General features: G+C 70.9%; 103 protein-coding genes, 2 tRNA genes and 1 other RNA gene (1 of these 106 cut by a window edge). 50 read left to right on the top strand and 56 right to left on the bottom strand.

Features of this window, described 5'->3' with window-relative positions; all coding sequences use genetic code 11:
* Window positions 1-182, top strand: partial view of a hypothetical protein gene (locus H9622_RS12340; RefSeq protein ID WP_191766717.1) — the 3' end only. The gene continues 403 nt to the left of window position 1, outside the view; the window shows 182 of its 585 coding nt (coding positions 404-585); its start codon lies beyond the left edge, outside the window; it ends in the stop codon at window positions 180-182.
* A gap of 343 nt (window positions 183-525) precedes the next feature.
* Here the strand turns inward: H9622_RS12340 and H9622_RS12335 are convergent, their stop codons facing one another.
* The 5 genes from H9622_RS12335 to nhaA form a co-directional block, all read right to left on the bottom strand.
* Window positions 526-6180: a cell wall-binding repeat-containing protein gene (locus tag H9622_RS12335; RefSeq protein WP_191766716.1), complete on the bottom strand. Its 5655-nt coding sequence runs from the start codon at window positions 6178-6180 to the stop codon at window positions 526-528.
* A 352-nt stretch (window positions 6181-6532) separates the two neighbouring features.
* The gene (locus tag H9622_RS12330) at window positions 6533-8692 is read right to left on the bottom strand and encodes an MMPL family transporter (protein WP_318247109.1); all 2160 of its coding nucleotides are present in this window, start codon (window positions 8690-8692) and stop codon (window positions 6533-6535) included.
* A gap of 179 nt (window positions 8693-8871) precedes the next feature.
* Window positions 8872-9240, bottom strand: coding sequence for a UBP-type zinc finger domain-containing protein (locus H9622_RS12325; RefSeq protein ID WP_191766714.1), 369 nt, complete (start codon window positions 9238-9240; stop codon window positions 8872-8874).
* 11 nt (window positions 9241-9251) lie between these two features.
* Window positions 9252-10880, bottom strand: a complete 1629-nt coding sequence (locus H9622_RS12320) for an FAD-dependent oxidoreductase (protein WP_191766713.1) — start codon at window positions 10878-10880, stop codon at window positions 9252-9254.
* A gap of 2 nt (window positions 10881-10882) precedes the next feature.
* Window positions 10883-12778, bottom strand: coding sequence for a Na+/H+ antiporter NhaA (nhaA, locus tag H9622_RS12315; protein ID WP_191766712.1), 1896 nt, complete (start codon window positions 12776-12778; stop codon window positions 10883-10885).
* Between the two features lie 166 nt (window positions 12779-12944).
* Here nhaA and H9622_RS12310 point away from each other — a divergent pair, with 166 nt between their 5' ends.
* From H9622_RS12310 to H9622_RS12300, 3 genes are all read left to right on the top strand, one after another.
* Window positions 12945-13451, top strand: coding sequence for a DUF2231 domain-containing protein (locus H9622_RS12310; RefSeq protein WP_191766711.1), 507 nt, complete (start codon window positions 12945-12947; stop codon window positions 13449-13451).
* 215 nt (window positions 13452-13666) lie between these two features.
* Entirely contained in the window at window positions 13667-14989 is a 1323-nt protein-coding gene (locus H9622_RS12305) for a flavin monoamine oxidase family protein (RefSeq protein WP_191766710.1), read from the top strand.
* Window positions 14990-14999: 10 nt separating this feature from the next.
* Entirely contained in the window at window positions 15000-15437 is a 438-nt protein-coding gene (locus H9622_RS12300) for a VOC family protein (RefSeq protein WP_191766709.1), read from the top strand.
* Window positions 15438-15577: 140 nt separating this feature from the next.
* Here H9622_RS12300 and H9622_RS12295 read toward each other — a convergent pair whose 3' ends face one another.
* The 6 genes from H9622_RS12295 to H9622_RS12270 form a co-directional block, all read right to left on the bottom strand.
* The gene (locus H9622_RS12295; RefSeq protein WP_191766708.1) at window positions 15578-16267 is read right to left on the bottom strand and encodes an ArsR/SmtB family transcription factor; all 690 of its coding nucleotides are present in this window, start codon (window positions 16265-16267) and stop codon (window positions 15578-15580) included.
* Complete coding sequence (locus tag H9622_RS12290) at window positions 16264-16623, bottom strand: amino acid-binding protein (protein ID WP_191766707.1); 360 nt, start codon at window positions 16621-16623, stop codon at window positions 16264-16266. Before H9622_RS12290 ends, H9622_RS12295 begins: the two co-directional genes overlap by 4 nt.
* On the bottom strand, window positions 16620-17072 hold the full coding sequence (locus tag H9622_RS12285) for an OsmC family protein (protein ID WP_191766706.1): 453 nt from the start codon (window positions 17070-17072) through the stop codon (window positions 16620-16622). The genes H9622_RS12290 and H9622_RS12285 overlap by 4 nt, the downstream gene beginning before the upstream one ends.
* A gap of 126 nt (window positions 17073-17198) precedes the next feature.
* Window positions 17199-17567, bottom strand: a transfer-messenger RNA (tmRNA) gene (ssrA, locus tag H9622_RS12280).
* Window positions 17568-17662: 95 nt separating this feature from the next.
* Window positions 17663-18301 carry a class F sortase gene (locus tag H9622_RS12275; RefSeq protein ID WP_191766705.1) on the bottom strand — a complete coding sequence of 213 codons (639 nt, stop codon included), beginning with the start codon at window positions 18299-18301 and terminating at the stop codon, window positions 17663-17665.
* Between the two features lie 11 nt (window positions 18302-18312).
* On the bottom strand, window positions 18313-19137 hold the full coding sequence (locus H9622_RS12270; protein WP_191766704.1) for a DUF4397 domain-containing protein: 825 nt from the start codon (window positions 19135-19137) through the stop codon (window positions 18313-18315).
* A gap of 123 nt (window positions 19138-19260) precedes the next feature.
* Here H9622_RS12270 and H9622_RS12265 point away from each other — a divergent pair, with 123 nt between their 5' ends.
* Window positions 19261-19938, top strand: coding sequence for an SIMPL domain-containing protein (locus tag H9622_RS12265; RefSeq protein ID WP_191766703.1), 678 nt, complete (start codon window positions 19261-19263; stop codon window positions 19936-19938).
* A 33-nt stretch (window positions 19939-19971) separates the two neighbouring features.
* Here the strand turns inward: H9622_RS12265 and smpB are convergent, their stop codons facing one another.
* The 3 genes from smpB to ftsE all read right to left on the bottom strand — a co-directional run bounded on the left by smpB (window position 19972) and on the right by ftsE (window position 22575).
* Window positions 19972-20448, bottom strand: coding sequence for an SsrA-binding protein SmpB (smpB, locus tag H9622_RS12260; RefSeq protein ID WP_191766702.1), 477 nt, complete (start codon window positions 20446-20448; stop codon window positions 19972-19974).
* 73 nt (window positions 20449-20521) lie between these two features.
* Entirely contained in the window at window positions 20522-21436 is a 915-nt protein-coding gene (ftsX, locus tag H9622_RS12255; RefSeq protein WP_191766701.1) for a permease-like cell division protein FtsX, read from the bottom strand.
* The gene (ftsE, locus tag H9622_RS12250) at window positions 21433-22575 is read right to left on the bottom strand and encodes a cell division ATP-binding protein FtsE (RefSeq protein WP_191766700.1); all 1143 of its coding nucleotides are present in this window, start codon (window positions 22573-22575) and stop codon (window positions 21433-21435) included. Before ftsE ends, ftsX begins: the two co-directional genes overlap by 4 nt.
* Window positions 22576-22720: 145 nt before the next feature.
* Here ftsE and H9622_RS12245 point away from each other — a divergent pair, with 145 nt between their 5' ends.
* From H9622_RS12245 to H9622_RS15865, 3 genes are read left to right on the top strand one after another with little or no spacing between them, the layout of a single operon-like run.
* The gene (locus H9622_RS12245) at window positions 22721-24061 is read left to right on the top strand and encodes an HNH endonuclease signature motif containing protein (RefSeq protein ID WP_225222054.1); all 1341 of its coding nucleotides are present in this window, start codon (window positions 22721-22723) and stop codon (window positions 24059-24061) included.
* Window positions 24062-24118: 57 nt separating this feature from the next.
* A complete protein-coding gene (locus tag H9622_RS15870) occupies window positions 24119-24286 on the top strand; it encodes a hypothetical protein (protein WP_225222053.1) in 168 nt (55 codons plus the stop codon).
* Window positions 24283-24465, top strand: a complete 183-nt coding sequence (locus H9622_RS15865) for a cupin domain-containing protein (protein ID WP_318247108.1) — start codon at window positions 24283-24285, stop codon at window positions 24463-24465. The genes H9622_RS15870 and H9622_RS15865 overlap by 4 nt, the downstream gene beginning before the upstream one ends.
* Before the next feature lie 30 nt (window positions 24466-24495).
* Here the strand turns inward: H9622_RS15865 and prfB are convergent, their stop codons facing one another.
* Window positions 24496-25608, bottom strand: coding sequence for a peptide chain release factor 2 (gene prfB, locus H9622_RS12235; RefSeq protein WP_191766699.1), 1113 nt, complete (start codon window positions 25606-25608; stop codon window positions 24496-24498).
* Between the two features lie 20 nt (window positions 25609-25628).
* Here prfB and H9622_RS12230 point away from each other — a divergent pair, with 20 nt between their 5' ends.
* The gene (locus tag H9622_RS12230) at window positions 25629-26903 is read left to right on the top strand and encodes an MFS transporter (protein WP_191766698.1); all 1275 of its coding nucleotides are present in this window, start codon (window positions 25629-25631) and stop codon (window positions 26901-26903) included.
* Window positions 26900-27226: a hypothetical protein gene (locus tag H9622_RS12225; protein WP_191766697.1), complete on the top strand. Its 327-nt coding sequence runs from the start codon at window positions 26900-26902 to the stop codon at window positions 27224-27226. Before H9622_RS12230 ends, H9622_RS12225 begins: the two co-directional genes overlap by 4 nt.
* Before the next feature lie 29 nt (window positions 27227-27255).
* Here the strand turns inward: H9622_RS12225 and H9622_RS12220 are convergent, their stop codons facing one another.
* On the bottom strand, window positions 27256-28272 hold the full coding sequence (locus H9622_RS12220) for a helix-turn-helix domain-containing protein (protein WP_225222052.1): 1017 nt from the start codon (window positions 28270-28272) through the stop codon (window positions 27256-27258).
* A gap of 79 nt (window positions 28273-28351) precedes the next feature.
* Here H9622_RS12220 and H9622_RS12215 point away from each other — a divergent pair, with 79 nt between their 5' ends.
* Window positions 28352-32203, top strand: coding sequence for a S8 family peptidase (locus tag H9622_RS12215; protein WP_191766696.1), 3852 nt, complete (start codon window positions 28352-28354; stop codon window positions 32201-32203).
* A gap of 126 nt (window positions 32204-32329) precedes the next feature.
* Window positions 32330-32818, top strand: coding sequence for a nucleoside deaminase (locus H9622_RS12210; protein ID WP_404802873.1), 489 nt, complete (start codon window positions 32330-32332; stop codon window positions 32816-32818).
* Window positions 32819-32828: 10 nt separating this feature from the next.
* Here H9622_RS12210 and xdhC read toward each other — a convergent pair whose 3' ends face one another.
* From xdhC to H9622_RS12195, 3 genes are read right to left on the bottom strand one after another with little or no spacing between them, the layout of a single operon-like run.
* Window positions 32829-33662 carry a xanthine dehydrogenase accessory protein XdhC gene (gene xdhC, locus H9622_RS12205; protein ID WP_191766694.1) on the bottom strand — a complete coding sequence of 278 codons (834 nt, stop codon included), beginning with the start codon at window positions 33660-33662 and terminating at the stop codon, window positions 32829-32831.
* A gap of 12 nt (window positions 33663-33674) precedes the next feature.
* On the bottom strand, window positions 33675-36050 hold the full coding sequence (gene xdhB / locus H9622_RS12200) for a xanthine dehydrogenase molybdopterin binding subunit (RefSeq protein WP_191766693.1): 2376 nt from the start codon (window positions 36048-36050) through the stop codon (window positions 33675-33677).
* The gene (locus H9622_RS12195; protein ID WP_225222051.1) at window positions 36047-37504 is read right to left on the bottom strand and encodes a xanthine dehydrogenase small subunit; all 1458 of its coding nucleotides are present in this window, start codon (window positions 37502-37504) and stop codon (window positions 36047-36049) included. The genes xdhB and H9622_RS12195 overlap by 4 nt, the downstream gene beginning before the upstream one ends.
* Window positions 37505-37625: 121 nt before the next feature.
* Here H9622_RS12195 and H9622_RS12190 point away from each other — a divergent pair, with 121 nt between their 5' ends.
* The 6 genes from H9622_RS12190 to pucL are packed head-to-tail and all read left to right on the top strand — an operon-like array spanning window position 37626 to window position 42791.
* A complete protein-coding gene (locus H9622_RS12190) occupies window positions 37626-38909 on the top strand; it encodes a DUF6986 family protein (RefSeq protein WP_191766692.1) in 1284 nt (427 codons plus the stop codon).
* Complete coding sequence (locus tag H9622_RS12185) at window positions 38906-39721, top strand: bifunctional allantoicase/(S)-ureidoglycine aminohydrolase (protein ID WP_191766691.1); 816 nt, start codon at window positions 38906-38908, stop codon at window positions 39719-39721. Before H9622_RS12190 ends, H9622_RS12185 begins: the two co-directional genes overlap by 4 nt.
* Before the next feature lies 1 nt (window position 39722).
* On the top strand, window positions 39723-41072 hold the full coding sequence (gene allB / locus H9622_RS12180) for an allantoinase AllB (protein WP_191766690.1): 1350 nt from the start codon (window positions 39723-39725) through the stop codon (window positions 41070-41072).
* Window positions 41062-41559 carry a 2-oxo-4-hydroxy-4-carboxy-5-ureidoimidazoline decarboxylase gene (gene uraD / locus H9622_RS12175; protein WP_191766689.1) on the top strand — a complete coding sequence of 166 codons (498 nt, stop codon included), beginning with the start codon at window positions 41062-41064 and terminating at the stop codon, window positions 41557-41559. The genes allB and uraD overlap by 11 nt, the downstream gene beginning before the upstream one ends.
* Window positions 41556-41891: a hydroxyisourate hydrolase gene (gene uraH / locus H9622_RS12170; RefSeq protein WP_191766688.1), complete on the top strand. Its 336-nt coding sequence runs from the start codon at window positions 41556-41558 to the stop codon at window positions 41889-41891. The genes uraD and uraH overlap by 4 nt, the downstream gene beginning before the upstream one ends.
* A gap of 6 nt (window positions 41892-41897) precedes the next feature.
* Window positions 41898-42791: a factor-independent urate hydroxylase gene (pucL, locus tag H9622_RS12165; protein ID WP_191766687.1), complete on the top strand. Its 894-nt coding sequence runs from the start codon at window positions 41898-41900 to the stop codon at window positions 42789-42791.
* A gap of 11 nt (window positions 42792-42802) precedes the next feature.
* Here pucL and H9622_RS12160 read toward each other — a convergent pair whose 3' ends face one another.
* The 7 genes from H9622_RS12160 to H9622_RS12130 are packed head-to-tail and all read right to left on the bottom strand — an operon-like array spanning window position 42803 to window position 47301.
* Window positions 42803-43186: a pilus assembly protein TadG-related protein gene (locus H9622_RS12160; RefSeq protein ID WP_318247107.1), complete on the bottom strand. Its 384-nt coding sequence runs from the start codon at window positions 43184-43186 to the stop codon at window positions 42803-42805.
* A 59-nt stretch (window positions 43187-43245) separates the two neighbouring features.
* Entirely contained in the window at window positions 43246-43743 is a 498-nt protein-coding gene (locus H9622_RS12155; RefSeq protein WP_318247106.1) for a TadE family protein, read from the bottom strand.
* A complete protein-coding gene (locus H9622_RS12150; protein WP_191766685.1) occupies window positions 43718-44110 on the bottom strand; it encodes a TadE/TadG family type IV pilus assembly protein in 393 nt (130 codons plus the stop codon). The genes H9622_RS12155 and H9622_RS12150 overlap by 26 nt, the downstream gene beginning before the upstream one ends.
* Window positions 44111-44113: 3 nt before the next feature.
* Window positions 44114-44317: a hypothetical protein gene (locus H9622_RS12145; protein ID WP_191766684.1), complete on the bottom strand. Its 204-nt coding sequence runs from the start codon at window positions 44315-44317 to the stop codon at window positions 44114-44116.
* A 40-nt stretch (window positions 44318-44357) separates the two neighbouring features.
* On the bottom strand, window positions 44358-45296 hold the full coding sequence (locus H9622_RS12140) for a type II secretion system F family protein (RefSeq protein ID WP_318247105.1): 939 nt from the start codon (window positions 45294-45296) through the stop codon (window positions 44358-44360).
* Window positions 45293-46150 carry a type II secretion system F family protein gene (locus H9622_RS12135; RefSeq protein ID WP_191766682.1) on the bottom strand — a complete coding sequence of 286 codons (858 nt, stop codon included), beginning with the start codon at window positions 46148-46150 and terminating at the stop codon, window positions 45293-45295. The genes H9622_RS12140 and H9622_RS12135 overlap by 4 nt, the downstream gene beginning before the upstream one ends.
* The gene (locus H9622_RS12130) at window positions 46147-47301 is read right to left on the bottom strand and encodes a CpaF family protein (RefSeq protein WP_191766681.1); all 1155 of its coding nucleotides are present in this window, start codon (window positions 47299-47301) and stop codon (window positions 46147-46149) included. Before H9622_RS12130 ends, H9622_RS12135 begins: the two co-directional genes overlap by 4 nt.
* Window positions 47302-47501: 200 nt before the next feature.
* Between H9622_RS12130 and H9622_RS12125 the strand changes: the two genes are divergently transcribed.
* The 3 genes from H9622_RS12125 (at window position 47502) to H9622_RS12115 (ending at window position 48719) form a co-directional block, all read left to right on the top strand.
* Window positions 47502-47714 (top strand): PLDc N-terminal domain-containing protein, encoded by a 213-nt coding sequence (locus tag H9622_RS12125; RefSeq protein ID WP_191766680.1) that lies wholly within the window; start codon window positions 47502-47504, stop codon window positions 47712-47714.
* A gap of 69 nt (window positions 47715-47783) precedes the next feature.
* Window positions 47784-47865 (top strand) — tRNA-Leu (locus H9622_RS12120).
* Window positions 47866-47927: 62 nt separating this feature from the next.
* Window positions 47928-48719, top strand: a complete 792-nt coding sequence (locus H9622_RS12115; RefSeq protein ID WP_191766679.1) for a DedA family protein — start codon at window positions 47928-47930, stop codon at window positions 48717-48719.
* 12 nt (window positions 48720-48731) lie between these two features.
* Here the strand turns inward: H9622_RS12115 and ku are convergent, their stop codons facing one another.
* Window positions 48732-49688 (bottom strand): non-homologous end joining protein Ku, encoded by a 957-nt coding sequence (gene ku, locus H9622_RS12110; RefSeq protein WP_191766678.1) that lies wholly within the window; start codon window positions 49686-49688, stop codon window positions 48732-48734.
* A 78-nt stretch (window positions 49689-49766) separates the two neighbouring features.
* On the opposite strand from ku, the gene H9622_RS12105 reads away from it, so the two are divergent.
* Window positions 49767-52247: an ATP-dependent DNA ligase gene (locus H9622_RS12105; RefSeq protein WP_191766677.1), complete on the top strand. Its 2481-nt coding sequence runs from the start codon at window positions 49767-49769 to the stop codon at window positions 52245-52247.
* Here the strand turns inward: H9622_RS12105 and H9622_RS12100 are convergent.
* From H9622_RS12100 to murI, 4 genes are all read right to left on the bottom strand, one after another.
* Complete coding sequence (locus H9622_RS12100) at window positions 52244-53164, bottom strand: cation diffusion facilitator family transporter (protein ID WP_191766676.1); 921 nt, start codon at window positions 53162-53164, stop codon at window positions 52244-52246. The two genes, H9622_RS12105 and H9622_RS12100, sit on opposite strands and share 4 nt — an antisense overlap.
* Window positions 53165-53249: 85 nt before the next feature.
* Window positions 53250-53888: an RdgB/HAM1 family non-canonical purine NTP pyrophosphatase gene (gene rdgB / locus H9622_RS12095; RefSeq protein ID WP_191766930.1), complete on the bottom strand. Its 639-nt coding sequence runs from the start codon at window positions 53886-53888 to the stop codon at window positions 53250-53252.
* A 22-nt stretch (window positions 53889-53910) separates the two neighbouring features.
* Window positions 53911-54681 (bottom strand): ribonuclease PH, encoded by a 771-nt coding sequence (gene rph, locus H9622_RS12090; protein WP_191766675.1) that lies wholly within the window; start codon window positions 54679-54681, stop codon window positions 53911-53913.
* A gap of 28 nt (window positions 54682-54709) precedes the next feature.
* Window positions 54710-55537 (bottom strand): glutamate racemase, encoded by an 828-nt coding sequence (gene murI, locus H9622_RS12085; RefSeq protein ID WP_191766674.1) that lies wholly within the window; start codon window positions 55535-55537, stop codon window positions 54710-54712.
* Between the two features lie 41 nt (window positions 55538-55578).
* Between murI and H9622_RS12080 the strand changes: the two genes are divergently transcribed.
* Window positions 55579-56937 (top strand): nicotinate phosphoribosyltransferase, encoded by a 1359-nt coding sequence (locus H9622_RS12080; protein WP_191766673.1) that lies wholly within the window; start codon window positions 55579-55581, stop codon window positions 56935-56937.
* On the opposite strand, the gene H9622_RS12075 is transcribed toward H9622_RS12080, so the two are convergent.
* From H9622_RS12075 to H9622_RS12065, 3 genes are read right to left on the bottom strand one after another with little or no spacing between them, the layout of a single operon-like run.
* Complete coding sequence (locus H9622_RS12075) at window positions 56916-57182, bottom strand: DUF3039 domain-containing protein (protein WP_191766672.1); 267 nt, start codon at window positions 57180-57182, stop codon at window positions 56916-56918. The two genes, H9622_RS12080 and H9622_RS12075, sit on opposite strands and share 22 nt — an antisense overlap.
* A gap of 41 nt (window positions 57183-57223) precedes the next feature.
* Window positions 57224-58792 (bottom strand): hypothetical protein, encoded by a 1569-nt coding sequence (locus H9622_RS12070; RefSeq protein ID WP_191766671.1) that lies wholly within the window; start codon window positions 58790-58792, stop codon window positions 57224-57226.
* Entirely contained in the window at window positions 58768-59943 is a 1176-nt protein-coding gene (locus tag H9622_RS12065; protein ID WP_318247104.1) for an ABC transporter ATP-binding protein, read from the bottom strand. Before H9622_RS12065 ends, H9622_RS12070 begins: the two co-directional genes overlap by 25 nt.
* Window positions 59944-60139: 196 nt before the next feature.
* On the opposite strand from H9622_RS12065, the gene H9622_RS12060 reads away from it, so the two are divergent.
* From H9622_RS12060 to H9622_RS12045, 4 genes are all read left to right on the top strand, one after another.
* Complete coding sequence (locus tag H9622_RS12060) at window positions 60140-60832, top strand: phosphocholine cytidylyltransferase family protein (RefSeq protein WP_191766670.1); 693 nt, start codon at window positions 60140-60142, stop codon at window positions 60830-60832.
* A gap of 64 nt (window positions 60833-60896) precedes the next feature.
* Complete coding sequence (locus tag H9622_RS12055; protein WP_191766669.1) at window positions 60897-61805, top strand: hypothetical protein; 909 nt, start codon at window positions 60897-60899, stop codon at window positions 61803-61805.
* Between the two features lie 34 nt (window positions 61806-61839).
* Window positions 61840-62061: a hypothetical protein gene (locus tag H9622_RS12050; RefSeq protein WP_191766668.1), complete on the top strand. Its 222-nt coding sequence runs from the start codon at window positions 61840-61842 to the stop codon at window positions 62059-62061.
* Between the two features lie 42 nt (window positions 62062-62103).
* Window positions 62104-63483 (top strand): maltokinase N-terminal cap-like domain-containing protein, encoded by a 1380-nt coding sequence (locus H9622_RS12045; RefSeq protein ID WP_191766667.1) that lies wholly within the window; start codon window positions 62104-62106, stop codon window positions 63481-63483.
* Here the strand turns inward: H9622_RS12045 and H9622_RS12040 are convergent, their stop codons facing one another.
* On the bottom strand, window positions 63484-64773 hold the full coding sequence (locus tag H9622_RS12040) for a CDP-glycerol glycerophosphotransferase family protein (protein ID WP_191766666.1): 1290 nt from the start codon (window positions 64771-64773) through the stop codon (window positions 63484-63486). It abuts the gene before it with no gap.
* Window positions 64774-64882: 109 nt separating this feature from the next.
* Here H9622_RS12040 and H9622_RS12035 point away from each other — a divergent pair, with 109 nt between their 5' ends.
* Window positions 64883-65908, top strand: a complete 1026-nt coding sequence (locus H9622_RS12035; protein WP_191766928.1) for a glycosyltransferase family 2 protein — start codon at window positions 64883-64885, stop codon at window positions 65906-65908.
* Window positions 65909-65917: 9 nt separating this feature from the next.
* Here the strand turns inward: H9622_RS12035 and H9622_RS12030 are convergent, their stop codons facing one another.
* The 3 genes from H9622_RS12030 to H9622_RS12020 all read right to left on the bottom strand — a co-directional run bounded on the left by H9622_RS12030 (window position 65918) and on the right by H9622_RS12020 (window position 70309).
* On the bottom strand, window positions 65918-67369 hold the full coding sequence (locus H9622_RS12030; RefSeq protein WP_191766665.1) for a CDP-glycerol glycerophosphotransferase family protein: 1452 nt from the start codon (window positions 67367-67369) through the stop codon (window positions 65918-65920).
* Window positions 67366-68640, bottom strand: coding sequence for a CDP-glycerol glycerophosphotransferase family protein (locus tag H9622_RS12025; RefSeq protein ID WP_191766664.1), 1275 nt, complete (start codon window positions 68638-68640; stop codon window positions 67366-67368). The genes H9622_RS12030 and H9622_RS12025 overlap by 4 nt, the downstream gene beginning before the upstream one ends.
* A 64-nt stretch (window positions 68641-68704) precedes the next feature.
* Window positions 68705-70309, bottom strand: coding sequence for a S1C family serine protease (locus tag H9622_RS12020; RefSeq protein ID WP_191766663.1), 1605 nt, complete (start codon window positions 70307-70309; stop codon window positions 68705-68707).
* Window positions 70310-70428: 119 nt separating this feature from the next.
* On the opposite strand from H9622_RS12020, the gene H9622_RS12015 reads away from it, so the two are divergent.
* Complete coding sequence (locus H9622_RS12015) at window positions 70429-71628, top strand: aminotransferase class I/II-fold pyridoxal phosphate-dependent enzyme (RefSeq protein ID WP_191766662.1); 1200 nt, start codon at window positions 70429-70431, stop codon at window positions 71626-71628.
* Between the two features lie 9 nt (window positions 71629-71637).
* Here H9622_RS12015 and H9622_RS12010 read toward each other — a convergent pair whose 3' ends face one another.
* Entirely contained in the window at window positions 71638-72453 is an 816-nt protein-coding gene (locus tag H9622_RS12010; RefSeq protein ID WP_191766661.1) for a carbon-nitrogen hydrolase family protein, read from the bottom strand.
* Entirely contained in the window at window positions 72450-72983 is a 534-nt protein-coding gene (locus H9622_RS12005) for a DUF6328 family protein (protein ID WP_191766660.1), read from the bottom strand. The genes H9622_RS12010 and H9622_RS12005 overlap by 4 nt, the downstream gene beginning before the upstream one ends.
* 94 nt (window positions 72984-73077) lie before the next feature.
* Here H9622_RS12005 and H9622_RS12000 point away from each other — a divergent pair.
* Window positions 73078-73151: transfer RNA gene (locus tag H9622_RS12000), tRNA-Met, on the top strand.
* 58 nt (window positions 73152-73209) lie between these two features.
* Here the strand turns inward: H9622_RS12000 and H9622_RS11995 are convergent.
* A complete protein-coding gene (locus H9622_RS11995) occupies window positions 73210-73680 on the bottom strand; it encodes a MarR family winged helix-turn-helix transcriptional regulator (protein ID WP_191766659.1) in 471 nt (156 codons plus the stop codon).
* 79 nt (window positions 73681-73759) lie between these two features.
* Between H9622_RS11995 and idi the strand changes: the two genes are divergently transcribed.
* From idi to H9622_RS11960, 7 genes are read left to right on the top strand one after another with little or no spacing between them, the layout of a single operon-like run.
* Window positions 73760-74311 (top strand): isopentenyl-diphosphate Delta-isomerase, encoded by a 552-nt coding sequence (gene idi / locus H9622_RS11990; RefSeq protein ID WP_191766658.1) that lies wholly within the window; start codon window positions 73760-73762, stop codon window positions 74309-74311.
* Window positions 74308-75363 carry a polyprenyl synthetase family protein gene (locus H9622_RS11985; RefSeq protein ID WP_191766657.1) on the top strand — a complete coding sequence of 352 codons (1056 nt, stop codon included), beginning with the start codon at window positions 74308-74310 and terminating at the stop codon, window positions 75361-75363. The genes idi and H9622_RS11985 overlap by 4 nt, the downstream gene beginning before the upstream one ends.
* Window positions 75360-76229, top strand: coding sequence for a phytoene/squalene synthase family protein (locus H9622_RS11980; protein WP_191766656.1), 870 nt, complete (start codon window positions 75360-75362; stop codon window positions 76227-76229). The genes H9622_RS11985 and H9622_RS11980 overlap by 4 nt, the downstream gene beginning before the upstream one ends.
* Entirely contained in the window at window positions 76226-77800 is a 1575-nt protein-coding gene (locus H9622_RS11975) for a phytoene desaturase (RefSeq protein ID WP_191766655.1), read from the top strand. The genes H9622_RS11980 and H9622_RS11975 overlap by 4 nt, the downstream gene beginning before the upstream one ends.
* Window position 77801: 1 nt before the next feature.
* The gene (locus tag H9622_RS11970) at window positions 77802-78146 is read left to right on the top strand and encodes a lycopene cyclase domain-containing protein (RefSeq protein WP_191766654.1); all 345 of its coding nucleotides are present in this window, start codon (window positions 77802-77804) and stop codon (window positions 78144-78146) included.
* The gene (locus tag H9622_RS11965) at window positions 78143-78448 is read left to right on the top strand and encodes a lycopene cyclase domain-containing protein (protein WP_191766653.1); all 306 of its coding nucleotides are present in this window, start codon (window positions 78143-78145) and stop codon (window positions 78446-78448) included. Before H9622_RS11970 ends, H9622_RS11965 begins: the two co-directional genes overlap by 4 nt.
* Window positions 78445-79338: a prenyltransferase gene (locus tag H9622_RS11960; RefSeq protein WP_191766652.1), complete on the top strand. Its 894-nt coding sequence runs from the start codon at window positions 78445-78447 to the stop codon at window positions 79336-79338. Before H9622_RS11965 ends, H9622_RS11960 begins: the two co-directional genes overlap by 4 nt.
* Window positions 79339-79406: 68 nt before the next feature.
* Here H9622_RS11960 and H9622_RS11955 read toward each other — a convergent pair whose 3' ends face one another.
* Both H9622_RS11955 and H9622_RS11950 read right to left on the bottom strand, forming a co-directional pair.
* The gene (locus tag H9622_RS11955) at window positions 79407-82328 is read right to left on the bottom strand and encodes a UPF0182 family membrane protein (RefSeq protein ID WP_191766651.1); all 2922 of its coding nucleotides are present in this window, start codon (window positions 82326-82328) and stop codon (window positions 79407-79409) included.
* Window positions 82329-82418: 90 nt separating this feature from the next.
* Window positions 82419-83543, bottom strand: coding sequence for a YlbL family protein (locus H9622_RS11950; protein ID WP_191766650.1), 1125 nt, complete (start codon window positions 83541-83543; stop codon window positions 82419-82421).
* Between the two features lie 126 nt (window positions 83544-83669).
* Here H9622_RS11950 and H9622_RS11945 point away from each other — a divergent pair, with 126 nt between their 5' ends.
* Window positions 83670-85118 carry a zinc-dependent metalloprotease gene (locus H9622_RS11945; RefSeq protein ID WP_191766649.1) on the top strand — a complete coding sequence of 483 codons (1449 nt, stop codon included), beginning with the start codon at window positions 83670-83672 and terminating at the stop codon, window positions 85116-85118.
* Window positions 85119-85889: 771 nt separating this feature from the next.
* On the opposite strand, the gene H9622_RS11940 is transcribed toward H9622_RS11945, so the two are convergent.
* Together H9622_RS11940 and nudC are read right to left on the bottom strand one after the other, a co-directional pair.
* Entirely contained in the window at window positions 85890-87653 is a 1764-nt protein-coding gene (locus H9622_RS11940; protein WP_191766648.1) for an ATP-dependent helicase, read from the bottom strand.
* Window positions 87650-88564 carry an NAD(+) diphosphatase gene (gene nudC, locus H9622_RS11935; RefSeq protein ID WP_191766647.1) on the bottom strand — a complete coding sequence of 305 codons (915 nt, stop codon included), beginning with the start codon at window positions 88562-88564 and terminating at the stop codon, window positions 87650-87652. Before nudC ends, H9622_RS11940 begins: the two co-directional genes overlap by 4 nt.
* Before the next feature lie 63 nt (window positions 88565-88627).
* Here nudC and H9622_RS11930 point away from each other — a divergent pair, with 63 nt between their 5' ends.
* Window positions 88628-89965 (top strand): phosphotransferase, encoded by a 1338-nt coding sequence (locus H9622_RS11930; protein WP_191766646.1) that lies wholly within the window; start codon window positions 88628-88630, stop codon window positions 89963-89965.
* A 13-nt stretch (window positions 89966-89978) separates the two neighbouring features.
* Here H9622_RS11930 and H9622_RS11925 read toward each other — a convergent pair whose 3' ends face one another.
* Both H9622_RS11925 and H9622_RS11920 read right to left on the bottom strand, forming a co-directional pair.
* Window positions 89979-93329, bottom strand: a complete 3351-nt coding sequence (locus tag H9622_RS11925) for an ATP-dependent DNA helicase (RefSeq protein WP_191766645.1) — start codon at window positions 93327-93329, stop codon at window positions 89979-89981.
* A complete protein-coding gene (locus tag H9622_RS11920) occupies window positions 93329-96442 on the bottom strand; it encodes an ATP-dependent helicase (protein ID WP_191766644.1) in 3114 nt (1037 codons plus the stop codon). The genes H9622_RS11925 and H9622_RS11920 overlap by 1 nt, the downstream gene beginning before the upstream one ends.
* A 138-nt stretch (window positions 96443-96580) precedes the next feature.
* On the opposite strand from H9622_RS11920, the gene H9622_RS11915 reads away from it, so the two are divergent.
* Together H9622_RS11915 and H9622_RS11910 are read left to right on the top strand one after the other, a co-directional pair.
* A complete protein-coding gene (locus H9622_RS11915; RefSeq protein WP_191766643.1) occupies window positions 96581-96805 on the top strand; it encodes a DUF3107 domain-containing protein in 225 nt (74 codons plus the stop codon).
* A gap of 7 nt (window positions 96806-96812) precedes the next feature.
* Window positions 96813-97103: a hypothetical protein gene (locus H9622_RS11910; protein ID WP_191766642.1), complete on the top strand. Its 291-nt coding sequence runs from the start codon at window positions 96813-96815 to the stop codon at window positions 97101-97103.
* Window positions 97104-97139: 36 nt separating this feature from the next.
* Here the strand turns inward: H9622_RS11910 and H9622_RS11905 are convergent, their stop codons facing one another.
* A complete protein-coding gene (locus H9622_RS11905) occupies window positions 97140-97853 on the bottom strand; it encodes a ferritin-like fold-containing protein (RefSeq protein WP_191766641.1) in 714 nt (237 codons plus the stop codon).
* A gap of 238 nt (window positions 97854-98091) precedes the next feature.
* Here H9622_RS11905 and H9622_RS11900 point away from each other — a divergent pair, with 238 nt between their 5' ends.
* The gene (locus H9622_RS11900; RefSeq protein WP_191766640.1) at window positions 98092-99561 is read left to right on the top strand and encodes a DEAD/DEAH box helicase; all 1470 of its coding nucleotides are present in this window, start codon (window positions 98092-98094) and stop codon (window positions 99559-99561) included.
* Window positions 99562-99567: 6 nt separating this feature from the next.
* Here the strand turns inward: H9622_RS11900 and H9622_RS11895 are convergent, their stop codons facing one another.
* A complete protein-coding gene (locus H9622_RS11895) occupies window positions 99568-100458 on the bottom strand; it encodes a DUF817 domain-containing protein (RefSeq protein WP_191766639.1) in 891 nt (296 codons plus the stop codon).
* A 126-nt stretch (window positions 100459-100584) separates the two neighbouring features.
* Between H9622_RS11895 and H9622_RS11890 the strand changes: the two genes are divergently transcribed.
* Complete coding sequence (locus H9622_RS11890) at window positions 100585-101013, top strand: SHOCT domain-containing protein (protein ID WP_191766638.1); 429 nt, start codon at window positions 100585-100587, stop codon at window positions 101011-101013.
* A 36-nt stretch (window positions 101014-101049) separates the two neighbouring features.
* Here H9622_RS11890 and H9622_RS11885 read toward each other — a convergent pair whose 3' ends face one another.
* Window positions 101050-101913, bottom strand: coding sequence for a PHP domain-containing protein (locus tag H9622_RS11885; RefSeq protein WP_191766637.1), 864 nt, complete (start codon window positions 101911-101913; stop codon window positions 101050-101052).
* Window positions 101914-101987: 74 nt separating this feature from the next.
* Between H9622_RS11885 and H9622_RS11880 the strand changes: the two genes are divergently transcribed.
* Genes H9622_RS11880 through H9622_RS11870 form a run of 3 tightly spaced genes read left to right on the top strand, consistent with a single transcriptional unit; the run spans window position 101988 to window position 106276 of the window.
* Complete coding sequence (locus H9622_RS11880) at window positions 101988-103010, top strand: endonuclease/exonuclease/phosphatase family protein (RefSeq protein WP_191766636.1); 1023 nt, start codon at window positions 101988-101990, stop codon at window positions 103008-103010.
* A gap of 39 nt (window positions 103011-103049) precedes the next feature.
* Window positions 103050-104474: an aminopeptidase P family protein gene (locus H9622_RS11875; protein ID WP_191766635.1), complete on the top strand. Its 1425-nt coding sequence runs from the start codon at window positions 103050-103052 to the stop codon at window positions 104472-104474.
* Between the two features lie 2 nt (window positions 104475-104476).
* On the top strand, window positions 104477-106276 hold the full coding sequence (locus tag H9622_RS11870) for a gamma-glutamyltransferase family protein (RefSeq protein WP_191766634.1): 1800 nt from the start codon (window positions 104477-104479) through the stop codon (window positions 106274-106276).
* 2 nt (window positions 106277-106278) lie between these two features.
* Here H9622_RS11870 and H9622_RS11865 read toward each other — a convergent pair whose 3' ends face one another.
* Together H9622_RS11865 and H9622_RS11860 are read right to left on the bottom strand one after the other, a co-directional pair.
* Window positions 106279-106962, bottom strand: coding sequence for an alpha/beta hydrolase family protein (locus H9622_RS11865; RefSeq protein WP_191766633.1), 684 nt, complete (start codon window positions 106960-106962; stop codon window positions 106279-106281).
* Entirely contained in the window at window positions 106962-107672 is a 711-nt protein-coding gene (locus tag H9622_RS11860; protein WP_225222049.1) for a general stress protein, read from the bottom strand. The genes H9622_RS11865 and H9622_RS11860 overlap by 1 nt, the downstream gene beginning before the upstream one ends.
* A gap of 40 nt (window positions 107673-107712) precedes the next feature.
* Here H9622_RS11860 and H9622_RS11855 point away from each other — a divergent pair, with 40 nt between their 5' ends.
* From H9622_RS11855 to H9622_RS11845, 3 genes are read left to right on the top strand one after another with little or no spacing between them, the layout of a single operon-like run.
* On the top strand, window positions 107713-108996 hold the full coding sequence (locus tag H9622_RS11855; RefSeq protein ID WP_191766632.1) for a magnesium transporter MgtE N-terminal domain-containing protein: 1284 nt from the start codon (window positions 107713-107715) through the stop codon (window positions 108994-108996).
* On the top strand, window positions 108996-109526 hold the full coding sequence (locus tag H9622_RS11850) for a DUF1003 domain-containing protein (RefSeq protein WP_191766631.1): 531 nt from the start codon (window positions 108996-108998) through the stop codon (window positions 109524-109526). The genes H9622_RS11855 and H9622_RS11850 overlap by 1 nt, the downstream gene beginning before the upstream one ends.
* Window positions 109523-110674, top strand: a complete 1152-nt coding sequence (locus H9622_RS11845; protein WP_191766630.1) for an Mrp/NBP35 family ATP-binding protein — start codon at window positions 109523-109525, stop codon at window positions 110672-110674. The genes H9622_RS11850 and H9622_RS11845 overlap by 4 nt, the downstream gene beginning before the upstream one ends.
* 10 nt (window positions 110675-110684) lie before the next feature.
* Here the strand turns inward: H9622_RS11845 and H9622_RS11840 are convergent, their stop codons facing one another.
* Entirely contained in the window at window positions 110685-111077 is a 393-nt protein-coding gene (locus tag H9622_RS11840) for a twin-arginine translocase TatA/TatE family subunit (RefSeq protein WP_191766629.1), read from the bottom strand.
* 71 nt (window positions 111078-111148) lie between these two features.
* Between H9622_RS11840 and H9622_RS11835 the strand changes: the two genes are divergently transcribed.
* Complete coding sequence (locus H9622_RS11835) at window positions 111149-111784, top strand: O-methyltransferase (RefSeq protein ID WP_191766628.1); 636 nt, start codon at window positions 111149-111151, stop codon at window positions 111782-111784.
* A 67-nt stretch (window positions 111785-111851) separates the two neighbouring features.
* Here H9622_RS11835 and H9622_RS11830 read toward each other — a convergent pair whose 3' ends face one another.
* From H9622_RS11830 to dapE, 3 genes are all read right to left on the bottom strand, one after another.
* On the bottom strand, window positions 111852-112025 hold the full coding sequence (locus H9622_RS11830) for a DUF3117 domain-containing protein (RefSeq protein ID WP_127474371.1): 174 nt from the start codon (window positions 112023-112025) through the stop codon (window positions 111852-111854).
* A gap of 98 nt (window positions 112026-112123) precedes the next feature.
* Window positions 112124-113347: a hypothetical protein gene (locus H9622_RS11825; RefSeq protein ID WP_318247103.1), complete on the bottom strand. Its 1224-nt coding sequence runs from the start codon at window positions 113345-113347 to the stop codon at window positions 112124-112126.
* Window positions 113329-114405 carry a succinyl-diaminopimelate desuccinylase gene (gene dapE / locus H9622_RS11820; protein ID WP_191766627.1) on the bottom strand — a complete coding sequence of 359 codons (1077 nt, stop codon included), beginning with the start codon at window positions 114403-114405 and terminating at the stop codon, window positions 113329-113331. Before dapE ends, H9622_RS11825 begins: the two co-directional genes overlap by 19 nt.
* Window positions 114406-114631 lie beyond the last annotated feature (226 nt).

Raw genomic sequence — 114631 nt, 5'->3', positions numbered from 1 at the left:
TCGTGTCGCAGGGGTGGATCCGCGAAGAGGGCCCGGAGGGCGTGTACATCACCGAGAGCCCCGCCACGACGATCACCACCGACGACGAGGGCTACGGAATGACCTATCTGTACGCGTCCGGCTGGGTGAAGCTCGCCGACACCAAGCAGGGACTGCTGCTCATCGAGTGGCCGAAGTCCTGACGGCGAACACGCCGACAGCGGAAGAGGCGGAGGGCTGATCCGAAGATCGCCCTCCGCCTCCTTCACCGACGGGTCGTCACACGCGGGGGTTGGGCCCTCTGGGAGAGGTACGTATGTCGGACCTCCGGACGCCACCGTGGGGGTGGCGGTTGGTCCGGTGCCTGGGGGTAGCAGATCAGCGGTTTCGCCAATCGCCGCTGATCAGGCCCTGGCCTGTCGGTGACAGCTCGATGTATCAGGACATCGGCTGCGGTCATGAGTCGGGTAATCGGGTGAAGAGAGTTTCGGGATGTGCCCGTTGCCTCCGGGTCCCGAGGGAACCCGGAGGCAACGGACGGTCTTGCTACTCGACCACCGCGAACGTGCTGTTCGCGCTGACGGTCTGCTGCGCCTCCGATCCATCCTGGTAGGTGATCGTCACCCGGATCCAGCGACCGATGTCGTCGGCAGTCGGAGCGTAGATCGCCCCGGTCTGGGCCGGGTTGTACGCCACCCAGTCCGCCTCGGTAGCGACGGCCGGATCGACTCCCGAGGAGGACCACACGTAGGTGAGAGCGCCCTCGTCGAACAGCCCGTCGGGGTCCGTCGGGATCCCCGCGGCGATCGGATCTCCGACCGAGGGGGCAGCGACCGTGAAGGTCAATGCACCCGGGAACTGGACATCCTGCACCTGAGCTGTCGACACGGCCCGCTCCGCGGTGCGGAACTCACCGTTCGCGGCGAGGTAGCTCACCGTGACCCTCAGGAACTGGCCGACCGCCTCCTGCGTCGGGGTGTACGTCGGAGACACCTGGTTCAGTGCCAGCACCTCCCACTCGCCGACGGTGTCCGCCGTGTCGCCCTCGCCGGCCCACCACGTGAAGCGGAGGTTGGTGGCACCCGGCTCGTTGAACGGGACGGTGCGTGCCGCGTCGTTCCAGAGCATGGCCGTCACCGGCTGGCCCTCGATCGGCTCGGTCGGAGACATCGTCGCGAAGGCCGTCTGGGCACACGAGACCAGCTGACCGTCGACGATGTTGGCGCAGCCGTCTGCGAACTGCAGACGCTCGAACCCGCGGATCACGTCGACTCCGTCGCTCTCCTCGGCTTCCTGCACCGCCGTGTGCTCCACTCGCCAGTACCCCGAGCCTGCGAAGCCCAGCTCACTCACCGTGTAGGCATCGAACACGTCGTTGTACTGTGCGATGTCGATCGCGTCCGAGTCGTCGTAGACGATGTCGCGAGCGATGTCGATCGCGCCCGGGTTGATGGCACCGGAGAACACGGCTTCCTGCAACTCCGCCGCACTGTCGTAGTACGTGTAGTTGCCCGGGGTACCCGTCCGGAGGCGCACGCGGAGCATCGCGTCGCCGTCGAGGTAGTCGTTGCCACCGCGTCCTTCGATCGTGTCGGCACCGGGGCCGCCGATCATCACCTTGTGGACACCGTCCGCGTCGATCTCAGGAGCGTCGCGCATGATCGGGAGCGTGAAGTCCCCGATTGCCACGCCGTTCACGACCGGCTTGAGCATGGCCTCGAATCCCTCGACCAGGTCGAGCGTGGCCTGCGTTGCCTTGTTGAGCGGAGCCTCAGCCACCGTGGTGAGGTCATCCGGCTCAACGAGCGGACCGCGCAGGACGTCGTTGCCGGCTCCACCCGACAGCGCCTCGAGCAGGTCGTAGCGAGACCGCAGCTGCTCCTGCGTCTCGTAGATCCGGTTGAAGGCCCAGTCCGACTCGACACCCTGCGTCTGACCGTAGTAGGTCAGCCAGTCGAACCCGAGGTTGCCCAGGTGACGGTCGGTGCCGAAGCGCTCACCGATGAGGATGTCGTCGCCACCCTCGCCTTCGATGTCGTCGTCTCCGAGGCGTCCTGCGACCACGTCGTTGCCACCCAGAGTGTCATTCTGGGCCTGATCGGCGTTGTCGCCCTGCAGCAGGTCGGCGTGGCTGGATCCTTCGACCCAGTCGTCGTGCTCACCGCCGAACACCGTGGTGCGACCGGAGGTGCCGAGCACGATGTCATCACCCAGGCCGGCGAAGATGCTCGTGGCGTCTCCACCACCGTTCATGATGAAGTCGTCGCCGCTGCCGCCGATCGCGAGGTCGACACCGGGTCCGGTGTGCATCGCGTCGTTACCCTGCTTTCCCTTGAGGTTGTCATCACCGAACGAGTCCGTGATGATGTCGTCGCCCTTGCCGCCGACGAGCGCGTCGTTGCCCGACCCGCCCTCGATGCGGTCGTTGCCGTCGTAACCCCAGATCGCGTCGTCGCCCTCGTCACCCCGGAGGTTGTCGTTCGCCGGGGTGCCGTGCATTGCGATGTGCTCGTCACCCTGCCAGCGCCACTGCCCGTTGACCAGGCTGAGACCCGGCTCGCGCTGGCCCACCGGGAGAGCAGCCTGCTCAGCGATGTCGATCACGGGATCCTGCAGTGCGAAGATGTCCGCCGGCAGGTGGGACGCATCCGTGTTGCGCTGGATGAGATCCGAGAACGTGTTGCCCTCGAGTGCAGCGAACAGCTGCTCACCCTGGTTGCGGAACAGGTAGTAGAACCGGTCACCGAACTGGAGCTTCTCGAGCTGCGTCTCGAACACGAAGTTGAACGTCGAGCCGAGCATGCCGCCGAACGGATCGAGCCGTTCTGCGAGTCCGCCCATCCAGAAGTCCACCGTGTCGAGACCCGTCTCGGTGTTCGCCCACGTGCCCGTGCTGAACATGAAGTCCAGACGGTCTTCAGGCGCGGACAGAGGCGCCGGCGCGAACGCCTGGAGCGCTTCCTCCACTGCGAGGCTCACGACACCCTTGCCACCCAGGATGAAGATCCGCCCGGGGCTGAGCGCGGCGATCTTCTGGCGAAGCGCCGGCGTGAGACCGGTCGGCGGGACGAGCAGAAGCGGAGCACCGTTGATCCCGGCCGCCGGAGTCGCCGTCAGCGCGTCGGGGAAGTTCGCCCCGGTCGCGAGGTACAGCGTGTCCGAGCCGTTCGGGAAGAAGTGGTTCACGATCTGCAGTGCCGTCTCGTACCGGTTCGCACCGCCGAGGCGGACCACCTGCCCGTCGGTGTAGGTGCGCAGCTGCGCTGCCACCTGCGCCGACACAGCCCCGGTACCACCCAGCACCACGATCTCGGTCGGGTCGAGCGCTGCGAGAGCAGTGCGCGTCACCGCCGGGATGGAGTTGGGCTGAACCAGGAGCATCGCTGCACTCTGGTCGGCTGCGACGGCAGCACCGGCGAGTGCGTCGGGGAAGTTCATGCCGTTGGCGATGAACACCCGGCGCCCGGGCTCGAGCTGCTGCGAGATCTTCGCTGCGGTCTCGAACCGGTTCACGCCGGCGATGCGCGAGGTCGGCGCGATCTCGTTGTAGGACGCGAACGCACGCGGACCGACGACGCTCGTCCCACCGAGGATCACGATCCGCTCCGGCTGGAGGTTCGAGAGCGCGATTCTCGTGGCCAGCGGGATCTCACCCGTGTCGTTGGGCGCCGCCAGCAGGATCGGGCCTCCCGTCTCCGCCGCGAGCGGGCCGCCCGCCAGCGCGTCGGGGAAGTTGTTCCCGCGCGAGATGTACGCCACCGGGACCGGTGCCTGGAAGTGCCGTTCCGCGATCGACATGGCCGTCTCGAAGCGATCCGAGCCGGCGAGGCGAACCACGAACTCCTCACCCAACGGTGCACCGTTGACGAGCAGTGCCGCCGCGTTGCGCTTCTCTTCGATCGTGTCGGCGTCGAGGATCGTCTCGTGCGTGCCGTAGGCCGCCACGAAGTTCACCAGCGAGGCGCGCTCGCCCGCCCGACCGAAGTTGTTGCCGTTCTTGATGTTCCGGCCGAAGTCGTCCCAGTTGGCGTAGGGGGCCAGACTCGGCTCCTTCGTTGCCGCGAAGAACGAGCGACGCGCTTCCTGCAGCGGCGGGACGCCGACATCGCGGCCGCGCAGCAGGTTGAACGTCGGCAGGTCGAGCGGGAGTCCCAGCAGGTTGTTGCGAAGGACGTCCACCACGTGCTCGTCGATCTGGCTGCCCACCCGCGACGTCATGCCGTTGATGAGCGATCCGGCCGCCTCTTCGGGGCTCAGCTGGCCGCCCATGTCGAACAGGTCAGGCGCGAGGAATCCGTCCAGCAGCGACACATCGCCGGCGCCGTTCGGCGCGATCAGGTTGTTCTCGGTGTTCTGCACCGGCTCGCGGCCGATCTCCTCGGTCATCATCGAGTGACCGAAGCGGTAGACCACGTGCGCGAACTCGGCGGTGATCGACGCATCGATCTTCGGGTCGTAGCTGTTCTCGTTGAACACCACCGCGTCGATCGTCGGAACGACCTTGCGTGCGAACTCCTCGAACACGAGGTGCTGGTACTGCATCTCGGTTGCGAACTTCGCCGCCTGGAAGAGCCGCTCCTGGTACGACCAGTCGTCCGCGGTGCCGGCGACCGGCTGCACGTTGTCCGGGTTGGGGTTCGGCACGTACCCGGGAAGGTCGTCGATGTCCACGTCCGACTTGTAGGAGTGGGTCTCACCACGGAAGGCCTTGGCGAACTCGGCGAGGCCGCCGCGCTCCTCGGAATCCTGCGCCACCAGGTACTCGGTACCCTGGGCGCCGGCGAGCAGGCGCTCGATCTGGCCGACCATGCGGTTGTGCTCGGCGTGGAACACCGAGTGCACTGCCGTCAGACCGATGTTCTCGTTCACTCGACCATCGCCCGCGATGTAGTGCTCGTCGAGCGTCGCATTGTCGTAGCCGGAGAGTGCGAGCTCGCCGTCCGGGTCAGGCAGCGGGCTGCCGTCCTCGTCGAAGCGCGGAAGCAGTTCGCCGCCCTCGGTCACGACCGGAGTCGCGCCGTGTGCGATGTCGTCGAGGAAGGCGTGACCGGTGCCGAGCACGTTGTCGGGCACGGGCGTTCCGCCCTCGGCTCCGCCGGCGACGAAGCCGCCGCCCTCGACGATGAACTGCGGGTAGCCGTTCACACCGGGGATGAAGTTGCCGTACGGGTCGACGAGCACCTGCGGAACGTCGAGCAGGTCGGCGTCCGTCAGCCTCAGCCCGAGGATGTTCGTGGCCTGCGCCTTGACATCACGCCACTTCGCCATTCCGCCGTTCTCGCCCTCGATCAGCCGACCGGTTGCCTGCGGGCGGCCGTCTGGGCCTTCGATGTACTCACGCAGGAACACCTGGTGTGCCGGGTGCGACGAGTAGGTCTGGTTCTGGTCGATGAACGGCGACGTGAGGTTCTGGTGCTCCGTGCCGTTGGCGACGCGCGTCGCGCGCGAGAGCGTGATGTAGTTCGCGTCAGGGTTGCAGTCGACGAGCTCCTCGGGGTCGTTGACGTTCGGACGCTGCCCACTCGTCGGGCAGTAGAGGGGGTCGTCGGCCTTCAGCGGAACGACCATGCTGCCGTTGCCCGCCTTGCCGACCAGGTCGAGACCGTGGTCGAAGAACTGGCCGAAGAAGCCCATGAAGGTGTTGAACGGCGCTGACAGCTCTTCATCGGGGGCGGTGTTCGGGATGTTCACCCGGTTCGTTCCCGGCACCTGGATGCCGGTACCCGCCTCCCACTGGTTCGCCACCGCCGGGTTGTTCATCGTCTGGTCGACGATGAGGTTGCTGATCTCACGCGGGTGGCTGTCGTACACGATGCCCTGCGTCTGCTCATAGCAGGTCAGACCCGGGTCGCAGATTTCGGTCTGCTCCGGAGTGTTCGGCGTGAACTCGAGGGTGGCGACCTCGGGCTCGGCCTGTCGCCACTCGGGCTCGAGCAGACGCGGGAACGGGTGGTCGGTTGCGCCGAAGTGCGTATCGATCAGGTTGTTGTAGCTGCCGTCGACCGTGCGGACGCCGGCGGGGCGCTTCACGTGGTTGACGCAGTTCTGCGCGACGCGCGGCTGGTCGGGGCAGTACAGCGTGTAGTTCGACGGGTTCGTCTGGTCGGCGGCGTGCGCTTCCGAGATCTGGATCTGACGCAGGATGAACTCCAGGTCGTTCTGCGTGAGAACGAACGAGGGATCCTCGTCAGTCGCCGCCACCGCTGGTGTCGGTGGTGGCGCGAGTATCAGTGTCGCCACCATGGCGACGGCGGCGATCAGCGCAACGACGATGGCGCGCGCTGATCGCCCTTCCCCAGTTGATCCGACGATTGAACGTGCGTGAGCGTTCATGCCCCAGCCTCCATGCGGACGTGCGCCCGCATCCCCAGTCCATGACGGTGACGTTCCCCATTTGATCGCCCCGCCGCAACCGCCTGGCAAGCGGTTACAGCGCTTGTCTACTCCTGCCGTCCAGGGATCGTCAAGTTAAGATTCAGTCAATTTCCAGGCGGCTTCATGCCGACTGCGCAAAGAGGACCCCCGATGCGCTCGGGGGTCCTCTCAGTCGGAGTCAGGCGGAGACGCGCTCACGCGGCCGGACGGCCTCGGGGGACGGCGCTGGCGACTCCGACCGCGAAAGGGCGCTCGGCCACCACGTGCGTCGTCCGAGGTCGTACGCGAGTGCAGGGACGAGCAGAGTGCGCACGACGAAGGTGTCGAGCAGCACCCCGAACGCGACGATGAAGGCGATCTGCGCCATGAACAGCAGCGGCAGGACACCCAGAGCGGCGAAGGTCGCAGCCAGGACGATGCCCGCCGATGTGATCACGCCGCCGGTGAACACCAGGCTTCGCAGCACGCCTTCGCGCGCGCCGTGGATGACGGACTCCTCCCTCGCACGTGTCATCAAGAAGATGTTGTAGTCCACGCCCAGCGCGATGAGGAAGACGAACGCGAACAGAGGCACCGTCGGGTCGGCACCGCCGAATCCGAACACGACGTTGAAGACGATCGCCGACACCCCCAGCGCGGCCGCGTACGACAACGCGACGCTGCCGACGACGAGAAGCGGTGCCACCACGGAGCGCAGCAGGAGCACCAGCAACCCGAGAATGCACAGCAGCACGAGGGGGACGATCAGTGAGCGGTCGACGATGGCCGCGGCATTCGCATCGACGTCGATCGCCGTCTGCCCACCGACGAGGATGTCGTCGCCCACGTCATCGAGCGCGCTGCGCAGTTCTCGCACGGTCTTCTCGGCTGCGAGCGTGTCAGCCGCATCGTCGAGCGTCACCTCGAGGAGCACCTGATCATCGATCACGAGCGGAGCCGGCGGGATGCCCACCCCGGGTGCGAACGTCTGCACCCCGGCCGCTGTGATCGGCGCCGGCCCGGCCAGCGTGGTGATCCGGGCGGAGTCCACCCCCGGCACCGCGAGGATCGCTTCGGTGGTCGCGAGCATCCGTTCGGTGTCCACGAGGACGATGGCCGGCGTGCCCGCCCCTGCGGGATAGTGCTCGGCGAGAACATGGAGTCCCTCCCGGGCCTGCGACTCGCCCATCACGTACTCGCTCGACGGTGAGCCGTCGGCTTTCAGCTGCGTCAGCCCCAGCGCCATCACTACAAGGGCCAGCGTGGTGACGATCCACACCGTCCGATGCCGCTTCGCGACCAGGCGTGCGAGTCGCGCCCAGAGGCCATCGCCGGTGAGCACGTCGGCTCGGGTGACATCGGCACCTGAGAACGCGGCCACCTTCCGCGGCCAGAACGCCGCGCGTCCGGCCCAGAGCAGCAGCGCCGGCAGAAGGGTGAAGGAGGCGAGCAGCGCGAAGACGATCCCGATGGAAGCGATGGGACCGAGGGTTCGGTTCGAATCGAGTTGGCTCACGAGCAGCACCATCAGAGCGACGATGACCGTGAGACCCGAGGCGAGGATGGGCTGCCATGAGCGCTTGAGCGCCGCCCAGGTGGCCTCCCACTTCGACTCGCGTCGCCTGAGCTCCTCGACGTACCGGGAGATGTACAGCAGCGCGTAGTTCGTCGTCGCGCCCACGACGAGGATCAGCAGGATGCCCTGGGTCTGCCCGGCGAGCAGTATCGCGCCCGATCGCGCAAGCCCGGAGACGATGATCACCGACCCGCACAGCGCGGCGAGGCTCGTCGCGAGCACGAGCACCGGCAGGAGCGGCGATCGGTAGACGACGACGAGGATCAAGAAGACCGCTCCGAGCGCGACCAGCAGCAGCATCCCGTCGATACCCGAGAAGGCGTCGATGATGTCGGCGGCGAATCCGGCGGGGCCGGTGACGTAGACGCCGGAGGCCTGCGACACGGCGCCGCCCAGTTCAGCGCGCAGCGCGGCCACCGACTCGTCGAGCTCCCCTGCGGAGTCGAGTGGGATCACCATCTCGGCGGCAACCCGGTCTTCGGCGACGATCAGTGGCGTCGCGTTGAAGGTGAAGACGCCCTCGATGGGGTCGATGCGCCGGACGGCGCGTTCGATGAGCGCCGGGTCACGCTCGCCGAGCGGCTCGTCGAACGTGAACACCGCGACCGCGTAGATGAAACCCTGCTGCCGGAACTTGTCCTGCACCTCGTTGACCTGCGTCGACTCGGAGGAGCTCGGCAGGAACTGCACCCGATCGTTCGTGCCCAGGTCGTTGAGCTGGCTGAACATGCGCCCGCCCACAAGGAGGATGAGAAGCCACGCCGCGATGACCACGGCGGTCACCGCCACCCGCTTCTTCCGAGACCAATGACGTACCCGCGTGGAATCCCCAACCATGGCTGTCAACATAAGCCATCAGAGGCGGCTCCGCTCAGGTAATTCTTTCGAGAGGCTCAACGTTTCCTCAGGTGACCGTCGAGCGTTCCCGCAGATGGGGAGAGCGCATCCCCCGGCGCAGCGTGTCAGCGCCCGGCGGCGCGCAGCGCATCCCGCCAGTCCCGCGGCACCCGCCCGTCGGGTCCCGGCGACGGCTGCGTGTCGGGCCGGCTCCGGGGCGGCGCCAGTTCCGGGCCGTCGGCCCACCCCGCCGCTTCGTAGTCCCACCACCAGTCCTCGCCGGGCTCGAAGCTCTGCACGAGCCGGTGGCCCGTCTCCCGGGCATGCGCCGAGGCGTGCTGGCCGAGCGACGAGTCGCAGCATCCGACATGTCCGCACGCAGCACAGCGCCGCAGGTGGAACCACCAGCTCCCCGCTTCTTCGCACTCCGCGCATCCCGTGCCGCTCGGCGCGGCGGTCACATCGACGTTGTCCGACACGGGCTCTCCTGTCATCGAGGGGCGGATCAGAAGGCGAGCGCGCGATGCACGGATGCCACGGCGCTCGACCCCTCGCCGACGGCAGCGGCCACGCGCTTCATCGATCCGCGCCGCACGTCGCCGGCGGCGAACACCCGCGGAACGGCCGTCTCGAACGGCAGCGGCTCGCGCCCGAGAAGCTGCCATTGGGCGAGGGACTGCGCAGCGATGTCGGTGCCGGTGCGCAGAAACCCGTCGGCGTCGCGGTCGAGCGTCGGCAGCCAGGACGTCGCGGGGTCTGCGCCGATGAAGCAGAACAGCCCGCGCGCGTCGACATCGCCCACGCTGTCGATGTGCACGCGCTCGAGACCGGCTCCCCCGTCCAGTCCGACGACGTTCGCCCCGGTGTGCACCTGCACGCGCGGCTCCTCCGTCAACCGGTCCACGAGATACGACGACATGCGGGTGCCGAGTTCGGGGCCGCGCACGACCAGGTGGACGGGGCATCCATTCGCTGCCAGATAGAGGGATGCCTGTCCGGCCGAATTCGCGCCGCCGACGACCACGACCGGCGAGTCCATCACCTGACGCAGCTCGAGCTGCGTCGCCGCGTAATAGATGCCGGAGCGTTCGAAGTCGGTCCAGCGCTCGAGGTTCAGCCGTCGATACGCCGCTCCCGAGGTCACGATGGCACTGCGGGCTCGGATCACACGGCCGTCGGCGAGAGTCACGTCGAGCTGGCGATCCTCGACAGGGTCGAGCTTCACAGCCTCGCAGGGGGCGTATACGCGCACACCGAACTTCAGCGCCTGCAGGCTCGCCTGGCCGATGAGGTCGCCGCCGCTCACGCCGAAAGGAAAGCCGAGGAAGTTCTCGATGCGCGACGTCGAGGCCGCCTGGCCGCCGGGCGCCACGGCGTCGAGCAACACGGTGCTGAGTCCCTCCGACGCGCCGTAGATCGCGGCGGCCAGGCCCGCCGGGCCGCCGCCGATCACGACGAGGTCGACGACCTCATCACTGGCGGCCTGGTAGCTCAGCCCGAGTCGCTCGGCGACCATCCCCGGCGTCGCCCGTGGAATCGGCTCGCCCTGGATGTACGCGATCGGGAGGTCGTCCTCGGTCACCCCGAGGTTCTCGTGCACACCGAATTCGCCGGGCGCGAGAGCGACGCTCTTGTGCACGAGATCGAGACGCTCGGCGAAACGCTGCAGGGCGAGGAAGTCGCTCGAGGTGCTCTGGCCGACGAACTTCAACGTCAGCGAGGCGGGGCCGCGACGCAGGGACTCCCGGCGCGCCCACAGTTCATGCAGGACGAGGTCGCACAGCTCGTCGTCCTCGGCCATGAGCCGCCGCAGCTCGGGTCGCGGCACTCGCAGCACGCGGGCCGGAGTCGTCGCCCGCGCGGACAGGAACGCACCCTGCCCGTTGAGCAGGCCGAGTTCGCCGACGAACGTGCGCGGCCCCAGGTGCGCGATCACCGCCTCTTCTATCCAGAACAGCGAGTCGCGCACGACCTCGATCTGGCCCTCGTCCACGAGGATCAGGTCGTACTCGCGATCACCGGAGCGGAAGACGTAATCTCCCGACTGCACCTGCTCGGGCACGCCGAACCGGCGCAGACGCTCCCACTGTGCGTCCGTCAAGATGGGGCTGAGCACCGGATCCACATCTGCCATCGTCACCCTCCGGGGTGCTGCGGTTCGGGGGTCGCCTCCGGCGGGCCTTCGGACAGGGCGCGGATGAGCGACTGCGCGTCGTACGGACCGGTGTGACGACGGCCGTTCACGAAGAGCGTCGGCACGGACGTGATGCCCATGGCCTCGGCATCCAGCATGTCGTCCTGCACTCGACCGGTCACTTCCGGTGCTGTGAGATCCCGCTCGAACCTGTCGACGTCGAGGCCCAGGTCGCGGGCGAGGCGCACGATGTCGGACGGCCGCTGATGCTCCTGATCGGTGAACAGCCCGCGCTCGAACTCGAAGAACCTGCCCTGCAGCGAGGCCGCCTCCGAGGCCTCGGCCCCGGCGAGCGCATTCGGGTGGTACTGCGTGAGCGGCGCATGTCGCCACACGTAGCGCAGGCGGTCGCCGAGCTCCTCGTACACCTCGTGGATCGACCCCGACGCCTTGAGACAGAACCCGCACTGGAAATCGCCGTACTCGACGATCGTGAACGGGGCATCGGGCGAGCCGAAGATGTGGTCGCGCTTCGGGTCCACCGGGCGCAGCAGCGTCTGGCCGGGGTCGACGTCGGTGTGCATCGCGTCGGAGATGCGGAAGATGATCGTCGCGAGGATGAATGCGATGACGGATGCCGCGAGCACGCCGACCCTCGCCTCGTTCTGCGCGAGCGGGTCGTCGATGGCCAGGTCGACGATGAAGAGCGAGATGGTGAAGCCGATGCCGCACAGCGCCGCGCCCCCGGCGATCCGGTCGAGAGTCAGGCCGGGGCCGAACTCACCCATGCCGGTGATCTTCATGAGCGCGGCGGAGCCGAACACCCCGATGAGCTTGCCCGCGACGAGGCCTGCCACGATGCCCCAGGTGAGCGAGGACACCACGGCGCCCTGGAGCACTTCGGGGCTGAGCACCACGCCCGCATTGGCCAGTGCAAACAGCGGCAGGATGACGTAGGCGACATAGGGCGCGTACGCGGACTGCAGGCGCTCGTTGATCGAGATGGACTCGCGCAGGCTGTTGGCCGCCGCGCGCGCGTATTCGCTGTTCGGCGACTGCCGGAAGGTCCGGGCCAGCTCGAGCGCGTGCTCCACGTCGCGACGGTCGGGACGGTAGACGGGCACGAGCAGCGCGATCGCGACGCCGGCCAACGTCGGATGCACGCCCGATGCCAGGAAGGCGAGCCACACGATGATCGACAGCGTCGCGTAGACCGGCCCCCGACCGCTGGGCAGGTAGCGCGTGAAGTACACGCCCACCAGGCCGACTGCGGCGACCGCGAGCGGCAGCGGTGTGAAGTTCGCCGTGTAGACGATCGCGATGATCGACAGCGCCCCGATATCGTCGACCACCGCGAGGGCGAGGAGGAAGACGCGCAACCTCCCGGGCACCCGCGGGCCGATGAGCGCGAGCGCGCCGACGAGGAACGCCGTGTCGGTCGAGATCACGATTCCCCACGCGTTCTTGTACCCCGATCCCATCGCGACCAGCACGAACAGCAGCGCGGGCAGCGCCAGTCCCGCCACAGCGGCGATCACCGGCACCAGGGCGCGTGACCAGCTCGTCAGCTCGCCGATGGCGAACTCCCGCCGCACCTCGAGACCGACGGTGAAGAAGAAGATCGCCATGAGCGCGTCGTTCACGATCGCGTGCAATGTGAAGTCGAGCTGCAGATCGCCGACGCCGATCGTCAGATGGGTCTCCCAGAACGCCTCGTACGAGGCCGTGGCGAAGTTCGCCCACAGGATCGCGACCACCGTGGCGAGCAGGAGGAGCAGAGCCCCGATGCGGTTCTGGCCCATGCCGCGGATCTTGTCCGCGATCGAACGGCGCGTGCGCGAACGCTCCGCGACCTGTTCGGGATCGGGCGACTGCTGGATGATCGTCAGATTCGTCATCGGACGTGATTCTTGCACGTCTCCACGGGCGGGAGGGCCGGAATCCGGATGCCACAGCACCACCGGCTACGCAAGCCCCGAGCGCAACGCGGCCGTTCGGTATTCACTGTGGGCAGGAAGACCGCGTCGCGGGCCGCACGCCCGCCCGAGAGCAGGAGAAGGCATCATGACCGACCGCACTGCACAGGAACGCGCGAAGCGCCCCCGCTCGATCGTCGCCGGCCCGTACGGGCACCCCTTCCACCCGATCCTCGTGACGATCCCGATCGGCACCTGGGTGGCGAGCATCGTGTTCGACGTCATCGGCTTCGTGGCCGAAGACCCGACGCCGTACGTCGTCGGCGCCCGCGTCCTCATCCTCATCGGCATCATCGGCGCTCTGCTCGCCGCCGTCGTCGGATTCCTCGACTACACCCAGCTGCAGCGCGGCACGCCCGCCCACCGGACAGCGACCATCCACATGGCGATCAACCTGGTCGTCACGGTGCTGTTCCTGGTGAACCTACTGATCCGGTGGTCCGCCGACGACGACGAGGTCAGCATCGTCGGCTTCATCCTCAGTCTGCTCGGGCTCGCCGCATTGGGCGCCTCGGGCTGGCTAGGCGGAAAGCTCGCCTATCACTACGGCGTCCGCGTGGCGGACGAGATGACGCAGAGCGAAGGCTTCCGCTGAGTCGCCGCCTCCGACGGTCAGGAATCGGTGCGAGCTGGACTCCCGCAGTTCCTGCGCGCACTGGCACGCCGTCGCGATCTTCGCCGCCCACCGACCGCGGGCAGGTCTTCCGCCGGTGGCCGTGTGTCCCGAACATGGGCGTCACCGGGTTCACGCGCGACGCGCGCACTCGATAGCGTCGGAGGGCGGCGCGCGCCGCGGGAAGAAGGTCACCGATGGACCAGTTCGACACGATCGTGATCGGTGCCGGGGTGTGCGGGCTGACCGCCGCGCGGCTGCTGCGGTCGGAGGGGCGGCGAGTCGTCGTGCTGGAGGCGCGCGACCGGGTCGGCGGCCGGGTCGTCTCCGATCACCGCTACGGCTCCGCCACCGATCTTGGCGCCTCGTGGATCCACGGGATCACCGACTCCCCCGTCGCCGCGGCCGCCGAAGCGTTCGGCATGCGCACGGTCGAGTTCACCGTCGGCAGCTACCAGCCCGACAGCCGGCCGATCGCGTACTACGGGCCGGATGGCCAAAGACTGTCCGACGCGGACACGCGCCGGTTCGTCGCTGACATCGAGACGGTCGACGAGACCTTGCTCGGTGTGGTCGCCGAGTCGGCTCCGGATGCCACGTACCGAGACGTGACCGAGGCTGCGCTCGCAGCTCAGGGCTGGGACGACGAGCGAACCCAGCGCGTGCGCGAGTTCCTCGAGCACCGGTCGGAGGAGCAGTACGGCGTGTGGATCGAGGATCTCGCCGCCCACGGCCTCGACGACGACGTCGTGGTGGGCGACGAGGTGGTGTTCCCCGACGGATACGACCGGCTCCCGCGCCGTCTTGCAGAGGGACTCGACATCCGGTTGACCCACGTCGTGTCCCACGTGCGGTGGAGCGCGGACGGCGTCGTGGTCTCGACCGACTTCGGCGCCTTCCGGGCGGCGAGCGTCGTGGTGACCGTGCCGGTCGGCGTGCTGCAGTCCGACGACTTCGTCATCGAGCCGCCGTTGCCCGGCTCGCACGCCGCCCCGCTCAGCCGCCTTCGCATGAACGCGTTCGAGAAGGTCGTGCTCGGCTTCCCGACGAAGTTCTGGGAGGACGACGTCTACGCCATTCGCCAGCAGGGTCCCGAGTCGCGGTGGTGGCACTCCTGGTACGACCTCAGCGCTCTCCACGATCGGCCCACGCTGCTCACGTTCGCCGCCGGCCCGGCTGCGATCGCGACGCTCGACTGGAGCGAGGACGAGATCGTCGAGTCCGTGCTCGCGCAGCTGCGCCGTCTCTACGGCGATCGCGTGCCGAAGCCCCGCGCCGTGCACGTGACCGACTGGCAGGACGACCCCTTCGCCTACGGCTCATACGCATACATGCGGGTCGGCTCGACGACATCCGACCACGACGACCTCGCCGTCCCGATCGGCGGAGTCCTGCATCTTGCCGGCGAGGCGACCTGGACCGATGACCCGGCGACGGTGCCGGCCGCCATGCTGTCGGGCCATCGCGCCGCGGAGAACGTGCTCGGACGGCCGGTCGCGATCGAGACGGCCTGGGTCTAGAGTCCCGCCTATGCCGATCAAGCTCGAGAACGTGGCGATCGCGGTGCGCGACCTGGACGCGGCGGTCGCGTTCTTCACGGATCTCGGACTCACCGTGCTGGGTCGCGACACCGTCAGCGGCGAGTGGGCCGATACCGCCGTGGGACTCGACGGCAACCACGTCAAGCTCGCGATGCTCGGAACGCCCGACGGCCACGGCCGGCTCGAACTGTTCGAGTACATCCACCCCGACGCGATCGAGACGGAGCCGACGCTCCCCCACGAGATCGGGATGCATCGCGTCGCCTTCTCGGTCGACGACATCGACGAGGCGCTGGCCATCGCGGCGCGCCACGGCTGCCAGCCGCTCCGCGGCGTCGCGACGTACGAGGACGCCTACAAGCTCACGTACGTCCGCGGCCCGAGCGGGATCCTCGTGATGCTCGCCCAGGATTTGCGGAAGAGCTGACTCCGGCCGCGTGGTGCTCGCTCGAGGCGGCGATCGACAGCAGTCCCCAGGCTCGCCGGATCGGCCAGGGTATTGAGGATGGCGGCCGGCGAACGGGCCGGCCTTCAGGGGTCAGACAACCCCGACTGTTTCAGCGCCGGTCACGGCGAAGCAAGTCCGAGGCCGGCGAAGTGGTCGCGGCCCCGAGGGGTGATCGTCAACGCGCGATCGTCGCGCCGACGGCGCAGCCATCCGGCGTGGAGCATGCCGGCGAGGATGGCGGCACCGAGCTGCCCGGCGACGTGCGGGCGCCTTTCCGTCCAGTCCAGGCACGGACGCACGAGCGGGCGGGATGAGGACGTGAGCGTGACGGGTATGCCGAGCGCGGAACCGACCGTGCCTGCCTCCGCGGCGAACGTCCATGAGCCGTCGTGGTCGACGATCCACTCCTCCGCGATCGCGCGGTCAGCGATCGCGATCCCCAGGTCGCCGGCGAGATGGTCGTAGCAGCGGCGCGCCCTGCGCAGTGCAGTGCGCCGGTCGTGGGCGGAGAGGGAGGAGACGGGATCCTCGCCGGAGAGCCGGAGGAGGCTCTCGATGGCGTCCGCCACGCTCGGATCGGCCAGTCGCGCTTCACGCGTGCGGCCCACCTTCTCGATCTCGATCAACCCCGCGGCGGCCAGTCGTGCCAGGTGCGAGCTCACGGTAGACGGGGCGACGCCGATGCGGGCCGCCAGTGCGCCCGCGGGCAGTGGTGTGCCGCCGAGCAGTTCTCGGAGTACGCGCAGCCGCATCGGTTCGGCGAGTACCCGGCCGAGCTCGTCGAGCGACGGCCGCACAGGGTCGGTCATGCCAGCGCCCTCCGTGCACCCTCGATGTCGTCAACGACGAACACCTTCCGATTGTCATGGTCACTGTACTGAGCATGGATGCGGATGCGCGCCGTTGCCAGGGCGGTCATCATCCTCCCCAGCGCCCCCGGTCGGTCAGCCGGCAGGGCAGCGAGCACGACCCCGCGACTCTCCGCCCCGAGGATGCCCGCGGTCGTCAGCGCCCGCAGCGCCGCTTCGCCGTCCTCGACGAGGTAGTGGGCGGCGTCTCCCCATACTCCACCGCCTTCGAGCCCGACGTCGGCGGACCCGAGGACTCGGCCGATGCGGGCGACGTCCGAGGCGATGTCCCGGACCGGGATGCTGATGTCGTTCACTCGGTGACCTCCACGGTGATGTCCATCTCGAGGGACGCCGTGAGCGAGTGTGCGATGAAGCATCCGGCATGCGCTTCGCGCATCAGCCGGACGACCGTCTCAGGGTCGCTCTGGCTGACCGTGACGGTCGGGCTGAGGACGATGTGCGTGATGCGCACCGGACGCGCGTCCGAGGGCATGATCGCGGTCGCGTCGTCGCGGTAGCCGACCACGTTCACGCCTGCCCGCGCAGCGACGGCGAGGAACGAGAGCAACTGGCAGGAACTGGCCGCTGCCAGGAGCAGCTGCTCCGGATTGGGAAGCGCGGCGTCCCCGAGGAATGCCCGATCGGCGCTGACAGCCAAACCGGCCCGACCGGCGGTCACCTGGTGCCGGCGACTGTAGGCGGCGTACCCGGCGCCGGTCGACCCGGACCAGTTCACTGTTGACTCGTAGACGTGAGCGTTCATGCTGCCAAGCTACGACCGGGAAACTTCGGCGGGGACCGAAGCCTCCCTGCACGGCGGACACACGAAGAAGGGCCCAGGATCCGCGCGTTCGCGCGACTCCTGGGCCCTCCTCTGTGACAGCGGCATTGGTGGAGATGGGGGGAATCGAACCCCCGTCCATCGCTGAGATACTGCGTCTTCTCCGGGCGCAGTCTGTGAAGACGTTCTGCTCGGCTCCGACCTTTGTCACAGACACCTAAGTCGACAAGCCCAGCCTGGGAAGAGTCCCACGTGACGTCCAGACGCCATCACGCAGCAAGTCCCCTAGATGACGCGAGGGTCCGTAGCGGGAACGCCTACGGTCTCACGGAGTTCAGGCTCGCTTAGGCAGCGAGGGCGAACTCATTGCGATTTGCATCGGCAATTATTGGTTTGCAGAGGTCGTTTACGAGATAACCCTGCATCCTCGGCCCGCTTCCCGCAGAGTCACAGGCGATGTCGAAACCGATCATCCCCATGAGCCTTCGTGCGAAGGGCCGCTGTCACGCTGTGGAGTTTCCAATATCCGGATGCCGAGGCATCCGAGCACATCAGTCTACAACGTCATCACATCACGGGCCATTCCGCGGGGTCGCTATGACGACGACGTTGTCGGCGTACCGGCCGGTGCGGGCGTCGAAGTCGCCGCCGCAGGTGATCAGCACCAGGTTGCGCGTGCCGTCGCGCGCGAACAGCTCGTCCACGGGAAGTTCGGTCTTCGGGTAGTACGTGACGCTCTCCACGGTGTAGCCATGCACCGCGGACGAGGCATCCGTCACTTCGATCGACGCACCCGCCGGCAGCTCGCGCAGCCTGCTGAACGGTCCGATCGGGTACTGCGGCGCGTCGACATGGGCGGAGATCACGATGTTCCCCTCGGCGCTCGACGGATCAGCGCCGTAGCGGTACCAGCCCGCGACGGCCGGGTCGACGGGCAGCTCCATGAACCCCCCGGCTTCGACCCCGACGGGAATCACCGGGACATCGGCACCGATGGTCGTGACGACCACCCGCACCGGCGGCGCGGAGCGGCGCGCCGGTGGCGGGGTGGCCGTCACGATCGGCACCTCGACGACGGGCGTCGGGAGCACGGTCGTCGTCGGTGTCGGTGCCGTCGCCGACGGGGCTGCTCCTGGGGGCGAGCTGCATCCCGCCAGCGCGACGACGACCGCGAGCAGGGCGGTCGCCAGGCCCGCGGTCGTCCTCGTCATGCTGTCCGCCCTCAGCGCTGAGCCCGCGCGCGTGCCACGGCGACGGCGGAGGTCGCGACCGCGGCGGCGATGGCGACGCCACCGAGGAGCATCAGCAGCTGCATCGTCATGTCACGCTGCGCCAGCTGGCCACCGGTGCCCGAGTTGACCCCGTCCGGCGCGGAGTGCAGACCGGTGATCGTCTGAACCGCGAGGTCGAGGTTGTCGTCCTCGAGGCTGCCCCACGCGTAGACGATGGTGAGCACGCCCTCCTGCACCTCGACGGGCGCCGGGCCGATCACCGGGTCGGTCGTGCCGGCGGCGGCGACGGACGCCTCGATGGTGCCTGCCGGGAGATCCAGGGAGGCTTCGTCCGGATTGGCGAGGCCCTCGATCACCGGCGTCCCGCCCGCGAGCACGTCGACGGCCGGTGCCGCGGCGTCGTGGCGCACCGTGAGCCGACCTTCGCCCGCGGCGGTCGGCGACGTGTCGTTGACGTACGGGGTCACCGTCGGCGCGCCGGCCTCGTCGAGGTGGGCGACAGCGGTGTAGTTGGTGTCGGCCTCCAGCGTGACGGTCACCGGTCCGAGGACCGGTTCGCTGGCGTCGGTCGCGTCCGGCGCGGTGAGGGCCACCTCGTAGTCGCCCGCGGGCAGATCGAGCGGTCCGGCGAGGTCGCCGGGCTGGAAGTCGTCGAGTGTGAGTTCGCCGTTGACGTAGACGTCCACGGGCGTGTCGGGGATGCCGTGCAGCACCGAAAGGGCGGCGTTGCCGGCGGTGGCAGCACTGGCGGGGGCGAGCAGACTGACTGCGGCGATGGCGCCGACGGCTATGCCCGCGAAGATCTTTGTTCGCATGATGGTCCTCCTTCGTCAGGGGCGATCATCCGTCGCCCCTCGACAAGTCATTCCCCGCGACGGGGCGGGTTTGGATGCACTTGAATGAAAATTCCTTCGCCGCCACGCAGTAGGCTCTGCCGCATGAGCGACGTCGTCATCACGGTCCGGGGTGAGCACGAGGCGCGCATCGCGCCCGAGCGGGCGGTGGCCCATCTCACGATCCGCGCCGAGGGTGCAGAGCGGGGCGCCGTCGTCGAGCGCATGGCCGCGTTCAGCGAGCCGGTGCGGGAGGACCTCGCTTCGCGCACCTCCGCGGGCACGGTCGTCGAGTGGACGAGCCAGCGCGTCTCGGTCTGGTCGGAGCGCCCGTGGAGCCCCGACGGGCGACGCCTGGCGCCCGTGCACTACGCCACCGTCGACTTCAGCGCGACGTTCACCGACTTCGCCGTGCTGTCGTTCTGGGCGGGCGAGGTCGTCGAGCGCGAAGGCGTGCAGCTCGGCTGGATCGAGTGGCAGCTCACCCCGGAGACGCGCGCCGCGATGGAGCGCGACGTCGCATCGGGCGCGGTCGGCGTCGCCGTCGCCCGGGCGAACGCCTACGCCGGCGCGATCGGCCTGTCGACCGTGACGCCGCTCGAGATCGCCGATCTCGGACTGCTCACGCGCAACGACTCCCCCGCCGCTCCGCGGCAGGAGCGGATGCTGATGGCCAAGGCATCCTTCGCCGCAGACGGCGCAGGTGCGGCGCCGACCGTCCAGCTGCAGCCGGAGGACATCGTCATCACGGCCGCCGTCGAGGCGCGGTTCGGCGCACGCTGACCTGCCCCGAACGGGGCGGGCGCGGCATCCGGTCTACTCGCCCAGGCGGTTGCGACTGCGCATGGCCCGCTCGGCCTCGCGCTTGTCTTCGCGCTCGCGGATGGTCTGGCGCTTCTCGTACTCGCGCTTGCCCTTCGCGACGGCGATCTCGACCTTGGCGCGGCCGTCCGAGAAGTACAGCTTCAGCGGCACCAGCGTGTAGCCGCCCGCGCTGATCGCGTGCGACAGCTTGATGATCTCGTCCTTGTGGAGGAGCAGCTTTCGCACGCGCTTCGACGCGTGGTTCGTCCAGTGCCCCTGTGAGTACTCGGGAATGTGCACCGCGTCGAGGAACGCCTCACCGTTGTTGATGAAGGCGTAGCCGTCGGAGATGTTGGCACGCCCCTGACGCAGCGACTTGACCTCGGTGCCGGTGAGCACCAGACCCGCCTCATACGTCTTCTCGATGGTGTACTCGTGGCGCGCGCGACGATTGGTCGCGACGACCGTCTCACCGCGTTCCCTGGGCATGGTGACTCCTCGATCGAAGCCGTGCGGGCGCACGGCAGCCGTTCAGTCTACCCCCGGACGACTCTCGCGAGAGTCAGGCCCGCAGCCAGCGGCGGATCGCGAAGCTCGCCGACAGCGCCGCGAGCACGATGCCGATGAGGATGAGCACAGGCACGACGATCCACGCGTCGTCCAGCCCGACCCACGTGGTCACGAACTCCACGCGCCCGCGCAGATACTGGTCGACGCCGAAGTGCACGCCGGCGATCACGGCGCCGCTGGCGAGCAGCGACCCGATGAGCGCCGCGAACACGCCTTCCAGCACGAAGGGCGTCTGGATGAATCGATTGGATGCTCCGACCAGGCGCATGATGCCGAGTTCGCGCCGTCGGGCGTAGGCCGACAGCCGGATCGTCGTGGCGATCAGCAGCACGGCGGCCACCAGCATCAGCGCGGCGATGCCGACCGCGATGTAGGTCGCGACGGTGAGAGCTGAGAACAGCGGCTCGAGGTACTGCAGCTGGTCCTGCACCTCCTCCACGCCCTCGGTGCCGGCGAACGCCTCGATGATCACGTCGGACTGGTTCTGATCGACCAGGTTGATCCAGAACGTCTCGTTGAGCTGATCGGGCGTGATGACACTGGCGTAGTCCTCGCCGAGGAGGTCGATGACGTTCTGGTACGCCTCTTCGCTGTCCTCGAACCGCACATCGCGGACGAGTGGCGAGAGGGCGGGGCCGTCGAGCTTCTCCTCCACCGCCGCGAGCTGCTCCTCGGTGGCCACACCGCCGGTGCACGTCGGCGCCTGCGAGATCGCGGTGCACATGTAGATGGCCACCTGGGCGCGGTCGACCCAGAAGTCCTTCATGATGCCGATCTGCATCTGCATGAGCATCGCCGCGCCGACGAACGTCAGCGACACGAACGTGACGAGCACGACGGAGATCACCATCGACGCGTTGCGGCGCAGGCCCGTGAATGCCTCGCCGAGGATGAGACCGATCCTCATGACGTGGGCCCCACTTCGTCGTCGGGCGCTTTCTCGCCCAGACCGAGCCGATCGGCGAGGCCGAGCTCGGCGACGTCCACCTCGGGGATGTCGGCCACCGGGATCGGCGCGGTCTGCGGTGCGCGCGGCGCTGGAGAGGCCGGCCGCCCGGGAGCGGGCTCCTCGACCGTGTCGGGCTCGGGGCGGTCGCCGTGGTCGGCGGGCGCTGCGGGAGCGGATGCTGCGGGCTCAGCCTCAGCGGCCGGAGCAGGCGCATCGCGCTTCGGGTCGGGCGCGGTCGACCGCGACGCCGGCCGGGGCGCGGCATCCGTCCGCTCCTCCTCATTGGCGAGAGTCGGATCCAGACCGGCCTCGGCGGCCGCGGCGGCTTCGCGCTGCACCTCGAGCACCGCGGTGAGGGCGGCGACGGCGGCCGCGCCGCGTTCCTGCTCGGGGGCGAGGCTCGGCAGGCTCGACGTGTCGCCGTACCCACCGTGGCGCTCGTCGCGCACGATCTCGCCGTGCACGAGCTCGATCACGCGGCGCTGCATCTGGTCGACGAATCCCGCCTCGTGCGTCGCCATGACGACGGTCGTGCCGCCGGCGTTGATGCGCGCGAGTAGCTGCATGATGTCGACGGATGTCGCGGGGTCGAGGTTTCCGGTGGGCTCGTCGGCCAGCAGCACCTGCGGGCGATTCACCAGCGCGCGGGCGATCGCGACGCGCTGCTGCTCGCCGCCCGACAGCTCGTGCGGGAACCGCTTCTCCTTGCCGGAGAGTCCCACGAGCGCGAGCACTTCGGGAACGGTCTGCTGGATGAATCCGCGCGACGACCCGATGACCTGCAGCGTGAACGCGACGTTCTGGAAGACGGTCTTTGTCGGCAGCAGGCGGAAGTCCTGGAACACCGCCCCGATGTGTCGCCGGAAGTACGGCACCTTGCGGTTCGACAGCGTGCGCAGGTCGCGCCCGAGCACGACCACCCGCCCGTCGCTGGGCGTCTCTTCGCGGAGGATCATGCGCAGACACGACGACTTGCCCGAGCCGGATGCGCCGACGAGGAACACGAACTCGCCGCGCAGCACCTCGAAGTCGACATTGCTCAAGGCAGGCTTCGACGTGCCCTTGTAGCGCTTCGTGACGTTTTCGAACCGGATCATGGCCTAACGAGCCTAAGCGGATGCCTCCGCCCCCGCTCCCGCGACACCCTCAGGCGCCGCATCGGTTTGGCGGCGGTTGCCTGTGTGCGCGCTGGGGGTGGCCGACTCGAGATCGATTGTCGTAGGTATGTTCTACTGTCGGGGTATGGCCGACGATGATCCGTTCCCCCCTCCTGATGAGCGCGACGTGTGGGATGAGCCGTGGGACGGGTTCGAGGCTCCGGATGATGTCGGCCTGGTGACCGAGGTCGCCGCCATGATGTCGGTCTTCGCCGCCCAGCGTGCGCTGCGGGTGGATCAGCTGCGCCGCAACGCGTTGGCCGATGCGGCCCCGTATGGCGGGGCGGTCGCGGGTGTCGTGGAACGATCCGTGCGGTTGGAGCTGGCGGCCGCTCTGAGGGTCACCGAGCACGCCGCCGCCGGACTGCTCGGCTTCGCGCAGGCGCTGGTGCACCGGTACCCGGCCGCGTTGGACGCGCTCGGGCGAGCGGCGATCACCGAACGGCACGCCGAGATCCTGGTGGACCTGCTGGATGCGGTCGAGCCCGACGTGAGGGAGCGGGTCACCACGACGGCGGTGGAGCTCGCGGTGCAGTTTCCGGTGGGCGCGTTCCGCCGGCGGTTGCGGGCGCTGCTCGAACGTGAGCGGGCGGCGACCCTCGCGGAGCGGCATGCATGGGCGGTGCGGGATCGTAGGGTGATCGTGGAGCCGGCCGACGACGGCATGGCCTGGCTGCATGCGTTCCTGCCCGCGGTGGAGGCCCGCGCCATCCAAGGCCGGCTCACCGCGATCGCCAAGACCCTCGACCGCAGCGTTGCGAGCGGCGGGGATCACGACGCCTCAGGCGGGGAAGACGCGCGGACGATGGATCAGCGGCGCGCCGACGTGTTCGGAGACCTGCTCATCGACGGCGAGACCGCCGCCTTGCCGCCAGAAGCAGCGGGCATCCGCGCCACCGTGATGGTCACCGTCCCTGTGCTCACCCTCCTCCATGGTGACGGTCCCGGTGCGGTCGTGGAACCGGCAGTGGTGGAAGGAGTGGGACCGATCCCCGCCGACCGGGCGCGCGAGCTCACCGGCGGGGCGGACGGGTGGACCCGGGTTCTCACCCACCCGGAGACCGGAATCGTGCTCTCCGTCGGCCGCGCCCAGTACCGGCCGCCGCCGGCCCTCCGCAAGCTGATCAGGTGGCGCGCCGACCGGTGCATGGCACCGGGATGCGGCATCCCCGCCGACCGGTGCGAGATCGATCACACCGTCGCGTGGGAACACGGCGGGGCCACCAGCCTCGACAACCTCGCCCCACTCTGCAAAGGCCACCACACCGTCAAGCACCACGGTGGCTGGCAGGTCGAACACGTCGCCGACGCCGGCGGCGCTCTGCAATGGACCTCACCCGCCGGACGCCGCTACCTCGTCGAGCCTGAACGACCAGTACCCGTATTTCGTCCGACCCTCACAGACACCGCCCCCGCACCTTTCTGACCGCACGCGGGCAAGCTGAGACTGGACGCGCCCACCGACGACAACCACGATGGACGAATGACCTCATCCCCCATTCCAGCATCCGAGCTGCTCATCGGCGCGTCACGCACGCTGCGCTTCGAGGGCGAACAGTACGGCTCAGGCATCTCGTTCTTCTACGTCGACAACGAGCCCGGCATGGGCCGGGTCTCCACCGCCACCCGTACACCGAGACGTGGCTCGTGATCGAGGGCGAGGCCACGATCCAGATGGGCGACGACACCGTCATCGCACACGCGGGCGACACGGCGGTGGTCGCCGCCGACATGTGGCATGGCTTCACGAACACAGGTGAGGGACGGCTGCGGATCGTGTGCATCCACGCATCCCCGGTCATGATCCAGGAGTCGCTCGACGGGGCCTGAGACCGCTGAGGGGACCAGCCGGCAAGGACGTCAGTCGTCGTCGTCCTTGCGCTTGCGCCACCGGATGCCCGCCGAGATGAAGCCGTCGAGATCTCCGTCGAACACGACCGCCGGGTTGCCGACCTCGTGCCCAGTGCGCAGGTCCTTCACGAGCTGCTGGCCGTAGAGGAAGTAGGACCGCATCTGGTCGCCCCAGCTCGCGGTGATGACACCGGCGAGCTCCTTCTTCTTCGCGGCTTCCTCTTCGCGCTGGAGGAGCATCAGGCGCGTCTGCAGCACCCGCATCGCGGCGGCACGGTTCTGGATCTGCGACTTCTCGTTCTGCATCGACACGACGAGACCCGTGGGGATATGCGTGATGCGCACGGCCGAGTCGGTGGTGTTGACCGACTGCCCGCCGGGGCCGGACGAGCGGAAGACGTCGACGCGGATGTCGTTCTCCGGCACCTCGACCTCCTGGGCCTCCTCCATGACGGGGATGACCTCGACGGCGGCGAAGCTGGTCTGCCGCTTGTCGGCCGAGCCGAAGGGGCTGATGCGCGCGAGGCGGTGCGTGCCGGCCTCGACCGAGAGGGTGCCGTAGGCGTAGGGCGCGTCGACCTCGAACGTCGCCGACTTGATGCCGGCCCCCTCGGCGTAGGACGTGTCCATGACCTTCACCGGATACCTGTGACGCTCGGCCCAGCGCAGGTACATGCGCAGCAGCATCTCGGCGAAGTCCGTGGCGTCGTCGCCGCCCGCGCCGGAGCGGATCGTCACGACGGCCGCGCGATCGTCGTACTCGCCGTCGAGGAGCGTCTGCACCTCGAGCTGGCCGATGATGTCTTCGAGCTCCGCGATCTCGTGGCGCGCTTCCTCGGCGGAGTCTTCGTCGTCCATCTCGTTGGCGAGCTCGACCAGCACCTCGAGGTCGTCGAGTCGCTGCTCGACGTCGGTGACGCGCTTGAGCTCCGACTGACGGTGGCTCAGGGCGCTCGTGACCTTCTGCGCCTGCTCGACGTCATCCCACAGGTCGGGTGCCCCGGCCGCCTCGCTCAGCTGCGCGATCTCGGCCGTGAGTGCGTCGACGTCGACCACGGCCTTGATGTCGGAGAACGTGGAGCGCAGGGCCTGGATATCGGCGGAGGGATCGAAGTCGAGCATGACAGTCCAGACTAACGTGGATGCACGTGACCGATCGCCCGCGGGATGTTCTCGTCCGATTCGCGCCGATGATCTACGGCCCGACCGTGCTCTTCGCGCTCGGCGAGGGTGCCGTCATCCCGCTGATCCCGGTGATCGCGGCACAGCTCGGGGCCGACCTCGCCACGGCCGCCCTCGTCGCCTCGGCGCTGGTGGTGGGTCAGCTGTGCGGCAACATCCCCGCCGGCTGGGCGGTCGCCCGCGTCGGGGAGCGCTTCACCATGGTCATCGCGGGCGGGCTCTGTCTCGCCGCGGTGGTCGGTCTCGCCCTCGCCCCGTCGCTCGGCGTCTTCGCCCTGGCCGTGTTCGTCATCGGATTCTGCGCTGCGGCGTTCGGCCTGGCCCGGCATTCGTTCATGACGACGCGCGTGCCGCTGGCGTTCCGCGCCCGCTCGCTCTCCCTTCTCGGCGGCACCTTCCGCCTGGGCATGTTCATCGGACCGTTCGTGGCGGCCGCGCTGCTCGCCCTGTTCGGAGACGAGCATGCGACCATCTGGTTCTTCGGTGCCTGCCTCGTCGCCACGATCCTGCTCGTGCTGGTGGGTCCCGATCCGGAGCAGGCCGTCGCGGCGCCCGTGCGCTCGCGCGACGACTCGACGCTGGCCGAAGACACCGGCGAGCCCGTCACGGGCTCGATCCCCACGACCGAGCGCACCGGCGTCTTCCGGACGATGTGGGCGTATCGACGTGTGCTGTCGCGACTCGGCCTGGCCGCGGCATCCCTCTCCGCCGTCCGCTCCGCCCGACAGGTCGTCCTGCCGCTGTGGGGCGTCTCGCTCGGGCTCGACGCACAGACCATCGCGCTCGTCGTCGGGATCTCCGGTGCCATCGACTTCGCGCTCTTCTACGCCAGCGGACAGGTCATGGACCGCTTCGGGCGCCTGTGGGCGGCCCTCCCCGCCATGCTCCTGATGGGTATGGGCTTCCTCGCGCTCTCGTTCACCCACGACCTCGAGCAGTCGGCGATGTGGTTCGCGATGTTCGCCGCGGTCCTCGGCGTCGGCAACGGCCTGTCGAGCGGCATCCTTCTCACGCTGGGCGCCGACATCGCCCCCAAGGACGACCCGGCGCCGTTCCTCGGATCCTGGCGGACCCTGACCGACGCCGGAGGTGCGGTGTCGCCGCTGCTCGTGTCGGCGATCGCGGCCGCCTCCACCCTCGCCCTGGCGACGGGCGTCGTCGGCGTGATCGGCCTCGTCGGCGCCGCCGCGTTCGTCCGCTGGGTTCCGCGGTTCGTGCCGAGGCCGAAGCCGTGACGGTGCGGTTCTGCACGAGCCGCAACCAGGGTCGTCGCTGCACGCGTCACCTGGACCATCCGGGGCTGCATCGCCACCGGACGATCATGTGGGCGGATGCCGCGGCCGACCCGCCACGCTGCTCAGGGTCGGGCGCGCCCGGCGTGCCCGCCGCGACCCTTCCCGACGGGTTCCCCGACGGCCGCGCCCTGTGCCCGACGTGCCTGCGGTTCGTGCCCCTCGACGAGGACGGCCGGCTCGTCGAGCACGACACGTCAGACCCGGCCGAGAGCGACAGCGAGGCCGCACAGCGCCGGACCTGGTTCAACACGCACGCGGACTGACCCCGCAAGCGACCCAGCCCGCACAGCGCTCAGACCCATGACCTGCGCACGGCCTCCGCGCCGAGCTGCATGCGGGTCGTCACACCCGCGATCTCCATGAGGTCCGACACCCGGCGCTGGACCGTGCGCAGCGAGATTCCGAGCTGCGTCGCGGCCGCGGCATCCGTCACCCCCAACAGGAGCAGCCGCAGCAGGTCTCGGTCGACCTCCTCGGTGGTGGGCACCTCGGCGACGGGGAGGAACGCGGTGGCGTGGCTCCAGTACTCCTCGAAGATCGCGATCACGAGATCGAGGAGCCCGCTCGGATGGATGAGCAGAGCGCCGAAGCCCTCGTCGTCGCCCTGCGCGTGCATGGGCACGAGGGCCATCTGATCGTCGACGATGAACATGCGCGTCGGAAGGGTCGGGAGCACCCGGATCTCCTCGCCGATCTGCGCCATCTCTCGCGCGGCGGTGAGGAATCCGGGCCGCTCGAGCACGGCGCTCTCGACGATCACGCGGTACCGCACCCCGCGCGCGAGGGCGCGATCCTCCTCGATGTTCTCCTCGCCGCTGACGAGCGCGACCTCATGCAGGACGAGCACACGCACCTGCTCGGTCGACGCCGCCTGCAGCTGCGCGACGCGCTGCCGCACGGCGTCGTCGCCGATCACGACGTCGACGACATCGGCGACGCTGCGCTGCTCGGCCGAGCGGCGGTACAGGTCGCTCAGCTCGATGAGCGCTTCGTGCGCACGCGTCAACCCGCGCTCGCGCTCGAGCAGCAGCGGACGCAACGCCGTCGTCGGCGGTGAGGCGACGTACCGGTCGCTGCGCGCGGCCTTGCGTGCCACCAGACCCAGCCGCTCGAGCTGGGCCACGATCGGACGAACGCGCGGCAGCGACATGCCCAGCGCCTCGGCGACTTCGGGCGCAGAGGCCGACGTCTGCTGAAGGATCCACCGGTAGACGGCGGTGTGCTCCTCATCGAGACCCAGTGCGTCGAGCACGGTCACCTTCTCCACACCGGCCATCTTCACCCACCGGCTGTGGCGGATGGTGGCCATGGCATTTCTCCGCCACCACTGTACGCGCCGCGCATGAGAGCTTCGTTTGCAGATCCCCTACCCCCCGAGAGGTTCACGCATGTCCAATCCCCCACCCATCGGCCGCCGTCTGCGTCCGATCGTCGCCGCCACAAGCGGTCTGGCGATCGGCATCGCCGGCATCGGCCTCGCCACTCTGCCGGCGACCGCGACCTCGAACGTCGACGGTCCCCCCACCCCTGACGCGGTCGCCGGCAGCTCGTCCACCGTCACGCTGATCACCGGTGACCGCGTGACCGTGACCGACCTCAGCGACGGCACGCACACCGTCAGCATCGACACCGCCGTCGATGGCGCAGGTGTGCGCACCTACGATGCGGGCGGAGAGCTCCACGTCGTCCCCGACGCCGCGCTCCCGTACCTGGCCTCGGGCGCGCTCGACCAGGACCTCTTCAACGTCACGAAGCTGATCGACTTCGGGTACGACGACGCCTCGGTCGACGCGACCCCGATCATCGTGGAACAGGATGCCGCATCCCCGCGCACCTTCGCCGCGCCGCTCCCCGGGCTGGAGGTGCAGACCGAGCTCGCCAGCATCGGCGGTGCCGCGGCCACGCTCGGCCACGAGTCGACCGCCGCCGCGTGGAAGACGCTGACGGCGCCGACCGCGCGCGCCTTCTCCGCGACTCCCCAGCTCGCGGGCGGCATCGAGGCCATTCACCTCGACGGCAAGGTCGAGGCGACGCTCGACTCGAGCGTGCCCTTCGTCGGCGCACCGTCCGCGTGGGCGGCCGGTCACACCGGCGAGGGCGCGACGGTGGCCGTGCTCGACACCGGCTACGACGACACGCACCCCGACCTGCAGGGACGCGTGCTCTCCGGCTCGCGGAGCTTCGTGCCGGGCGAGGAGGTCGACAGCGACCCGAACGGCCACGGCACGCATGTCGCGTCGACGATCGCCGGCACGGGCGCCGCGAGCGACGGCCTGCACCGCGGCGTCGCCGACGGCGCGGACCTGCTCGTGGGCAAGGTGCTCGGCGCCGACGGCTACGGCCAGGACTCGTGGATCATCGAGGCGATGGAATGGGCCGGTCAGAACGCCCCGATCGTCTCGATGAGCCTGGGGTCGATGGAGGCCTCCGACGGCAAAGACCTCATGGCCGAGTCGCTCAACCGCATCGCCCAGGAGACCGGCGCGCTGTTCGTGGTCGCTGCGGGCAACAACGGCGCACCCGAGACGATCGGCGCCCCCGGCTCAGCCGAGCAGGCGTTCACCGTGGGGTCGGTCGACGACCCGAGCGGCGGGATGTCGTACTTCTCGAGCCAAGGTCCGCTCTCTCGGTCGGGCGCTCTCAAGCCCAACGTGTCCGGACCGGGCGCCGACGTCACGGCCGCTCGCTCGGCCGACAGCGGCGGCGAGGGCGCGTACGTCGCGATGAGCGGCACGTCGATGGCGACGCCGCACGTCGCCGGCGCCGCGGCGATCCTGCTCGGCGCGCACCCGGAGTACACGACCGAGCAGCTCAAGGCGGCGCTCGCGAGCACCGCGCGCGACTTCGGGTTCTCGGCGTACGCCGGCGGCTCGGGCGTCATCGACATCGACGCCGCGCTCAACGCGCCGATCGTCGCCTCCGGTTCGGGTGACTTCGGCATGCTCGCCTGGGGCGAGGAGCCGACTCCGGTCGAGCGCACGGTCGAGTACACCAACCGCACCGACGCCGAGATGGTCGTGACCCTCGAGCCGACGCTCGCCGACACCACGCCCGGTGGTGAGGTGGGTCCCGGCCCGTTGTCGGCCCGCGCCGCCCTCGACGCGCTCACGATCGACGCGCAGACACTCACCATTCCCGCGGGCGGCACGGCCTCGGTGACGATGACCGTCGACCCCGCGAAGGTGCCGGCGGGCCGGCAGCTGTCCGGGGCGCTCATCGGCTCCGTGGACGGCGAGCCCGTCGTGCGCACCGCTCTGGGCACGATCGCCGAGGCCGAGCGCTACAACCTCACGCTGTCGGCGAAGGACTTCGACGGCAACCCGATGGACACGTACGCGTACCTGTGGAACCCCGCGACGAGGTTCGCCGAGCCCATCTTCGTGAGCGGCGAGACCACGCTGCGCCTGATGAAGGGCGACTACTCGGTCGTCTCGTACCTCGACATCCTCCGCACGCCCGACACGCTCGCCACCGTGATGGTGGGCGAGCCGACGCTCACGCTGGAGCAGGACACGACCGTCGAGCTCGACGCCCGCACCGCGGAGAAGGTCTCGGTCGACGTCGGAGTGAAGGGCCTGGAGCCGGTGTTCCAGCGCCTCGAGATGAAGGTCGACGACTTCTTCGTCAGCGCGATGATGCCGGTGTGGACCGACGAGATGTGGGCCCAGCCCATGAAGGTCGACGACGCCGACTTCGACTTCACCGTGCGCTGGCGGCTGCAGACCCCGCTGCTCACGCTGAGCCAGGGGAAGAAGAACCCCCTCGATCTCATCGTGCTGGGTGGCTCGAAGCTCCTCGACGGCTCGTTCACCGCGACCGCCGTCGACGCGGGATCGGGAACGCCGGGCGAGCTCGCCGCGGCGGGCGTGAAGGGCAAGATCGCCGTCGTGACCCGCGGGACTGATCTCTCCGTGTCGCAGCAGGTGGCCAACGCGACCCAGGCCGGGGCCAAGCTCATCATCGTGGCGAACAACGAGGACCGCGAGTTCAACGCGTGGGCCGGCTCAGAGACCGACTACTCGGATGCCACGATCCCGGTCGCGGGCATCAGCGGCGTCGAGGGACGCAAGCTCATCGAGCAGCTCGGCGGCAAGAAGAAGATCACGCTGTCGGCGGTCGGCGTACCCGACACCGACGTGGTCTACGACATCGCCGAGTGGGGCGACGGAGAGATCCCCACGGACCTCGCCTACACGCACTCGTCGAAGGACCTCGCCCGCATCGACACCCGCTACCACGGCCAGGAGGAGGAGGTCGCCGAGTTCCGCTACGACTTCGTCCCCGGCGCCGAGTACGGCAACGGGTTCCCGTTCCGCGCCAAGCGCGGCACGGACCGCGAGGAGTGGATCAACACCGACAACCTGCGGTGGAACCAGTGGGTGGCCGTCACGTCGGTGATGTGGGAGATCCGCGACAAGCTGCGCACCTACGACGGAGGCCAGCGTTCGACGGAGGAGTACTTCGGCGGAATCGTCCGCCCGTACGTCGCCACCGGCTTCTGGGTCCCCTACCGCGTGTCGGACTACGTGCAGATCAATGTGCCGAGCTGGGCCGACGGCGGCAACGCCGATCACACCGGCACCTTCGACACCTGGATGCCCGACTCGACGGTCCAGCAGCTCACCGACGTCTACATCGACGGCGAGCTGGTCAGGCAGACCGAGCACCAGGGAGCGAACCTGTTCGACCTCCCCGACGGTGAGCAGGAGTGGCGCGTGGTGAGCACCGCGACCCACCCCGGCACCCACCTCGCGGGCTCCACCAAGACGGTCAGCGACTGGACGTTCCGTTCCGCAGGCAAGCTCGGCGACTGGGACTACCGACTGCTGCCGATGATCCAGGCGTTCTACGACGTCGACGTCAACGAGGACAACATGGTGGGCGAAGGCCGGCGCAAGGGAGCGGGCGTCTCGCTTGGTCTCGAGCTCGGTCACGTCGCGGGCAGCGCTCCCTCGGGCGCGATCACCACGGCGACGCTCGAGTACCGCACGGCAGACGGTGAGTGGAAGCCGGTCGTGCTGAAGCCGGCCGAGACCGATGCCCCCGCGGGTGCGGTCGAGCACAGCGGCGGCATCTTCGTCGATTCACGCGCGTGGGTCAGCGGCTACGCCGCGCAGGTTCCGGTGTCCGACAAGGGCGGCTGGGTCGACCTTCGGGTGACGGCGACGGATGCCGCGGGCAACACCTTCTCGCAGGAGATCGTGAAGGCGTTCCAGGCGACGCCGGCCAAGGGTCGCTGACGCCCGACAGCACACGCAGGGTCTCGTCCGCTTCGGCCGGCGGGACCCTGCGTCGTCGCGGGACGTCGGCGTGCGGTCGCGCCGCATTCCCGCCGTGTGGCGTACGGTCGAGGCATGCCTTCGCCCATAGGGCCGTCGCCGGAGGCCGCTGACCTCCTGGCGCGCGCCGTCGACATCGCAACCGCCAACGCCGGCGAGTCCGGGGGTCCGTTCGGAGCCGTCGTCGTCGCCCGCGGCGGCCAGGCTTTCGAAGGCGTCAACCGGGTGACGGCCGACCTCGACCCGTCGGCGCATGCCGAGGTCGTCGCGATCCGTCGCGCCTGTCAGGGGCTCGGCACGTTCGACCTCTCCGGAGCGACCCTGTACGCGAGCTGCGAGCCCTGCCCGATGTGTCTCGCGACGGCGCTGTGGGCGCGCATCGACCGGGTGTACTTCGCCGCCGACCGCAACGACGCCGCTGCGGCCGGGTTCGACGACGCCCGCTTCTACCGGTACTTCGACGGCATGCCAGACGACCGGGCGATCCTCCCGGTCGAGCGCATCGGGCTGCCCGCCGACGGGCACACCGCGCCGTTCGTCGCGTGGGGTCGCAACGACCGGCGCATCGAGTACTGACGGCCCGCGCTCACGGGTTCGCGGTCACCGCCGCGGCCTCGATGAGCTGCAGGGTGCGCGCCGCGACGCTGACGGCGATCGACGCGGGCGCCTTGCCCCGGATCCCGGGGATGCCGATCGGTGTGGTCACTCGGGCGAGATCCGCCTCGGTGTGGCCGAGCTCGGAGAGCTTGCTGCGGAAGCGCGCCCACTTGGACGACGAGCCGATCAGCCCGATCGGTCCGAGGTCGTCGCGTCGCAGCGCCTGGTCCGTGATCGCGAGATCCTCGCCGTGGTCGTGGGTCATGACCAGCACGTGCGCGCCCGGCGGCAGGTCGGCGATGGCCGTCTCCGGCACCGGTGCGTGCCGCACGCGCACGGTCGCCACGGCGTCGGCGAGGATGCCCGACGCGCCGGGCACACCCAGGCGCGCCGGATCCAGCATCTCGGCGCGCGCGTCGACGAGCACGAGCTCCAGTTCGTGCCGACCGAGGATGCGCGCCAGCTCGATCCCGACGTGGCCGAGACCGAAGATCGCCACCGTCGGCGTGGCGCGGACCGGTTCGAGCAGCATGGTCACCTCTCCTCCGCAGCACTGGATGCCGTACTCGGTCGTCGTCCTGTCGCTCAGCGTCAGCGTGAGCAGGCGCGGCTCGTCGGTGCCGGTCACGAGCATCTCGCGCGCCTGCGCGATGGCCGTGGCCTCCAGATTCCCACCGCCGACGGTGCCGAAGAGGGCATCGGGCGACACGATGAGCTTCGCGCCGCCGTTGCGAGGCGCGTGCCCACGGACCATCGCGAGGGTCACGATCACCGCCGGCGTGCGCGATTCACGCAGCCGCTGCAGCGCGTCGACCCAGTCCACGGCCGAGTGTCCTCAGCGCCGCGCGTCGGCGAGGACCGATGCCGCGCCCGGCTCCACGGCGTCGCCCGCCGCCTGCGCGGACCGGATCGCCCAGAACACCGCCTCGGGGGTCGCCGGCGACGCGAGCTCCACGCTGCGCCCGGCCGGCCCGAACGCGGCCACAGCTTCGCGGATCGCCTCCCGGACGCTGAACGCCAGCATGAGCGGCGGCTCTCCCACCGCCTTCGAGCCGTACACGGCTCCGTCTTCGCGGGCGTCTTCGAAGAGCCGCACGTGGAACTCCTCGGGCATCTCCGAGAAGCTCGGCAGCTTGTACGTGCTCGCGGCCTGCGTCTGCAGCCGTCCGCGGCTCGGACCGTCGCCGGTGTCCCACCGCAGCTCCTCGAGGGTCAGCCATCCGACGCCCTGCACGAAGCCGCCCTCGATCTGGCCGATGTCGATCATGCGCGAGAGCGAGTCGCCGACGTCGTGCACGATGTCGACCCTGCGCAGCCGCGTCGCCCCGGTGAACCCGTCCACCTCGACTTCGGCGGCGGCCGCTCCGTAAGCGAAGTACTTGAACGGCGACCCCTGCATGCGCACGCCGTCCCAGTGGAGTCCTTCGGTGCGGTAGTAGCCCGCGGCGAACAGCTGAACCCGTTGCAGGTAGGCCTCGCGGGCGACCTCGGCGAATGCGAGCCGCGTGTCGACGCCCGCCGCGGAGACCCATCCCTGTGCGAAGCGCACGGCGCCGGCATCCGCTCCCAGCATTCCCGCCGCGACCGGCGTCATACGCGCCCGCAACTGGTCGCACGCGTCCTTGACGGCACCGCCGTTGAGGTCCGCTCCGGCCGACGCCGCCGTCGCGGAGGTGTTCGGCACCTTGTCGGTGCGTGTGGGCGCCAGGCGCACCTGATCGAGCCGCAGGCCCAGCGCGGTCGCGGCGACCTGCAGCATCTTCGTGTGGAGCCCCTGGCCCATCTCGGTGCCGCCGTGGTTCACGAGCACCGAGCCGTCCTTGTAGACGTGCACGAGAGCGCCGGCCTGGTTGAACGCGGTGAAGTTGAATGAGATGCCGAACTTGATCGGCGTGATCGCGATCGCCCTCTTGACGTGCGCGTGGCTGTCGTTGAACGCGCACACCTGCTCCCGGCGGATGTCGACATCGCTCTCGGCGCGCAGCTGATCCCAGATGGCAGGCATACGCGCGGCATCCTTCACCGGCTGCCCGTAGGGCGTGAGCTGCCCCTCGCCGTAGAGGTTCTGCCGCCGGAGGTCGATCGGGTCCTTCCCGAGCAGAGGCGCGACGCGACCGAGTATGTCTTCGATCAGGAAGACGCCCTGGGGGCCGCCGAAGCCGCGGAAGGCGGTGTTCGACGGCTTGTTCGTACGGGCGATGCGTCCGAGAGCGCGCACGTGCGGGATCCAGTAGGCGTTGTCGATGTGGCAGAGAGCCCGGCTCATGACCGGTTCCGACAGGTCGAGGCACCACCCGCCGTCGGACGTGAGCGTCGCGTCGAGCGCCAGCAGTCCGCCGTCCTCGTCGAAGCCGGCGCGCCACGAGATGTGGAACGGATGCCGCTTCCCGGTCATCGTCATGTCCTGCGTGCGGTTCAGCCGCAGCCGCACCGGGCGACCCGTGAGCTTCGCGCCGAGTGCGGCGATCGCGGCCAGGCCGTGCGGCTGCATCTCCTTGCCGCCGAACCCCCCGCCCATCCGCAGCGTCTGCACCGTCACCTGACTCGACGGCACGCCCAGCACGTGCGCGACGATCTCCTGCGTCTCGCTGGGATGCTGCGTCGACGACTGCACGAAGTACTGACCCTCGGAGTCGCGCAGCGCGAGCGCGGCCTGCGTCTCGAGGTAGAAGTGCTCCTGGCCGCCGAGCTCTGTCACACCCTCGAACACGAACCGGGCCCCGGCGAGCGCCGCCATGGCATCGCCTCGCTCGACCGTGCGCTGCACGCCCTGGAACGAGCCCGTCGCGATCGCCTCGGGGAGGGTGAGGATGCTCGGCAGCGGGCGGTACTGGACCGCGACCGCGGCGGCTCCCAGGCGCGCCGCCTCGGGCGTCTCTCCGAGCACCCAGGCCACGGCGTGCCCGTGGTACATCGCCTCGCGAGGGAAGAGCGGCTCGTCCTCCTTCACGCCGGCGTCGTTGACGCCCGGCACGTCCTGCGCCGTGAGCACGCGCACGACACCCGGCACCCGGTAGGCGCCCGAGGTGTCGACGTCGACGAGCGCGTGGGCGTGGGTGGACTGCACAGGCCAGGCCGTGAGCACGCCCGCGGCCGAGACCGAGAGGTCGTCGGTGTAGGCGGCGGCACCGGTCACGTGCAGCGTCGCACTCTCGTGCGGAACCGGGATGCCGACGACCCCGTCGCCGGGGCGGCGGGAAAGCTCGCTCATGCCGTGACCACCTTCCGCTCGGCCGCGCCCGCCCCGGCGCTGTAGAGCTTCAGGAGCGAGTTGCTCAGCATCAGGGCCCGGTAGTCCGCGCTCGCCCGGTGGTCCGACATCGGTGTGCCCTCCGACCCGAGCACAGCCGAGGCGGCGCGCACGGTGGCGATGTCCCACGGCTCGCCGATGAGCCGCTGCTCCGTCGCGCGTGCGCGCAACGGCGTCGCCGCCACGCCGCCCAGGCCGATGCGGGCATCCGTGACGACACCGCCGTCGAGGTCGAGGGCGAAGGCGATCGCCACGCTGGAGATGTCGTCGAACCGCCGCTTCGCGATCTTGTGGAAGGCGGTCACCGACGCGAGCGGGAGCGGGATGCGCACGGCGCGGATGAGCTCGTCCGTGCGCCGCACCGTCTCGCGATAGCCGCTGAAGTACTCGGCCAGCTCGACCTCGCGATCGCCGTCGAGCGACGTCAGCACGACACGCGCATCGAGCGCGAGGAGCGCGGGTGCCGCGTCGCCGATCGGCGATGCCGTGCCGAGATTGCCGCCGATCGTGGCGCTGTTGCGGATGAGGCGCGATGCGAACTGCGGGACGAGCTCGGCCAGCAGCGGAACCCGCCCGGCGAGCCTGCCTTCGATCTCGGACAGCGTCAGCGCCGCGCCGATCTCGATCACGTCCTCGCGGAACGCGAGGGCGCGAAGTTCGGGGAGCCGGTCGATCATGACGGCCAGCGCGGCCCGACGGCCCCGCAGGTTCACTTCCACTCCCCAGTCGGTCGCCCCGGCGATCACGGTCGCCTCGGGCTCATCGCGCAGCAGCCGGAGCGTCTCGTCGAGCCCGGCGGGACGCACGAAGCGTGAGCCGTCGACGACGCGGTCGGCGGGAGCGGGTCCCGGCGCAGAACGGAAGCGTCGCTCCGCCAACGCGTCGGCGGGATCCGGCATCCCGAGCGCGTAGGCGGCGTCGCGAATCGGCCGGTAGCCCGTGCAGCGGCAGAGGTTGCCGCTCAGGGCGTGCAGATCGAAGCCGTTCGGACCGTGCTCGCGGTGCCCGCCGTCCGGCTCCTCCGGCGGTACACGACCGGCGCGATAGAACTCCGCCGCCATGCTGCACACGAACCCCGGAGTGCAGTAGCCGCACTGCGATCCGCCCGCCTCGGCGAGGCTCGCCTGCACGGGGTGCAGCGCCTCCGGCGAGCCGAGGCCCTCGGCTGTCACGATCTCCTGGCCCTCCAGCGCGTGGACGAGCACGAGGCACGAGTTGACCGGCACCCACGCCGACGCATCGTCGCCGTCCGGCCCGAGCACGAGCATCGCGCACGCGCCGCACTCTCCCTCGGCGCAGCCTTCCTTGCTCCCCGTCAGTCCGACGGAGCGCAGCCAATCGAGCGCGTTCGTATTCACCGGCACGTCATCCAGCGGCCGGCGGATCCCATTCACGGTAACGACGTTGTCAGCCAAGTGAGCTCCTCTTGCGCGATTGTACGTCGGCACTGTTGTTCGTCGGCACTGTGGCGATCGCTCCGCGCGTGCGCCACGATGAGGGAACCACGAAGGTCGGCCGCCAAAGGAGGCACCGCCGATGAGCCAGTCCGGCCGCGCGCTCACGCCTGCGGTGCTCGATCACGTCGACGCGTCGCTGCGCGACACCGACGACCTGCTGCGCACCGCCTACCCGGGTGACGACGGCTCGCGTCAACCCGTGCACACCGTGTACGTTCCCGCGGACCGCATGACCCCGGCTCTGGGTGCCCAATGGGGCGCCGCAGCGCTCTACGCCTCCGCCGACGCGGGCGGGCTGGCCGTGCTGGCGAAACGCATCGGCCTGCCGCCGTCGCTCGCCGACGATGTCGTCCCGCGGGCCCACGCGAAGCTGACGCGTGAGCCGATCGAAGACCTGCGGCTGGACTTCGAGGACGGCTACGGCGGCCGCGGCGACGACGCCGAAGACGCGGACGCCGTCGAAGCCGCGCGGCTCGTGGCCGACGCGCTCGAATCCGGCGCGGCGCCGCCATTCGTCGGCATCCGCTTCAAGAGTCTCGAGCAGCCGACCCGGATGCGCGGCCTGCGCACCCTCGATCTGTTCCTCGGCACGATCCTCGAGCAGGGCGGACTGCCCGCCACGCTGATGCTGACGCTCCCCAAGGTCTCGACCATCGCGCAGGTCGAGGCGATGGTCGCGGTGAGCGACGCACTCGAGCGCGCGCATGGGCTGCCCGAGCGGGCATTGCGGTTCGAGGTGCAGATCGAGACGCCGCAGATCGTCCTCGGCCGGGACGGTCGCGTGCCGCTGGCGCAGCTCGCCACCGCCGGCGACGGGCGGGTCGCCTCGCTGCACTTCGGCACCTACGACTACACCGGCGCGCTCGGCATTCCGGCCCGCCACCAGTCGCTCGAGCACCCCGCCGCCGACCTCGCGAAGGACCTCATGCAGCTCGCGGTCGCGGGCACCGGCATCCGGCTGTCCGACGGCTCGACCAACATCCTGCCGGTCGGCGACGGCGCGCTCGACGCGTGGGTCCTGCACGCCCGCCTCGTGCGTCGTGCCCTCGAGCGCGGGATCTTCCAAGGCTGGGACCTCCACCCCCACCAGCTGCTGACCCGCTATCTCGCCACGTACGCGTTCTTCCGCGAGGGATATCCGGATGCCGCGGCCCGCCTGGCCGGGTACCTGCACAGCCGTGCGGGCGCGGTGCTCGACGAGCCCGCGACCGCACGAGCGCTGGCCTGGTTCCTGCAGCGCGGCGTGCAGTGCGGCGCGATCGACACAGAAGAGGTCATCGCCGACGTGGGCATCGGCATCGACACGCTCACCGCGCTCGCGCATCCCGCCCGTCCCGCTCCCCCGGCTGAGGAGTCCGCATGACCTACTACACCCCGTCGGGCGGACTGCCCGCCCAGACCGAGCTGCTCACCGATCGCGCGATCGTCACCGGGGCCTACACGGTCATCCCCAAGGGGGTGCTGCGCGACATCGTCACGAGCAACCTGCCCGGCTTCACGGCGACGCGCGCCTGGCTGCTCGCCCGGCCGATCACGGGATTCTCGACCACGTTCTCGCAGCTCATCGTCGAGATCGGCGCGGGCGGCGGCGCCGAGCGCCCCGAGCAGGAGTCGGGCGTCGAGGGTGTGGTGTTCGTCACTTCGGGCAGCCTCGCCCTCACCATCGCCGGCGAACGGCACGTGCTCGCACCCGGCGGCTACGCGTACCTGGCGGCGGGCGATTCGTGGTCACTCGCGAACGAGGGATCCGAGCCGACGAGCTTCCACTGGATCCGCAAGGCGTACGAGCCGGTAGAAGGCCATGCCGCGGCATCCTTCGTCACCCGCGATCAGGATGTCGCACCCGAGCCGATGCCCGACACGGACGGCGCGTGGGCGACGACACGGTTCGTCGACCCCGACGACCTCGCACACGACATGCACGTGAACATCGTGACGTTCCAGCCGGGCGGATCGATCCCCTTCGCCGAGACGCACGTGATGGAGCACGGCCTGTTCGTGCTCGAGGGCAAGGGCGTGTACCGGCTCAACGGCGACTGGGTCGAGGTCGAGGCCGGCGACTTCCTGTGGTTGCGCGCCTTCTGCCCGCAGGCCTGCTACGCCGGCGGACCGGGGCCGTTCCGCTACCTGCTGTACAAGGACGTGAACCGCCAGATCCGCCTGACCGGGGCGTGACATGGCGTTCGACACCGTCTTCCGCGCGGCGCGCGTGCTCATCGACGGCGCGTTCCAGCCGGCCGACGTGGGCGTGCGGGACGGCGTGGTGGAGCACATCGGTGAGATCGGGACGGGACGGGATGCCGCGTCCCTCATCGCACTGCGCGACGACGAGGTGCTGCTGCCCGGGCTCGTGGACACGCACGTCCACGTGAACGAACCGGGCCGCACCGAGTGGGAGGGCTTCGAGTCGGCCACCCGCGCCGCAGCCGCCGGCGGCGTGACGACGATCGTCGACATGCCGCTCAACAGCATCCCGCCCACGGTGTCGGTGGACGCCCTCGCCGAGAAGCGCTCGGCCGCCGAGGGCGGCGTCTACGTCGATGTCGGATTCTGGGGCGGTGTCATCCCCGGCAATCTCGCCGAGCTGCGCCCGCTCGCCGACGCCGGCGTCTTCGGCTTCAAGTGCTTCCTCACGCCGTCGGGCGTCGATGAGTTCCCTGCCGTCACCCCGGTCGAGATGGGCGAGGCGATGACGGTCGTCGCCTCGCTCGGATCGTTGCTGATCGTGCACGCCGAAGACGCGCACACGATCGAGACGGCGCCGCACCGGGGTGGCAGCGAGTACGCCGACTTCCTCGCATCGCGGCCGGGCGCGGCCGAAGACACCGCGATCGCCGACGTCATCCGCTTCGCCGAGGCGACCGGGACGGCAGCCCACATCCTGCACCTGAGCAACGCGGGCTCGCTCGGCCGCATCGCCCAGGCGCGGCGGCGCGGCGTCGACCTGACCGTGGAGACCTGCCCGCACTACCTCACCCTCACTGCGGAAGAGATCGCGGGCGGCGCCACCGTGTGCAAATGCTGCCCGCCGATCCGCGACGCCGCCAACCGGGATGCGCTGTGGCGGGGCCTGGCGGACGGTGCGATCGACGTCATCGTCTCGGACCACTCCCCGAGCACGCCCGACCTGAAGAACGCCGGTGACGGCGACTTCGAGGCCGCGTGGGGCGGGATCGCCTCGCTGCAGCTCGGGCTGCCTCTCGTGTGGACCGAGGCCCGGAGGCGCGGGCTCGGGCTGGGGCGCGTCATCGATCTCATGGCCGCGAAGCCCGCCGCACGGGTGGGCCTGGTCGGGAAGGGCCGGATCGCGGCCGGCGCCGCTGCGGACTTCGCCGTGTTCGCACCGGATGAGACATTCGTCGTCGATGCGCGGTCGCTCGAACACCGGCATCCGATCTGCCCCTACGACGGCCGCGAGCTGACGGGCGTCGTCCGGGCCGCCTACCTCGCCGGCGCACGCATCGACCGCGAGGTGCCGCGCGGGCGCCTGCTCACCCGGCGGACGGAGGTGGCCAATGCGGCGTGAGGAGTTCAACGGCGCCGACCGCGCCGAGGCGATCGCCGCGCTGCGGACGTGCGCCGATGTGACGCGCTGGTGCGAGCACCTGGCCGACCGCCGTCCGTACGCGTCCGTCGGAGAGCTTCTCGCGGAGGCGGCGAGCGCAGCCGACCCCTTCACGCCGCACGAGGTCGATGCGGCGCTCGCACACCATCCGCGCATCGGTGAGCGCGCACGGGGCGACAGCCGCGAGGCGACGCTGTCGCGGTCGGAGCAGGCGGCGGTCGACCCCGCCGACGCCGAGGTGCACCGTGCGCTGCGCGACGGCAATCGCGCGTACGAGGAGCGGTTCGGGCGGGTCTTCCTCATCCGGGCCGCCGGCCGGGGTGCGCCCGAGATCCTGGCCGCGCTGCGCGGACGACTGGAGAACGACCCCGACACCGAAGCGCGGGTCGTGGGAGAACAGCTGCGTGAGATCGCGCTGCTGCGACTGGAGGGGATGGTGCAGCCATGAGCGTGTCTCACATCACGACGCACGTGCTCGACGCGGCCCGGGGCGGGCCGGCGAGCGGGGTCGCCGTGCAGCTGCTCGCCCGCGACGGCGACGCCTGGCAGCAGATCGCAGAAGCGGTGACGGATGCCGACGGCCGGGCGTCGCAGCTCGGGCCCGAGCGACTCGCCCCGGGCGACTACCGGCTGCGATTCGACACCGGTGCGTACTTCCACGCGCAGGGCACGCCGACGTTCTACCCCGAGGCGGTGCTGACCTTCCGCGTCGACGAGGAGCACTGCCACGTGCCGCTGCTGCTGAGCCCGTTCGCCTACTCCACCTACCGAGGAAGCTGAGCATCGATGAGCATCGTCCTGGGAGCGAATCAGTACGGAAAGGCCGAGGTGCGGGTCGTCAAGGTGACGCGCGACGACCCCCGGCACGAGATCGAAGACCTGAGCGTCACGTCCCAGCTGCGCGGCGACTTCGCGGCCGCCCACCTCACCGGCGACAATCGACACGTCGTGCCGACCGACACCCAGAAGAACACGGTGTTCGCCTTCGCGCGCGACGGGATCGGGTCGCCCGAGGAGTTCCTGCTTCGCCTGGCCGACCACTTCACCGGCTCGTTCGAGTGGGTGACGGGCGGCCGGTGGACCGCCGAGAGCTACGCGTGGCATCGGATCCACGTCGACGGCGACCCGCACGACCACGCGTTCGTGCGGGTGGGCCAGGAGACCCGCACCGCCGTGGTCGTCGCCGACGGCGGCGAGCGCCATGTGCTCGGCGGACTGCACGGCCTGACTCTGCTGAAGACCACCGGATCGGGGTTCGAGGGCTACCCCAAGGACCGCTACACGACGCTCCCCGAGACCCGCGACCGCATCCTCGCGACCGACGTCGCGACCCGCTGGCGGTACCTCCCCGGCGCGGACGTCGACTACAACGCCGTGTACGCCGACGTGAAGCGCATTCTGCTGGAGGAGTTCACGCGCCGGTACTCGGCGGCGCTCCAGACGACGATGTTCGAACTGGGCACCGCGGTGCTCGAGGCGCATGACGAGATCGCCGAGATGCGGTTCTCCCTGCCGAACAAGCATCACTTCGCCGTCGACCTCGCGCCGTTCGGCCTCGACAACCCCAACGAGGTGTTCTACGCCGCCGACCGCCCCTATGGCCTGATCGAGGCGCAGATCACGCGGGAGGGCATCGACCCGGCAGACGCGGCATGGGAGGGCGCGACGGCGTTCTGCTGAACCGTGCTCGGTCAGCGCAGCGCGGTCCGGCTGGTCGCCGTGGCCTCCAACGCCACCCCGTCCGGCACGAAGAGCGTCAGGACAGGCGGCCGCCACGTCGCGGCGACCGTCACCCGGGCCGAGAGCCCGTCGGGCGTGCCGGCCGACAGGAGCGTCGCGCCGGCACCGACCTCGTCCACCATCGCCTGAGCCTGGCCGCGGACGTGCGCCGCCGTCAGCTGGGCGACCGGCTCGCCGTCCTCGACGGACAGCACGAAGCCGTCGGCGGCCGCGAGGGCCGCGGCATCCGCCAGCGAATCCAGCCGCTTCTGCGCCAGATAGAGACTCGTCGCGTCCGCGCACAGCAAGATGGCGACGAGCGCGAGGGCGCCGTAGCCGAGGGTCAGCAGCAGCACACTGCCCTCGTCATCGGGTTCCCGTCGCCGCGCGCGCGCGTCGCCGAAGGGCCGCGCCCTCATCGCGACCCCCAGAAGCGCGAGACCTTCTGCGCGGCCGACGCCTCGACCGGAATGCTCGCGAGGCGATCGAGCCCGAACACGGGCGGCACGAGCGGAAGCGCGACTCGCGTCCGCAGGGTCACGACGAGCGTCGCGCCCGCGCGCGGGCACACGGCCCCGGCCGGACGGCACGCGAACGCCACGTCGACGGATGCGGGGTCGAGCCCGTACTCGCTCGTGATGGAGTCGAGCACGAGGTCGGCGCGGTGCGCGGCGTCGGCGTCGTCCGTGGCGGTCGCGACGGCACGCGCGACGTGGCGCGCGCCCGCTTCGGCGCCCAGCGACTGCCCCTGGACGAGACCGAGCGCACCGACGAGGTAAACGAGCGGCACGAGGAGCAGCAGGCCGACGAGGATGAACTCCAGGGCAGCGGATCCCCGCTCGCCGTCGTCAGGCGGCGCGGGCCGCGGGTGCAGCAGCGGCAGCGGGTCAGCCGAAGGACTCGACGGGCGCACGGGCCGTCACCTCCATCGTGCGGGGAGCACCCAGCAGTCCGACCAGCGGCAGCATCGCGCGCACCGTCACCTCGACGGACGCGTGGCCCAGCGCATCCGTCTCGCGCACATCGATGTCGGCGGCGTACTCCTCGCCGACCGTGCGCGCCACGATCTCGCGGGTTCGCCGCGCCCCGTCCTCGAGCGAGGTGTCGGCAAGGGCCGCGTGGTACGCCCCCTCGACGGCGGCATCGTGCACGACGTTGCGCACGTAGACCGCCAGGCCGAACTGGAGGACTCCCAGTGTCAGCACCGTGAGCAGCGCTCCGACGAGCACGAACTCGACCGGGCTGGAGCCCTCCTCGTCGAGAGGACGATGGACCCGCACGGGTCAGAAGCCGGAGACGCGGGAGATCGCCTGCTCGAACAGGCCGGCGAGCGCCGGTCCCGCGAGCGCCCAGATGACGACGACCAGGCCGGCGGTCATCAGCGTGATGAGCACCCATCCGGGCACATCGCCGCGCTCGTCGTCGGCGACGTCGGCGAACGATGCCCGCAGGCGCGCGGTCAGATTCTGAAGGCGGTGGCGGATCATGTCTCTCCTTCGAGGGGGGGGGTCGGGTGTGGACGGCGACTCAGCCGAGACCGAGTCGGAGCATGAACACTCCCGGGAACACGGCGAACAGCACGCTGAGCGGGAGGATGAGGAAGACCAGCGGCACGAGCATGTAGATCTCTTTGCGCCCGGCGCGCTCGATGAGGTCGCGCTTGGCGTCGTCCCGGGCGTCGAGCGCCTGGGCGTGCAGCACCTGCGCGAGAGGTGCTCCGCGGTCGATCGCGGCGACGAGCTGGTCGACCGAGCGCGACAGCGCGGGGATCTGCAGACCGTCCGACATCCGCGCCAGCGCCTCCGGGAGCGGCGAACCCGTGCCGACGGCCACCACGGCCCCGCGCAACTCCGTCGTGAGCTCGCTCGCCCCGACCTCGCTCACGCGGCGCAGCGAGTCGAGGATCCCCTCGCCCGCCGAGAGGCAGAGTGCGACGAACTCGAGCACCGTCGGGAGCTCTTCGCGGATGCGGGCGACGCGCGCCTTCGCCGAGTGCGACAGCCATGCGTCATACCCGAGCATCCCTCCCACAGCGAACAGCGGGGGCAGCACCACGAGCGAGGGCGAGCCGCGACCGAGGAGCACAGCGGCGACCACGATCGCACCGCCCGTCGCCAGCCCCGCGATCGACCACGCCAGCTGCCGGCCGCGGAAGGCCGCGGCATCCATCGATCGCCCCGCCTGGTGAAGCCGGCGGCCGAGCGCCGCGTCGCCGCCCAGGAATCGCGCGAAGCGCTGCTGCAGTGCCCGCCACGCGAGGGACGGGGCCGGCATCGGACCAGCCGCGCCGATGACGTCTCCGACGCCCCGCGGATCGGTGACGTCGCGGATGTACGGGGCGATGCGGCGCGCGAGACTCGGCGCGCCGACGCGCGGGGCGAGCGACAGCAGAAGGCACACGCCGACGCCGAGCGCCGTGCCCAGCACGATCGAGAAGGCCACGTCGTCCATCGGGAGGAGGCTCACCCGAACCACCTCCGCGGCTCCGGCAGACGGCCGAGGCGGAGCATCACGCGGAACGCGACGAACGACACCGCAGCGCCGGCGAGGATGAGCGCGACCCCTTCGGGGCTGCCGTACGCCTCGGCGCCCTCGGGCCGCATCGCGAGCAGGGAGAGGATGATCCAGGGGGCGGCGACGCCGAGCACGGCGGCCCCGCGGATCCATGACTGACGCGATTCGACCTCGGCGCGCAGCGCGGTGTCGGCGCGCACCGACGCCGCGAGAGCGCGGAGCACCGGAGTCACCTCGGTGCCGCCCACCTGGCGCGCCATCCGCAGCGTCTCGATGATGCGATCGGCGACCGGGTCGGCGAGCGCCACCTTCAGACGCTGCGCGCTGGAGTCGAAATGACCGGATGCCGCAACATCGCGCGCGAACCCCGCGAATGCGGGCCGCAGCTCGACGGGCGCGGACCGCGCGAGGCTCGCGACGGCGTCGGGCAGCGACATCCCGGCGCGCACCGATGCGATGAGCAGGTCGCACACGTCGGGCCAGAGGCCGCGACGCACGCGCACGAGCCGGGACCGCCGCGCGCGCAGCCACGAGAACGGCGCGACGGCGCACGCGGCGGCGGCGACGAGGCTCAGCGCCGGCACCTGCGCGACGATCCACGACGTGGCAGCGCCGACCACCGCGGCGCAGCCGGCCACGACGATCACCGAGCCGGGCGACAGGCGCGCCAGCCCCGCCGCCTCGAGGAGTCGCGCGATGCGGCCGCGCGACGCCTCGGGCGCCGACCGCTCGCCCAGCGGCCACAGCCAGGGCGAGAGGGTGAGCAGCACCCCGGCGGCGAGCACCGCGCCCCAGACGAACGTCATGCGTCGTCGCCTCGATACAGCGTCCGCGCGGCGATCACGCCCTCGTCCACGCCGATGGGCTCGACGATCTCGGCGACGCGGCGCCGGCCTGCGGCATCCCGCTCGCAATGCACGACCAGATCGACGGATGCCGCGACCGCCGGCAGCACGAAGGCGGCGTCGATGTTGCGCCCGGCCAGCAGCGGCAGCGCCGCGAGCTTGCCCAGCGCCTCGCGCGCCGAGTTGGCGTGGATCGTGGCGGCGCCGGGGACGCCCGTGTTGAGCGCCAGCACGAGGTCGAGAGCCTCGGCATCGCGCACCTCCCCCACGACGAGGCGGTCGGGACGCATGCGCAGCGCCTCCTTGACGAGGCGTCGCAGCGTGACTTCGCCGGTGCCCTCGAGACTCGGCTGCCGACCCTGGAGCGCGACGAGGTCAGGGGCGGCGACGGCGAGCTCGAAGGTCTCCTCGACGGTGACGATGCGATGCCCGGGCGGGCAGGCGGCGATCATGGCGCCGAGGAGCGTGGTCTTTCCCGCGTGCGTCGCGCCCGACACGATCACGGATGCCCCGCGATGCATCGCGGACCGCAGCAGCTCTGCGCCGTCGGCGGTGATCGAGCGTGCTGCCACGAGCCGGTCGAGGTCGCGGAATGCGGGCAGGAACTTGCGGACGTTGACCGCCCAGTGCCGCCGGGTGATGTCGGGGATGACGACGTGCAGGCGGGATCCGTCGGGCAGCGACGCGTCGACGAAGGGCTGGCTCAGGTCGACGCGGCGACCCGAGGATTGCAGCATCCGCTCGACGAGATCCCGCACCGCCGAGTCGGTCAGCGCGAGCGGAGTGCGCTCCGGCACACCGCCACGGGCGACGAAGATGCGGTCGGGAGCATTGATCCACAGTTCCTCGACGGTCGGGTCGTCGAGATACGGCTGCAGCGGACCGTAGCCGGCGACCGCGGCGAGCACCTCGCGCACGCACGCCGTCTCGTCGTCGACAGGCGCCAGCCCGCGGGCGAGGGCGAAGTCGTTGTGGCGTCGCACCTCGGCTCGCGCGATGTGGGCCGCGAACTCCGGATCGCGCGACGGGTCGGTCCGCTCGGCGCGCAGCCGTTCCCGCACCCGCTCGGCGACGAGTGTCGCCGTCGGCGGAGAGGCGGTGGACGAGAGCACCACTGCATCCTCGCAAGGGAGGAAAGCGGCATCCCGAAGTTATCCACAGGTGCCGACCACACCGCGCCGTGATCACCGGATCGGACGGGTCTTCCGCCGGACCGGTGGCGCCGGGGCCCATGAACCGGATCACGCTCGTGCCGTGACGCGTCACGGTGCAGGATGGAGGTGACACCGACGAACGATTCGGAGGCACGACGATGACCAAGAGCCGGCAAGAGATGACACCGACCGGCCGAGCCGTCCTCGGCCTCGTGGGGCTCGTGCAAGTCGTGTTCGCCTTCCTGGCGTTCTGGGATCTCGCCCATCGCGACGCGTCCGAAGTGCGCGGACCGAAGCCCGCGTGGATCCCCGCGATCCTGGTCAATTGGATCGGCCCGGCGAGCTATTTCCTCTTCGGCATCCGTCGCTGAAAGCCCGGCGGAACCCGGGGGCCTGCCCCACAGCCCGCGCCCAGGCGCCTCAGTAGACTGAACCTGCTCGCGGGAGTGGTGGAATTGGCAGACACGCAGGATTTAGGTTCCTGTGCCTCCGGGCGTGTGGGTTCAAGTCCCACCTTCCGCACGCAGCTGCTTCGCTGACCGCGCTGCACCGCCGACCGCACCGACCGACGGGAACCCCACATCGTGCACGCCGTGCCCACTGCTCTCATCCCCTGGCTCGATCCGGCCGCGATCATCGACTGGGCCGGCCCGTGGGCGCTCGTCGTCGTGTGCTTCATCGTGTTCGCCGAGACCGGCCTGCTCGTCGGCTTCCTGCTGCCGGGCGACACGCTCCTCGTCATCGCCGGCCTGCTCTCGCACCCCCAGGACTACGCGCCGAACGGCGTGTTCGGCCTCAGCGTCTGGTGGGTGGCCCTGCTGATCGGTCTCTCCGCGTTCATCGGCGGCGAGGTCGGCTACTACATCGGCCACAAGGGCGGACCCTCGGTCTTCGAGAAGAAGGAGTCCGGCCTCTTCAGCGTCAAGAACGTCGAGCGCACCAACGCGTTCTTCGAGCGCTTCGGCGGGCTCACGATCATCCTCGCCCGCTTCGTGCCGATCGTGCGCACCTTCGCGCCCGTCGCCGCCGGCGTCGGTCACATGAACAAGTGGAAGTACACGCTCTACAACTTCATCGGCGCCGTGATCTGGGGCTTCGGCCTGACGATGTTCGGCTACCTGATCGGCTTCATCCCGCCGGTGGCCACCTTCGTCGAGAACTACATCGATCTCATCCTGCTCGCCGCCGTCGGCGGCACCGCCGTCGTGACGCTGTGGCACTACTTCCGCGAGCGCAGCAAGGCCAAGAAGGCCGCTGCGGCGGGTGAGGACGTCGTGACCGACCACGACGAGGCCGAGGCGCTCGTGCTCGACGCCGACATCTTCGACCGCGGCCCCGAGCACGGGCAGCACGAGGGCGAGGCGCCGCGCGGCTGACCGCGTCCGAGGTCAGGAGGCCTTCGCGGTCTTCTTCGCCGCCGGCTTCTTCGCGGTGGACTTCTTCGCGTCGCTCTTCGACGTGCTCGCCGCCGCGGACGACTTCGCCGTCGACTTCTTGGCGGCGGGCTTCTTCGCGGGTGCCTCGTCCTTCTTCGACGACGTCGCGCCGCCCTCGCGCGCGGCCCGCGACTTCTCGACGCTCGCGCGCAGCGCCTCCATGAGGTCGATGACCTCTCCCCCGGTGTCCTCCTCCTCGTGGTCGCCGAAAGTCTCCGAGGTGTCGAGGGCATCGCCCTTCTCGAGCTTCGCGTCGATCAGGATGCGCAGCTCCTCCTGGTACTCGTCGGAGAACTCCGACGGGTCGAAGTCGCTCGCGAAGCTCTCGACGAGGGATGCCGATAGCTCGAGCTCCTTCGCCGAGATGCGCACGGTCTCGTCCAGCGCCGGGAAGGCGGCCTCGCGCACCTCGTCGGCCCACAGCAGGGTCTGGAGCACCAGAACGTCGCCGCGCACCCGCAGCGCCGCCAGCCGCGTCTTCTGACGCAGCGAGAACCGCACGATCGCGGTCCGATCCGTCTGCTCGAGCGTCTTGCGCAGCAGCACGTACGCCTTCGGCGACGCGCTGTCGGGCTCGAGGTAGTACGCCTTGTCGAGGGTGAGCAGGTCGACCTGGTCGCTCGGCACGAACTCGACGACGTCGATCTCGCGGCTCTTCTCGGCCGGCAGCGCCGCGAAGTCCTCCTTCGTGAGCACGACCGTCTTGTCGCCGTCGTCGTAGGCCTTGTCGATGTCCTGGTAGGGCACGACCTCGCCGTCGATCTCGCAGATGCGCTGGTAGCGGATGCGGCCGCCGTCCTTGTTGTGCACCTGGTGCAGCGACACGTCGTGGTCCTCGGTCGCCGAATACACCTTGACCGGCACATTGACCAGACCGAAGGTCAGCGCGCCCTTCCAGATCGCCCTCATCCCCCCAGTGAACACCGGTCGCACGTGCCACGGCTAGCCCATATGCAGGTGTTGACATGTCGCGGCTAGCCTGAACGCATGCCGGGCACGTCCAACATGGTGAGCATCGGCGGCCGGCGACTGCGCGTCACGAACCTCGACAAGGTGCTGTACCCCGAGACGGGCACCACCAAGGGCGAGGTCATCGACTACTACACGCGCATCGCCCCGCTGCTCATTCCGCACGTGGCCGGGCGACCCGTGACCCGCAAGCGCTGGCCGGACGGTGTGGGAACCGACGACGACCCCGGCATGGTCTTCTTCGCGAAGGACCTCGAGCGCGGTGCGCCGTCCTGGGTGAGGCGGGTGCCGATCCCCCACTCCACCGGCACGAAGGACTACCCCCTGGTCGGCGACGTGCCGACGCTCGTCTACCTCGCCCAGGTGGCGAGTCTCGAACTGCACGTGCCGCAGTGGCGCTTCACCCCCGACGGCGAGCGCGGATTCGCCGACCGTCTCGTCCTCGACCTCGACCCCGGTCCGGGCGCTGGGCTGCCGGAGTGCGCCGTCGTCGCGGGCTGGGCACGCGGCATCCTGTCGGGAATGGGTCTCGACCCCTACCCCGTGACCAGCGGCAGCAAAGGCATCCACCTGTATGCAGCACTGCCCGACGGGCAGACGACCGAGCAGGCATCCATGATCGCCAAGGAGCTCGCCCGCGCGATCGAGGCGGACCACCCCGACCTCGTCGTCAGTTCGATGAAGAAGACCGAGCGCCCCGGCAAGGTGCTCATCGACTGGAGCCAGAACAACGGCTCCAAGACGACGATCGCCCCGTACTCGCTGCGCGGCCGGACGCATCCGACGGTGGCCGCCCCGCGCACGTGGGACGAGCTCGACGACCCGGGACTGCGGCACCTGCTGTTCGAGGAGGTCCTCGAACGCACGGAGACGATAGGCGACCCGATGACCGCGCTCGGCTTCCACGCGGGCGGACGACAGGCCGAGACCGGGCCGCTCTCGGCGTACATCTCCAAGCGCAGCGCCTCGCGCACTCCCGAGCCGGTGCCGGGAAACCCTCTCGGCGCGACCCCGCACGGCGAGAAGCCGATCTTCGTGATCCAGGAGCATCACGCGACGGCGCTGCACTGGGACTTCCGCCTCGAGCACGACGGCGTGCTCGTCAGCTGGGCGGTGCCGCGCGGCGTCCCGCACTCGTACAAGCGGAACAATCTCGCCATCATGACCGAGGACCACCCGATGGAGTATGCGAGCTTCGAGGGCACCATTCCGGCCGGCGAGTACGGCGGCGGCAGCGTCACGATCTGGGACGACGGCCGCTACGAGCTCGAGAAGTGGCGCGACGACGAGGTGATCGCAACGCTTGAAGGTCGCCCGGGCGGTCCACTCGGACGGGTGCGCCTCGCGCTCATCCGCACCGAGGGCGAGGGTGAGAAGTCGAGCTGGCTGCTGCATCGGATGAAGACGGATGCCGCGGGCCGGCCGCAGCCGGACGGCATCCCCGTCGGACCCAGCGCGCAGACCGACGAACGACCTCCCGCACGGCGCGCGGCACCTGACGAGGACTCATCCGCAGCACCGCCCGTCCCTCCGGCGATGCTCTCGACGAACGCGACCCCCGGCATCGCCCGTCAGTCCGCGGCCCGCTGGGGCGGCGAGCCGTGGGTGGAGGGCAAGTGGGACGGCATCCGCGCGCTCGGCGTATGGGACGGCTCGCGGCTGCGGCTCCACGCGCGCAGCGGCAACGACATCACCCACCGCTACCCCGAGCTGACCGACGTGGACGCGGGCCTCGGCGACGCCCCGGCGATCGTCGACGGTGAGCTCGTCGCGCTCGAGCCCGACGGCAGGCCGAGCTTCCCGCTGCTGCAGGGGCGCATGAACCTCGAGCGTCCCGCCGAGATCGCCCGCGAAGCGCGCCGCGCCCCGGTGCGGTACTACCTCTTCGACGTGCAGTCCGCCGACGGCGACGACGTCACAGGCCGGCCGCTGCGCGTCCGGCGGCGCCTGCTCGAAGACCTCGCCGCCGACGCGATCCCGCTCATCTCTGTGCCGCCCGTCTTCGACGACGTCGACGCCGCGCTCGACGCCAGCCGCGCGCTGCGGCTCGAGGGCATCGTCGTGAAGGATCCGCGATCCCGCTACACCGGCGGGGTGCGCTCGGAGTCCTGGCTCAAGGTGAAGCACACCAGCACCCAGGAGGTGGTGATCGCGGGCATCCGTCCGGGCAAGGGCGGGCGCAGCGGCACGTTCGGCTCGCTTCTGCTCGGCATCCCCGGCCCCGGCGGCCTGCAGTACGCGGGGCGCGTCGGCTCCGGGTTCAGCGACAGCACGCTCACCCAGCTCCTGCGCACGCTCACACCGCTGCGCACCGACGAGAACCCGCTGGTCGGCGTCCCGGCGCTCGACGCCCGTGACGCGCTGTGGGTGCGGCCCGAGCTGGTCGGCGAAGTGGAGTACGGCGAGTTCACTCCCGGCGGCATCCTGCGCCACCCTCGCTGGCGCGGACTGCGGCCCGACAAGAGTCCCGACGAGGTGCGCCGCGAAGACGCGCCCTAGGCGTGCGCGTCGTGCTCGACGTGGCCGGCGGGCTCGAGCTGGAACGTCGAGTGCTCCACGTCGAAGTGCTCCGACAGGCACGACTGGAGGGTGCTCAGGATGCCGGAGGCCCGCCCATCGCGCATGGCGGCGTCGTCGACCACCACATGCGCGCTGAACACGGGCGCTCCGCGCGTGAGCTGCCACACGTGCACGTCGTGCACGTCGACGACCCCGGGGGTCGACAGGATGTGATCGCGGATGTCGCGCACGTGCGTGCCCGCGGGCGCCGACTCCGCGAGCACCGACACGACCTCGCGCAGCAGGCCGATCGCACGCGGGATGATCATGGCGGCGATGACCAGCGACGCGATCGCGTCGGCCTGCACCCAGCCCGTCGTCACGATCACGATCGCGGCGACGATCACCATGGCCGAGCCGATCAGGTCGCCGAGGACCTCGAGGTAGGCGCCGCGCACGTTGATGCTGCGGCGTTGCGCAGAGCTGAGCAGCCACATCGCGACCGCGTTGGCGATCAGACCCGCAACGGCGACGGCGAGCATGAGCCCGCCCGCCACCTCGACCTCGCCCGGATCCAGCAGTCGCTGCACGCCCTCGACGGCGACCCACGCCGACAGCACGATGAGGATCACGCCGTTCACGAGGGCGCCGAACACCTCGGCGCGCTGATACCCGAACGTGCGGCGGTCATTCGCCGGCCGCGCCGCGACGGACGTCGCCACCAGCGCGATGACCAGGGCCGCGGCATCCGTGAACATGTGTGCAGCATCGGCGAGGAGCGCAAGAGATCCCGACAGTGCCGCGCCGACGACCTGCACCACCATCACGACGCTCGTGATCGCGAGGGAGATCGCGAGCAGTCGGCGGTTGCTCGCCCCGCGAATGCCGCCCTCCGAGGCGCTCGCGTGATCGTGCATGTGCCCAGGCTAAGCCCGGGCGCGGCCCGCCGTCCGCCGATCCGCGCAGACGGGAATGATCGTGATTCTCACTCCCGCGAGCGCGTCAGAGCTGCTCGAGAAGCGGCGCGAGCTCGGCGAACGCGCGGGCACGATGAGACGACCGGTTCTTCTCGAGCGAGGACCATTCGCCGACCGTGCGCTCGCTGTCGGCGGGCTGCCCGTCGGGGATGAAGACGGGGTCGTAGCCGAAGCCGCCCTCTCCCGCCGCCGCTGTGGCGAGGCGGCCCGGCCAGCGTCCTTCGACGACCTGCTCGCTCGATGCGTCGCCGGGCACCACGAGGGCGATGGTGGAGACGAACTGCGCCGTCCGGTGCGGGTCGGCGATGTCGGAGAGCTGGTCGAGCAGCAGCTCCAGGTTGGCCGTGGCGTCCTTCGCGTGCCCGGCCCAGTAGGCCGAGAACACGCCGGGCGCGCCGCCGAGCACGTCGACGCAGATGCCCGAGTCGTCGGCGAGCGCCGGCAGACCGGTGTGCTCGGCGGCGGCCCGCGCCTTGATGAGCGCGTTCGCGGCGAACGTCACGCCGTCCTCGACGGGCTCTGGCCCGGCGTACGCGACGACCTGCAGGTCGGGGCGGGTCTCGGCGACGATCGCCTGGAACTCCTCGACCTTGTGGCGGTTATGGGTGGCGAGCACGATCTGGCGGAGCGGCTGGGCCGTGACATCCGCCACGGCCTCCGCCATCTCCTCCGGCAGCGCAGTCATGTCACGACTCCGCGCCGGCGTCGAGCGCGGCGACCTGGTGGTCGCGCAGCGATGCGCACCCGGCGACGCCGAGCTCCAGGAGCGCGTCGAGCTCGCGCTTGTCGAACGGCGCGCCCTCGGCGGTGCCCTGCACCTCGACGAACAGCCCGCGCCCGGTGACGACGACGTTCATGTCGGTCTCGGCGCGCACGTCCTCGACGTAGGCGAGGTCGAGCATCGGCTCGCCCTCGATGATGCCGACCGACACCGCGGCCACGGAATCGACGAGCACCTGCGACCGCTGCGCGATGAACTTCTTGCCGCGGCCCCACTCGATCGCGTCGGCGAGCGCCACGTACGCACCGGTGATCGCGGCTGTGCGCGTGCCGCCGTCGGCCTGCAGCACGTCGCAGTCGATCACGATGGTGTTCTCGCCGAGCGCCTTGGTGTCGACGACCGCGCGCAGCGCGCGGCCGATGAGCCGCGAGATCTCGTGCGTGCGTCCGCCGACGCGGCCCTTCACGCTCTCGCGGTCGTTGCGGCTGTTCGTCGCGCGCGGCAGCATCGCGTACTCCGCCGTCACCCATCCCTTGCCCTTGCCCGTCAGCCAGCGCGGCACGCCGTTCGTGAACGACGCCGTGCACAGCACCTTGGTGCCGCCGAACGAGATGAGCGCCGAGCCCTCGGCGTTCGCGCTCCAGCCGCGTTCGATCGTGATCGGTCGTAGTTCGTCGACGGCGCGGCCGTCAGCGCGGACGACGGCGACGTCGTCCTGGTCCTGTCGAAGGGTCATCGGGTGTCTCCTCGGGTGGGGCGGTGGGTCAGTTCGGGCGGTGCGGGAGTTCGATGGCGCCGGTCTGCACGAGCTGGACCTCGCGGACCTCACGGCCCATCAGCCGGTGGGCGAGGTCGAGGAACTCGTCGGCGGACGCGCCCGTTGCCTCGTAGACGTGGCGGGACGAGGCATCCGGCCCCGCGAGGAGATCACGGGACACCAGCTGCCGGTACACGTCCTTCGCCGTCTCGGTGTCGCTCGACACGAGCGACACGTCGGGTCCCATGACGTAGCTGATGGCGCCCTCGAGGAAGGGGTAGTGCGTGCAGCCGAGCACGAGCGTGTCGACCCCGGCGTGCCGCAGCGGGGCGAGGTACTCCTCCGCCGTCGCAAGCACCTCGGGCGAGTCGGTCACGCCCGCCTCGACGAACTCCACGAACCGGGGGCACGCCTCGGCGAAGACGGTCAGGCGCTCGTTGACCTCGAGCATGTCCTGGTAGGCGCCCGAGCCGATCGTGCCGGCGGTGCCGATCACCCCGATGCGCCCGTTGCGGGTCGTCGACATGGCGGTGCGCACCGCGGGACCGATCACCTCGACGACCGGCACGTCATAGCGTTCGCGCGCATCGCGCAGCATGGCGGCCGACGCGGTGTTGCACGCGATCACGAGCATCTTCACGCCCTCGTCGACGAGGGTGTCGAGGATCTCGAGCGAGTAGCGCCGCACGTCGGCGATGGGCTTCGGGCCGTACGGCGAGTGGGCCGTGTCGCCGATGTAGAGGAGCGACTCGCGCGGCAGCAGGGCCGACACCGCTCGCGCCACCGTGAGTCCGCCGACACCGGAGTCGAAGATTCCGATGGGCGCGTCCTTCACGATGATCCAGCCTACGCCAGCCGGTCACTAGGCTGACCCGCATGACCGCCTCGCGCAGCACGGCCCTGCACACCGACCGCTACGAGCTCACGATGCTCGACGCGGCCCTGCGCGACGGCACCGCCGACCGCCGCTGCGTCTTCGAGCTGTTCGGCAGACGACTCTCGGCGGGCCGCCGCTTCGGCGTCGTCGCCGGCACCGGGCGCCTGCTGAGCCTCATCCGCGACTTCCGCTTCGGCGACGACGAGCTCCGGTTCCTGCGGGACGAGCGGGTGGTGGATGCCGCGACCCTCGACTTCCTCGAGGTCTACCGCTTCACCGGCTCGATCACGGGCTACCGCGAGGGCGAGCTGTACTTCCCCGGCTCCCCCATCCTCACCGTCGAGGGGACGTTCGCCGAGGCCGTCGTGCTCGAGACCCTCGCGCTGAGCGTGCTGAACCACGACTCGGCCGTCGCGACCGCCGCCGCACGCATGAGCGTCGCCGCCGGCGACCGCCCCCTCTCCGAGATGGGCTCGCGCCGCGCAGGCGAGGAGTCCGCCGTCGCGGCTGCGCGCGCCGCCTACATCGCGGGCTTCGGCGCGACATCGAATCTCGAGGCAGGGCGCGCCTGGGGCATCCCGACCATGGGCACCGCAGCCCACGCGTGGACGCTGCTGCACGACACCGAGGAGGAGGCGTTCCGCTCGCAGATCGAGGCGCTCGGCACCGACACGACGCTGCTCGTCGACACGTACGACACGCGTGAGGGCGTCGCCACGGCGATCCGGGTCGCGGGCACGGACCTGGGCGGGGTGCGCATCGACTCCGGCGATCTCCCGCTCGTCGCCGCCGAGGTGCGTGCGCAGCTCGACGAGCTCGGCGCGACCGGCACGCGCATCACCGTGACGAGCGACCTCGACGAGTACGCGATCGCCGCGCTCGCGGCATCCCCCGTCGATTCCTACGGCGTGGGCACGTCGGTCGTCACCGGTTCGGGGACGCCCACCGCCGGCATGGTCTACAAGCTCGTCGCCCGCCAGGACTCCGCCGGGGCATGGGTGGCCGTGGCGAAGGCGTCGACCGACAAGGCCTCGAAGGGGGGTCGCAAGGCCGCGTTCCGCACCCTCGACCGCGGCACCGCCACGAGCGAGCTCATCGTCGTGTCGGACGGGTTCGAAGACCTCGCGACCGCGGCATCCCATCGCGATGCCCGTTCGCTGCAGGTGACGCTCATGACCGACGGCGAGCCGGATGCCGCGTTCGAGGGGCACGAGGGAGTCGAGGCGGCGCGTGAGCACCACGCGTTCGCTCGCGAGGAACTGCCGGTGCGCGGGCTCGCGCTCAGCAAGTCCGACCCGGCGATCCCGACGGTCTACGCCGACGCCGCGGACTCAGCTCACTTGGCGAGCGACTCGTAGATCTCTTTGCAGGTGGGGCACACCGGAAACTTCTCGGGATCGCGTCCCGGCGTCCACTTCTTGCCGCACAGCGCCCGGACCGGCTTGCCGGTGATGGCGGACTCGAGGATCTTGTCCTTCTTCACGTAGTGCGAGAAGCGCTCGTGGTCTCCGGGCTCGATGTTCTCTTCACGGATGAGCTCTTCGAGCTCTCGGTCGAGGGTGGCCAGACCGCCGTGGTCCGGGCCTTCGAGAGGGGTGCTCATGGTCAGCCAGTGTAGTCCGGCCCGCCGGCGTCGGGACCCGCTCAGGTCGACTCGGCGAACTCCATGAGGCGCCCGCCGCGCCGCGAGAAGACCATCGAGCCGGCGGTCACGCCGATGATCAGCACCCCGAACCCGGCCGCCAGACCCGCCCACAGGGCGAGTATCGCGGAGTCGATGTCGTCGGTCAGGGCGACCCATGCGCACCACAGCGCCGGTGCGGTCACGATCACGGCGCCGAGCATGACGAGGCACTGCGAGACGGCACCCGTTGCGCCGGTGCGCTGCGGCTGCTGGAACGGGCTCTCGCCCGGCCGCGAGACGGCATAGGGCGCCACGACCGAGGAGACGCTCGACAGCCCGAGTCCCGCGAAGAAGAGCGAGGCGCAGACGCCGACCATGGCCGGCAGGAGCGCCCAGCGCCCGTGGATCGAGATCACCACGGGGATCGCGACGGCCAGGAGCGGGATGCCGATGAGCAGCACCGGCACGAGGCGGCCCAGGCGGTCCGAGACGCCGCGCATCCCGCTGGCGATGTGCATCCACACCGCGGTGGAGTCGTAGGCGACGTCGTTGTGCGGAAGCCAGCCGAGCAGCAGCGCGGCGAACGGCACGGGCACCAGGATCGCGAGTTCGAGGGGCACCCCCGCGACGAGCAGCGGCAGGACCGTCACGGCCGCCGCCACCGGGATGACCAGCATGTTGACGACGTAGCGGCGATCGCGGAACCAGTAGAGGAGGCTGCGCGCAGCGACCGCGCCGCCGGGCGTGCCGGGGGCCACGGCGAACCAGCCGAGGCCTGCGCGCTCACGACTCGTGACAGGGCGCTCGGTCGTGGTGAGGAGCCGATGCACCCCCCACGCCCACAGCAGCGCGAGGACCGCGAGCGTCGCCACCGCGATCAGCACCGACAGCCACGCCCCTTCGGGATCGAGGTCGGCCACCCCCGGGAGCGCCCAGGCCGCGCCGAGTGGCGTCAGCGCGAGCGCACTCACGGCTTCGGTCAGCTGAGTGGGGACGGTTCCCCGCCACTCGAGCGACGCGAGGAAGACGCCGACGGGCACCACGACGACCACGATCGCCAGCAGGAAGAGGCCCGAGAGCTCGCGCGAGCGACGCTCGCGCAGGTAGAGAGCGGCGATCGCCATGCACACGCGGGCGAAGAGTGCGCAGGTGAGAACCCCGAGGACGACGCTCGCCGCGGCCACGGGCCATGCCACACCGTGCTCGACCCACACGATCGCAGCGCACGCCGCGATCGCCGCGAGGGCGAGGACCGGGACGCTCACCAGTCCGACCACCGCGAGCACCAGCGCGAGGCGTCCGCGACGCACTGCGAGCAGCGCGAAGCGCCGCGGGTCGAGCGGGTCCTCCACTGCGCCGATGAGGGGTGCCAGGCCGAAGCCCAGCGTGACGGCCGAGCCGCCGAGCACGATCACCGTCTGGGCGACGTCGGCATCGGCATCCCGCAGCGTGAGCATCGCCCAGCAGGCGGCGACCGTCGCCGCGACGAGGATCAGCACCGCGAAGATCACGCGCGCCGCGTGAGCGCGGCCGCCGCGAAGCGTGCCGAAGAGCAGTGCGAGCCTCAGTCGGAGAATGTGTGCAGCCACTCGAGGCCCTCCACGTCGCTGAGCCCGCCGGCCAGCTCGATGAACCGCTGCTCGAGGCTGAGCTCGCCGCGCACCTCGTCGACGGTGCCTTCCGCGAGCACCTGCCCCGCCACGATCACCGCGACGCGCGAGCACACGCGCTCCACGAGTTCCATGCCGTGGCTCGAGAGGATCACCGTGCCGCCGTGGGCGACGTAGGTGGAGAGGATGTCGAGGATGATCGCGCTCGAGACCGGATCGACCGCTTCGAACGGCTCGTCGAGGACCAGCAGCCGCGGCGAGTGGATGAGCGCCCCCGCGAGCATGACCTTCTTGAGCATGCCGGCGGAGTAGTCCGACACGACGCGCCCGAGCGCATCGGTCAGGTCGAAGGCGCGCGCCAGATCGGCCGTGCGGCTCTCCACCACCGCCGCCGGGAGCCCGCGGAGCACGCCGTAGTAGTGGAGCAGCTGCCGGCCGGTGAGGCGGTCGAAGGTGCGCAGCCGATCGGGCAGGACGCCCATGACGCGCTTCGCGCCGAGTCGATCGGATGCCGCGTCCACACCGCCGACCATGATCGTGCCGCGGTCGGGCTCGAGCAGTCCCGCGATCAGGGACAGCGTCGTGGTCTTCCCGGCGCCGTTCGGACCCACGACGCCGTAGAAGGTGCCGGCGGGCACGGTGAGGTCGATGCCGTCGACGGCGAGCGTTTCACCGAATCGCTTGGAGACGCCACGCAGGATCAGGACGTCCTCCGCGGGCGCCGGCGCGGCGACCACGACAGGCTCGGGCTCGACGACGGGCTCGGGCTCGGTGACCGGCTCGGGCTCGTGGACAGTCTCTTCTGCGGCCTCAACGGCGGGCTCGGGCATCGGCGGCTTCGGCGGGACCACGATGTCGGCGGCGGCGAGCTCCGAGAGCTCCGAGGGAGGGGCGGCCGGAGCGGCGTCGCCGGATGCCGGTTCGTCGGGAATGCGCTCCTCGGCGAGCGGCTCGTCGGCGGGCGGCGCAGGCTTCGCAGGCCGCTTGCCCTTCGCCGCCTTCTTGCGGGGCGCTTTGCGCTCGACTGACGGAGCCTTGGGGCTCGACGGCAGCGACACGATGGGCGCACTGTCGTGACCGTCCGGCTCTTCCGGATCGATGTCGTTCGGCACCGGGAGGGAGGCTGTCACCGATCCAAGGTATCAAGCGGTTCTCTGAGATCGGTCACTGCGTGACGCCGAGTCTCACGAACGCGGATTTGTCACGAATCGACAACGGCGGCCGATCATTCTGCACGTTCACAGGTGCCATCGCTACCATGGACGCGGCACGAAGGGGTGTCGAGTCGGTGTACCGACAGTGAATCTCACACTCAGGAGCAGACCTTTGACCCTTCAGACCGTCATTCTCGCAGCCGGCATGGGCTCGCGTCTCGGCCGGAGCCTTCCGAAGCCGCTGACCGAGCTCAACGACGGCCGCAGCATCATGCAGCAGCAGCACGACAACATCCGCGCGGCGTTCGGCGCCGCGGCGAAGATCACCACCGTCGTCGGCTACCGCGCGGAGACCATCGTCGAGGCCTTCCCGTCGGTCGACTACGTCTACAACGACCGCTACGACCAGACCAACACCTCCAAGAGCCTGCTGCGCGCCCTGACCAAGACCGGCAAGGGCGGCGTGCTCTGGATGAACGGCGACGTCGTCTTCGACCCCATGGTCCTCGGCCGCGCGATCGAGCTGATCGAGCGCGACCAGTCGTTCGTCACCGTCAACACCTCGAAGGTGAGTGACGAAGAGGTCAAGTACACGGTGAACGGCGCAGGCTTCATCAAGGAGCTCTCCAAGACCGTCGAAGGCGGCATCGGCGAGGCCGTCGGCATCAACTACATCTCGAGCGGCGACAAGAAGGCGTTCATCCGCCAGCTGACGCGCGTCGATGATCAGGACTACTTCGAGCGCGGGCTCGAACTCGCGATCGCCGAGGACGGCGTGCTGCTGCAGCCGCTCGACATCTCCGACCTGTACGCCGTCGAGGTCGACTTCGCCGAAGACCTCGAGCGCGCCAACCTCTTCGTCTGACCCAACCGGCGGAGCCTGTCAACCCGCAGGCCTCGCTCAGGCTCGGCCGCATAGGATCGGCCCGATGGTCGACAAGGTGCACACGATCCACTCCCTGCCCGGGGACTCTCCGTGGCAGGGCGGTCTGCCGCCCGTCGGCTCGGAGGAGCACCCGCGCACCATCCGCGCCCTCGACCGTGTGCTCGCCATCCAGCGCCCGGTCGTGCTGGCGCATCTGCGCAGCATCCGACTCCGCCACCCGAACGCGTCGACCGCCGACCTCGTCCGCATCCTCGAGCGCCGGTACCTCGCCGCGGTGACGGCGGGCGGTGCCGCGGTGGGAGCGACCGCAGTCGTGCCCGGCATCGGCACCGGTGTGACGCTCGCTCTCAGCGGCGTCGAGACCGTGGGGTTCATCGAGGCGACCGCGCTGTTCGCCCAGTCGGTGGCCGAGGTGCACGGCATCCCGGTCGCCGATCCGGATCGTGCGCGCGCCCTCGTGCTCACGCTCATGCTCGGCAAGGAGGGCGTCGATCTTGTTTCACAGCTCGCCGGGCAGGCCATGGGCCGCGGTCCGTCCCGCGACAAGTACTGGGGCGAGCTGATCACGAAGACGATCCCCCGCGCCGCCATGGGGCCGATCGTCGACCGGCTCAAGACCACGTTCATCCACCAGTTCGCCGTGCGCGGCGGCGCGTCGTGGATCGGCAAGGCCCTCCCGTTCGGCATCGGCGCCGCGATCGGCGGCACCGGCAACCATCTCCTCGGCCGGCGCGTGCTCGTGAATTCGCGTCGTGCATTCGGGCAGGCGCCCGCGATCCTTCCGCCCGACCTCGAGCCCAAGCCGGGGGCCACGCCCCTCGAGCGCGCGGCGACCCGCACGATCCGCCATGCCGGCGAGGCCATCGTGAACGGCGCCAAGCGTCTTCGCCCCGGCTCCCGCAGGGCGCTCCCTCAGAGCGCCGCCGATCCGGACGATCTCGCCGACGACTGACACGCCGGAGGCCGCGGGCGCGCACAATGGACGCATGGGACTGTTCACGCGAGGGCCCGAGCACAACGAGGAGTGGGCCGGGCTGCCGTCCGAGCCGGCGCGCCCCGAATCCGAGGCCGAGCGTCTCGCCGACGCATCCCCGGTGCGCCTCGACGGCTTCGGCGACGGCGGCGCGGTGGAGTCCATCGTGATCCCGGTCGCGCCGGTCGTCGACGTCGCGCAGCCTGCCGTGACGGACGGTGACGCGGAGGACTGACCGGGTGGCTCCCCGAGCGCGTTCGGGCATACTCTCTGAGACATGGACAGCACGCTCGCGTGCCTGGCGGCATGGATGCCCAGGCAGCGGTGGTACGCGGCCAAGGGCCGCCCGCCGAGCCTTCGCCTGATCTCATGGTGGGATCTCGCGCCGGTCGCCGCCGAGGATGCCGGTGCGCGCATCCGCACGTATCTGGTCGCCGACGAAGGCGCCTTCCCCGCCGTGCTGTACCAGCTTCCCGTCGTCTCACGCGCGACCGAGACCGTGGACGCGTCGCCGGACCACATCATCGGCAGCCCTGAACCGGGAACGACGTTCATCGACGGGCCGTTCGATCCCGCGTATGCGCGTGCCCTGATCCGGCTCGTCACGCTCGGCGGCACCGCGGAGGGCCCGCGCACGGTGGCGACAGGCCACCCCGCGCCCGACGCGCCCCCCGACGAGCCGCGCAGCGCGAGCGTCGTCTCCGGCGAGCAGTCGAACACATCGCTCATCTTCCGCTCGCGCGGGATGCCCCTGATCTGCAAGATCTACCGTCAGCTGCATCCCGGACTCAACCCCGACATCGAGCTGCCGACCGCGCTGGCCGCAGCCGGATCGACCCACGTGCCGCGAGCGATCGGCTGGGTCGAGGGCGCCTGGCCCGACCCGGCCACCGCGCAGGGCACCGTCACCGGATCGCTTGCGACGGCCCAGGAGTTCCTGCCCAACGTGGAGGACGCGTGGCGCGTCGCCCTGCACGCGGCCGCACGCGGCGACGACTTCCGCGCACCGGCGCGCGCGCTGGGAGCGGCCACGGCCGACGTGCACGTGTCACTGGCGGAGCTCTTCCCGACTCGTCGGACGCTGCCGGAGGACCGCGCCACGACGGCCGAGTCATGGCACCGGCGCCTGACGATCGCGATCGCGGAGGTGCCGGAGATCGCGGAGCGGCGTGAGGCCATCGAGTCGGTGTACGAGCGCGCGGCGGCCGACGACTGGCCCGATCACCAGCGCATCCACGGCGACTACCACCTCGGGCAGGTGCTGCACGTACCCGGGCGAGGCTGGGTGCTGCTCGACTTCGAGGGCGAACCGATGCGGCCGATGTCGGAGCGCACCCGTGCCGATCTGGCGCTGCGGGATGTCGCCGGCATGCTGCGCTCGTTCGACTACGTCGCCGGGTCCATCCGCCTCGACGATCCCGACCGATCCCCCGCGGCCGCCCGCGAGTGGGCGCGGGCCGCGCGGGAGGCGTTCCTCGAGGGGTATGCGCTCGCCTCGGGCGCCGACCTCGAGGCCGACAGCGCGCTGCTGGCGGCGCTGGAACTCGACAAGGCGGTGTACGAGGCGCTCTACGAGGCGCGCAACCGACCGACGTGGGTCACGATCCCGCTCCGCGCGATCGCGCGGCTGGTCGAGCGGCCGGCACCCGTCGGCTGATCAGCTCTCCCCCGCGTCGTCGAGCTCGGCTTCGTCGGGGTCGGGCTCGTCGTCCTCGGTCTCGACGACGGACCGTGCGTACCAGTCATCCCATTCGTCCATGAGCCGGCGGACAGCGTTGTGGAAACGCTCGGTCGCCGCGCCTGGGGAGGTGTCGCCGAAGTAGTGCCGCACCCACCGTTCGAGGCGCTCGACGGCTTCCGGGTCGTTCAGCACCCGGTCCGTCTCCGCGATGATCGCTGGCGCGGCCGCGGCATCCAGCCACTCGCAGGCCGACAGGTAGCCGTGCGTGTCGATCGCCGCGGCGGGGTCGACGGGGCGCGTGATCATGAGCGGCTTGTCGGCCGCGAGCCGGTCGTAGACCATGGCCGAGATGTCGACGATCGCAACGTCGGCGGCCGACAGCTGCCAGCCCAGATCCGGGCCGTCGTCGTAGACGTGCTGGGCCGACGGGTCGGCGGCGTTGGCCGCCGCGATCGCCGCGATGATCCGCTTGTCGGCGTCGCCGTACTCGGGGACCACGACCCCCGAGCGCGGATGCGGCCGGTAGATCACACGGTGGCGCTTGCTCGCCAGCAGCGCGCCGACGAGCGCCTCACCGTGCGTCACGATCGAGCCGTAGTGCGCGGAGGGCCGGTCGCCTTCCCACGTGGGCGCGTAGAGCACGACCGTGCGGTCGTCGGGCGTGTACGCGAGCCGGCCCGAGTAGTGGTCGGCCTGCGGCCGACCGATGGCGATCGCGCGGCGGTCGACGTCGTAGTCCCACAGGACCCGCGACAGGCGCTCGCGGGCGGCGTCGCCGGCGATGAGCGCGTAGTCGTACGCCTTGTACTGGTTGGTGGTCATGTACATCTTGTCGGACTCGCCGTGGTTGATGAACACGTGCCACCGGCGGCCGTACCTGAACATCTGGAAGTTGCGGGTGTTCTGGTTCACGTACAGCACGACGCGGATGTCCTGTTCGGCGATGAACCGCTCGATGTCGCGCACCGTCGGCACGAACGCCACCGGCGGGGCGTCCTCGGCCAGCAGCGCCTGAGCCCCCGTGGCGGCCCGGCTGAGCACCACGACCGGCCAGGTCTTCGCCAGCTCGGCGAGCGGCTTGTACCACTGCCGCATCTGATACATGTTGACCGCGCCGTCGGCGAAGTACACGGCGACCCGGTAATGGAATCGCGGATGCTGCGGGCGGGCGGCCAGCGTGCGGCGGACGCCCTTCACCGCTGACCGGCTGCGCACCGCCTTGCGGACGAGCGCGACCGCCTTCTTCGCATCCGAGACCAGACTCACTCGTCCAGACTACTCAGGCGACCCGTGACATGATCGACGCGTGCAGGACGAGCAGCGCGGGCGCAAGGACGCTCCAGAGGTCCCCCGCGACGCCGGCGTGACGTTCGTCATGCCCGTCCTCAACGAGCGCGACTACCTGCGCCGCGCGGTCGAGACGGTCCTCGCCCAGGACGTGGACGGCCCCTCCGAGCTGATCCTCGCCCTCGCGCCGTCCACCGACGGCACGACCGAGCTCGCCCGCGAGATCGCGGCGGGCGACGATCGCGTCGTGCTCGTCGACAACCCCGCCGCCGACATCCCCGTCGGACTCAATCGCGCGATCGAGGCCGGGCGCTATCCCACCATCGTGCGGGTGGACGCGCACTCCGAGCTCGAGAGCGACTACACCCGCCGCGCGCTGGCGACCCTCGACCGCGTGCACGCGGCGAACGTCGGCGGGGTCATGCGCGCCGACGGCCGCACGCCCTTCCAGCGGGCGGTCGCGCGCGCGTACAACTCGCCGATCGGCCTCGGCGGGGGCGCGTACCACGGCGGCACCCAGGAGGGCGAGGCGGAGTCCGCGTACCTCGGGGTGATGCGGCGCGCCGTGCTCGACGAGGTGGGCCTCTTCGACGAGACCATCCGCCGCGGCGAGGATTGGGAGCTCAACCTCCGCATCCGGCGCGCGGGCTACCGCGTGTGGTTCGATCCGACACTGTCGGTGACGTACTGGCCGCGCGAGAGCTGGTCGCGCCTGGCACGGCAGTTCTCCGCCACCGGTCGCTGGCGCGGCGAGCTCGTGCGCCGGTTCGGGCGCGGCAACTCGCTCCGCTTCTTCGCTCCCCCGGCGCTCGTCGCCACGATCGTGCTCGCAGTCGTCGTGGGCGTGCTGCAGCTGACGGGGGCGCTCACCGGCTGGTGGTCGGCCGCGGCATCCCTCGTCCACCTCCCCGTCCTGGTGTACGCGGCGCTCATCGTGGTCGTCGCGCTCGGACCGGGCGGCGGCCGCGGATGGCGCGACAAGCTGTGGACGATGGCGGTCCTGCCGACCATGCACCTCTCGTGGGGGTGGGGCTTCATCATCGGCGTGCTGCGGGGCGCGCACGACACCGTCGACACGTCCCGCCTCGGCTCGCGCAACACTCCGCTGCCCTAGCGCCTCGCGTCAACCGGCGTCGACGAAGCCCTGATCCAGGATGCGCGCCACGACGCGCTCGGCCGCATGCCCGTCGTCGCGCGCGTTGAACTTCTCCCGCCACCGCGCGTAGCTCATGACGTGCGCGGCGTCGGGTGCGGCCGACAGCGCCGCGACGAGCTCCTCCTGCGAGCGGACGACCGGGCCCGGCGCGTGCGCGGCGAGGTCGAAGTAGAAGCCGCGGAGTTCGCCGCGGTAGTGCTCCATGTCGGGCACCAGGAAGTACATCGGCTTGCCCGTGACGGAGAAGTCGAACATCACCGACGAGTAGTCGGTGATCAGCGCGTCCGCCGCCAGCAGCAGCAGGGACGTGTCAGGGAAGCCCGTCACGTCGATGACCCGCGGGCCCTCGGCATCCTTCCCCTGCTGCAGCGTGCGGGAGTGGCCGCGCACCAGCACCACCGCGTCGGCGGCGGCGGCGAGCTCGGCCGGGTCGACGAAGTCGACGATCTCGTCGCGGTCGTCGCGCCACGTCGGCGCGTACAGCAGCACGCGCTCGCCCTGGCGGATGCCGAGCGACATGCGGGTGGCCGCGCCGTCGCCGGTCACGAGCACGTCGTTGCGCGGGTACCCCTCGACCCAGACGGGCCGGGAGAGGAAGGCGTAGGCCTTGCCGAGGATCCGCGCCGCGTACGGGTTCTGCGCCAGCAGCACGTTCCACCGGCGCGACTCCCGCAGCACGGCGATCGCCCGCCGCGGGTCGAACCCGGGGCGATGGAGCGCGAGCCGCTTGAGCGGCGTGCCGTGCCAGGTCTGCAGCACGATCTGGCCCTTGCGCCGAGCGAAGCGCCTCCGCAGCCAGTCGTTCACCACGAGCAGGCGCGCCGAACCCCGGGCCCGCCACCACTCGGGACTGCCCTCGATGACGGGGACAGCGCCATCGGGGACGGCGACCGACAGGTCGACGACGCTCCAGTAGCGCGTCACACCGGGCGCCCGCCGGGCGAGCTCGCGGTCGATCGCGAGGGGGTTGCAGCTGGCGTTGCGGCCGTAGAAGCTCTCGAAGAACACCGCGTTCTCGAGCCGCGCGGCGCGATGCGCGTAGCGGCGCTCGAGGGCGTCCTGCCCCTCGCCCGAGTCGTACGCGGGATCGACGGGCGGACCGACGCGCAGCGTCCAGCGGTCCAGCGAAGCCCGCACCGTGCCGAGCTGCGCCAATGGCAGGGCCGCGGGCTCCGAGACCGCGGCGCCGTCCGCAGCGATCACGTGCACGTCGTAGTCGCCGGTCGGCAGTGGGAGCTCCGGCCCGCCCCAGCGGCGCGCGCGCAGCGGCAGCACGGCCCGCCAGGTCTTCCCACGACCCGTGAGCGCCGCCGTGACGCGCGCGCGACGGCCCACGAGTTCCACTGAGGCGGGACGAGGGCCTTCGCCCGACAGGACGAGCGCAGGCCCGCCGTCGGTCGTGAAGCGGGCGTCCGTCATCGTGGTCCTCTCTCGGCGGCGTCTTCGTGCGATCCGGCCAGGATCGCACGGTACACCCTTTCGGTATTGGCACCGTCCCGGAACGCGTGCACGCGGGCGCTGAGCGCCTGCGCCCGCCCGCGTCGCCGCTCCGCCTCCTCGTCGCGCGCGAGCACCGCGTCGAGCTGCGTGAGCGCGGCCGTCCAGTCGGGCGCCCAATCGTCGCCCGCGACGTCGGCGTAGCGCCCGTAGAAGCCGCGACGACGCCCGTACTCCTCGACGTCCGGCGCGAGGAACACCACCGGCAGGGGCACGAGCGCGCTGTCGAACACGAGGGATGAGTAGTCGGTGACCAGCACGTCGGCGCCGGGGAGCACCGGAGTCACGTCGGCGACGCGCTCGCTTCCGAGCATCCGCACCCGGTCGGTGCCCTGCGGTGGGCGGTACTCCCCCGCGCCGAGCGGATGCGACCGCACCAGCAGCACCGCATCGTGCTGCTCGAGCAGAGCCACGAGCGCGCGCCATTCGTCGGTCGACGGCACCGCCGGGTCGGCGGCGCCGTCGCGCCATGTCGGCGCGTACAGCACGATCCTCGACGCGTCGTCGATCGGGCCGACGGCGTCGGCGATCGCCCGCCGCGCGGACGCGCGCCGCTCGTCGGCGGTGCCGTGGGACAGCACGTCGACGCGGGGCTCGCCCGTCACGGGCACGCACTCGTCGGGGAGCGCGAAGGCCGACTCCAGCCGCCCTCGCACGGCGTGCGACGCGGCCGGGAGGATGCGGATGCGGCGGGCGGCTCCGCGGTACATCGCGCCGAGCAGGCGGCGCAGGACGCGGCCCAGCCGCAGGCGGGCGACCGCGCCGGGGACGCGCAACGTCTCGGGAGAGTCGAGCCCGATCCGCTTGAGCGGGATGCCGTGCCACAGCTGCACCACGAACGCCCCCGACACCGCATAGCGATTGACGTCGCCGAAGCCGTGCGTGACGACGACCACGCGGGCGCGCGCCGTGCGCCACAGGCCGCGCAGTGAGGACTTGCGCAGTGTCGGGATGCCGCGAGCCGCGGCATCCGTCTCCTCTCGGTCGCTCGCCACCAGCCACACCGCGCGGCGGCCGTCGGCAGCTGCGACATCCCACAGCGCAAGGGCCCCGTCGCCGATGCCTCCCCCGCAGCCGAACACCCACTCGTCGCGTGAGCGCGGGACGACGAGGGTCAGCATGCGTCCGGCGGCATAGAGCGGGATCGTCGCGAGCTTTCGCGCATTCCCCGCGCCGAACGAGAAGGACGCCATCCCGCGAGCCTAGCGTCCGCGCTGGCGGACCGGCTTCGCAGGATGGCGCCCTGAGCGTCGGGTTCTACTGCTGGAGCTCGCCGAGCGTGACGTCGACGGTCTTGGTCTCGCCGTCGCGGACGTACGTGACCGTCGCCTCGCTGCCGGCCGCGGCCGCACGCACCTGCGCGGTCAGATCCACCGCATCGGTGACGGGGACGCCGTTGAACGAGGTCACGACGTCGCCCTTGCGCAGACCGGCCTCGGCGGCCGCACCGCCCTCGACGGCCTCATCGATGTACGCGCCGGTGGTGGTGGCGCCTTCGACGGATGCCGCGGGCAGGACGTTCGCTCCGAGGAGACCGTGCGTCGCCTCGCCGTTCTCGATGATCTCGTCGGTGATGCGCTGGGCGATGTCGGACGGGATGGAGAAGCCGACGCCGATCGAGCCGGAGCCCTCCGACGAACCGCCGGCCGTTGCGATGGCGACGTTGATGCCGATCAGACGTCCTTCGTCGTCGACGAGCGCGCCACCGGAGTTGCCCGGGTTGATCGCCGCATCGGTCTGGATGACGGCGATGGAGATGGACCGGCCCGGCGTGCGCTGCTGCTGGCCCTGGCCGAAGTCGAACTGGAACGGGCTGCCCTGCTCGGGCGCCTGCTCGCCGTCCTCGCCCTCGTTCGCGTCGCCCGAGTCGGGCGCCGCCGACGAGGCGATCTCGATCGAGCGGTTCAGCGCGCTCACGATGCCGGTGGTGACGGTGTTGGCGAGGCCGAGCGGCGCACCGACGGCGATCGCCGTGTCGCCGACGTTCAAGTCGGACGACGAGGCGAACTCGATCGGCGTCAGGTCCTCGGCATCTTCGAGCTTGATGACGGCGAGGTCGTAGGTGGGGTCGGTGCCGACCACCGTGGCGTCGTACACGCGGCCGTCCGAGGTGGTCACGCGGATCGCCGCGTCGCCCGTGGCGCCGTCGAGGGTGACGACGTGCGTGTTCGTGACGACGTAGCCGTCCTCGGTCAGCACGACACCGGACCCGGTGCCCCCACCGCCGCTGCTCGTGGCCTGGATCGTGACGACGCTCGGCACGACCTTGGCGGCGATCGCGGTGGTCTGGTTGACCGCATCGGAGTCGTTGACGGTGACCGTGGCGGGGCCGGCCGCGGGCACGGTGCCGTCGGGTGCGAAGAGGTTCACGCCGGCGTACGCCCCGCCGAGACCTGCGGCACCGCCGACGATGGCCGCCGCGGCGATGAGACCGACGATCCTGCCGGCGCCGGTGGGCTTCTTCGGTCCGGTCGAAGCCGGCTTGCCGAGGGGGACGGTCGGCTGGGTGCCGGTCGCCGTCTGGCCGAACGCCGCGCCCTGCGGCTGCTGGCCGGCATAGCCCTGGGGGTACGCGGCGGGCTGGCCGGCGTATCCCTGCGGGCGGGCATAGGCCTGCTGGTGGACCGGGTAAACGGTGGGCGGGGCGGTCGGCGCCTGCTGGGCCTGCGGCGCGGGCGGCGCCTGCTGCGCTGCCCGCCAGGCCGCCGTGGTCGGCGGTGCGGGCACGGCCGGGGGCTGCGACGGCGCGGCGGGCGCGGGAGTCGTGGGGGTGGTCTCGGCCGAGGGGGCAGCGGGCGAGGGCTCGCCGGCCGCGTCGGCGGGGGTCTGATCTGCGGGGGCGTTGCCCTGGGTGTCGCTCATGATTGCTCCTTCTGGTGCCAAGCAAGGACCACATTGCCCATCGATGCTGTGCGTTTCTTATGCCGCCGATGGGACGGAACTATGCAATCCACCTGAGCGGGTCGAGTACCGTGAGTCCGATGCGACACATCCCCGGGGCATGGCACCGAGCGGCGACGGGCGCCGGACTCGTCAGCGCGGACGGATCCCTCCATCCCACCATCTTCGCCGAGATGTCGGCACTGGCGGCCCGCACCGGCGCGATCAACCTGGGCCAGGGCTTCCCGGACGAGGACGGCCCGGCCGAGGTGCTCGAGGCGGCGCGCGCGGCGATCAGCGGTGGGATGAACCAGTACCCGCCGGGGCGCGGCATCCCGGATCTCCTCTCCGCCGTCTCCGAGCACCAGCGCCGCTTCTACGGTCTGGCACTCGACCCCGCGGCCGAGGTGCTCGTGACGGCCGGCGCGACCGAGGCGCTCGCCGCGACGCTGCTCGCCCTCGTCGACGGGCCCGACGACGAAGTCGTGGTCTTCGAGCCCTATTACGACTCGTACGCGGCCGTCGTCGCGCTCGCCGGCGCCCGCCTGGTGACGGTGCCGCTGCGGTGGCCGGACTTCCAGCCCGACCTCGACGACCTGCGCCGGGCGGTCAGCGACCGCACGCGCGTGATCCTCGTCAACGACCCCCACAACCCGACGGGGGCGGTGTTCACGGCAGAGGTGCGCGACGAGGTCGTGCGTCTCGCGGAGCGCCACGACGCGCTCATCGTCACCGACGAGGTGTACGAGCATCTCGTCTTCGATGGGCCGCACGTGCCGATCGCCACGCTCCCGGGGGCCTACGAGCGCACCCTCACGATCTCGTCCGGCGGCAAGACCTTCTCGACGACGGGCTGGAAGATCGGCTGGGTCACGGGGCCGGCCGATCTGATCTCGGCGGTGCTCGCGGTGAAGCAGTTCCTCACCTACGTGAACGGCAGTGCGTTCCAGCCCGCGATCGCCGTCGGTGTCCGGCTCGGCGACGAGTTCTTCCGCGGGATCGCCCGCGACCTGCGCGACAAGCGCGACGTGCTCGGCGCCGGTCTGCGCGCGGCTGGCTTCGAGGTGTCGGTACCCGCCGGGTCGTACTTCACCGTCGCCGACGCCCGCGTTCTCGGAGCGACGGATGCCGCGGAGTTCTGCCGCGAGCTGCCGGAGCGCGCCGGCGTCGTCGCCATCCCGCTCACCGCGTTCGCCACGCCGGAGCACCGCAGCGACTACGCCACGCTCGTGCGATTCGCGGCGTGCAAGCGCGTGGAGGTCCTGGAGGAGGCGGCATCCCGTCTCGCCGTCCTCCGCTGACGGCGGCGGTCAGCCTTCGCGCGGCTTCACCGCAAGGCGACGCAGGCGCAGCGCGGGGTTGACGCGGCGCACGCGTTCGACAGCGGCGGGATCGAGGTGCGCGACGGCGACATCGGTCGCCGTGCCGACCGCGGCGAGCTCCACGCCCTGCGGGTCGACGATCATCGAGTTGCCGACGCCGAGCGGCGGCGGGTGATCGGCGGCGGCCACGAACACCGTGTTCTCGATCGCCCGTGCGTGCAGCAGGGTGCGCCAGTGGTGCTCCTTGAGCGGGCCGCGCACCCACTCCGCCGGCACGAGGAAGACGTCGGCACCCGCGTCGACCAGCAGCCGGCCCACCTCGGGGAAGCGCAGGTCGTAGCAGGTCATGAGGCCGAAGCGCAGGCCGCCGAGTTCGAATATCTCGGGGGTGCCGACAACGCCGGGCTCGACCCAGTCCGACTCGCGCTGGCCGAACGCGTCATAGAGGTGCAGCTTGCGATAGCTCGCCAGGAGCCCGCCGCCGTCCACCGCGACGACGGTGTTGCGCACGCGGCGCTCGTCGTCGGCGCGCTCGAGGAGTCCCGCCACGAGGTGCACGCCGTGCTGGGCGGCGATCTCGGTGAGCCGGCCGACGAACGGCCCGTCGACATCCTGCGCGTTCTCGGCCAGGGAGGCGTCGAAGGGGTCGACGAAGTAGCTGGAGTACTCGGGGAAGATCACGACCCGAGCACCGCGGCCCGCCGCCGTGGCGGTCAGCTGAGCGATGACGGCGAGGTTCGCCTCGGTGTCGGCTGCCGGGGAGAACTGGGCGACCGCGATCCCCAGGGAGTCGGCGGCGGTCATGAACGTCCCTTCCGGCCGACGCCGTCGCCGTCCCCGACGCGGGCTCGGATGATGGCGGGCGCAATGAGCCACAGCAGGATGATCAGCACGCTCAGGATCGCGAGCGCCGTCCACGCGGCCGCATCCCCGACGACCACGTCGAAGACGAAGGCCACCACGCCGACCACGAGGATCGACACCGTGAAGAGGGCTGTGATGAGGGCGGCGTGGCCGTACGTGACCACCGCCGCCTTGGCCCGCTGCTGGAAGAGCACCCGGTGGAGGGCCACCGGTGCGAGCGCGATGATGGCGCTCAGTGCCGAGATCACGACGAGTGTGAGATAGATCGTGCGCTGCCCTTCCGTCAGATCGGCGAAGGCCGGCTGGAAGGCGAGGGCGAGCAGGAAGCCGGTGAGGATCTGGGTGCCGGTCTGCAGGACGCGGAGTTCCTGCAGCACTTCATTCCAGTTGCGATCGGCCCGCTCCGTCGGGGTCTCGTCGCGGCCGTCGTCGAAGTCGTCGTGCGTGTCGTCGTCGCGCGGCGTTGCCATGCGTTCATCCTCGCGCCCCAGCGCGCCCAGCGGCAAGCGAACCCGCCCCGCGTCGCGACCCCCTCCGAAACCGTGCTAGGCTTTCTTCTTGTGCCGCGGGGTGGAGCAGCTCGGTAGCTCGCTGGGCTCATAACCCAGAGGTCGCAGGTTCAAATCCTGTCCCCGCAACAAGAAGAAGAAGGACCCTCCGGTTTCGGAGGGTCCTTCTTCCTTTCCCGGCAGGCGCTCACTCCCGGTGCAGGACGGCGCCGAGCTCGTCCAGGAACCGCGCGATGATGGCCAGTTCGTCGTCCGAGTACGTGGTCGCCACGCCCCGCATCGCCTGCAGCCGCTCACCGAAGTGGCGGAAGAACGCGCGGCGGGACTCGTCCGTGAGCACGATCACCCGAGCCCGCCGATCGCTCGGGTGCGGGCGGCGCTCCACGTGCCCGGAGGCGGTCAGCCGATCGAGCAGCTTCGTCGTCGACGCGGTGGAGATCTTCAGGTGCGCGGCCACATCGTGCGGGCTGACGGACTCCCCCCGCTGCTCACGCATGATCAGCATGCGCAGCGCGGAGAGATCGGACGCGTTCATGTCCATGTCGTCCTTCATCCCACCGTGCATGCGGTCCATGGCGTCGCTGAAGGCGCGCACCGCCTGGAGGACCTCCAGAACGGCCCTATCATGCGGGGACTGCGGATACCACTCGTGCGCCATGTGGACACCCCTTCCCTACCCTTGTATCATCGGCACACGCCAATCGCTAGCTAAACTAGCGAACTCCAAGGAGGATCCCATGACCGATGCCGACCACGTGGTGCTTCTCGATGACGAGGGCCGGGCGATCGGCACGGCTCCCAAGAGCAGCGTCCACGGCACTGACACGGCCCTCCACCTCGCCTTCTCCTGCCACGTCGTCAATCCCGACGGACTGGTGCTGGTGACGCGCCGGGCACTCGACAAGCAAGCCTGGCCCGGCGTCTGGAGCAACTCCTTCTGCGGCCACCCGAAGCCGGCTGAGCCCGTGCTCGCCGCCGTGCACCGCCGTGCCGAGTTCGAGCTGGGCATCACCCTCACCGACATCGAGCTCGCGCTGCCGCTCTTCCGCTACCGGGCCACCGATGCCAACGGCATCGTCGAGCACGAGGTGTGCCCGGTCTACACCGCGCTCACGTACGACGAGCCGGTCCTGAATCCACTCGAGGTGGTGGACGCCCGCTGGGTGGAGCCCGCCGAGCTCGCCGCATCCCTGCAGACGACCCCCTGGGCGTTCAGCCCCTGGCTCGTTCTGCAGGCCGAGCAGCTGCACCTCTTCGACACCGTCGCCCAGCGTCGTCGCGCATCATGATCACCCTGCCCCCCGATCCCCGCGTCGACGCGGCGATCGACGCCTCACTCGACCGCATCGTCACCCGCGCGAGAACTCTGGGCCCGGGATTCGGCGCACTGGGTGACGCCGTCGCGCGAGCGTCGCGCGGCGGCAAGCGCTTCCGCCCCGCCCTTGTCGCCGCCTCGTTCGGCGCCTTCGGCGGCGATCCGGATGCGACACCGAGCGTGTACCCCGTCGCCGCCGCGTTCGAGCTCCTGCACGCCGCCTTCGTCGTGCACGACGATGTGATCGACCACGACACCGAACGCCGCGGCATCCCGAACGTGGCCGGCGAGTTCCGCGAGCACGCCCGCGTGCAGGGAGCGGATGCCGCGGGCGCGGTGGTGCTCGGAGATGCGGCCGCGATCCTCGCCGGCGACCTCCTGCTGCACGAGGCCTTCCGCCTCGTCTCGTTCGCGGAGGTGGATCCGGTCGCGCGCGAGCAGCTTCAGGCGCTCCTCGACGACGCGGTCTACGTGTCGGCGGCCGGTGAACTGGCCGACGTGACGAACGCCGTCGTGCCCGAGCACGCCTCGCACGACGACATCCTCGACGCCGCGTTCAACAAGACGGCGGTGTACTCGTTCCAGGCGCCGCTGCAGGCCGGGGCGGTGCTGGCCGGCGCGGGCGACGAGGCCCGTGGCGTGCTCTCCGCCGCGGGCGGTTCGCTCGGCCTCGCATTCCAGCTGGTGGACGACCTCATCGGCGCCTTCGGCTCGGCCGAGCAGGCCGGCCGCGAGTCGGGCGGCGATCTGCGCGAGTCCAAGCGCACGCCGCTCGTCGCTCTCGCGCGCGAATCGTCGTCGTGGCCGAAGGTGAACGAAGCGCTCGCCGTCGCGCACACCGGCCCGATCGCCGTGCGTGAGGCGCAGGTCGCCCTCCTCGAGAGCGGGGCGCCCGTGCGCCTGCGCGGCCTGATCTCCGACACCCTCGATCAGGTGCGCACCGCCTCGCGCGACTCGGCGCTTCCGGCCGCGGTCGGATCGCTTCTCCGGGATCTCGCGGACGGCGTCGAGGGGCGCATCCCGTGACCGCGCATGAGACGGGCCTCGACCTGTACGACCGCACGGCTCGGGATGCCGCGGCCACCGTCATCTCGCGCTACTCGACGTCATTCAGCCTGGCCTGCCGCCTGCTCGGCCCGCGGCCGCGGCCGCACGTGCGCTCCGTCTACGCTCTCGTGCGCGTCGCCGACGAGATCGTGGACGGCCCCGCCGAAGCCGCCGGGCTCTCCCCCGAGGAGGCGGGAGCGGTCCTCGACGCCCTGGAGGTGGAGACCCTCTCGGCCGTCGAGCTCGGCTTCAGCGCGAACCTGGTGGTGCACGCGTTCGCCCGGACCGCGCGGGAGTGCGGCATCGACGGCGAGCTCATCCGTCCCTTCTTCGCCTCGATGCGCACCGACCTCTCGACGAGCCGTCACGACGACGCGTCGCACGACGCCTATGTGTACGGCTCCGCGGAGGTCGTCGGCCTGATGTGCCTGCAGGTGTTCGTGAACGCGGGGGCGCCGCATCCGCTCACCCCCTCCGCGGAGCTGGTCGACGGTGCACGACGCCTGGGCGCCGCGTTCCAGGACGTCAATTTCCTGCGCGACCTCGACCACGACGCGTCCGCGCTCGGTCGCGACTACCTCGGCCTGGAGTCCGGCGGGGTCTCGCGCGCCGCAGTCCTCGACCGCATCGATGCCGACCTCGCGGCCGCCGCGGCCGTCATCCCGAAGCTTCCCGCCGACTGCCGCCGCGCGGTGACCGCCGCGCACGACCTGTTCGCCGAGCTCTCCACGCGGCTCCGCCGCTCCACCGCGCCAGGAGGGCGTGTACGCGTGCCCGACCCGGTCAAGGCCCGGCTCGCCGCGCGAGCCTGGCTGGGCTTCGCTCCGCGCGAGGTGCGCGCATGAGCGGCGGCGCAGGGCCCCTCACGCCCCGGCGCGCGGTGGTGGTGGGCGGCGGCATCGCCGGACTCGCCACCGCTGCCCTTCTCGGCGCCGAAGGGTGGAGCGTCACGGTCTTCGAGGCGCGAGACGTCGTCGGCGGCCGCGCGGGGTCGTGGGATCAGGACGGCTTCCGGTTCGACACCGGACCGAGCTGGTACCTCATGCCGGAGGTGTTCGACCATTTCTTCCGCCTGCTGGGCACCAGCGCCGAGCAGGAACTCGACCTCGTGCCGCTCGACCCGGCCTATCGCGTGTACTCCGACCCTGCCACCGGACGCGCGCCGCTCGACGTGCACTCGGGCAGGGAGGCCGCGACCGCCCTCTTCGAGAGCGTCGAGCCGGGAGCCGGGGCGAAGCTGAGCGCCTACCTGGACTCGGCGGGCGACGCCTACGAGCTCGCCGTCACGCGCTTCCTGTACGACACCTACGAGACGACGGCGGGTCTGCGCGACCCCGCCCTGCTCCGCCGCGTGCCGCAGCTCGCGCCGCTGCTCACCCGCAGCCTCGCCTCTCACGTCGATCGCAGGTTCACCGACCCGCGGCTGCGCCAGATCCTGGGGTATCCGGCCGTGTTCCTGGGCGGGTCGCCGTACGGAGTGCCGAGCCTGTACCACCTGATGAGCCACCTCGACCTCGATGAGGGCGTGCTCTACCCGCGCGGCGGGTTCGTCGAGATCATCCGCGCGATCGAGCGCCTGGCCGAGGCATCCGGAGCCGTCATCGAGACCGGCGCCCGCGTCGTCTCGATCGACACGAGCGGTGCCACCGCGACCGGCGTCGTGCTCGCCGACGGGCGCCGCGTCGAGGCCGACCTCGTCGTGTCGGCGGCCGACCTGCACCACACCGAGACCGCGCTCGTGGCGCCCGAGCTGCAGAGCTACCCCGAGTCGTGGTGGGCCAGGAAGGAACCCAGCCCCGGGGCACTCCTCCTGCTGCTGGGCGTCGAGGGGTCCCTCCCCCAGCTCGCGCACCACACGCTCCTCTTCACCGACGACTGGCGCTCGAACTTCGACGACATCTTCGGCGCGCATCCGCGCATCTCCGACCCGGCGTCGCTGTACGTCTGCCGTCCCAGTGCCACCGACCCGACCGTCGCGCCCGCCGGGCACGAGAACCTGTTCGTCCTCGTCCCCGTGCCGGCCGACCCGGCGCTCGGCCACGGCGGAGAGAGCGGCGACGGTGACGCACGCATCGAGACGGCAGCCGACCGCGTGATCGAGCAGCTGGCGTCGTGGTGCGACATCCCCGACCTGGCGGACCGCATCGTCGTGCGCCGCACGATCGCCCCGGGAGACTTCGCCGCCGATCTCAACGCGTGGCGCGGCAACGCGCTCGGCCTCGCGCACACGCTCGGGCAGAGTGCGATGTTCCGTCCGCGCAACGTATCGCGCAAGGTGGCGGGGCTCTCCTACGCGGGCGGCTCGGCCCTGCCCGGCATCGGCCTGCCGATGTGCCTCATCTCTGCGGAGCTCGTCGTGAAGCGGCTGCGGGGCGATCGCACCCCAGGACCGCTCGCCGAACCCGCGAGGGTGTGACGTGCCGGGACTGTACCTGGCCGCGATCCTCGTCTCGGCCGCCGGCGTCGCGCTCCTGGATCGCCGCTGGCGGCTCGCCGCGTGGGCGGCTCCCGGTCGCACCGCGGCGGCCGTCGCCATCGGCACGGCGTTCTTCGTCGCTTGGGACGCGGTCGGGATCGCCACCGGGGTGTTCGTGAAGGGGGACAGCCCGCTGCTGATCGGCGTCGATCTCGCGCCGCACCTCCCCCTCGAGGAGCCGTTCTTCCTCGCCTTCCTCTGCTACCTTGCGCTCGTCCTGCACGCGGGCGCCGGGCGGGTGCTCGATCGTCGCGCGGAGCGTCTGGATCGGCAGGAGGCGACGTGACCTATGCGCTGATCGTCCTGCCGTTCGCCGTCGTCACGGCGGCGGTCGTGGCCGCGACCGCCCGACGGCCGCGCTTCGGGAGGCGCATGGCGGCGTCGGGCCTGGCCGCCGCCGCGCTCATCCTGCTCACCGCGGTGTTCGACAACCTGATGATCGCGGCGGGCCTCTTCACGTATCCGTCCGAGCACCTCAGCGGCCTGCGCATCGGGCTGGCTCCGATCGAGGACTTCTCGTACGCCGTGTGCGCGGCCTTCCTCCTTCCCGCCGTCTTGACTCTGCTGACGCCGAAGGAGCGGGCATGACCGATGCACGACCCCTGCGCACGGGCGCGGTGATCCGCGAGCTGTTCGTCTCGTCGCGACCGGTGAGCTGGATCAACACCGCGTATCCGTTCGCGGCGGCGTACCTGCTCACCACCCGCGAGATCGACGTCACGCTGGTGATCGGCGCGATCTTCTTCCTCATCCCGTACAACCTCGCGATGTACGGGATCAACGACGTGTTCGACTACGAGTCCGACCTGCGCAATCCGCGCAAGGGCGGCGCGCACGGCGCGGTGCTCGACCGGCGCATGCACCCGATCACGCTGTGGGCGGCCGGCCTGTCGTGCCTGCCCTTCGTCGTCTACCTCGTGATCGTCGGCTCCCCCGCGTCGTGGGCGGTGCTCGCGGCGAGCCTCTTCTTCGTCGTGTTCTACAGCGCGCCGCCGCTGCGACTGAAGGAGGTTCCCTTCGCGGACTCGCTGACGAGCAGCATCCACTTCTTCTCCCCCGCCGTGTACGGGCTCGTGCTCGCCGGAGCCGAGTGGACCTGGCAGCTCGCCGCCGTCATCGTGGCGTTCGCCCTGTGGGGCGTGGCCTCGCATGCGTTCGGCGCGGTGCAGGACGTCGAAGCCGACCGCGCGGCGGGGATCTCGTCTATCGCGACGGCTCGCGGTGCGCGCTGGACCGTCTGGTTCGCCCTGGCCTGCTACGCCGGATCGGGCATCGTCGTGCTGCTGGCGGCCTGGCCAGGTCCGCTCGCCGCCCTCGTGGTGCTCCCGTACCTCGTCACCGTGTGGCCCTACCGCGGCGTGACCGACGAGACCGCCGACACCGCCACGCGTGGCTGGGACCGCTTCCTGTGGCTCAACCAGTTCGCCGGGTTCGTCGTCACCCTGCTGCTGATCTGGTTCTGGCTTCTCACCGACTGACCGATCTTCGTTCCAGCACGCCGGAGGCCGGCACCCCGCGGGGTGCCGGCCTCCGTGCGTGCGACTGCTTACGGTTCGATCGCGCCGAGCTCGATGAGCTTCTCGACGGCCGCCGTGAGCTTCTCATCGGCTTCCGCGAACGCCGTGAGATCGCCGGCCTGCAGTGCGGCATCCCTCTCGAGCATCGCCTCCTGCGCTTCCTGGAGCGCCGCCTGGTACTCGTCGGAGGGCACCGTGGGCGTCTCCGGCTCGGGGGTGGCGCCCGGCGTCGGGGTCGCCCCCGGCGTCGGCGTGGCCCCCGGCGTCGGCGCGACGTCGTCATCGCCGGCCGCCGCTCCGGAATCGCCGCCGAACAGGGCGTCGAGCGCCTCGTTGAGCGTGTCCTCGAAGGCGATGTCATTGCCGAACGACACCAGCACCTTCTGCAGAGTCGGGAGCTTGGTGGCACCCGACGACTGCACGAAGACCGGCTGCACGTAGAGCAGTCCGCCGCCGACCGGCAGGGTCAGCAGGTTTCCGTTGAGCACATCGGACTGACCCTGCTTCAGCAGGTTGATCTGCGACGACACGAGCGGGTCCGCATTGAACGTGTTCTGCACCTGGCCGGGACCGGGCACCGTCGTGTCGGCATCGATCACCAGCATCCGCAGCTTGCCGTAGTCGGCGGCCTTCTCGCCCGCCTCCGCTCCGGCGTTCGAGTCGACCGCCAGGTAGCCCATCAGGACGTTGCGGGCGTTCCCGCCCGTCGACGACGGGATGAACGACGTGAACATCGAGTACGTCGGGTTGTCCTGCCCCGGCATCTGCATCGTCAGGTAGTACGGCGGCTGCAGCTGCGAGTCGGCCTGCGGATCGTTCGGCGTCTGCCAGCGGTTGTCGCTCTGGTAGAACGAGCGGGCGTCGTCGACGTGATAGACGCCGAGCACCGTGCGCTGCACCTTGAAGAGGTCGGTCGGGTAGCGCACGTGGCTCATGAGCTCGGCCGACATCTCGCTGATCGGCTCGACCGTGGTCGGGTACACGTTCTGCCACGACTGCAGGACCGGGTCCTCCTCGTCCCACGCGTACAGCGTGACCGAGCCGTCGTAGGCGTCGACCGTCGCCTTCACCGAGTTGCGGATGTAGTTGATGTCGTCGAGCGCGAAGCGCGGCGCGGGGTTCGACGAGTCGGAGATCGCCGAGGCGAGGCTCACGGTCGACGAGTACGGGTAGTTGGCGCTCAGCGTGTAGCCGTCGATGATCCACACGATCCGACCGTCGACCACGCTGGGGTACGGGTCGCTGTCGAGCGTCAGGTAGGGCGCGACCTTCTGCACGCGGGTGAGCGGGTCGCGGTCGTAGAGGATCTGCGAGTCCTCGTTCACGTAGTCCGAGAAGAGGATCTGCTCGGCCTGGAACTTGAGGGCGTAGATCAGGCGGTTGAAGACGCTGCCGATGCTCGGTCCGCCGTCGCCCACGAACGTCGTCTTGACCTCGCCGCCGCCGTCACCGCCGGTCGGATAGTCGAGCTCGACCGGTTCGGCCCCTTCGGGCGCGCCGACGATCGAGTAGGTCGGCGAGTACTCGCCGAAGTACACGCGCGGCTGGAAGTCCTCCTGATCGGACAGGAAGCCGGAGGCGGGGATGCCGCGCTCGAGGAAGACCGGGTCGCCGTCACCGGTGCGGTCGTTGCCCTTCGCCGCCACGAGGCCGTAGCCGTGCGTGTAGACGACTGCGGAGTTCTGCCAGTCGGCCGCGGCGCCGAGCTCCGCGAGGTCGAGCTCACGCACCGAGACCACGGTGTCCTGCGAGACGCCGTCGATGTCATAGCGGTCGACGTCGAGCGGGTTCTGGAACTGGTAGTACCCGCGATACTGCTCGAGCTGGCGCACAGTCGGCGAGATGATCGCCGGGTCCATGATGCGGATCTGGGCGGTCGTGGCCGCATCCTCGCGCAGCTGGCCGGCCTCGGCATCCGTCACAGCCTGGAAGTCCTGCTTCTCGAGCCCGTCCACGCCGTACGCCTCGTGGGTCATGTCGACGTTGCGCTGGTAGTACTCCTGCTCGAGGGCGAAGCGGTTGGGCTGCACCTGGAACGTGTTGACCACCCACGGGTAGCCGATGCCCAGCACGATCGCGGAGACCACGAGAAGGGCCGTGGCGATGAGCGGGTAGCGCCAGCGGCCGATGATCGCCGTGACGAAGAAGAGGAGGGCGACGATGACCGCGGCGAACGCGAGGATCGTCTGGCCGGGGATGATCGCGTTCACGCCGGTGTAGCCCGGGCCGGTGATGCGATCGCCCGGCTCGACGAGCGTCTTGTAGCGGTCGAGCCAGAGGCTCGCGCCCTGCACCAGCAGGTAGAGGCCCGCGATCACGGCGAGCTGGATGCGCGCCGACTTCGAGATGCGCAGCTCGCGCTGACCCACCCGCACCGAGCCGTACAGGTACGACACGAGCGCGGTGACGAGGAGGCATACCAGCAGCACGGCCGACACGAAGCCGACGAGCGCGCTGTAGAACGGCATGGCGAAGAGGTAGAAGCCCGTGTCGAGGCCGAACTCGGGGTCGACGACGTCGGTGGCGACGCCGTTGAACCACAGCCAAGTCGTCTCCCACTGAGCGGATGCCGCGAACCCGGCGAAGAAGCCGAAGAAGACGGGGATCCCCCACATGGCGAGGCGACGGAGCGGCTCGACGACCTCCTGATAGCGGTCGAGCTGCGAGCTCAGGCGCGCGTAGACCGGGCGGAGCCGGTAGGCGAGCTGGATGGCGAGCCACACGGGCACCGCCATGCCGAGGAAGCCGACGACGAACATCACGACGCGCGCGACCCACTGCGTGATCAGGACCGAGTCGAATCCGAGCTGGTCGTACCAGAGGAAGTCGGCGTACAGGTTCGCGAACGCGAAGAACGCCACCACGAGGGCGGCGATGATCGCGAGCGAGATCGCGATGACGCGTCGGGAGCGGGAGGGTGTGGCCGGGGTCGGCGCCGAGGTCGTGGTCACCGTCCCATCCTAGGCGCGCGGATCTGGGCGGCCGCCGAGTCCGCCCTGGGCGTACTCCCCGAAGATCCGTGCGCGGTTATGCGATCGGCGTCAGCCCGCCGTGCAGGTCGGCAGCGCATCGACGTCGCCGCCGTCGCGCACGGCCTCCAGAGCGTCCAGCGCGTCGTCGAGGGTCTCGACCGCGAAGACCTGCAGACCGTCGGGGACGTGGCCCACGACCTCGTCGCAGTTCGCGTCCGGTGCGAGGAACCACTCGGCGCCGGCATCCTTCGCACCGAACAGCTTCTGACGGATGCCGCCGATCGGCCCCACCTCGCCGTCGGCCGTGATCGTCCCGGTGCCCGCGACGTTCTGACCGCCGTTGAGCTGCTCGGGCGTGAGCGTGTCGATGATGCCGAGTGCGAACATCATGCCGGCGCTCGGGCCGCCCACGTTGTTGAGCTGGATGGTGACGTCGATCGGGAAGTCGTAGTCGGTGATGAGGTTCACTCCGAGCAGGAGCGTCTTCTCGCCGTCGACCTCGGTCTCCTTCGGCGTGATCGAGACCGTCTGCTCCTCGCCGTCGCGGTCGATGAGCAGCTCGACCGGAGCCCCGCCGGCGTCGTTCACGATCTTCCGCAGGGCCGCGGCATCCGTCGCCGGCTCGCCGTCCGCGGCGACGATCACGTCGTTTTCCTCGAGGACGCCCTCTGCGGCCGAGTCATCGAGGATCGAGTGCACCGAGATCCGGGCGCCGACGTCGTACCCGAGCTCGGTCAGGGCGGCGGCGGTGGCCTCCTGCTGCGAGTCGACCATCATCTGCGCGCTCTCGGCGTTGCGGTCCTCGGTGGTCGTGCCCTCGGGGAACACGGCGTCGAGCGGCAGCACGGCCTTGCTCGGGTCGAACCACGCGAGCGCGAGCTCGAACCACGACGGCGTGCGCTCCCGGTTGCCCACGACCTGCACGGTCAGCAGGTCGAGCGCGCCGTCGGTCTCGAAGGTCTCGGCACCCTCCACGGAGATGAGCGGAACCTCGGCGCCGTCGGCCGACTCCGCCGTGCCGAGGGTGTTGTAGACCGGGCCCGGACGCTGGATCACATACGACGTGGGCAGGAACGTGATGATCAGCAGGACCACGAGCGCGATGGCCAGCGCCCAGACGCCGACCAGCGTGCCGCGCGACATGCGACGCCGCGGTGCGGGCGTGATCGTGACGTTGTCGTCGAACAGGGCCACGCGGGACCTCTCTCTGCCTGGTCGTTCGCGACCGGCGTAAGGCGTTCGAGGCGCTGCCGGGGAGTGCGATGGATGCTGCGACTAGCGTAGAGCGCGACGTCATGAACCGGCTGAAAGGCGGCTGAAGTGGCAGACGACGACCGCACCCCCGAGGAAGAGTTCCAAGAGCTGATCCGTCAGCTGTTCGGCGGATCGGGTGGGCTCGACCCCGAGCAGCTCTCCGCCCTGTCTGGGATGAACATCGACCCGGCGATGATGCAGACCGTGATGCAGCACCTGCAGGGCGCGTTCGCGGGCGGCGGCGAGACCGGCATCTCGTGGGACCTCGCGCAGCGCCAGGCGCTGCACATCGCCAACCAGGACGGGCTCGGGGTGACGACCGGTCAGCGCACCGACCTCGACCAGGCGTTCGCGCTCGCCACGCTGTGGCTGAGCGAGGCGACCACCATCTCGGAGCTCGCCGAGCAGCCCCAGACCCTCACCCGCGGCGGCTGGGTCGAGGCGACCATGCCGGTGTGGCAGCAGCTCGCCGAGCCAGTGGCCACAAGCATCGCCGACGCGCTCACGTCCGCGCTCAGCCAGAACGCCCCCGATGACATGCAGGGCCTCGTGCAGGGCGCCGGGCGCCTCATGCGCACGGTCGGCGGGTCGCTCTTCGCGTCGCAGCTGGGACAGGTCGTGGGCAACCTCTCGAAGGAGGTCGTGAGCGGCGGCGACGTGGGCATCCCGCTTGTGCCCGACGGCCAGGCCGCGATCCTCCCCCAGAACTTCGCCGACTTCGGGCGCGACCTCGAGGTGCCCGACGACCAGCTGGCGCTCTACGTCGCCACGCGCGAGCTCGCGCACGCGCGGCTGTTCCGCCACGCCCGATGGCTGCGCCTGCACGTCATCTCGCAGGTGACCGACTTCGCGCGGGGGGTCCACGTCGACACCGACGCGCTGGAAGACCTGGCGTCCCGCTTCGACCCGTCGGAGCCCGACGAGCTGCGCCGTGCGCTCGAGAGCGGCGCCCTGCTGCCCGCGCGCTCCGAGGCCCAGAACGCCGCGCTCACGCGCCTCGAGAACCTCCTCGCCACGATCGAGGGCTGGGTCGAGGTCGTCACCGAGCAGGCGACCTCGCGCCTCCCCTCGGCCGACCGCATCGCCGAGGCGGTGCGGCGCCGGCGCGCCGTCGGCGGCCCGGCCGAGCGTGCGCTCGGCTCGCTGGTCGGGCTGGAGCTGCGTCCGCGCCGGATGCGGGAGGCCGCGGCGATGTGGCGGGCGGTGACGGATGCCGTCGGCCCGGCCGCCCGCGACGCGCTGTGGGACTACCCCGACCTCATGCCCGGCGCGGCCGACATCGACGATCCCGCAGGCCTCGTGGCGCGCCTCGAGGCGCGTGCACGCGGCGAGCAGCCGGCACCCGACGAGCTGGACGACGCGCTCGCGCGGCTGCTGGCCGGCGAGATCCCCTCGGTGGACGGCGAAGCCGGAACGGCCGGCGACGCGGGGGCTGAGGGCGACGCCGACGACACCCGGGACGACGGCGACACCGACGACCAGGGCCCCGCACCGGACGACCACCGGCCGGTGTGAGCCGGGCGTCGGCTCCTCCCCAGAAGCCCCTGTGACCGGGCGGCCGCGGTCGCGGCTGTGGAAACCTCCCGGCGGCGGCACGGTCTCACCAGAATCAGGGGATGCTCCGGATCGATCCCGCCCATCCCCCGCTGTGGCGCACGCCGACCACCCTGCAGTTCGGGCACGAGCCGCTGCTCGTGCTGGATGACCCCGCGCCCTGGCAGCAACGTCTCGTGCGCGAGTTCGAGCGCGGCATCCCCGATCAGGCCGCGGTCCCGTTCGCCGTCGCACTCGGTGCCGAACCCGGCGCCGCCGCAGAGTTCGTCACGCGCCTGGGCGACGTGTTCGCCTCGGCCGCTCCCCCGGCCCCGCGGGTGATCGTGCAGGCGGCCGGCGACCTCCCGCGCGAGCACGTCGACGCGATCGCGGCGGCGCTCGGCCTGACGGGGTGCGAGGTCACCACGGCAGATCTGTTCGACCCGCCGGGCGCGCCGACGACGGGCGCCGCACCCGTGGTCGTGGTGGCGCATCATCTCGTCGCTCCGTCGTTCGCTGCTGCGCTCATGGCCGACGACCGTCCGCATCTCCCCGTTGTGCTCACCGCCACCGGCGCCGAGGTCGGACCCTACGTGACGCCGGGATCCACCGCGTGCCTGGCGTGCGTCGCCGCACGCCGACGCGACCACGACCCGGCGTGGCCGGTCATCGCGGCTCAGCTGCTCGGGCGACCGCTGCCCGCCGTCGACGGCTCGATCCTGTGGGAGGCGGGGATCGTGGCCGCCCGGTTGATCACGGGCGCCGCGTCGCGTCCGCCCCGCCCGCGGACGCGCTCCCTGACGCTCCACGCCGGCTCGCTGCGGCGGGACGTCCGGAAGCACCGACCGCACGAAGAGTGCCGTTGCCGATCTCTCGCAGGAATCGCGACGGCTGCCGTTCCCGCACGCCTCGAGCCCACGACACCGAGAGCGTACGCGCGGCCCGCGTGATGCCGACGTAGGCGAGACGCCGCTCTTCGTCGACCTGCTCGAACGTCGTCGCGTAGGCGATCGGCAGCAGGCCCTCGGCCATGCCGACGAGGTGCACGTGATCCCACTCGAGACCCTTGGAGGCATGGATCGTGGCGAGCGTGACGGTGCGCAGCGCGGGCTCGTCGTGGCTGCGCGCCCGCGCCGTCAGCTCGTCGGTGAACTCGCGCAGCGTGGTTCCCGGCGCTGCCTCCTCGGCGAGACGCAGCAGCGCGGCGCGCAGCTCCCACGCATCGCGCAGTGCGCCACCCGCCTGCGGCGGCTCGTCGGTCAGACCGAGCGAGCGCAGCACGTCGCGCACGGTGTCGACGAACCCGCCCTCGATCGGCGCGACCGAGGCTCCGCGCAGCGCCATGATGCCCTGCCGCACCTCGGGCAGATCGAAGAACCGGCGACCGCCGAGCACCGTCGACGCGATGCCCGCGTCGGCGAGCGCCCGCACGAGTTCCGCCGACTGGGCGTGCGCTCGGTACAGCACCGCGATCTGCCGCGGGTCGATCCCCGACGCGATCTGGGCCGAGATGCGTGCGGCGACGGCGCGCGCCTCCTCTTCGTCGCCGACGAACGCGGCGACAGTGGGCGTCTCGGCCCCCGCGGGCCGTCCGGGTGCCGAGACCAGGTGCAGGGCGCCGGGGCGGTCGCGCATGAGCTCATTGGCGACGCCGAGGATCGCGGCATCCGATCGGTAATTCGTCTCGAGACGCACGACGCGCGCATCGTCGTGCCGTGCGGAGAACTCGAGCAGGAAGCGCGCGTCGGCGCCGGCGAACGAGTAGATCGTCTGGCTCGCGTCGCCCACGACGCACAGGTCGCGGCGGTCACCGAGCCACAGCTCGAGCAGCCGGTGCTGCAGCGGCGAGACGTCCTGGAACTCGTCGACCGTGAAGTGGCGATACTGCTCGTGTACCGCACGGGCCACATGGGGCTCGGCTTCGAGCATGCCGGCGCACGCGAGCAGGACGTCCTCGAAGTCGAGCTGACGCCGCTCGTCCTTGAGCTTCTCGTAGGCCCGTTGAAGTGCGACCACCTGGTCGATCGACATGCGGCCGATGCCCTGCGGCCGGGCTGCCGCGTAGTCGTCGATGCTCAGCATCGACACCTTGCGCCATTCGATCCCACTCGCGGCGTCGCGGAGCGTCGCGGTGTCGGGGTTCAGCCCGATGCCGTCGGCCGCATGCGCGAGCAGCCGCACCTTGTTGTCGACGATGCCGGGTGCCGTGTCGCCGGCGAGCGTCGGCCAGAAGTAGTTCAGCTGTGCGAGGGCGGCCGCGTGGAACGTGCGCGCGGCGACGCCCTCGACGCCGAGCGCGCGCAGGCGGCCCCGCATCTCGCCTGCGGCCTTCGCGGTGAAGGTCACCGCCATGACGCGTCCGGGCGAGTAGGCGCCGGTGTCGACGCCGTGGGCGATCCGGTGCGTGATCACGCGGGTCTTTCCGGTGCCGGCTCCGGCCAGCACCACGAGCGGTCCGCGCAGCGAGCGCACCGCTTCGAGCTGGCTCTCATCGAGACCCGCGAGCGCCCGGCTCATGCCACCCCCGCGTGCCAGTCGCTGATCAGCCGGTGTGCGATCGAGGCGCGACCCGGCAGCACCACGTCGCCCTCGCCCGCGAGCGCCGCCCCGATGGCGTCGCGGGTGAACCACCGCACCGCGGCGATCTCCTCGCCGTCGGCGCGTGCAGCGTCGTCATCGGACGCCGTCGCGAGGAACCCGAGCATGAGCGACCGCGGATACGGCCACGCCTGCGAGCCGCGGTACTCCACGGCCGCGACCTGGATGCCGGACTCCTCGGCGACCTCGCGCTGCACCGCCGCCTCGAGCGACTCCCCCGCTTCGACGAAGCCGGCGAAGCACGAGTACCGCTCCGCACCCCAGAGGGCGTTCGACCCGAGCAGCAGCAGGTCGGGATCCTGGGCACTGGTGATCGCGACGATGACCGCAGGATCCGTGCGCGGGAAGTGCTGTCGGCCGCACGACGGGCAGCGGCGTGACCATCCGGCGTCGGCGAGCATCGTCAGGGCGCCGCAGGCGGGGCAGAACGGGGCGTCGAGCAGCCAGCGCCCCAGGCTCAGCGCTTCGACGAACGCCCCCGCGTCGTGCGGGGCCAGCGCGCCGCCGATCGCGCGCAGACCGGCCCACCCGGCGGCGTTCTCGAACGGCTTCTCCTCGGCCTTCTCGAACACGGCGGTCAGCAGCGGGGCGCCGTCCCGATCACGGCCCAGGAGCGCCCACTCCCCACCGGGGGGCACCGCAGCGGGCGCGACCCAGCGCAGCTCGGCCGGGCCGGCGAGCGGGGCGGTGTCTCCCGCGAGCACGAGCACCCGGGTCGCGGGATCCGCTCGAGCGGTCTCGATCAGACCGGGCGTCGCGCGCTCATCGGGCGCGCGGTCGACCGCTGCGGCGGCGAGCGGCGGGAGCCGCGTGCTGTCGGACGCCGTCATCGAGGAACTCCAGCAAGGGCGTGGCGCGGGGGTGGACGAGCGCGACCGACCTACCCTGGGCACATGGCACGCTCACCCTTCACTCTAGCCGCGTCCGTGACCTCGGCTCTGCCCCGGGTCGGCGTCGTCGGGGTCGGCGAACTGACCGAGGGCTCCGTCGGGCGCTACGACTCCGCCGTCGCCGAGCTCGATGACGGGCGCCGCGTCGTCGTCCGCGTCCCCGCGGACGCAGCCGTCTCGCCGGAGCTCGCCGCAGAGGTGCGCGCTCTCCGCGCCCTCACGCCCGGCGTGCGAGGTCTTCTGCCTTTCCGCGCTCCCGAACTGCTCGGCGAGACTGGCCTCGGCGACGCACGTGCCGTGGTCGTCGACTTCCTCCCGGGCTACCGCGTCGACGCCGCCCACCTGCCGCCCGGCCGCGGTGCGGCCACGTCGCTCGGGGCTGCACTGGCGGCTCTGCACGCCCTGCCGCTGTCGATCGTCCGCACCGAGGGTCTGCCCGTGCGCACTCCGCAGCAGGTCCGCACCGACACCGCGCGTCTGGTCGACCGTGCCCAGGCGACCCGGCGTCTGCCGGTGGCCCTCGCCGACCGCTGGCAGCGCGCGATCGACAACGACGAGCTCTGGCGCTTCGAGTCGGCCGTCGTGCTCGGTGGCGCCGGCGCGGCGTCGTTCCTCTTCGAGGACGTCGACGGTGTGCCGCAGGTGACCGGCTTGCTCGAGTGGCACGGACTGTCGGTCGGCGACCCTGCGACCGACCTGCAGTGGCTGGCCTCGGCACCGGCTGCGGCCGACGACGTCTATGCGGCGTATGTCGCCGGCAGCGGGCGCGCCCCCGACGCCCGCGCGCGCGAGCGCGCCCGGCTGTACGCCGAGCTCGAGTTCGCGTCGTGGCTGGTGCACGGCCACGAGTCCGGCCGCGACGAGGTCGTCGACGACGCGGTCGAGCTGCTCGAGACGCTCGCGACGGGGGTGGCCGGCGACGACATCGTGACGGATGCCGCGCTCGGCGTCGACGACGCGATCGCACTCCTCGACCGCATGCCCGAAGCGTCGGCGGCGGCCGTCGACACGTCGATGCACACCGACGCGTACGACCCGGAGGAGCTGTCGCTGTGGGTCTCGACCGACGGCGACCCCGCTGACCGCGAGCCCGAGGACACCGCCGAGATCGATCTCGGGGACGCCGCGCCGGGGCGGGATCCGGAGCCCCGCGCGGTCGCCGACGCCTGGCATGCCGATGACCTCTCGACCTCGCCGATCGACATCGTGACCGGCGACCCGGTGCGCATGAGCGACGCGGCCGACACCGGCCACACCGACGACGCCGGCCACGACGGCGACGCCGCGGCGGAGGCCGAGCGGGCGTCCGAGGCCGCACTGCGCCGCTGGCTGGCCCCGTAGCCCGCCGGCGGGGTCAGCCCCTGAGCACGAGGTCGGCCGCGACGTAGTACAGCGCCACGTCGATCTCCTCGAGAGGCACGCCGTGCTTCGCGTGGTACGCCTGCCGGTAGAGCTCGAGCTGCAGCATCCGCTCCTCCTTCTCGGCATCGGTGCGCGGCGCCGCGCCCGTCTTCCAGTCGACGATCTCGAGCCGGCCGCCGCGGTCCTCGCGACGATAGACGGCGTCGAGCTTGCAGATCACGACGTGCGGACTACCGTCGAGGCCGGTCATGGTGAAGTCGATCTCGGTCTCGACCTCGAGCGGGCGCAGGTTCGCCCACTCCGACGCGAGGAACCGCGCCTGCAGTGCGTCGAGCGCCGCGGCGTCCTCGGCGGACGATTCGGTGCCGGGCAGGTCGTCGTCGGCCTCCCACAGCGCATCGTCGATCGAGCCGCCGAGTCCGGGCGTGCCGGCGCGCTGCTCGACCCACGCGTGGAACAGCGTGCCGAGGCGCGTCTGCCGGAATGGGCGCTCGGGCAGCGGCCGGGCGATCGCAGCGACGGTTCCCTCGTAATCGGCGACGAACTCCTTGTAGCGGGATGCCGCGATGCGCGTCGGCGCGTCCTGCGTCGCCGGTGAACGCCGGGCCTCGCGCTCGGCGAGCAGCAGCGCGACGTCGGGATCGGGTACCGGTCGTGGAGCGGACAGCGCCGCCTCCACCGCGGAGGCTGCACGCCCGACCACCGCGCGACGAGAGCCGAGCGGATCGATCGGCCACTGGAGCATGCGGCGCTCCCCGAGATACGGGTTCTCACCCGGCTCGTCGCTGGGCAGCTCATGCCCCAGGGCTTCGGCGATCTCGGTGAGGAACGCGCTCCGCTCACGCGGGCGCTTCGTGCCGGACCACGTCGACCCGGTCAGCAGCAGATGGTCGCGGGCACGGGTGACCGCGACGTAGGCGAGCCGGCGGTCCTCGTCGAGCTGCCGTGCGCGGTTGGCCGCGACGAAGTCCTCGACCGCCGTCTTGAGCTCCTGCTGCGTGCCGGCCCCGCGCCACGCCAGCACGGGAAGCCACGCCGCATCGCCGCGGAACGCATATGGCAGCACCCCGAACCCGAGCCAGCCCTTGGTGTCGCGGGGCGCGCTCGGCAACTCGTCCCTCACGAGACGCACGACGGCGACGGCATCCCACTCCAGCCCCTTCGAGCCGTGGACGGTGAGCAGCTGCACGACGTCGTCTTCAGGGGGCTCGGTGCGCGGAGCGAACTCGTCGAGCTGCTCGGCATGATCGAGCCAGGCGAGCAGGCTCGACAGCGAGCCCGATTCGTCCGCGGCGAGGAAGGCGTGCAGCTCGTCGACGAACGCGCGCAGCTGGGCGCTCGCGATGCGCGCCGGGCCCCGGGCCTCGTTCGCCGCCAGCTCGACGTCGAGCCGCAGTTCGATCTCGATCAGCCGTACGAGCTCGGGGATCGGCATGCCGACAGCCTGTCGCAGACCCGCGAAGACGGCGCCGGCCTCGCGGAGGCGCTCACGCGCCGCGGCGGTGAAACCGGCCAGCCAGCCGTGGTCGGCGGGATGCCGCAGCACGAAGTCGAGGGCGTCGACGAGAGAGCCGTCGTCGTCGCCCGCGCCGGAGCGGATGCGCTCGACGACCTCGGGAGCGAGCGGCTGCAGCGCCGCGTCGTGGCGCGCGATGCGCCGAGCGAGCGCAGCGAGCTCTCGCAGGTCGGGCAGTCCGATCGACCACCGCGGCCCCGACAGCAGACGGATGAGTGCGGAGCCCGCGCTCGGGTCGCTGACCACCCGCAGCGCGCTCACGACGTCGACCACCTCGGGTGTGGACAGCAGTCCGCCGAGCCCGAGGATGCGATGAGGGATGCCGCGCCGCCCCAGCGCGTCACCGAAGCGCACCATGTGCTTCTTGCTGCGGAAGAGCACGGCGCCGGTCGTCGCCAGTCCGGCGCGGGCGCGGTCGGCTCGGACGCGGGCGAACCACTCCGCGACGCGATCGGCCTCGGAGTCGAGGTCGGCATCGAAAGCGGTCTCGACCACGCCGGTGGGGGCGCCGGGCCGCGCGCGCAGCTGCTGCACGCGCACGGCTGCCGAGGCGGCGAGCGGGGCGAGCACGGCGTTCGCGGCGGTGAGCACGTCGGCGCTGTTGCGCCAGCTCGTGAGCAGCGAGTACTCCGCGCACTCCCCCGACGGCGAGAACGCCGCGGCGAACCCGCCGAGGTTGCCCGCGCTCGCACCGCGCCACCCGTAGATCGCCTGATGGGGGTCACCGACCGCCATGACCCCCGTGCCCTTGAACAGCGAGGACAGCAGGTCGGTCTGCACCACCGAAGTGTCTTGGTACTCGTCGAGGAGCACGACCCGATAGCGGTCGCGCAGCTCGTCGGCGACGGCGCGGTGGCTCGCAACCACCTCGAGCGCCCCGGCGACCTGATCCGAGAAGTCGATCACGCCGATGCGCCGCTTCTCGGCGGCGTAGTCGCGCGCGAGATCAGCCAGCATCGACAGCGCCGCGACCTTCTCGTTCGCCTCGGCCACCTCGGCGTAGACGACGGTGCGCGCGTTCGTCGACGGCAGATCCATCACCCGCTGGAAGCTCTCAGGGAACGCGGCGAGCTCGTCGAGGTCCACGAGGTTGTCGACGCCGTCGCGGGCGATGCGCAGCGCCCCGTCGATGATGCTCCGCACCGCCTCTCCGCGGGTCTCGAGCCGCGGGTCGTCGGAGGTGAACACCACCCGCCGCATGAGTAGCCACGCCGCCGACTCCGACATGACCGCGGCCTCGGCATCCCGTCCGATCCGCACCGCGTGCTCGCGCACGATCTGGTCGGCGAAGCTGTTGTAGGTCGACACCGTCGGCCGGTGCAGGAGCGCGTCGTCTTCGGCCTCCTGCGGCTCTGCGCCGACGAGCTGGGAGAGCGCGTCCATGGCCTCGTGTCGCGCAGTCGTGGCCCGCGCCCCGTCGCCGCCCTCGCGCTCGAGCTCGGCGAAGACGTCGAGGCGCCCCGCCTCGTGAAGTGCGGGAAGGAAGCGGACGAGTCCGCGCCGCTCGAACTCGCTCAGTCGCGCCAGCCGACGCTGGATGCGCTCGGCGAGCTCACCGGCCGCCTTCCGCGTGAACGTGAGTCCGAGCACCTCGTCGCGGCGCACGATCCCGTTCGCGACGAGCCACACGACCCGCGATGCCATGGTCTCGGTCTTGCCGCTGCCGGCGCCCGCAACGACCAGCGCCGGCGAGAGCGGCGCCTCGATCACCGCGGTCTGCTCGTCGGTCGGCGGGAACTGGCCCAGCGCGGCGGCGATCACGCGTGCCGACAGCAGCGGGGTCGCGGTGCCCGCGGCCACGGGCGAAGACACGGACTGGTCGGTCATCACGACGCGCTCACCGCTCCGATCGTGTGGATGCGGCACAAGCCGTAGGAGTGGTCGTCACGGCAGTGCTCCTCGTACGGCGCGGTGAACGACGTGCCGCGCATCGTCGTGACCGCGTGCCGGATGCGGGTGAGGAAGGCCTCGCGCCGCTCGTCGTCGAACGGCGGCTGCCACGGCTCGGCGTAGTCGGATCGGGTGGCGGTCGGCCGCAGCACCAGCAGCTTCGCTCCGCCCGGCGCGTGTCCGACGGCCGCGGGGATCGCACCTGCCTCGAACGCCAGCTGATACGCGCCGAGCTGCGGGTTGTCGACGACCTTCGCGTTCGTCTGCGGCTCGCGCTTGCCCGTCTTGAGGTCCATGATCACCACCGTGCCCTCGGGCGTGAGCTCGACGCGGTCGATGTAGCCCGACAGGATCGCGCCGTGCTCGAACGCCTCGGCGTCATCGAGCGGAATCGCCACTTCGAAGTGGGGTTCGGCGCCGATGAGAGTTCCGCCCGACGCCTCGAACCGCCGCAGGTAGAGGTGGAGGCGCCGCACCAGGTCTCTCGCCCGCGTCTTCTCGGACCGGTCGCGCCAGTCCGCCTCGAACGCGAGCTCGCTCCAGCGCGCCTCCACCTCGGCCCACAGGCTCTCCTCGGTGGAATCGGTCGCGTGCTCGAGCGCCGCGTGGATGATCGTGCCGAGCCCTGCGGTCGCGCCCCCAGGGTCACCGCCGAGGTCTCCGATCACCCAGTTGAGCTCGCACTCCTCCAGCGTGTGGAGGCGCGACGGCGAGACGCGCACGTCTTCTTTCGCCAGGTCGCGCAGCGGACCGGTCGACGTCGGCTGCGGCACGCCGTACCACTCGCTCGGCGCGGCGCCGGGCACGCCCGCGTCGGCCAGCAGCGCCAGCTGCCCGGCGGCGTGCGCTGCGCTCCCCCGGCCTGCCCCGTCGGTGAGCACGCGCCGATGGCGCGCGACGAGCCCGCGCAGCGACAGCGGGTGATCGACGGTGTGACGCTCAGGGTCGGGGAAGAACTCGAAGAACACACTCGGCCCGGTGTCGTCGTCGTCGACCGCCGTCACGACCACGCGCTGGGTCGCACGCGACAGTGCGCGCACGAGCAGCCGCAGCTCGTCGTGCATCGCGGAGCGGCGCCGGTCGAAGACGCCCGCCGCCGCGTCGCCGGCGCGGGTCGCGGCGTCGGCCAGCCGCCACGTCTGGAGCAGGCTCCCGCGCAGGCGCGTGTTCGGCCAGACGCCGTCCTGCACGCCGGCGACGACGACCGTGTCGAACTCCAGCCCCAGCGCGCCGGCAGGCGTCAGCAGCTGCACGGTGTCGTCGCGGACGGGCGCGGCGAGCCGGTCCTCGGCGACGTCGGAGTCGAGGATGCCGCGCACGAACACTCGAGGGTCAGCATCGAGCGACCGCTCGACGAAGCGCTTGGCGACCTGGAACAGCGCGACCACGGCGTCGAGATCGCGGTTCGCCTGCTCGGCGAGGGGACCGTGGCCGCGGGCGAGCTCAGCCCACACGCGCTGGAGCCCGCTGCGGTCCCATGCCGTCCACAGCAGCTCGTGCGCGGTCGCGCCGCGGTCGAGCTCTTCGCGCAGGAACGCGAGGGTGCGGGCAAGGGCCGCCGCCCGGCGGGCTTCGCGCGTGTCGACCAGATCGAACTCGAGCGGCTGGGCCATCGCCGACACCAGCAGGTCGCGGCCGGACCGCTCGCCGCCCGCGGCGAGCTCGGCGTGCCGCAGAGCGGAGCGGAGACGCCGCAGCTCGATCGGGTCGAGGCGGCCGTACGTGCCGAGGAGCGCCGCCGACACGTCGTCGAAGGCGCGGTCGTCACCGGCGGCGAGCTCGATCAGCCGCAGCAGGTCGTTCGCCGGAGTGAACGCGCCGAGGGCGCGGCCGGGACCGCTCGAACGGGCCGGAACCTCGCGCGCCGACAGCTCGGCCTCGAGCGCCGCGACCTGCCGGGTGTCGTGGGCGATGACCGCGCAGCGCCCCCACGGCACGCCGTCGTGCACATGGCGCTCACGCAGCAGCCGGGCGATCGCGTCGTACTCCTCGGCCGCCGACCTCAGGAGCAGAGCGCGCACGGAGTCGTCGGGCTCGGCACCGGTGCCTGCGCCGCGATGCGCCACGACGCCGACGGCGCCGATGCGCTGGGTGACCTGCCGCACGAGATCGCCCTGCCAGGGCGTGCCGCGGTGGCGCTCGTCGAGCACCGACACCGCCCCGAGGCTCGCCGCGAGCCGCGCGAAGTTCTCGGGCGTGGCACCGCGGAACGAGCCGGCGCCGATGTCGGGATCGCCGAACGCGAGCACCGGGATTCCACGGCCGCGCGCCGCCTCGAGCAGCTCGACGCCGCCGAGGGTGAGCTCCTGCGCGTCGTCGACGAGGATCACCCCCAGCCGGTCGATGGCGGGGATGCCGTCGCCCGCCGTGCGCAGGAGTCCGACCGCCTCGCGCACGAGACCGGCCGCATCACGGTGCGCGCCCCGCATGCCCGCACGCACCTCGTGATACTCGGCAGCGAAGGACGCGAGCGAGGCCCAGACCGGCAGGTCGTGCTGCTCGCCGAGCGTGCGCAGCCGCGCCGGTTCAATGCCGAGGGTCGTGCACTCGGCGAGAAAGGTGCGCACCTCGGTGCGGAATCCGGGAGTGGAGCGGATGCGTGCGCCCAGCCACTCCGGCCAGCGCGACCCGCCTGTCTCCTGTTCGTCCTCGGCATCGCCGTCGAGCAGGTCGCCGATGAGCTGGTCTTCGTCGCCACCCGTCAGCAGCTGCGGCGGGTCGGCGTCGAGCGCCACCGCGTTCGCGCGCACGAGCTGGAAGGCGAACGACGCCACCGACCGCGCCAGCGGGCCGGACGTGGCGCGCCCGACGGCGAGCGCCAGACGGTCACGCAGGGCTGTCGCCGTCTGCCGCGTGGGCGTGAGCACGAGGATCGCGTCGGGGTCGACGCCCGCCCCGACGAGCGAGGACACGCGGGCGACGAGGGCTGTCGTCTTGCCGGTGCCGGGCGCCCCCACGACGACGCCGGAGGCATCGGCCGCCAGGTCGACGACGAGGCGCTGGGGATCGTCCAGCGCGGCCGTCGCACCGGATCCGTCCCGCAACACCATGCCCTCGACCGTAGCGCGGACTCACGACACCCCCGTTCGCCGACAGCGAGCGGGCGGACGGCCTGGGCGCGTGCGGCCGTGTCGTAGAGTTGCCATGCGCCGGGGAACCCGGCCGCGCAGTGGGAGAGAGGCAGTCACGTGGAGATCCGCATCGGCATCGCGAACACCGGACGCGAGCTCAACTTCGAGACGAACGAGGCCGCGGCCGACGTGAAGAAGTCCGTGGCTGCGGCGCTCGACGCCGGCGCCACGCACATCGCGCTCGCCGACAACAAGGGGAACAGCTACATCGTCCCCACCGCGAGCCTGGCCTACATCGAGTTCGGGACCGAGGAGTCCCGCCGCGTCGGCTTCGTCGCCTGACCCGCCCATGCAGATCATCCTCGCGATCATCGTCGGCGCCGCCATCGGAATCGCCGCGCACTTCCTCGTCGCCCACCGCTCGACGCGAGGCGTCGTCATCGGCCCGGCGCTCGGCGCGTTCGCGGCCGGACTGGTGTGGATGATCCTCACCTGGGCCGGCGTGGGCACCGACAGCGTGTGGCTGTGGCTGTCGATGTTCGTCGCGCCTCTGGTCGTCACCTACCCCGTTCTCGTGATGCTCTCGCGCATGCGCGTGGCGCACGACGCCAGCGAGCGCGCGCGCCTCCGGATCGGCTGATCCCGCGCTCTCCACGGGGTAGCGCCGTCGAGCGTCTCAGGCCGCGAGGCCCATCGCGTCCATGCGCCGCGAGTGCGCGGCCATGAGCTCGGTGAACACCGGCTCGACCTTCGCCTCGTCCGCCACGCGCAGCGTCGCGGGCCGCAGGGCGGCCCGGGCGATGAGCAGCGTGTCTCCCACGAGCCGCCGCCCCCACAGCGCGAGCAGGGACTTCCACTCCGGATCGCTCTCGATCGTGCGGCCGATGATGTCGACGATCGCCTCGCGGTCGTCGTCGGCGCGGAGGATGCGGGCGACCCGTCGTCCGGTGTCGGCATAGCTCGCCGACAGCGCCAGGTAGAAGTCGTCCAGCATGCCCGCCGTGATGTGCACCGACAGCATCGTCTCGGGAGCCCGCACGCCGTGCGTCGCCCCGCGGAACGCGTCCAGCGGCTCGCGGAACGGCAGCATCAGGTCGGTGGGGTCGTCGCCGCGCTCGCGGATGAGCGCCACCAGCTCCTCGTGCTTGGTCAGTGCGGCGCCCGCGGCACGCGAGAGCGACTCCTTGTCGGAGAGCTCCGGCGTCAGCGCGATGAGCTCGCTCAGCGTCTCGAAGTAGCCGAGCTGCAGATACGCGGCCTGGCCGAGGAACGTGTCGATATCGGGCGCGAGCTCCTCGAAGTCGACGCGCGTCGCATCGCCGAGGTCTTCCCTCGAGCGGAGCTGCAGCTTCCGCCCGGGCTCCCGACGCTGCCAGAACCACTTCACCACGGGCTACAGCCTAGGGTCGCGCGGCGCCGGGCGCGGCATCCGCTCTCCATCCGAACCCTCCGAAATGCCGTCCGGCTCCCTCCTCCGGTATCGTGGTGACGTCCCCGGCATCGGATCGGGGGCTCCCGCGCCTGTGGCTGAGAGAGGGCGTGGACCGCACTTCCGCCCGCGCGGCGTCGATGATCACCGCGCCAGGGCACGGACCAGGCAGCATCTCACTGCCGGACAGGCTCATATCGTGACGACCTTCGCCGAACTCGGCGTCGACCAGGACATCGTCGATGTCCTCGCAAACAAGGGCATCGTCGATGCCTTCCCCATCCAGGAGCAGACGATCCCCCTCGGCCTCCCTGGCCAGGACATCATCGGGCAGGCCAAGACCGGCACCGGAAAGACCTTCGGCTTCGGCATCCCCGTGGTGCAGCGCCTCGGCCAGAACCCCGAGCCGGGCGTCAAGGCCCTCATCGTGGTGCCCACCCGCGAGCTGTGCGTCCAGGTCTACGAAGACATGGACATGCTGACCTCGGGTCGGGCGACGAGCGTCGTCGCGATCTACGGCGGGAAGGCCTACGAGGGCCAGATCGACCAGCTCAAGGCCGGCGCGCAGATCGTCGTCGGCACACCCGGTCGCCTCATCGACCTGAACAACCAGCGCCTCCTCGACCTCTCGCACGCGACCGAGGTCGTGCTCGACGAGGCCGACAAGATGCTCGACCTCGGGTTCCTGCCCGACATCGAGAAGATCTTCTCGAAGGTGCCCGCCGTGCGTCACACGCAGCTCTTCTCGGCCACGATGCCCGGCCCGATCGTCGCCCTCGCGCGCCGGTTCATGTCGAACCCGATCCACATCCGCGCGACCGATCCCGACGAGGGTCTCACGCAGGCGAACATCAAGCACCTCGTCTACCGCGCGCATTCGCTCGACAAGGACGAGGTCATCGCCCGCATCCTGCAGGCCGAGGGTCGCGGAAAGACCGTCGTCTTCACGCGCACCAAGCGCGCCGCGCAGAAGCTCGTCGACGAGCTCGGCGACCGCGGCTTCAACGCCGCCGCCGTCCACGGCGACATGAGCCAGGAGGCGCGCGAGCGCTCGATGGCCGGGTTCAAGGCCGGCAAGCGCGACGTGCTCATCGCCACCGACGTCGCCGCGCGCGGCATCGACGTCGACGACGTCACGCACGTGATCAACCACACGATCCCCGACGACGAGAAGACGTACCTCCACCGCGCCGGCCGCACCGGCCGTGCCGGCAAGACCGGCATCGCGGTGACGTTCGTCGACTGGGACGACCTGCACAAGTGGGCGCTCATCAACCGCGCGCTGGAGTTCGGGCAGCCCGAGCCGGTCGAGACCTACTCGTCCAGCCCCCACCTCTTCTCCGACCTCGACATCCCCGCGGGCACCAAGGGCCGCATCGCCACGGCGCCCAAGACGCAGACGGTCAAGACGCAGGATGCCGCACCCCGTGACGGCGCCGACGGTGACGGCACCGCGCGCCGCCGCAGCCGTCGCCGCTCCGGAGGATCCGCCGGCGCCCACGGTGCCGGCCAGGCCGCGGCCGCCCCCGGCGAGCGCCCTGCCGAAGGCGGCGGAACTCACGACGGAGGCGGCAAGGAGCACCACGACGGCAAGCCCGCCCCGCGCCGGCGTCGCCGTCGCCGCGGCGGCTCGGCGGCTTCGGGCGGCGGCGCTCCCGTCAGCGCCTGACCTTCGTCACGCGCGCCGCGCCAGCCGCGGCGCGCGTGCCTTCTCGACGCGAGTCGGCGGTCGTGGCGGGTAGACGAACGTCACCATCACCACCGAGATGATCATGAGCAGGAACCACGACACCAGCTTCGTGATCGACACCGGCTGCCAGCCGTCGAGCTGATCGGGATAGGCCCACGCACCCGCCCAGGTGGCGATGTTCTCGGCCAGGTAGATGAAGAGCGCCACGCCCGCGAACACCAGCAGCAGGGGGATCTTCAGGACCGCACGCCACACCCGCGCGTAGAGCGAGGTGCGCGCCCACAGCAGCACCACCGCGAGCAGCAGCACCCAGCGGGCGTCCCACCACCAATGGTGCGTGAAGAAGTTGGCGTAGATCGCCGCCGCCACGATCGCGGTCAGCCAGCGACGCGGATACCGCTCGAATCCGAGGTCGAACAGCCGGTACACGCGCACCATGTACGACCCCACGGCCGCATACATGAAGCCACTGAACAGCGGCACTCCCCCGATGCGCAGCACTCCGTCCGCCGCGTACATCCACGAGCCGACGTCCGTCTTGAAGAGCTCCATGGCGGTGCCGGTGAGGTGGAACAGCACGATCACCCACAGCTCGCGCCCGGTCTCGAGGCGGGTGGCGATCATCACCACCTGGATCGCGACCGCCGCGAGGGTGAGGAAGTCGTTCCGCGCGAGGGCCGCATCGTCGGGGTACCACAGCCGTGCGGCGACGATCACGACGAGCAGCGCCGCGCCGAACAGGCACGCCCACGCCTGCTTCAAGAGGAAGACGCCGACCTCGACGAGGACCGCGCGTGCGCCGTCGCGCGGCGCCTCGGCCAGGAACCGATGGGCGCCGGCGTCGATCCGCCGCTCGAGCGCCGTGGGCTGCCGCATCCTCCGACGCTAATCGACGCGCGGCGACATCCGCGTCGAATCGCGTGATTCCGACGCGGCCGGGCGCTATCGTGAGCGCGAGCGGCGCACTTCGCGCCGCACCTCGCATTCAGAAAGGCACTCATCGTGCGATTCATCGACGCGGTCACGACCGGCTACGAGTACCAGGGGTTCTGGGGTTCCCTCGGCGACCTCATCTGGTGGTTCCTCTGGGTCTTCGTGTTCGTCGCCTACCTCTTCGCGCTGTTCGCCGTGATCGGCGACCTCTTCCGCGACCACGAGCTCAGCGGGTGGTGGAAGGCGGTGTGGATCATCTTCCTGATCTTCGTCCCGTTCCTCACGCTGCTCGTCTACCTGATCGCGCGCGGCAACGGCATGGCCCGTCGTGGAGCGGCCGAGGCGAAGCAGCTTCAGGCGGCCCAGGACTCCTACATCAAGTCCGTGGCCGGAGGAACGAGCGCGACCGACGAGATCGCCAAGGCCAAGGCGCTCCTCGACGCGGGCACGATCACCCAGGCCGAGTTCGACGCCCTCAAGGCGAAGGCGCTCGGCTGAGGCATCCGCTCTCCACGGTGGGCGCCCTCGTCTTCCTCACGGGTAGACGGGGGCGCTTCCCGTTCCGGCCTCGACGATCCGCGCGACCATGGCGTCGTCGGTGGTGTACTCGCCCGGCTGGTTCGGCTTGCCGAGGCCGTGGTAGTCGCTGGATCCGGTGACGATGAGGTCTCGCTCCTCGCAGAGCGCGCGCAGCGAGCGGATGCCGGACGCCCGGTTCTCGCGATGGCCCAGCTCGAATCCCGCGAGACCCGCGTCGAGCATGCGCTCGGTCAGACGTGCGGGGAGCAGGCCGGCGCGACCCGCCGGGTGCGCGATGATCGGGACTCCCCCGGCGCCGACGACGAGCCCCACCGCCGTGACCGGATCCGGCGCGTACAGCGCGACGTAGTAGTCGCCGCCGGGGCTCAGGATGCTGGAGAACGCCTCGGCGCGATCGCGCACGAGCCCTCGGGCGACGAGGGCGTCGGCGATGTGCGGACGCCCGACGGTCGCGCCGTCGCTCGTCTGCGCGAGGATGTCGTCCCACACCAGGTCGTAGTCGCGCGCGATGCGGTCGGCCATGATCCGCGCGCGGTCGAGCCGAGACGAGCGGATCCTGTCGGTCATCGCCCGCAGCGCCTCGTCGTCCGGGTCGACCAGATACGCGAGCACGTGCACGCTGCGCCACTCGTGGCGCGCGGAGAGCTCCATTCCGGGGATGAAGGACATGCCGAGGGATGCCGCGGCCTCGGCCGCCTCCGCCCATCCCGAGGTGGTGTCGTGGTCGGTGAGCGCGGCGGTGCGCAGCCCATGCCGGTGCGCGGCCGCCATGACCTGTGCGGGCGATTCGGTTCCGTCGGAGAGGACCGAGTGCAGGTGCAGGTCGCTCGGGCCCTCGAAGCGCAACCGTCCCGGCATCCTCCGAGCGTACCGCGCCGACATGCGGCGCCGCGCTGACCGATCTCCCAGCCTGCTCGCATAGAGTCGCCGACGTGCTTCGCCTGTTCGGGATCCTCGTGACCGTGCTCTGCGCGATCACTGCGGCCGTGCTGACCTGGCCTGGCTTCTTCCGCGTGGAGCGCTTCTACCCGGTGGCTCAGATCGTCTCGTTCCGCGGGCTCCTCGCGCTCGCGTTCACGCTGATCGCCGTCCTGGCCCTGCTGGTCGCCATCGTACGTCCGATCCGCGCGTTCTCGCTGTCGATCGCGGTCGTCGCCGGTGTGGCGGCCGTCGCGAACGGGGCGATCCTGATGGGCAGGGGCGGCATGGGCACCGAGGCCCTGCCCGCCAAGACCGACACGGCGATCCGCGTGATGACGTGGAACACGGCCGGACCGGCGACTCCGCCCGACACGATCGCGAAGATCGCCGTCGCGATGGACGCCGACATCGTCGCGCTCCCCGAGACGACCATCGAGACGGGCGAGCAGGTCGCCATCGCGATGCGCGAACTCGGCCACCGCATGTGGGCCCACCACGCCGAAGACCCCTCGACCGAGTGGGATGCCGGCTCCACGACGCTGCTCATCTCCCCCGAGCTCGGCGACTACGCCGTCATCGAGTCGTCGATCGACGGCACGAGCAACACGTCGACGGTGCCGAGCGCCGTGGCGATGCCCACCGACGGCCAGGGACCCATCGTCGTGGCAGCGCACGCCGTCGCGCCGCGCCCCAGCTACATGCAGGACTGGCGCGACGACCTGCAGTGGCTCGCCGATCAGTGCGTCGAGGCCAACGTCATCATGGCCGGCGACTTCAATGCGACGGTCGACCACATGTCGGGCCTCGGCGTGGACGACCGCACGCTGGGCCTGTGCGACGACGCCGCGATCGCGACGGGGAACGGCGCCATCGGCACATGGTCGGCGGAGATGCCGTCCGTGCTCGGGACGCCGATCGACCACGTCATGACCTCTGCTCACTGGGAGGCGACCGGCTCGCTCGTGCTGCGCTCGATGGACGGCTCCGGATCGGACCACCGCCCCCTCATCGTGCAGCTGGAGCCTGTGGACTGAGCCCTCCGTCACGCGGCGGTCGCGTGACAGACTGGAGACATGAGCACCACAGGCGACAGCGACACGATCGAGCAGACGGACGCCGAGACCCCGCCCTCGACGAGCACGAACCGGCGCCAGCCCTACGGCCAGGGCTTCCTCGACACGATCTCCGAGGGATGGGCGGAACGGCCTGACTCGATGCCCCCGGCCCGCGAGCAGGCGGCGTACACGGCCGCGCGCCGCGGCGCGGTGTCGGCTGCGTTCCCGGGCAAGCGCGTCGTCATCCCGGCAGGCGAGCTCAAGCAGCGCAGCAACGACACCGACTACCCGTTCCGTGCGCACTCCGCGTTCTCGCATCTCACCGGCTGGGCGTCCGACGCCGAGCCCGGCTCGATGCTCGTGTTCGAGCCGCGCGAGGGCGGCGGTCACGATGTGACCCTGTACTTCCGCGAGCGCGCCGACCGCACGACGGCGGAATTCTACTCGGATGCCTCGATCGGCGAGTTCTGGATCGGGCCGCGTCCCGCCCTGGCGGGTGTCGCCGCCGACCTGGGCGTCGCGACCGCCCACATCGACGACTTCGCATCGAGCGAAGGCGAGCTCGTGCTCGACGAGGACGAGGATCTCACCCGCTTCGTGTCGGAACTGCGCCTCGTCAAGGACGAGTACGAGGTCGCGCAGATGAAGCTCGCCGTCGCGGTCACCGCCCGCGGATTCGACGACATCGTCGCGAACATCCCGGCGATCGTCGCCCACCCCCGCGGTGAGCGCATCGTCGAAGGCGTCTTCCACCAGCGCGCCCGCAGCGACGGCAACGCGGTCGGGTACGACACCATCGCGGCCGCCGGCCCGCACGCGTGCTACCTGCACTGGACGCGCAACGACGGCGCCGTCGTCCCGGGCGACCTGATCCTGATCGACGCCGGGGCCGAGGTCGACAGCCTCTACACCGCCGACATCACACGCACGCTCCCGGTCAGCGGCACGTTCACCGACATCCAGCGCCGCATCTACGAGACTGTCCGCGAGGCTGCCGACGCCGCGTTCGCCGCGGCGAAGCCCGGCGTGAAGTTCCGCACCGTGCACGAGGCTGCGATGCAGGTCATCGCGACCCGCGTGGCCGAGTGGGGTCTGCTGCCGGTGACGGCCGAAGAGGCGCTCGACGCCGACGCGGGCGGCCACCACCGCCGGTACATGGTCCACGGCACGAGCCACCATCTCGGCATCGACGTGCACGACTGCGCGCAGGCGCGGCGCGACATGTACTACGACGGCCCCCTCGAGCCCGGCATGGTCTTCACGATCGAGCCCGGCCTCTACTTCCAGATCGACGACGTCACGGTGCCCGAGGAGTACCGTGGCATCGGCGTGCGGATCGAGGACGACATCCTCATGACCGCCGACGGGCCGGTCAACCTCTCGGCCGACATCCCGCGCACCGCCGACGAGGTCGAGGCCTGGATCGCGCGACTCTCCGCCTGAGCGTGGCCTACACCCCGCCGCCCGCGTTCACCACGCGCCCGACCCTGTCGGGCACGTTCGGGATGTCCGCCTCGACGCACTGGCTCGCGACCGCGACCGCGCAGTCGGTGCTCGAGCGCGGCGGCAACGCGTTCGACGCGGCCGTCGCGGCGGCGTTCGTGCTCCACGTCGTCGAGCCGCACCTGAACGGGCCCGGCGGCGACCTCGTCGGGATCTTCCAGACAGCGGATGCCGCGTCCCCCACGGTCCTGATGGGTCAGGGACCGGCACCGGCCGGCGCCACGATCGAGCACTACCGCGCCGAGGGACTCGATCTGGTCCCCGGCTCGGGTGCCCTGGCGGCGGCCGTGCCGGGGGCGGTGGACGCGTGGCTGCTGCTGTTGCGCGACCACGGCACGTGGGAGCTCGGCGACGTGCTGTCCTACGCGATCGGCTACGCGCGCGACGGGCATCCGATCGTGCGGCAGGCCGCTGCCACCATCGCCCGCGTCGCGGAGCTCTTCGCCGAGGACTGGACGACCTCGCGCGACCTGTGGATGCCCGGCGGCGCGCCGCCGGCGCCCGGCGACGTCGTGCGGAATCCGGCGTACGCCGACGTGCTCGACGGGCTCGTGCACGCCTCGTGCACGGTGCGCGACGACGGGCCGGTCGGCCGCGCCGCGCGCATCGACGCCGCCCGCCACGACTGGAAGACCGGGCAGGTCGCGCAGGAGGCGAGCGCATTCGTCGCAGCTCCGCACCGCCACTCGGCGGGAGGTCTCCACTCCGGCGTCATCACGGTCGACGACTTCGCCGCGTTCGACGCCGGGTACGAGCCCGCGGTCACCCGTGACTTCCGCGGGCGCACGGTCGCGAAGGCCGGCGTGTGGACGCAGGGCCCGGCGCTGCTGCAGACCCTCGCGCTGCTCGAGCCGCTCGACGACGACCTGCTCGACCCGTCACAGGAGGCCGGCGCCCACACGATCCTCGAGGCGCAGAAACTCTCGCTCGCCGACCGCGACGCATGGTTCGGCGACGCCGACGTCGAGCTCGACGCTCTTCTGTCCCCCGACTACCTGGATGAGCGGCGGTCTCTGATCGCCGCGTCGGCGTCGACGGAGTTCCGACCGGGCGTGCTCGGCGGGCGCTCCGGGTTCCGCCCGCCCCTGCGCACGTCGTACGACGCGCCGGGCGTCGGGACGGGCGAGCCCACCGTCGCGAAGACGGGCGAGACCCGCGGCGACACATGCCACCTCGACGTCATCGACCGCTGGGGCAACATCGTGTCGGCGACGCCGTCAGGGGGCTGGCTGCAGTCGTCTCCGGCCATCCCCGCCCTGGGGTTCTGCCTCGGCACCCGCCTGCAGATGACGTGGCTCGAGCCGGGGCATCCGTCCTCCCTCGTTCCCGGACGCCGTCCGCGCACGACGCTCACGCCCACGCTCGTGCTCCGCGATGGCGCACCCGAGTACGCGATCGGCTCGCCCGGCGGCGATCAGCAGGACCAGTGGCAGCTGCTGGCCCTGTTGCGCATGATCGTCGGCGGCTACACGCCGCAGGAGGCGATCGACGCACCGTCGCTGCACACGACATCGATGCCGGAGTCGTTCTGGCCGCGCACCTGGACGCCCGCGGGCGCCGTCGTCGAGGACCGCCTGGGCGACTCGGTCATCGCCGGCCTCGAGCGCCGGGGGCATGCGGTCACCCGCGCGGGCGACTGGTCGCTGGGCCGTGTCTCCGCGGTGGGGAGGGATGCCGCGACCGGCGTGCTGTGGGCGGCCGCGAACCCGCGCGGCATGCAGGGCTACGCGGCCGGGCGCTGACGCTACTCCGACCGACGCCGCATCCAGTGGGCGACGGCCGGAGCCAGTTCGGCGCCGACCTCGTCGGCCGGGCGCTTGCGACCCTTGATCTCGAACGAGTGCCCGCCCCCGTCGATCCAGAGGATCTCGGCATCCTGGCACGACGCGACCGCTTCTTCGAGCTGCTCGACGGGCTGGATGAACGGGTCGTTCGTGCCCTCGAGGAAAAGCTGCGGCGGCGCGACGTCGGGAAGGTGGGCGGTGCGCGCCTTGCCGGGGTCGCCCGGCGGGTGCAGCGGGTAGCCCAGGTAGATGAGACCGCGGGGCGCGATGCGCCCCTCCGCCGCCGCCATCGACGCCATGCGTCCGCCGTACGACTTGCCCGACGCCCAGAACGGCAGGTCGGGTGCATGCTCCGCCGCGGCTGCCTCGACGGCCGCCCACGTCGTGACGGCGTGCGCGGCCGGTCCCGGCATCCGTCGTCCTGCTTCGAGGTAGGGGAAGGTGAACCGCAGGGTCGCGATGCCGCTGTCGTGGAGAGCATGCGCGAGTCCGCTGAGGAACGGATGCCGCATCCCGGCGCCTGCGCCGTGCGCGATGCCGAGCAGCGCCCAGGCGTCGTCGGGGCGACCGAGCAAGCCCGACACCTCGACCTGCCCGCTCGGGAGCCCGACCGCGATGCGCAGGGCGGTCTCGGTCGTCGCCATCAGCGGTCGGAGCTCGCCTCGGACGCGGGGGCGTCGCCTTCCGCGGGCTCACCGGGCGCAGCGGGGGCAGCGGGGGCGGCGGGCACAGCGGGGCCGGCCCCCACCGGACCGTCGTCCGTGGCGGGGGGCGAGGCCGGGGTCACCCGCTCGCCGTAGCGCGGCGGCTCGGGGGCGCCGTCGGGCGCCGGAGCGACCGCGGGCGCCGCCGGGGTCGAGCTCTGCGCGGGCGGCTCGGGGGCCGCCTGCGGTCCGAGCACCTGACGGGCGCGCTGGATGCTGGTCGCCGCGACGGTGACCTCGTAGTGGTCCGCGACCACCTGCATCACCGACGCGTAGTCGCGACGACGGCGCACGAACGAGTACGTGACGATGCTCAGGAGCATGCCGATCGCGATGCCCACGAACAGCACGCCGACGAAGGCCTGGATCGGCACGGTGGGCGAGCCGATCACGAGGATGGCGGAGAAGAGCAGGCCGAGGAGGAGGCCGTTGATCGCGCCGGAGCGGGCGGCGGAGGCGTAGCCGAGCCGGCCGGTCACCTTCTCGATGGAGCGCAGGCCCTGGCCCACGATCGCGATGTCACGGGCGGGCACATCGCCGGCGATCAGCGACGACACGGCCTTCTGGGCGGCGTCGTATGCGGGGAAACTGGCGACGGTCTGACCGACGTCCTCAGACCCCTGGGGAAAGCGTCCGCCCATCATGGTCATCTCCCCATCCTCCCACGATGTCCGGACTACGCTGGAACGCGTGAGCACGCAGAGGGTATTCGTGGCGCGCCTGTCCGGGTGCTCCGTCTTCGACCCCGCAGGCGACCGCCTCGGGCGGGTGCGCGACGTCGTGGTCATCTACCGCAAGGACGATCCGCCGCGGGTCATCGGGCTCGTGGTCGAGATCCCGGGCCGCCGTCACGTGTTCGTCTCGATCGGCCGCGTCACCTCGATCGCCACGGGCCAGGTCATCACGACCGGCCTCATCAACGTGCGTCGCTTCCAGCAGCGCGGCGGCGAGGTGCGCGTGATGGCCGAGCTCCTCGGCCGCAAGGTGTACCTCAACGACGGCTCGGGCACAGCCGTGATCGAAGACGTCGCGATCGAGCGCAACCGCCTCGGCGAGTGGGACATCGGCCAGCTCTTCCTGCGCCGGCCGCGCACGAGCGCGTCGCCGTTCGCGAAGGGCCCGACGACATTCGCGTCGTGGCAGGACGTGCGGGAGCAGCAGAACCCGGGCGAGGCGCAGTCGGCCGAGCAGCTCGTGGCGACCTACTCCGACCTCAAGCCCGCCGACCTCGCCAACACGCTGCTCGACCTCCCCGAGGAGCGGCTCATCGAGGTCGCCGAAGAGCTGCCCGACGACCGACTCGCCGACGCGCTCGAGGAGATGCCCGAAGAGGAGCAGGTCCACATCCTCGAGGCGCTCGGCGACGAGCGCGCGGCCGACATCCTCGATGCGATGGAGCCGGATGACGCGGCCGACCTGCTCGGTCAGCTGCCGGAATCGCGGTCCGAAGAGCTGCTCGAGCTGATGGAGCCCGAAGAGGCGGAAGACGTCCGCGCACTGCTGAAGTACGGCCCCGACACCGCGGGCGGCCTCATGACGAGCGAGCCCATCGTGCTCTCCGCCGACGCGACCGTCGCCGAGGCCCTCGCCCTCATCCGCCGCCACGAGCTGCACCCCGCCCTGGCTGCCGCCGTCTTCGTCACCCTCCCGCCCTACGAGACCCCGACGGGCCGGCTGCTGGGGACCGTGCACTTCCAGCGGATGCTGCGCTATCCGCCGCACGAGCGGCTCGGCGCCATCATCGACGACACGCTCGATCCGCTGCCCGCCTCGGCATCGGCCGCCGAGGTCGCTCGTCTCCTCGCGAGCTACAACCTCGTGTCGGTGCCGGTCGTCGATCAGGCGCACCGGCTCGTCGGTGCCGTCAGCATCGACGACGTGCTCGACTACCTGCTGCCCGACGACTGGCGCTCGCACGGCGAGTCACCACCGGCGGTTCCGGTCTCGACCGCGTCGATTCCGAGGCGCTCGTGATGGCGCGCCGGCAGACGCGCCAGGTGGCGCTCGACGCACCGCGCGGCCGCTCCGGGATGCTGCAGCGCACGCCGCAGCCGTCGCAGGACCGTTTCGGCCGCTTCTCCGAGGCATTCGCCCGCGGCATGGGCACCTCGGGATTCCTCATCGGCATGACGGTCTTCGTCGTCGTGTGGCTCGCGTGGAACACCTTCGCGCCCGTCCCGCTGCAGTTCGATCCTCGGGCGCAGAACTTCACGCTTCTCACGCTGATCCTCTCGCTTCAGGCCTCGTACGCCGCGCCCCTCATCCTCCTCGCGCAGAACCGCCAGGACGACCGGGACCGCGTGCAGATCGAGCAGGACCGCCAGCGCGCTGAACGGAACCTGGCCGACACCGAGTACCTGGCCCGCGAGGTGGTGGCGCTGCGCATGGCGGTGACCGACTTCTCCGACGAGGTCGTCACGCGCGAGGTGCTCCGCGCCGAGCTGCGCACGCTCCTCGAGAAGATCGAGCTGCGCGACGACGCCCCGGACGGCACCGCGCGATGAGCGAACCCACCGCGGACGCCGTCCGCCGGGCGGTCGACGCCGTGCTCGACCCTGAGCTGCGTCGCCCGATCGGCGAGCTCGACATGGTGCGTGACATCGCGGTGCGCGACGGCATCGCCGCGGTCGGCATCGTGCTCACGATCGTCGGCTGCCCGGCCGCCGAGCGCATCGCAGCCGATGTGCGCCGGGCCGCGGCATCCGTTCCCGGAATCTCGGAGGTCGCGCTCGAGGTGGGGGTGATGACGTCCCAGGAGCGCCAGGCGCTCACCGAGCGGCTGCGCGGCGGCCGCACCCGCGAGATGCCCTTCGGCCCCGGCACGCTCACCCGTGTGATCGCCGTGACGAGCGGCAAGGGCGGCGTGGGCAAGTCCACGGTCACCGCCAACCTCGCCGTCGCGCTGGCAGCCCGAGGGTTGGCCGTCGGGCTGATCGACGCCGACGTGCACGGCTTCTCGATCCCGGGGCAGCTCGGCCTCGTCGGACCCGACGGCGCCGTGCCGCAGCCGACGCGCATCGACGACCTCATGCTTCCGCCGGTCGCCCACGGGGTGAAGGTCATCTCCATCGGCATGTTCCTGCGCCGCGGGCCGGGCACCGAGCCGCTCGGTGCGGTGGCGTGGCGCGGACCGATGCTGCACCGCACCGTGCAGCAGTTCCTCACCGACGTGTACTTCGGCGACCTCGACGTGCTGCTGCTCGATATGCCGCCCGGCACCGGCGACATCGCGATCTCCGTCGGCCAGCTGCTGCCGAACGCCGATGTGCTGGTGGTGACCACGCCCCAGGCGGCTGCGTCCGACGTCGCCGTGCGCAGCGGACTCGTCGCCCGCCAGACCGGTCAGCGCGTGATCGGCGTCGTCGAGAACATGGCCGCCATGACGCTGCCCGACGGCACGACGCTCGACCTCTTCGGAGCCGGCGGCGGAGCTGCGGTCGCGTCAGCCTTGTCGAGCGAGGGGGCGGAGGTCCCGCTGTTGGGCTCGGTTCCCCTCAGCCCCATACTGCGAGCGGACGCGGATGCCGGCATCCCGGCCGTCCTCGCCCACCCCGACGAACCGGCGGCGCGCGAGGTCGAGCGCATCGCGCAGGCTCTCATCGCCGAGCCGCGGGGTCTCGCCGGTCGCTCGCTGCCGCTGCGTCCTCGGTGATCAGGCTGCGTCAGGTCGCTTCGGTGTCATAGGGCGTCGGGCCGTCCTCCGGGCCGCGGAAAGGCGAGCGCACGGGCGGTGGAGGGGGCGTCCCCGTGGACGCGACGGCCGCACCGGCCTGAGCCGCCCGCACGGTGGGAACCGGCGCGTCGTCGAGCAGCGCCTCCCGGATGATCCGCCGCGGATCGTACTGCCGCGGGTCGAGCGTGCGCCAGTCGACGTCGTCGAAGTCCTCCCCCATCTCATCGCGCACGCGGGTGCGCGCCGTCGAGAGCCAATCCCGCGCGCGACGGGTGAAGCTGCCGAGCGACTCCGCATACCGGGGAAGCCGTTCGGGACCGACGATGAGCGCGGCGACGAGGCCGATCAGCAGCAGCTTCTCGATCGTGAGGCCGAAGAACATGAGATCAGGTTACCGCCGCGCCTGAGCCGTGAGCGCACGCGTTCCCCGTAGGCTTTCCGCGGAGGATGTCGATGGGAGAGCAGAACGCGAATCAGCGATTCGCCGCAGAGGCGACGGTCGAGCCCGAGCACATCGCCCGCGCACGTGCCCACGCGCTCGAGCTCGGTGCAGCGCCCATCAGCGCACCGGTGGGCGCTCAGTGCGCGCTCATCGCCGCGGCATCCCAAGCCCTCAACATCGTCGAGATCGGCACCGGGGCCGGCGTCTCTGGTCTGTGGCTGCTGCGCGGCTCGCCCCGCGCCACGCTGACGACGATCGACAAGGAGCCGGAGCACCTCGGCGCCGCACGTCAGGCATTCGCCGAGGCGAAGATCCCGCCGGCGCGTGCGCGCTTCATCACGGGCCGCGCAGCCGAAGTCCTCCCCCGGATGAACGAGGCCTCGTACGACATCGTGCTCGTCGACGCCGACCCGGACGGAGTCATCGAATACGTCGAGCACGGCCTGCGGCTGGTCCGCGCCGGAGGCACGGTGCTCGTTCCGCGCGTGATGGCCGGGGGCGCCGTCGCCGACCCGGTGCGCCGTGATCCCGTGACCACCGCGTACCGCTCGCTCATCCAGGAGACGCAGGCGTCGCCCGCCGTCATCGGCGCGCTGTCGATCGTCGGCGAGGGACTCCTGCAGCTGACGACCGTTCCGACCGACTGAGCCGCACCATCCGCGGACGCGAAAACGGCCGGTCCGAAGACCGGCCGTTCCGTGGAACGAGTGTGACTCAGGCGGGGCTGACGACTCCGCCCAGAACGTCGTAGAGCTCCTTGGCCTCAGCGTCGTTGACGGAGACGACGAGACGACCGCCACCTTCGAGCGGCACGCGCACGATGATGAGGCGACCCTCCTTCACGGCCTCCATTGGCCCGTCTCCGGTTCTCGGCTTCATGGCTGCCATTGCGGCTCCCTTTCATCGATGGTCTGCACATCAAGTTTATCGTGACCCTGCGACCCTCGGGCGACACTTGTGGACATGGAGTCCCAAACCGCAACACTTCACGGCACCTGCCAGATCACATTCCCGAGCGCGTACATGTTGTAGATCCACCACCACTGCCCAACCAGACAGGCGACGAGCACGCCGCCTCGCCACACGTTCGAACGCGGCAGGGCGAGGGCGCCCCACAGCGGCGACAGCGGGACGAGCAGGCGGAACAGGCTCGACTGCGGGAAGAAGACCAGCAGGAGGTAGACGACGTAGCTCGCGCTCCACAGGCGCACCTCGACGCCGAGCCGCTTGACCTGCGGCACGAACAGGAGGACGGCCGCGACGGCGAGGACGGATGCCCCGAGCACGATGTAGCCGAGCTCGACGGGCAGATGCCACACGGCGCCGAACCAGAAGGCGGTCGCGCTGAGGAATCCCTCGAACGGGAAGAACACCGCCTCCCCCGGAATCCAGTTGCGCCGCCACGCGAGCTCGGTCGCGAGGTACGCACCGCTGTCGCCGGTGAGCAGGCCGGCGATGGCCTGCCAGGCGAACCCGACGACGGCGGCGAGCAGCCCGAGGGCGACGATGTGCACGATCTCGCGGGCGGGCAGCGGCTCGCGCCGACGCGTGAACCAGCGCCAGATGCCGAACAGGCCGAGGAAGAGGGCGAACGCCAGCACTCCGGGGCGAGTGAACCCCATGACCGGAATGAGCCCGTAGAGCCACACATACCGGCGATGCACCACGCACCACAGAGCGAGGAAGAGCCAGAGCAGGTACAGCGTCTCGGCGTAGCCCACCTGGAAGAGCGCGGCGAGCGGGCCGGCGACGAAGAAGGTGACCGCCCACAGCGCCGCCGTGTCGTCGATCCGGCTGCGCAGCAGGTGGAAGAGGACGAGGGATGCCGCGTACCCCGCGACGATCGAGACGACGAACGCGCCTGCGGCGAAGGTGCCGAACGGCAGAGCGACGATCTTCGCCAGCTGCGGGTACAGGGGCATGAACGCCCAGGCGTTCTCGGCCACGGCCCCAGAGTCCGTGAGCGGGAGTTCGATCGGATAGCCCACTTCGGCGACGAGCCAGTACCACTGCGCATCCCAGCCGAGCACGAAGTCCGCGAGGGTCGGCTCCGGTCCGAATCGCGAGTCGAAGCCGGAGAGCTCCGCAGCGAGCAGCAGGAAGGCCGTCGTCACCACGCGGGCGACGAGGTAGATCACCCCGACCCGGACGGCCGCGCTGCCTGCACTCAGACGCGGGCGGATCTCGGACGTCAGCTGCCGGTCAGCCACGCGCGCAGACCCCGCTCCACCGCGTCGATCTGGCCGACGGGCACGCGCTCCTCGTCATGGTGCGCGAGGTGAGGGTCGCCCGGTCCGTAGTTGACCGCCGGCACGCCGAGTGCGCTGAAACGCGCGACATCGGTCCAGCCGTACTTCGGTCGCGGCTCGGCGCCGACGGCGGCGACGAACTCCTGTGCGAGCGGTGCATCGAGTCCCGGCCGCGCGCCGACCGCCAGATCGACGATCTCGACATCGAACCCTGCGAACACGTCGCGCACGTGCTGCTCCGCCTCGGCGGCGTCGCGACTGGGCGCGAAACGGTAGTTGACTTCGATCTCGCACAGATCCGGGATCACGTTGCCCGCCACACCCCCGCTGATGCGGACGGCATTCAGGCCCTCGCGGTAGACGAGCCCCTCCACCGGAACATCGCGCGGACGGTACTCGGCGAGGCGGGCCAGCACAGGGGCGGCGCTGTGGATGGCGTTCTGGCCGATCCAGGCGCGCGCGCTGTGCGAGCGGACGCCGCGCGTGCGGACGATGGCGCGGAGGTTGCCGTTGCAGCCGCCCTCGACCTCGCCGTTGGAGGGCTCGCCCAGGATCGCGAAGTCGGCCCTGAACAGATCGGGGCGTGTGCGGGCGAGGCGGGTGAGGCCATTGAGGTCGGCGTCGACCTCCTCGTGGTCGTACCACATCCAGGTGATGTCGACGCGGGGCGCGACCAGCTCGGCCGCCAGCTTGAGCTGGACGGCGACACCGCCCTTCATGTCGACGGTGCCGCGGCCCCAGATGAACGGCTCGCCGTCCATCTCGACGTCGCGCGTCGGCACGTTGCCGTTGATCGGAACGGTGTCGATGTGGCCGGCGATCGCCACCCGCTGGGCTCGGCCTTGGGTGGTGCGCGCGACGATCGTGTCGCCATCGCGATAGACCTCGAGATGAGGAAGTGCGGACACCTCCGCGAAGATGAGGTCAGCCAGCGTCGTCTCGTCACCCGAGACGCTCGGGATGTCGCAGATCGTGCGGGTCAGGTCGGCAGAGGTCGCGGTGAGGTCGAGCGCCGGCATCCCCCGAGTCTACCGATGGTGTCGTTGACACGTTCCGACGCGCGGGGCAGGCTGCGGCTCGCCGACGACTCCCGATGGTCGGGGTCGCGGCCGACACGAAGCTGATCGGCGCGCACGGCGAGACCTCGCTGCTGCTTCTGCGGTGTGTGGTTAACGCGAAATGGCCACCCTGCGTTGGGTGGCCATTTCGGTAATGGAAGTCCGGCGGTGTCCTACTCTCCCACAG

The sequence above is a fragment of the Microbacterium gallinarum genome, assembly GCF_014837165.1.
GTDB classification, from domain to species: domain Bacteria; phylum Actinomycetota; class Actinomycetes; order Actinomycetales; family Microbacteriaceae; genus Microbacterium; species Microbacterium gallinarum.
This window is presented reverse-complemented; position numbering and strand designations above follow the sequence as displayed.

Bases quoted from the DNA above. Each gene is read 5' to 3' on its own strand.
- H9622_RS12320 (WP_191766713.1), bottom strand. From the start codon at position 10,880: ATGGCAGATGTGGATCCGGTGCTCAGCCCCATCTTGACGGACGCACAG.
- H9622_RS12135 (WP_191766682.1), bottom strand. From the start codon at position 46,150: ATGACGTTCGTCTGGGGCGCGGTGCTCGCCGCCGGGGTGCTGCTCACC.
- H9622_RS11860 (WP_225222049.1), bottom strand. From the start codon at position 107,672: ATGACCATGATGGGCGGACGCTTTCCCCAGGGGTCTGAGGACGTCGGT.
- H9622_RS12050 (WP_191766668.1), top strand. From the start codon at position 61,840: ATGGGACTGTTCACGCGAGGGCCCGAGCACAACGAGGAGTGGGCCGGG.
- H9622_RS12075 (WP_191766672.1), bottom strand. From the start codon at position 57,182: ATGAGCACCCCTCTCGAAGGCCCGGACCACGGCGGTCTGGCCACCCTC.
- H9622_RS12045 (WP_191766667.1), top strand. From the start codon at position 62,104: ATGGACAGCACGCTCGCGTGCCTGGCGGCATGGATGCCCAGGCAGCGG.
- H9622_RS12285 (WP_191766706.1), bottom strand. From the start codon at position 17,072: ATGAACGCTCACGTCTACGAGTCAACAGTGAACTGGTCCGGGTCGACC.
- smpB (WP_191766702.1), bottom strand. From the start codon at position 20,448: ATGCCCAGGGAACGCGGTGAGACGGTCGTCGCGACCAATCGTCGCGCG.
- H9622_RS12185 (WP_191766691.1), top strand. From the start codon at position 38,906: ATGACCTACTACACCCCGTCGGGCGGACTGCCCGCCCAGACCGAGCTG.
- H9622_RS11925 (WP_191766645.1), bottom strand. From the start codon at position 93,329: ATGACCGACCAGTCCGTGTCTTCGCCCGTGGCCGCGGGCACCGCGACC.
- H9622_RS11920 (WP_191766644.1), bottom strand. From the start codon at position 96,442: ATGGTGTTGCGGGACGGATCCGGTGCGACGGCCGCGCTGGACGATCCC.
- H9622_RS12035 (WP_191766928.1), top strand. From the start codon at position 64,883: ATGCCCGTCCTCAACGAGCGCGACTACCTGCGCCGCGCGGTCGAGACG.
- H9622_RS12010 (WP_191766661.1), bottom strand. From the start codon at position 72,453: ATGACCGCCGCCGACTCCCTGGGGATCGCGGTCGCCCAGTTCTCCCCG.
- prfB (WP_191766699.1), bottom strand. From the start codon at position 25,608: ATGCTCGACTTCGATCCCTCCGCCGATATCCAGGCCCTGCGCTCCACG.
- ku (WP_191766678.1), bottom strand. From the start codon at position 49,688: ATGAGGGCGATCTGGAAGGGCGCGCTGACCTTCGGTCTGGTCAATGTG.
- H9622_RS12310 (WP_191766711.1), top strand. From the start codon at position 12,945: ATGACCGACCGCACTGCACAGGAACGCGCGAAGCGCCCCCGCTCGATC.
- H9622_RS11930 (WP_191766646.1), top strand. From the start codon at position 88,628: ATGGCACGCTCACCCTTCACTCTAGCCGCGTCCGTGACCTCGGCTCTG.
- pucL (WP_191766687.1), top strand. From the start codon at position 41,898: ATGAGCATCGTCCTGGGAGCGAATCAGTACGGAAAGGCCGAGGTGCGG.
- H9622_RS12295 (WP_191766708.1), bottom strand. From the start codon at position 16,267: ATGACCGACCCTGTGCGGCCGTCGCTCGACGAGCTCGGCCGGGTACTC.
- H9622_RS12305 (WP_191766710.1), top strand. From the start codon at position 13,667: ATGGACCAGTTCGACACGATCGTGATCGGTGCCGGGGTGTGCGGGCTG.
- H9622_RS11835 (WP_191766628.1), top strand. From the start codon at position 111,149: ATGGGAGAGCAGAACGCGAATCAGCGATTCGCCGCAGAGGCGACGGTC.
- H9622_RS12190 (WP_191766692.1), top strand. From the start codon at position 37,626: ATGAGCCAGTCCGGCCGCGCGCTCACGCCTGCGGTGCTCGATCACGTC.
- H9622_RS12100 (WP_191766676.1), bottom strand. From the start codon at position 53,164: ATGCACGATCACGCGAGCGCCTCGGAGGGCGGCATTCGCGGGGCGAGC.
- H9622_RS12125 (WP_191766680.1), top strand. From the start codon at position 47,502: ATGACCAAGAGCCGGCAAGAGATGACACCGACCGGCCGAGCCGTCCTC.
- H9622_RS12030 (WP_191766665.1), bottom strand. From the start codon at position 67,369: ATGACGGACGCCCGCTTCACGACCGACGGCGGGCCTGCGCTCGTCCTG.
- nudC (WP_191766647.1), bottom strand. From the start codon at position 88,564: ATGACGGCGTCCGACAGCACGCGGCTCCCGCCGCTCGCCGCCGCAGCG.
- ftsX (WP_191766701.1), bottom strand. From the start codon at position 21,436: ATGAGGATCGGTCTCATCCTCGGCGAGGCATTCACGGGCCTGCGCCGC.
- dapE (WP_191766627.1), bottom strand. From the start codon at position 114,405: ATGCCGGCGCTCGACCTCACCGCGACCTCTGCCGACCTGACCCGCACG.
- uraH (WP_191766688.1), top strand. From the start codon at position 41,556: ATGAGCGTGTCTCACATCACGACGCACGTGCTCGACGCGGCCCGGGGC.
- H9622_RS12245 (WP_225222054.1), top strand. From the start codon at position 22,721: ATGGCCGACGATGATCCGTTCCCCCCTCCTGATGAGCGCGACGTGTGG.
- rph (WP_191766675.1), bottom strand. From the start codon at position 54,681: ATGACCCTTCGACAGGACCAGGACGACGTCGCCGTCGTCCGCGCTGAC.
- nhaA (WP_191766712.1), bottom strand. From the start codon at position 12,778: ATGACGAATCTGACGATCATCCAGCAGTCGCCCGATCCCGAACAGGTC.
- H9622_RS12265 (WP_191766703.1), top strand. From the start codon at position 19,261: ATGAGCGACGTCGTCATCACGGTCCGGGGTGAGCACGAGGCGCGCATC.
- idi (WP_191766658.1), top strand. From the start codon at position 73,760: ATGACCGATGCCGACCACGTGGTGCTTCTCGATGACGAGGGCCGGGCG.
- H9622_RS12015 (WP_191766662.1), top strand. From the start codon at position 70,429: ATGCGACACATCCCCGGGGCATGGCACCGAGCGGCGACGGGCGCCGGA.
- H9622_RS11975 (WP_191766655.1), top strand. From the start codon at position 76,226: ATGAGCGGCGGCGCAGGGCCCCTCACGCCCCGGCGCGCGGTGGTGGTG.
- H9622_RS12025 (WP_191766664.1), bottom strand. From the start codon at position 68,640: ATGGCGTCCTTCTCGTTCGGCGCGGGGAATGCGCGAAAGCTCGCGACG.
- ftsE (WP_191766700.1), bottom strand. From the start codon at position 22,575: ATGATCCGGTTCGAAAACGTCACGAAGCGCTACAAGGGCACGTCGAAG.
- H9622_RS12325 (WP_191766714.1), bottom strand. From the start codon at position 9,240: ATGACAGGAGAGCCCGTGTCGGACAACGTCGATGTGACCGCCGCGCCG.
- H9622_RS12215 (WP_191766696.1), top strand. From the start codon at position 28,352: ATGTCCAATCCCCCACCCATCGGCCGCCGTCTGCGTCCGATCGTCGCC.
- H9622_RS11985 (WP_191766657.1), top strand. From the start codon at position 74,308: ATGATCACCCTGCCCCCCGATCCCCGCGTCGACGCGGCGATCGACGCC.
- H9622_RS11995 (WP_191766659.1), bottom strand. From the start codon at position 73,680: ATGGCGCACGAGTGGTATCCGCAGTCCCCGCATGATAGGGCCGTTCTG.
- H9622_RS11840 (WP_191766629.1), bottom strand. From the start codon at position 111,077: ATGTTCTTCGGCCTCACGATCGAGAAGCTGCTGCTGATCGGCCTCGTC.
- H9622_RS11885 (WP_191766637.1), bottom strand. From the start codon at position 101,913: ATGCCGGGACGGTTGCGCTTCGAGGGCCCGAGCGACCTGCACCTGCAC.
- uraD (WP_191766689.1), top strand. From the start codon at position 41,062: ATGCGGCGTGAGGAGTTCAACGGCGCCGACCGCGCCGAGGCGATCGCC.
- xdhB (WP_191766693.1), bottom strand. From the start codon at position 36,050: ATGAGCGAGCTTTCCCGCCGCCCCGGCGACGGGGTCGTCGGCATCCCG.
- H9622_RS12055 (WP_191766669.1), top strand. From the start codon at position 60,897: ATGGTCGACAAGGTGCACACGATCCACTCCCTGCCCGGGGACTCTCCG.
- allB (WP_191766690.1), top strand. From the start codon at position 39,723: ATGGCGTTCGACACCGTCTTCCGCGCGGCGCGCGTGCTCATCGACGGC.
- H9622_RS11830 (WP_127474371.1), bottom strand. From the start codon at position 112,025: ATGGCAGCCATGAAGCCGAGAACCGGAGACGGGCCAATGGAGGCCGTG.
- H9622_RS12005 (WP_191766660.1), bottom strand. From the start codon at position 72,983: ATGGCAACGCCGCGCGACGACGACACGCACGACGACTTCGACGACGGC.
- H9622_RS15870 (WP_225222053.1), top strand. From the start codon at position 24,119: ATGACCTCATCCCCCATTCCAGCATCCGAGCTGCTCATCGGCGCGTCA.
- H9622_RS11910 (WP_191766642.1), top strand. From the start codon at position 96,813: ATGCAGATCATCCTCGCGATCATCGTCGGCGCCGCCATCGGAATCGCC.
- H9622_RS12300 (WP_191766709.1), top strand. From the start codon at position 15,000: ATGCCGATCAAGCTCGAGAACGTGGCGATCGCGGTGCGCGACCTGGAC.
- H9622_RS12145 (WP_191766684.1), bottom strand. From the start codon at position 44,317: ATGATCCGCCACCGCCTTCAGAATCTGACCGCGCGCCTGCGGGCATCG.
- H9622_RS11850 (WP_191766631.1), top strand. From the start codon at position 108,996: ATGGCGCGCCGGCAGACGCGCCAGGTGGCGCTCGACGCACCGCGCGGC.
- rdgB (WP_191766930.1), bottom strand. From the start codon at position 53,888: ATGGCGGAGGCCGTGGCGGATGTCACGGCCCAGCCGCTCCGCCAGATC.
- H9622_RS12275 (WP_191766705.1), bottom strand. From the start codon at position 18,301: ATGACGAGGACGACCGCGGGCCTGGCGACCGCCCTGCTCGCGGTCGTC.
- H9622_RS11845 (WP_191766630.1), top strand. From the start codon at position 109,523: ATGAGCGAACCCACCGCGGACGCCGTCCGCCGGGCGGTCGACGCCGTG.
- H9622_RS12105 (WP_191766677.1), top strand. From the start codon at position 49,767: ATGCCGGGCACGTCCAACATGGTGAGCATCGGCGGCCGGCGACTGCGC.
- H9622_RS11895 (WP_191766639.1), bottom strand. From the start codon at position 100,458: ATGCGGCAGCCCACGGCGCTCGAGCGGCGGATCGACGCCGGCGCCCAT.
- H9622_RS12080 (WP_191766673.1), top strand. From the start codon at position 55,579: ATGACCGCCTCGCGCAGCACGGCCCTGCACACCGACCGCTACGAGCTC.
- H9622_RS11940 (WP_191766648.1), bottom strand. From the start codon at position 87,653: ATGAGCCGGGCGCTCGCGGGTCTCGATGAGAGCCAGCTCGAAGCGGTG.
- H9622_RS12020 (WP_191766663.1), bottom strand. From the start codon at position 70,309: ATGAGCGACACCCAGGGCAACGCCCCCGCAGATCAGACCCCCGCCGAC.
- H9622_RS12220 (WP_225222052.1), bottom strand. From the start codon at position 28,272: ATGGCCACCATCCGCCACAGCCGGTGGGTGAAGATGGCCGGTGTGGAG.
- H9622_RS11960 (WP_191766652.1), top strand. From the start codon at position 78,445: ATGACCGATGCACGACCCCTGCGCACGGGCGCGGTGATCCGCGAGCTG.
- H9622_RS11865 (WP_191766633.1), bottom strand. From the start codon at position 106,962: ATGGCGACGACCGAGACCGCCCTGCGCATCGCGGTCGGGCTCCCGAGC.
- H9622_RS12270 (WP_191766704.1), bottom strand. From the start codon at position 19,137: ATGCGAACAAAGATCTTCGCGGGCATAGCCGTCGGCGCCATCGCCGCA.
- H9622_RS12230 (WP_191766698.1), top strand. From the start codon at position 25,629: ATGCACGTGACCGATCGCCCGCGGGATGTTCTCGTCCGATTCGCGCCG.
- H9622_RS11875 (WP_191766635.1), top strand. From the start codon at position 103,050: ATGAGCACCACAGGCGACAGCGACACGATCGAGCAGACGGACGCCGAG.